The organism is Mesorhizobium sp. B2-6-2, from assembly GCF_006440615.1.
In the GTDB taxonomy this organism is placed as follows: domain Bacteria; phylum Pseudomonadota; class Alphaproteobacteria; order Rhizobiales; family Rhizobiaceae; genus Mesorhizobium.
In genome coordinates, this window is record NZ_VFUG01000014.1 from 1 (window position 1) to 106,037 (window position 106,037).

The window sequence follows — 106,037 nt, forward strand, 5'->3', positions numbered from 1 at the left end:
ATCATCACCGGCGGCCCGTTCGGCTTCACCCGCAACCCGCTCTATGTCGGCCTGATGGGGCTGCTTCTCGGGATCGGGCTGCTCTTTGACAGCTGGTGGGCCGTCATCGCGACCATCGCGAGCTTCCCCATCCTGCATTACGGCGTGGTGCTGCGCGAGGAGGCCTATCTGGAACGCAAGTTCGGCGAACCCTACCGCGCCTACAGGGCGAGCGTGCGCCGATACCTTTGAGCATCAGTCCTTCGGCACGTTGCTGTAGAGCGCCACGCCGACGCGGTCGTTGCGCCGCCACCGCACCAAAGCGCGATAGGCCGTATCGTCGGCCGGGACCTCGAGCAGGAAGCGGTCCGGGATCTCCACATCTGCGCCGACGCGCAATTCCGCGCCCTGCTCGTGCTGATTTCTGACCGAGCAACCGATCCTGACGCCGGCGGCGATGATCGTGGCTTGCTTGAGCACGAATTCGCGCGCATGAAGACGTCGCTCGGTCTCGGGAAAACTGGCCATATCCGGCGGGCTCCTCAGGCAAGGCTCTCCTCGCCATGGGGCCGCACCATAGCAGCGAAGCGTTTCCGTTCCGTTAGCGATCACTGAAACGGTGGTGTGCCGACTTGATATGCCGGCCGGGTCCACGGATGGAGCGTTCACGCCTGAGCATTCAGCCGGCGACAGTGACGCCGCTCGCACGCAGCACCCAGCGGCGGCCGTCGCCGCGGAACTCAGTGAGCGACAGCGGCTCGATATCGATCTTCCAGACCGAGGAAAGCGGCGCGCCGAGCACATGCGCCATGGCGGCGCGGATCGGCACGGCATGCGTCACTGCGACGGTGTGACCGCTCTCGCCGGCCAGCCGCTCCATCAGCGCAGCACCCCGCCGGGCGACGGCGGCGAGCGATTCACCGCCATGAGGCGCCGCGTCTGCGTCGGCGAACCAGGCCGCCATGCCTTCCGGGTCCCCGGCCTGCACCTCCTCGAAGCTTTTGCCGGCCCAGCGTGCGAAATCCTGTTCGGCAAGCAGCGGCTCGACCGTCGCGTCAAGGCCGAGCGCCTCGGCCGTCCGCCGCGCGGCAAGCGCCGGACTTGTCCAGACACGGTCGGCGCGACGCAGCGAAGCGGCCAGCGCGCCGGCGCGATCCAGGGCGCGCGGCTCCGGCGGCTCATCGTTCGGAAAGCGGCCCTTGCGCATTCCGGGCGTCGCTCCGCTTGCGATCATCGTCAGGCGGGCAAGCATGAAAAACTCCGTGGCCCAGCGAAAAACAGGCCTCACGTAGCCGTGCCGCCATTACATGTCGTTGACAGGCGAACGAAGTGCTGACAAGTGTCTTAGTGCTATACGGGATTGGAAGCCGGTGCGAGTCCGGCACGGTCGCGCCACTGTGATCGGCACCAGCCGAAAGTCAGGCCTTATTCCGCAGCATCGTTCGATCAACGGGACGCAGTATCCCAAGGGAGGTCAATATGTCCGACACCACCTTCGCCCCCAGCTACGGCCCGGTTGCGATTCCGGTCCGCGAGCTTCTGCCCTGGGCCATCCTCGGCGGGCTGCTTTTGATGCTGGCGATCTATTTCGTCGGCGCGGAAGAAGGCGCCACCTCGCTGATCCGCGGCACCTATGTGCACGAATTCGTGCATGACGGCCGCCACCTGCTCGGCTTCCCCTGCCACTAAAGCGGCAGCATCGCTGAACCCGCTTTCGATTCCGATCTAAGGCAATTCCGGACGGAAAACCGCTACGCACTTTTCCTGGAATTGCTTGGTTGGCTTAACGCAATTCCGGACGGAAAACCGCTACGCACTTTTCCTGGAATTGCTTAGAGGGATTGGTGACATGGTTGGAAAACTTTTGCTGCGCGGCATGCTTGTCGGGCTGGTCGCCGGGATTCTGGCGTTCGCCTTCGCCCGCGTCTATGGCGAGCCGCAGGTCGACAAGGCGATCGCCTTCGAGGAACAGCAGGCCCAGGCCGCCGGCGGGGCGCCGGAGCCCGAGATGGTCAGCCGCGCCACGCAAGCCGGCATCGGCCTGGCAACCGGCGTGCTGATCTATGGCGCCGCGCTTGGCGGGCTGTTCTCGCTGGTCTTCGCCTATGCCTATGGCCGGCTGGGCTCGCTCGGACCGCGCGGCACCTCGGCGCTGCTGGCGTTGCTCGGCTTCCTGGCCGTGATCGTGGTGCCCGGCCTCAAATATCCGGCCAACCCGCCCGCGGTCGGCAATGCCGAAACGATCGGCTACCGCACCGAGCTGTTCTTCATCATGATCGTCATCTCGATCACGGCGATGGTGGCGGCGGTGGGTCTGGCGCAGCGGCTGTGGAACCAGCTCGGCGCCTGGAACGCCTCGATCGTGGCCGGGCTCTCCTTCCTCGTCGTCTTCGCATTGGTGAAGGCGGCGCTGCCCGACATCAACGAAGTGCCGGAGAACTTCTCGGCGACGGTGCTGTGGCAGTTCCGCGTCGCCTCGCTCGGCATCCAGCTGGTGCTGTGGACCGTCGTCGGGCTCGGCTTCGGCGCGGTTGCCGAACGCGTGGTCGCGGCGCGCGACCAGCGCAGCCCGGCACGCCGCTACGCCTGAAATCCGATGCGTTGGCCGCCACTGTTTCGCGCCCTGGCGGCCAAAGCGGCTCAACGGTCGGTACGACCGCAGAGCCACTTTGGTCTTTTGTTTTCTCGCAATTCCGGACGGAAAACCGCCGCACACTTTTCCTGGAATTGCTCGGTTGCGGCGCTGCTCGCATTTGTGGCCGCCACATCCGCGCAAGCGCATAGCGGATCCTCGGCCCCGCCTCCTCCGGGCATCCAGATCCCCGGCCTGACCCACGGCCAGATGGCCGTCATCGCGCGCCATCGCGGCGAGATCCTCGACCTCGCCCACCGCCAGACCGCGACAGACCCGACCTTCCGCCGGCTCTACAATCACGGCAATCTGCAATTCACCTATTGCCTCTGGGGCTTGATGCCGGGCAGCCTCGGCGACGAGGAAAGCCCGTTCAACGAATGCAGCCACGCCTATCTCGCCGCCGCCAAGGCGCTGCTCACCCATATGGCGACGATGCCTTCAGCTGAACGGGGTGCGAAGGCGCTGATCTCGGACATCGATGCCGAGATGGTGCGCAGCGGCGCGTCGTGGATCCTGTGCCAGTATAGCCGCGAGGCCTTCAGCACCGGCGCGGTCGTCGAGCCCAGATGGCGCGACATCTTCTTCCACTTGCCGAGCCTTGCGGTGATCCTCGGCACTGTGGCGGCGCTCGGCGCCGCCACAATGTCGATCTTCGGCACGCCGCTCGCCCGCGTGCGCTAACCGGCTTCGGCCGGCTGATGTTCTCAAGATACCAGGCGACGTAACGCGGCTCGTTTTGCTCCCGCAGATCGCGTCTGGCAGCGCGATTACTTCGAACGCATCCCATAGGCGGCAAGGAACGCTTCGACCGAGGCATCGGCGTGCCGCTCAAGGTCGGCTTTCGAGCGCGGATTGCGTCCGGTGAACATGGCTTCGTTCATCGGAATCCAAAGCAGCATTCCAAAGAAATGGCTGGCCGCCAAACGGGGATCGTCGGTCTGCAACAGGCCTCGCCCTGTGAGCTTTTGAAAACAAGCCGCTACCGAGGAAAGCATGCGCTCAAAGCCTTTGTCGTACCAGCTGCGGCCAAGCTGCGGCATCCGATCGGCATTGGCAATAATCAGACGCCGGAGCCTCAGCAACTCGTCGTTCATCAGCGTGGTGACCAATCGCCGGGCAAGCTGCTGCAGGCCGCCCTCCAGGAATTTCGCTTCGGAAAGCAGCATCGTCACGGACTCGACAACGTCGTTGGTCTGGGACGCGGTGGACTCCACGACTTTGCTGAAAAGCGTCTCCTTGTCCGTGAAATGCTTGTAGACGGTCTGCTTGGAAGCGCACGCTCTGGTGGCGATCTCCTCCATGCTGGTCCCATCATAGCCGTTGGCGATGAACGCCGCCGTCGCCGCCTCGATGATTTCGCGATCCTTGCGAGCCGATCTGGTCTCACCGTCAATTTTCATAACGCCTCTCGACCGGTACTAGACGGTACGGTTCCGTCGTGATAGCCATCCGTTGCAGTACTAGACTGGCTAGTACCCGGCAACGAAGGTTCAAACTGATGACGCAAATGCTTTTCCTCAATCTGCCGGTACGCGACCTGCAGGCAGCGACCAAGTTCTATCTCGCGATCGGCGGCACGCTCAACCCACAGTTCTCGAACGACCAGGCCAGTTCGATCATGTTCTCCGAATCGATAGGAGTCATGTTGCTGACGCACCAACACTACAGCCAGTTCACAGCCCGGCCGATCGGCGACGCCAAGCGCGAGAGCCAGATGCTGATCGCGCTGACCGTCGACAGCAAGGACGCGGTCAATGCGACAATCGAGAAAGGGATCGCGGCGGGCGGCCGCGCTGATCCCAACCCTGCGCAGGATCTTGGTTTCATGTTCAACCGCCACATCGAAGATCCGGACGGAAATGTCTGGGAGTTCCTGTGGATGAACCCCGCAGCCATGCAATAGACCATCTGTATCGCAATCCCGATGTCGGAACGACATCCGAGAAAGCGACGGGCAGCCGTCGCTCTCATGTCCGGGCAATGCCTGCCATCGCCCTCGACCGATCTTGTTATCCCGATATCCGCTCAGACATCTGGCGCGCTATCGCCCTTCCGCCCAGCAAATCTCGGCGAGTTGGACTCCGGAACTGTGCTCTAGCCAGCCATGTTCGCTCCCGAAGCGCTTGCCTGTATCAGCCATGCGCGCGCTCGTGATGGTGGCCTTGCGGATCGGCCATGGCGAAGGGCAAATCCTCGGTGTCGGGACCGGCCGCCAGTTGCAGCCTGGCGCTGAATTCGTGCGGTTCGGCAGGTGCGACCAGGCTCTGCAAATAATGATGGTCGCCGCCGACCGGAGACAGCGGCAGGCTTTCGACCGCACCGTCCGCCCTTTCAATGGCGACGTTCGCCCGCAGGCCCTCGGCGTGACGCGACAGGCGCAGCCGCATGCGCTCGCCCTGCGGCGTGTCGACGATTTCGAGCAGCCCGCTGGCTAGCTTGCCCGAGACCAGGAACGGATCCGGCGCATGATGGTGGCCAGCTTCCGTTTCCGCCTCGGCAAAGCGCACCGTGGCGACGTCGAGTGCCGGGATGTGCGCGAAGAGCTCGGCCTTGAGCGATGCGGCGATGTTGTTCGCGGCGGCAAGCAGCAGGCCGTCATCGACGGCAATCTCGACATCGACATGCAATTTGTGGCCAAGCCAGCGGGCCTTGACGTCGGCAACCTTTTCGATCCCGGCGACATGGTCGGCGGCGTGATGAATCTGGCCGACCAGGCCGGGCTCGACGCCGTCCAGCATGCGGGTCAGCACCGAGCGCGCCGATTGCCAGACGATAGCGAAGATGGCGACGGTGATGAGCAGGCCGATGATCGGATCGGCGAGCGGAAGGCCGAGCCAGACGCCGGCCGCGCCTGCGACCACGGCAAGGCTGGTGAGGCCGTCGGTGCGGGCGTGATAGCCGTCGGCAACCAGCGCGGCGCTGTTGATCTGGCGACCGACGCGGATGCGAAAAACCGCCACCGCTTCATTGCCGAGGAAACCGATGACGCCGGCGACGGCCAACCAGCCAAGGAAATGCACCGGCTGCGGGTTGAACAGGCGATTGATCGCCTCGTATCCGGCCACCAGCGCGCTGGCCAGGATGATGAGCACGATGACGATGCCGGCGAGATCTTCGACCCGGCCGAGGCCGTAGGTGAAGGCCGTTGTCGGTTTGCGGCGCACGAGCACAAAAGCGATCCAAAGCGGGATGGCGGTGGTCGCGTCGGCGACGTTGTGGATGGTGTCGGCAAGCAGGGCCACGCTACCCGAAAGCATAACGACGACGATCTGCAGCGCGGCCGTGACCGCGAGAATCACGAACGACCACTTGATCGCCCAGATGCCGCGGTCTGTGGTGGCGATGGTCGCGTCGATCACGCCATGAGTATGGCCATGCGGCCCATGGTGGTCGTGGCCGCCATGATGCCCGTGCACGCCGAAGCCGAACCAGTCGAGCGCTTTTTCCCACATCGCCGCCTCACAGATATTTGGTGAGCTGCTTCAGCTCTTTGAGCGTGTCCCTGGTCGGTTCGCCGCCTTCGACAAGGCAATGCTCCATATGGTCGTGGATCAGCTCGCGCTTGGCGTTGCCGACCGCGTTTTCGACGGCGTGGAGCTGTTGCGCGAGGTCGAGGCAGGAGCGGCCCTGCTCGAACATGGTGAGCACGGCGGCGAGATGGCCATGCGCTCGCTTGAGCCGGGCGATGATATCGGGATGGGAGCTGTGTATCGTCATGCGATATCCTATCCTCCAGGGTAGGATATTGCCAACAGACCACTTTCCCCGGAATTGCCTGATGCGCCTCCGCGCTGGCATAGGGTCCGGGCGGCCGGCCGGCGTGGCGGCTGAAGGCGCTGAAGGTGCTGGCCGAGCCGTAGCTGACGCGCTCGGCGACCTCGGCAATGTCGCCCCCGCCGGCGCAGCAGGTTCTTGCCCGCAGGGCAGTATCTGCCGCGAAATCCCGGCTTCATGTGATCGATCGGCTGCAGCGACCGGCAGCCCCGCGGCAACCAAATGCTTGGTTTGCCGTTTATTTTAGCGGTTGCCGCCACCCACCGTGGCGCCAGCCGGCTCCAGCGGCCAGAGACCGCGCGGGGCTGAAAGGAGGCCGCAATGACACAGCCCGCAGTGGAGATAGGCGACCGGGTGGCTGTCATCGCCACCGTGATCGAGCGCATCAAGGACCGCGTGATACTGAAGCTCGACGGCGACGGCCATGATTATTCGATGGCCGAGCCCAATGCCAAGGCAGGCGACAAGCTCAGACTGGAGGGCGACGTCGTGCATGTCGACGAGGATCTCGGACGCACGACCGTGCAGGTGCTGGGACGTGTCACCGTCGACACCAACTCGGTCGAAATGGTGACGAGACGTTGCGACCTCGACCATATCGGCTCGAACGTGCCCGGCCACCCTCGCCCGCGCACCCCGCCGACGCCGCATGGGTGAAACCGGCGGCTGAGGCTCGATCCCCGTCGCCGTGAAGCGGTGGATTGCTTTAGTGGCGCTTGAAATACTGCACTTCGCGCTCGTGCTTTTCCGCCGCTTCGCGTGACTTGAAGGTGCCCAGATTGCGGCGCTTGCCGGTTCTGGGATCGATCTTGCGCGAATAGAGCCGGTACTCGCCGGATTTCAGCTTGCGGATCATGGCGGTCTCCTTGTGAACCAGGACTCTAATCCGCCTGGGGCCTTCGCGGTTCCGAGCAGGCCATGCTGCCCGATCGTGGCCCGCCGGCAAAAAGCGCTCCTGTCGGTGAACCATTTCACGGACGGAAACGACCCAATGTTGGAAGCGACACCGTAACGACACGATTGCGTCGGATTATTTGCGTTCAAATGACTTTCGCGACGCTATGCGGATGTCGCTGAAGTGCCGGATCTGAGGAGGGTGCGATGGTTACGGCGAAGCTTCACGGCGTTGAACTCGTCAGGGGCCAGAAGTGGACGGTGCGCGTCACCGCCTACGGCACGACGCTGATCTTTCCATTTGAAGCCGAGCAATATGCGCGCTCCTATGCCGATGGCCAGGCCTTCCGCCTCGGCGTCGAGGTCGTCGAGCTGAAGGACTGCGCCTAAGGGACCGTGCCGGCGATCGCCGGTTGGCCTGACGAACCGCACAGCTATAGAATAGGCGCATGTCGGCTTTCGACTCGGCAAAGCAATGGGCGCGAGGGATCAAGCGCGATGTGGTGGCGCTGTGGATTGCGGCACGCGATCCGCATGTCCCCTGGTACGCGAAAGCCACCGCGGGCGCCGTCGCTGCCTATGCGCTGAGCCCCGTCGATCTTATCCCGGACTTCATCCCCATCATCGGCTACCTGGACGACCTGGTGATCGTGCCTGTCGGCATCATGCTCGCGGTCAAGCTGGTCCCGGCCGATCTGATGCAGGAATTCCGCGAAGAGGCGGTGCGACGCGAGAAGCCGGTGAGCAAGGCCGGGCTCGCCTTCATGATCGCGCTCTGGGTGCTGGCGGCGCTGGCGCTCACTTGGCTGTTCTGGCCAAAGCCGGCCTGAATGCTTCGGGGCCCGACGGCGTCGATTGCATTGGCCTGTCGCGGCCCATCTTTAGATTAGCGACATCTTGTATTTGTTGTAAATCAGGGTCATGCTTTTGGCGCGCGCGAAACCACATGCGCAGTGTGCAGGGTCAAAAAGGGTCAGGCGTGATGCAATTCGCAGTTTGCTACGACCACAGCGGGTTCGATCTGGCGCGGTCGATCCTCCTCGATGTCACGGCGTTCTTTGCGCTGATGGCGCCATTGGCGATCGCGCGACTGATCGAGATATCGCGACAGGATGCCGCCCGGCTACAGCCCGCCTGAAGCCTGAAAGGCACGGAATTCCTAGCCGTCGCGGGCGACCTTTCGGATCGGCAGGTCGCCGAGCAATGCCGAACAGTCGATCACCTCCTGGAAATGAGCCTGCGGATCGAGCACGAGCCATGAAGCGTGGGTGCGAAGATCCTTCAGCCTGGCACTCTTTTGCGCACGCGCCAGGCGCTCCGCCTCGGAAGCCTGAACAGGCCTTTCGGCCTTGTGACGGTGAGGAGTCCTCGACATTACGGCGGAAAACGCGCCGACTCCGCTTTTCGTTCCGCGAAAGCGGATGACCCTCTGCGCATTGCAATGACCCGTGGGGCCAGGGCTGCCGGTACCGCGCAACGCTGCAACTGGTGCGACAAACGAGCGGAAAGTGCCGGATCGGCGGTTGGGGTAGCCCGGCTTGCCTTGGCGGTAAAAGAGTACGGCTCTTTGACAGGCAAGCCGGGCTGAAGCGCCGACCTTTGGGTTTCCTTGGGGGGAGCCGGCGCAGGGACAGAGTGTCCGTTTCCCGCCGCGCCCACAATTGTTGCTGAAGTCCGATGCGCCGGCGCAATGGTCCGACCGGTTGGAAGCCGCGATGCCGCGACTCCAAGGCTGAAAAACGCGCAGACTTCCCTCGAATTGCTCCAGGCGCCCGAACGCTTAAACTCGTGTAAGACGGCCGTCTTCTTGAAGCGCTCTTTTGACGAAAAGCTCGGCGTGTTGCGCCCATTCCGCTTCCGCGACGTCATTCTCGCGAACGGACTGCCTGAAAGCTTCCCGCAGTGCCTCGAGCTCAAAAATCGACAACCGCTCGTTTCTTTTTTGCTTTTTTTTGCCGACGTCCATACTGCGTTGCCAACAACAGCGTGATGAAGCCCATTGTATATGCGGCGGTTGTTCGAACCATCAACAGCTTGATCCTGACTTCTTTTGGGGGCAAATTTTTTGCCGCGACGTCCGCGGTTCATGTCGGGAAAGAGCGGCCCCGACCGCCGATATGGACGGGTTGCAAGCCGGGCCGCCCGAGAGGTCGCCGCTATATGTCTACATCCACAACGATCGATGAAGAGACCGCGCCAGGCCAAGGCATCGGCGGTGTGGCGCTATATCCCGCGGGGCATATGCCGTTGGTCTGGAGCTGGGGCTTGATCGGTGGTTATGTCCGCATTGCAAAAGAACCTGTAATTTCAGGTGACAGCCGGCCCGCGTCTCCTCCGTCAACAGGAATGGCGCGGGCTTTGCCGCCCGGGAGAGCAAGCAGCCTCCTCGCTTGCGAATCAAAGCCCGCCCGTCGGCGTGCGCCCAAACCTGCTCTGCCATTAACCTTCCCCACGGGCACGGACCAAGGTCGGTGTCGCAATTGCCTCCCCTCACCTATACTGTCGCGGACGGGTGGGTGAATGGTGCTGATGGTTGGGAGGTATTTAACACGACCTGCACGAGTCTGGAGCGGGCTCTCTCTGGCCTGGCAGTTCGTGATCGCGGGCGGCATCGGCCTTCTGGCGGTGATGCTCGTGGTCGGGCTGTGGGTGACATCGCAGATCCGTGACGGGGTCCTGCACAATTCCGCCGCCACCACCGCGCTCTATGTCGACAGCGTGATCGCACCGCTGTTGCCCGATATGCGCAAGAGCCAGGAGCTCGACGACACCGTCAAGCGGGCGCTGGACGAGACGCTGGGCCAGGGCGCACTCGGGAAAAGGCTGGTCTCGTTCAAGCTGTGGCGGCGCGACGGAACGATCCTCTACTCCAAGGATGCCAGCCTGATCGGCAAGCAGGTCAGGCCCAACGCCAACCTCATCGCCGCTTTCGCCGGCGACGTCATGGTCAAATACAACAGGCTCGAGGACGAGGAAGACGACAAGGAGCGGTCGATGGGCGTTCCGCTGCTCGAAATCTACAACCCGGTGCGCGAGCCGTGGTCCGGCGAGGTCGTGGCTGTCAGCGAATTCTACGAATTGTCCGGCGACTTCGAGGAATCGCTCCACTCGGCCCTGCTGTGGACATGGCTGGTGGTGGCGGCCGCCACCGCCGCGGCGCTCGCCCTGCTCTCCGGCATCGTTTTCCGCGGCAGCCGCACCATCGTCACGCAGCAGGCGGCGCTCGAGGCCAAGGTTTCCGAATTGCAGACGGCCCTGGCGCAGAACTCGTCGCTGCGCCAGCGCGTTCAACGCGCCTCGCGCCGCGCCACCGCGATCAACGAGCGGTATCTGAGGCGCATCGGCGCCGATCTGCATGATGGACCGGCGCAACTGGTGGCGCTTGCCGCGCTGAGGATGGACAGTCCGGCGCTGGTCGACCCGGCCACGTCGAGCACGCTGCGCGAAGCCGAGATCGCCGGCATACACAAGACGCTCGGCGAAGCGATGCGCGAGATACGCGGCATCTGCAACGGGCTGGTGCTGCCGCAGATCGAGGCGCAGGCCATCGCCGACATTTTGCGGCTGGCGGTGGCCGAGCATGAGCGGCGCACCAGCACCAAAGTGTTGCTAACCCTGCCTGAGCGCTTGCCGGAACTCGGCACCTCGGAAAAGATCAGCGTCTATCGCTTCGTGCAGGAAGGCCTGAACAACGCCTTCCGGCATGGCAAGGGCAAGGGCCAGCAGGTCAGAGCCACGACGAAAGGCGGCAAGCTTTTGGTCGAGGTGATGGATAGCGGTCCCGGCTTCGACCCGGCCCGAAGCGAGGGACTTGGGCTTGCGGGCCTCAGGGAACGCATCGAAAGCATAGGCGGGCAGTTCGAGACGCTGTCCGGCCCGGAAGGAACAAGACTGGTGATTGCCTTGTCTGTCGAGGAGCAACCGTGAGCACATCCATCCGCATCGCAATAGTGGACGACCACCCCCTGTTTCGCGAGGGCGTGGCGCGCAGCCTCGGCGAAATCGGCGGCTTCGAGCTTGTGGGCGAAGGCGCCAGCGCCGAGGACGCCGAAAGGCTGGCGCGCACCAGCACGCCCGATATTCTCCTGCTCGACATCAGCATGCCAGGCGGCGGTCTCAACGCGCTCGCCGGCATCCTTTCAGCGATGCCCGAACAGAAGATCGTCATGCTCACGGTGTCGGAGACCAATGCCGATGTCGCCCAGGCGCTGAAGGCCGGCGCGCGCGGCTATGTGCTGAAAGGCGTCGGCTCCAAGGCGCTGGCCGAGATCCTGCGCGATGTCGCCAACGGCCAAAGCTATGTATCGCCGAGCCTTTCGGCCAGGCTGCTCTCCGACCTTTTGCAGCCCACCGGCAGCAAGCCTGATCCGCTCAGTCAGCTCACCGGCCGCGAGGCCGAGATCCTGAAACTGGTCGCCGAAGGGTTGAGCAACAAGGAGGTGGCCGCCCGGCTGTCGCTGCAGGAGAAGACGGTCAAGCATCACATGACCAGGGTGCTCGCCAAGCTCAACGTGCGCAACCGCACCGAGGCGGCGCTGCTGATGCATGAGGCGAGGGAAAGGCACTAAGGAACTGGGGAACTGAGGAACTGAGGAACTGGGGAACTGGGGAACTGAAGAGCCCTCTCTTCTTCAATTCTTCAATTCTTCAATTCTTCAACTCCCCAGTTCCTCAGTTCTTCAGTTCCCCAGTTCAATCCTCAACCCTCACAAGTTCAGCAGGCGCGACAGGTCCTCCTCCGTCGCCTGCCGTTCGATGATGGTGCGGCCTTGCGCATCCGTCATCTCGAAACGGCCGTTCTGGACCTGCTCCTTCATACCGTTGCGATGAATGACGGTGACCTTATCGCCGTCGATCGAAAGCGTGTCGCCGGTTGCGGCGTTGGTGTAGCTATTCTTGCCGCCGGGATTGGTGTTGCCCTTGCCGCTGTTGTTGCCCGGCCCGGCATTGGGGTTGCTCCCGCCGGCATTGCTGTTCCCAGCATTGCTGTTTCCATCGTTGCTGCTATTGCCGGAGTTCGAGCCACCGGCCGAACCGGAATTCGAGCCGCCCGCCGATCCCGAATTGCCGCCGCCGCTGTTTCCGCCACCGCCGTTCCCCCCGTTACCGCCGTTGCCGGCGGCGGTGGCTGCGGCAATCCTCGGCGCGCCGTCAAAGGTGATGTGCCAGGGCGCAAACGTCAGCGCCAGCGCGCTAAACACACGCAGCGCGAGCCAGGCGAGCCTGCTGAAGGGGCGGTTTCGCATATCTTCTCTTCGTTCCGGTCCCACTTCCGCATGGCTGAAGCTCCGCTCACGGCACAGACGAGGCGGAACCGGTGTCTTGACCCGGGCAAGAATTCATATCCGGCGGGGCGACGAAAGCGGCCCACGACCCTTGCCCCCACCCGTCGGACCATTTCAGGCGCTATGGCTGACCAATGTCGCAACGGACAGGCTTTGCCGGCGCAAAAAATTACCCCCGCACGAAGGCGGGGGCAAGGTGAGTAGCCAAGTTCTATCGCAAGACGATCAGGACCGCAGAGACGAAGCAAAAGGTGGCAACCTGATTTTGCAGCGCTGACCTTCGGTCCCTTAAGATCTAATCCGGATAAAACCTCGCTCCCACAAACTCTGTCTCACAAATTCTTCAGGCGATTGAGATCGGCCATGGTGGCCCTGCGGTCGACGATGGTGCGTCCGTACTTGTCTTCCATCCTGAACCGGCCGTTCTCGATCGTCTCCTTCATTCCGTTGCGGTGCGTGACCTGGATGCTGCTGCTGGTGGCCTCGACCTTGTCGCCGGTAGCGGCGTTCACATGACTATCGACATCCGCGGTACTTACCGCGCCGGCGCTGCTGCTCTTGCCGTTGTTGCTGCCGCTATTGCTGTTTCCGTTGTTGCCGCCGCTATTGCCGTTTCCACTGTTGCCGCCGCTATTTCCGCCACCGTTCCCGCTGTTGCCGCCGCCGCTTCCGTTTCCACCACCGCTGCCGCCATGACCACCGCCGCCTTTGTCGGCATAGGCCTTGGTCACGACGAGACCATCGACGAAGAGACTGAAAGGCGCGACGACAAGCGCCAACGCAGCCAGCGCTGGCAAGACTAGCCTGCAGCCCCCGCGCGATGCGCGCATTCGGTTCTCCCCATGCCAGCCCTTCAGCCCGTCGGCCAAACCACCCCACCGGCAACGTCGCGGCATAAGCATCCCCAATCAGCAGCGCATAAGGAAGTGGCCCACGACCCATGTCTTGTCTACTCGGACCTATTGCAATTTTGTCATAGGACTTAGGTCTTATTTCAACCATGGGATGCGGTCGGATGTTGCCGCCACGGGGGTGTTTTTCCAAAGCCAACCAATCCCTTAACGAGCTGCGGGTGCCGAAGCGGTTCACCGTTTCACGGAAACGGCAAACCATCGCACATCCTTGTTTCGAAGCAGCTCAGGATGGAATACCGCGGCGAGGCGCCGAGCCTGCCGTTTCGCGCATTTTCCGGGATTGCCCCGGTCCGAAAGGTGGATTCAGGCCGGCAAAGCCACCGGCCGCCGCGCCGCGACCGCCGTGCCGAAGGCGGCGGCAATGACGGCGGCGACGCCCGCGCATTGCAAAAGGTTGAGCTTCTCATGCAGAAACAGGAAGCCGGTCAGCGCGCCGCCCGCCGGCTCCAGGCAAACCAACATGCCGTTGACCTTGGCCGGCATGCGCGCCAGCACCAGCATTTCCAGATAGAAGGGCAGCGCGCTGGAGAACAGGCCGACCACGGCCGCGCCTGCCATGATGTGCGGGTCGGTGAGATAGGGTTGAGCGGCGCTGAAGCCGAAAGGCAGCGCCAGCACGGCGGCGATCGCCATGCCGTAGGCGGAGGTGCGCACGCCGAGCTCGGCGCCGGCCTTCTGCGCAAAGATGATGTAGAGCCCCCAGCAGGCGCCCGCTGCGAGCGCCAGCACCACACCCAGCGGATCGAGCCCGCTTCTGGCATCGGCAAAGGGCGAGAGCAGCACGATGCCGGTTATCGCCAGCGCCACCCAGACGAGGTCGAGCAGGCGCCGGGAGCCGAGCATAGCGACGAACAGCGGCCCGGTGAATTCGAGCGCCACGCAGATGCCGAGCGGAATGCGCTGGAGCGCCGCGTAGAACAGCATGTTCATGGCACAGACCGTGATGCCATAGGCGGCGAGCCAAGGCAGGGTTTTCCGCGAGGGCAGCACCTTCCAGGGCCTCAGCACCGCAGCCAGCATCAGCGCGCCGATGGCGAGCCTCAGCATGGTCGTGCCTTCCGAGCCCAGCACCGGGAACAACCCCTTGGCAAAGGCGGCGCCGACCTGAACCGACAGGATGGCGCCGAGCAGCCCCAGGACGGGCATTGCGCCGACGCGGATCTCCGGCTTCGCGGTCTGCATCGAGGTCAATCCTGGCTCCATCCCTGGTTCGGGAATGGAGATAGGACGCGGGCACCGCGCTGTCGTGAGGCAGTGCGGGGCGGATGGTGGGACAAGAGAGTGAGGTTTATCGCCTTCGTCATCCTGGTGCGGAGCAAGGAGCGAAGCGAGGCGCGCAGGCCCAGGGTAATGCCATAGCGCTAAAGCCTTGCAACGCACTATGGAATTCTGTACCGCCGCGCTCCAAGTCGAAGGCAACGGCGTGGATCCTGGGTCAAGCCGAGGATGACGAAGCGTAGGCGCAGGCCCCCACTCCGGCCGCAGCACGGTCACCTCTCCCCCGCCTTTGGCGAGGGAGAGAAATGCGCGGCGTTATCCCGCCATGGCGAGCGGCGCGGCGCTCTTGTTGGGGATCTGGATGTCGATCTCCAGCGTCGACATGGTCGCGCCGCGGTCCATCGAGACCTGGAGGTAGTCCTGGTCGATCTGCACATGCTTGGCGATGACCGCCATGATCTCCTCGCGCAGGATGGAGACGAGATCCGGCTGGCCGCGGCTCTGGCGCTCATAGGCGAGCAGCAGCTGCAGCCGCTCGCGCGCCACCGGCGCGCTGGTGCGCCGCTTGAAGAGATCGAGGATGCTCATGCGGCCCTCCTTCCGAGAAGCCGGTCGAGGAAGCCCTTGCGTTCGAAGGGGACGACCACCGGCAGGTCCTCGCCTTCCAGGCGTCTTGCCGCTTCGAGGTAAGCCTTTGCGGCACCATTGAGCGGTTCCGAGAGCGTGACGGGCGAGCCGAGATTGGAGGCCCGCAGCACATCCTGGCTTTCCGGGATGATGCCGAGCAGCGGCGTCGAGAGGATCTCCAGCACGTCGTCGATCGACAGCATCTCGCCGCGCGCGGCGCGCGCCGCGTCATAGCGCGTGACAAGCACGTGTTTTTGCACCAGCTCGCCCTGCTCGGCCTTCATGGTGCGGGCATCGAGCAGCCCGATGATGCGGTCGGAGTCGCGCACCGACGAGACTTCCGGATTGGTGACGATGACCGCCTCGTCGGCGAAGCGCATGGCGAGCTGGGCGCCGCGCTCGATGCCGGCAGGGCTGTCGCAGAAGACATAGTCGAACACCGATCGCAGCCGGGCGATGACTTCCGCCACGCCCTCTTCGGTCAGCGCGTCCTTGTCGCGCGTCTGCGAGGCGGGCAGCAGGTAGAGGGTCTCCAGCCGCTTGTCGCGGATCAGCGCCTGCGAAAGCTTCGCCGTGCCCTGGATAACGTTGACGAGGTCGAACACCACGCGGCGCTCGGCACCCATGATGAGGTCGAGGTTTCTCAGGCCGACGTCGAAATCGACCAGCGCCACCTTCTTGCCTGTCCTGGCCACGGCGGCGCCGAGCGCGGCCGTCGAGGTTGTCTTGCCGACGCCCCCCTTGCCCGATGTGACCACGACTACCTTGCCCATATATCCAGCCTCCATTGGCGTTTTTATTCTCTGGCCGTGCCAGGCACGGCGGGATCTTTCGCTCTTGCTGCATGCCGCTCTCCCAAAACCGCTGCACTTTGGGGCGACATGCACTGATAACCTTCGCACGCGAAACCGGTCCGAAGCTTGCGGCCAAGAACTCAGCCGAGCGGCACCACGCACAACGCATCATTGTCGAGGAAGGCCTGCACGGCCTTGCCGCGCGACACCCCTTCCATCTCCTCGGCCGTAGTGTACCAGCCGTCGACGGCGAGCAGCTCGGCCTCGTTCTTGCGGCAGAAAATGCGCGCCGAAATATTGCCTTCCGAGCCGGCGATCGCCCGGCCGCGCAGCGTGCCATAGACATGGATCGAGCCGCCGGCGACGATTTCCGAGCCGGACGCGACCGAGCCCAGCACGATCACGTCGCCATGCGGATGGAAGACCGACTGCCCGGAGCGGATCGGCGCCTTGATCATCAGCGTGCCGGCGGCAGGCGCCGGCACGGCGCCCTGCCCTGGCTTTTCCGGTTCGGTCTGGGCCGGCTCGATCCTGACCGCTTCCAGCCTTGCCAGTTCGGGATCCACCGGCTCATCGCCGGCCGCCTGCAGAACATCGGCAGGCGCCGCCGCCCGGATCGTTTCCCGGGTCACCTCGGACCGCTCCTCGGCGACGGCAATTTCCAGCTCTTCCGCCCGCGCCTTGCGCGCGGCCCGGCCAAGCAGCCCCTCCGCGGTCGCCTCCTTGGCGCCGGCCAAGAGCGGCGGCAATTCAGACCCGAGCTCGGCGCCTTCGAGCTCGATGGCATAGACGCGGATGCCGCGCGAACCGAGCACGCCGACAAGCGCTGCGATCTCCTCCGGCCCCGGTTGCAAGGTGTTCAAATCCAGCACCACCGGGCGCCCGTTGAAATAGCCGGGCGAATTGGCGATCCAGTGATCCAACCCCTCCAGCCAGTCGGCGATCGGCGCTTCCGGCGTCAGCGTGAAAGCGACGAAGGAACGGGCGCGAAAGCGGATCGATTTGTTGTGCAAAGGGGCGGCGAAGGTCACGTCCGGGCGAATCCTTACTCAATGGTTAAAGGGTGCCGGGCTAATGGTTAACAAAAGGTTAATTTCGCCGGTGGCGACCGTTAAGGATATGGCGCGGCTAAGTTTTGTGGCGGGGCGGTCACAGGCTCCGCGTGGGCGGTCGCGAATGCTGGCAGCGCCATGCGCGGACGAGTCCGGCGTGTGAAGCGGCTAATATACGCAGGTATGCGCAGCGGGCATCCTCCGGACCGCGACTTTCTACTCTTTCCGAGCCAAGGGGGATGAGCATGGGCTTCAATCGGCAAGACAGCAAGCGAGCAAGCGCGACAACCGCGACAATGGCGGCGCTGATGCTGCTTGGAGGATGCATGACGCATTCGCCGAGCGGACCAGCGGTCAGCAGCGACGAATGGCTGACGACGTCCGATGCGGACAAGGTGGTCAGCGCGATGAGCGCCAAGGGAATGATGCCGGCGACCATCGACTGCCGGTTCGACAACGCCACGCCAGGCCAGGTGGCCTACCGCTCGAAATTCACCTGGAAGCGGGCGCCTGCCAACACGCGCTACCACTGGGAAGTCGGCGACCCGACCTACCTCGCAAGCAAGGATGTCGCATCCAACAGGGCTGGCCTGCGGCGGGTGTTCGCGAAGACCGTGCGGGATGCGGCGAGCGGGCAGAAGGTCGGATGCTCGATCTGGGCGAGCGGCAGGTAGAGAAGCGAATTGCCGATCGGCGATCGAACCTCTGCACAAGTCGCGGTCGGCACCTCAACGGCTCTCATTTGCTGCGGTTTCGCTGGCCAGACAGGAAACAAAGGCGCACGATACGATCTCGCTGGTGCGGCGAGGACAGTCCGGCTTGATCTCTTGCTGAATAGGTCGGGCTGTCCAGGAGCCTCTCCTTGGTCTTGCATGCGAACGGAGCTTTTGCTTGCGGCTGGTTTCCCGCCGGCTGCCTAGACATCGTGTCATTCAAGCTACTTCCCGTTCGCCCACCGATAGTCCCACTACAAACAGTGCTTGCTATGTTGCGCGCCCCGGCCTAAGCGCAGTGATGGCAAATGAAAAATTCGACCAGTCGGTGACGATCATCGTTGATCCGGCCGGCGGACGGGAGGCAATCGGCGATGCCGCCGCCTGCCTGGACTTCCTGCTTCGAAGATGGCGCGGCAAGCGAAGCGACAAGCACCGCGCAGCCATTCAGGCTTGCACGGATGTAAACAGCGGGCGCCGACCGGCTTCATTCGCGCGCAAGGCGTTCATAGCGGCCGCCCGCGAGGCGGCCATTCTTGTGACGCCTTAAGGCTGCTCGCGCGGTCTGAAATTCTTGCTTTCGAGGTCGATGATCTCGCCGCAATTTTCACACTCCATCTGGGTGTGAGTGCGTATCCAGCCCACACGCGTTTTCGCCTGGTGATGGCACCGCGGGCACTCCACATCGATTTCGAAGTGATCAGACTCTCGTTGTGTCATTGCGGTTCCAAGGCCGGCCTGCCTAACACGACATCATCGGTTGTCAGTGCTCCCCTCCCGCTCGTCTTCCGGATCCGCCACTTTCTCTTTCGCCACCTTGGCCTCGAGCTTCGCCTCTTTCTTTGCCGCCTTCGCCTGATCGCGTTTGCTGCGCTCGTATCGGTAGTTGGGTTTCATCGCCATGGTGTTTCTTCCGGTTTAGGCAATTTGCGCCTTGGGATTGGACATGCCCAGGAGCGGGAAAGACAGTTCGCGAGACATAAGGCCCAAAATAAGAGGCACTTGTCAGGTGGCCATCATGTCAAATGAGGCGATTGCGCTCTGCGACCTGACGTGCCCGCCGCAAGGTGCCGTCAGTGTCGGCGAGCTTGCGCCTTGCTGCCTCGTCCTTCCTGACCGTCAGCCGCGCGGACATGATGGTTGAGGACCTGACGATCGGCTTGATCACGGCGGGCGGCGTCTCGGGGGTTTTCATGGAACGCATTGGCATTATCCTTTCTTGTAGCAGCCAGGGCTAAGGCTATTCGCGGCTGCGCGCTTTTCCCGGCGACATTGGCTTCCCGCCTATCGGAAGCCGGAAGCCGTGAGCGTGTAGGAGTTTCGGCGCTCGCGCGCATATGCTTTGCTGGCGGCGTCCTGGATGGAGCTGCGCAAGGCGTCGAAGGCCGAAAGGTATGCCATCTCGGCCGTTTCCTTGCCCCCAGCATCGCTAAATGTCCCAAGGACCTCGACCTCGACGAAGAAGCGGACCTGGAACATACCGTCATGGCCAATGAAGCAGACGGCGCGGCGCGTTTGATCGAAACTCCGGCTGGGATTTGGAAAGGCGAGCGTCATGGGTTCCCCACCCGTGTTTGAGCGTATTCAGCTGCTGCCGGCCGGGTTCTATTCCATTCCTTTCGAGCCTCGGCATTGCGACGGTTGAGATCCAGCATGCTCGTCGTCGCATGCGCACGTGTCAGCCCGACCATCGGAGCGCCGTCGACATGCGCCGGAATCCCGGTGAAGACATGGTAGACGGTCCAGGAATGATCCGCTTCGACGCGGCGGCCGTATTGATGATCCCTGAAGGCGTGACCCGACCAGCCTCTGTTGTTTGGGGAACAGCCGGATACGGCCTTGTGGCCCGCCTCGGTCTCGCCGTTGGCCATGGACCTGTTCATACCTGTCTTTCCTCGCCTTCCTGCGCGGCGATAATCTCCGAATAAAGCGCCGCGCCGTCAGCTTCGGAGATCGTGACCGCATCCGGCCACTGCGGCATGTTCAGCGTTCTCGCCAGAAGCCGCGCAATCTCGATTGCATCCTCGAGACCCGTTGCCAGCACCGTCTCGCGGCCGATGACGGCATGCGCGTCATCGCTGACGCGCGTGCGATAGAATTCGATCACGACCTTCATCGAAACCAGCGCGATGGCATCGAGCCCTTCGCGCTGAGGCCGGCGCCTTGATTGAACGGGCTCTCAGGCCTGGTCGGAATTCTTCCCTGATTCGGCGTCCTCATCTCGCGATTGGAGCGCTGCCGTCTCTTGGCCATGTCCGAACGTCCTTTCGATCAGCATCAGACCGGGGTCCGAGGCCGGGGTTCCGGCCGATTCCAGCCTGTCCTCGGTCACCACGCGCTCATGCGGTTCGGTGTCGCTGCGGATGCGGTATTGCGGCGAGTTTTCTTTTGGCGGCAGCGTGCCGGTGACGTGGTAGACTTCCGCGGTCAACGTCCGGAAATCTCCCTTCAGACGGACCGCCTGTCCGATGTCGAACAAGCGCGGCGGGGCGCCGTGCCGTATCGGCCGTGTGTTGCGCTGCATAAGGCTTGTCATGATTGTCTCCGGTCGTCTTCGAGCGCCGCCTCGAGAGAGGCCGGTTGATGCTTTTTACCGTGCGAACCATTGTGCGGAGGATCGCCGGCAGGTGAATGAAAGAGGCCGCGTCGCGGGAAAGGCCCTTCCAGGCCTCCTTGTCGAGATCGGTAAGATACCCTGCGGTCGCGGCGCGCCTGAAGCGCGACAGCGCCAACGAGAGCCGAAGCAGACGACGACGGTGGACGCGATGCGAATGGCCACGATTGCAGCTTTCCCATGAAAACATGCTAGGATGGGCTTCCGCGTTATTTCAGTCGAACCGCTGGAACGGTTTGCGGTGCTGCCAGTACATCCGTGGTCAGCGCCCTGCGTCGTTCCAGGGTTCAAACGAGCAAGCTGCCGCGCCGGACCGGCGCAACGCTTCGCTATCGAAAATTCGGAAAGGATTGGCGCGGCTCCGACGGGGCGAAAGCCAAACTCAACCAAATCAACACTTTTTGTATGCGCCTCAATTGCGCTCAAAGCAAGACTTACGCGTCCATTATTTTTTTCCCGGGTAAATAGAAATCTCGGGTCCGAGCCTGAAACAGCGGTAAATCGATTTCTAAGCGCTTGCCTAAAATCTTCGGATTATTTCACCCAAACATTTTGAGCTTCCCTGGAATTGTTTTTTCACTCCTATCCGCCACAACCAAAGCCGTCTACACGACGACAGGCTTGGCCCAGAAAAAGGCCATCGAAAATCCGGGCACATAGCGGCTATATGGTCGTCCGGCCACCTCTTCCTCCGAGGCGTTTGCGTTAAACGGTGAACCGCTACAGGTCACTCTCCGGACGCCACCTTGGGCTCCGCGCGAGATCCGCGACCCTCCGACCGGGCCAAGCCGAGGATGGCCGGGCCGTTGAGCACCGTACCGTCCGGCGCGAACTGCGAGCCGTGGCAGGGGCAATCCCAGCATTGCTCGGTCGAATTCCAGTGCACGATGCAGCCGAGATGCGTGCAACTGGCCGAATGCCTGTGCAGCTTGCCGTCGCGGTCGCGGCACACGGCGAACTTGCTCAAGCCGTCTTGAAGGATGCAGCCTTCGCCAGGCTTGAGGTCGCCGGCCGACTTGACCTCACCGGGCAGCAAGTAGCCGGCGAGGTTCTTCACTGTTGTAAGGTTCTCATTGAGGTAGTGCGCGAGCGCGGCGGGCGGCTTTCGGTCGGGGGCATAGACGGCTTCCCAGGGGTTTGATCCGTCCACGATCAGATCGCGGATCAGCAGTCCGGCCAATGCACCATGCGTCATGCCCTGGCCGGAGTCGCCGGTGGCCATGAAGACGTTGCCGTTGCCGGGGCTTCGGCCGATGAAGCCGCAATAATCGATCGTTTCGAGAACCTGACCGGACCACCGCGCTCTTTCTCCGCCAAGATCGGGCACCAATGCCCTGATCCATGCTTCAAGCGCGGCAAAGCGTGCCTCGCCGTCATCCGCTTCGCCCGATTTGTGATCGCGGCCGCCGGCGATGAGACAGTCCGTCTTGCCGCGGCCTGGATTGAGGCGGACGTAATAATAGGGATCGTCCATGTCCCAGTAGAGGGCATCCGGGAGGGTTCCCCTGGCGATCTCGAAAGCCATGGCATAGGTGCGGTAAGGAGCCATCTTGCTATGGATCTTGACCCATGTGTTGATCGGGGAATTGGTGGCAAACACCGCATTCGAAGCCGTGACGGTGTAGCCGCCGTAGCATTTCAGGCGAATCTGCTCCCCCTCCTCGATCTCGATGACGGCGCTGTCGGCTAATGCCTTGCCGCCTCGCTTCTCGAAATCAGCCAGCAGGGCGCGCAAATATTTCAGCGGGTGGAAGGTGGCCTGTTGGGGGTAGCGCAGGATGGGCGCCGATTCATGACCCTTGAGCGGCACGCCTTTGCCATGCTCAGCCTCGGCGCCGATCTTAGCCGCAGCCGCATACTCCTTATTGCATTCTCTGGCGGCCTGCTTCTCGTCCATCCATGCGGCCGGGAAAAGGAAGCCGTCCAGCCGCCGGAAATCGCAGTCGATCTCCAGGCTGGCAACGTGCCGTTCGATGCGGTCGACGGCGGCTTGCTGGCTCTCCTGAAATCTGCGCGCCAGAGCCTCGCCGCGCATGTTGATCAGCGCGCTCAAGCCATCGTCGCAGATCGGCGCCAGATGGGCTGTCGTGCGCGATGTCATGCCTCCGAGCAACGGGCCGCGATCCACGAGCACCACCTTGCGTCCTGTCAGCGCCAGTTCATAGGCAATCGAAACCCCGGCGATGCCGGCACCAACGACGGCCACGTCGCAATGCTCGTGCTGCTCGAGGCGGGGCGCGCCGGGAAAGCTGGCGTCGAGCACCCAAAACGGTCTGGTCGCTTCGCTGCTGACGTTCATCGCGTGCCCCGTCGAGACGATATGGGATGGCCGGCGGCCAATGCTGCGCAGCGCGAGTTGTAGGTCATCGTGACCGGCTCCATCCTCACGGCTAGGTGCTCTTGAGCGTTCCGTTCATCCCGTTCGGGTAAAAGCCGCCCTTGCTCACACCCGATTGGTCGGTCAGATAGACAATGCGCAGCACCTCCTGCGGCGTCCTTGTGAAGGCAATCGCATCAGGCGTCGAAGGAACGAAGTTGGCCTTGCCGTCGACGCGAATGCCCTGGTCCTTGTCATCGGGCCCGTCGATCTTGTCGCGTGCGTCGGAAATCGCATTCGCCGCCTTCCAGGCCTTCTCGCCCATGCGATAGAGCGACGACCGCGCCATCCCCATGTGGTAGGCCTCGACCGCGAGAATTCCAGCCGCGGCTGCCAGGAATTCCTTGTTCTTCAGGACGGTTGCCGCACCGGCGTAGGCGGTGACGCCGACATCCTCGAACAGCATGCCGCCAAGCACGAAGTTCATCTGGTTGCCGAAGGGGTCGAAGTCGGCACCGAGCCCGGCCGCCTTGGCGACCGCGGCAAAGCCGGCATCAAAATCGATCGCCGGCCGGTCCACCGCATTCGATGCCAGGGTCTTGCGGTAGAACCTGACATGGGCAAGCTCATTTTCCGCGACTTCCCGCAAAAATTCAGCCAGTGCGGGTGTTTCGAAGGGAACCTTCTTGCCGCCGACGACGTCGCCGGGCTTGGAACCGGCATCTGAATCGTCGATGCCTTTTCCTGTGGTGCCCCGGAGGTAGTATTCGGCCTCCATATATTCCAGGTTCAGCGCGAACCGGAAAATGTCTTCGTCCTTTATATCATCCTGTGCGAAAGCAGGCGAAACGGGAACGACGCCGGTCGCTGAAGCGAGCGTCGCTCCGAGACCAATTTGCAATGCGCCGCGGCGAGAAACATGAAGTGAAGGCGTGGCACGGATCATAGCTTCCTCCCGAAGCCCGCCATGAACCGGTGTGGCCTCAAACGAGCGGGCCGTTCCGTCAACTCCGCCAAACGTGGAATGTTCCTGAACCGAGCCGGCATGGTTGTGGGCCCGGGGGAGTCGATGGGCGTGCCAGCGTGACTCCCGGGCTGCGGTTCCTCTATAGGACGAGCTTCACGTCCGACGCCGGATCCATTTCATGGCCCTCCTCCCCTCTCTCCGCGCCGCCCTCCCCACCGCCACCATCTGGGACGCCGCCGAGCTCGCCTCGCGCGATCCCGGGTTCGACACCCGCAATTTCGGCGCCTCGGCTCTGGTGCGTCCGCGCGATGTCGAAGAGGTCGCGGCGCTGGTGAAATTCTGTTCGGAGCGTGGCATCAGCCTTGTCGCGCAGGGCGGGCGCACCGGGCTGGCGGGCGGGGCGGCGACTTCCCAAGGGCAGGTGATCTGCGACCTTGGCGGGCTTAACAGAATAGAGGACATCGATCCGTTCACGCGCGTGGCGATCGTGCAGGCGGGCGTGACGCTGGGCGCGCTGCAGGAGGCGGCAGCCCAGCATGGGCTAGACCCGGGCATCGACCTTGCCGCGCGCGGCAGCGCCACTATCGGCGGCATGGTTTCCACCAACGCCGGCGGCATCATGGCGTTTCGCAACGGCACAATGCGCCACCGCGTGCTCGGCTTGGAGGCCGTGCTGCCGGACGGGCGGTTGTTTTGCGATCTCACCCGGGTGCTGAAAACCAGCGCAGGCTCTGATCTGAAGCATCTCTTCATCGGCGCGGAAGGCACGCTCGGCATCGTCACCCGCGTGGCGCTGCGGCTCGACCCGGTGGCCGGGGCGAGTGCCACCGCGCTTGTCGGAGTGCCGAATGCGGCCAGCGCCCAGCGCATCGTGCGGCATTTCCTGGCCTCCACCAGCGCACGCCTCAGCGCCGCGGAGATCCTGTGGCGTAATTTTGCTTCACTTATGCAACGAGCGCTGAACTATGCGCCCGGGCAATTGCCGCTCGATGCGCCTTGCTTGCTGGTGCTTGGGCTCGGCGCCGACTCGATCGAGGCGGCGAGAAGCGCGCTCGAGGACGGGCTGGCGGCGATCTGGGAAGAGGTCGGCATCGTCGACGGGCTGGTCGCGAGCTCCGAGGCCCAAGCCGCAGCGATGTGGCGGCTGCGCGAGGAGACCGTTGAGATCGAGCGCGCGCACCCTATGGCGCCCTCGTTCGACGTCTCCGTGCCGGCCGGCGCGCTGGACGCGTATGTGGCGCGCATCGAGGCGGGGCTGAAGAAACTCGACGCCTCATATGCGCCCTATGTCTACGGCCATCTCGCCGACGGCAATCTGCACATCTCCATCAATTGCGAAGGGCCGGTTCCACATGAGCGGCATGAGGCGATCGAGGACGTGCTCTATGAGGGGCTGCGCGAGGCCGGCGGTTCGTTCTCGGCTGAGCATGGGGTGGGGCTGGAGAAACGCGAGGCCTATGAGCGGCATGCTGATCCGGTGAAGCGGGATTTGGCGAAGGCAATCAAAGAGTTGATCGATCCGGGCAATGTGATGAATCCGGGGAAGGTCGTGGGCTGAGCTTGGCGGGGGAGCGCGAGAGGCTGAAGCGAACCTGCCTGTGTCGCAGCCCCCTCTCCGGCCGCTTCGCGATCACTTCTTCCCGCCGCTGTCGCGGGCCAGAAACACTACTCGCACTGGCGGCGCGGGCCGCCGTCGAAGGGCTGGTAGGTGTTGTCCTGCGGATCGTAGGAGCGGTAGCGGCTGAAGCAATCGTCCACGTGGGCGGCCGAGATCTGCCGGCCCTGTGCCCGCACGGCCCCGACCTCGGGCGAGATCTCTTCCGGCGGGCCGCCATAGGTGGTGGCGTAGCCGTCGCCCGACGGGGCGTAGCCTTCCATCTCGGCCTGGTCATCGCTCGTCTGATCATCGGCCGCGGCGGTTTGCCGATCGTTCCCGACGGCTTGGCCATCCCGGCCTTGCCGATCGTTTGAGCCGGTCGAGGCGGTGCGGTCGCCCATCGGGTCGTAATAGGGTGAGATGCAGGGGCGCAGCTCGCCGCTGTAGGAGCGGTAGCTGTTCTCTGCCGGACGATAGCTGCGATAGCGGGCCGAGCACCATTGCAGATGAGCCACGGGCAATTGCTGCTCGGCCTGCTGATCGGCCGGAGCCGGCTGGGAAGGCTGGGTCGCGTCAGGCTCGGCTGCGGGCTGGTTCGGCTGAGCGGTCGCGGGCTGCAACTGCTGCGGCTGCGCGGGTGCTGTCGGCGCCGCGAGCGTCGCCGTCTGCACTGCGCTGTCGGTCTTGGCCGGCTCGCCCCCTGGGGCGGGCGCGACGGCAGCCTGCTGGGCGGGAATGCGCTGCAGATTCTGCTTTTGCGGATCGACCGGCTGAGCGTCCTTCGTCCAGAGCTCGGAAACGCCGATCGCAGGCGTCAGCTGGCGCACCGGCTTGGCGGCGAGCAGCCAGGTGGCGAAGGCGAGCCCGCTGGCGAACACGGCAAGGGTCAGCACGAAGCCGCCGACGATACCCAATAAAGCCTTCATGCCGCACTCCTTTAGTCCCCGCTGATAGAATGCGGAGCGTGGAATCCGGTTCCCACAGTAAGAGGGCGATGTTGCGACCCGGTGGTAACAAACGACGGGCCCCGCGTGCTCCGGGGAGGAGCACGCGAGGCTTCGAGAGGATCGCTAGGTGAACCCAGCTGGGGACTAGGCAGCTAAGGACTTTACGATGATCCAAGAGGATCGATGACAGTGTCGCCCCTTTGGCAAGACGCCGCATCGTGCAAACAGAGGAATAAACGCAGGTCGTTCACTTGGCAGTCCCAAGCCTCGGACCGATGTTGTCGCAGCGGCCACTTCCGGCCTGTCAGACCCGGCAGAATGCCCCAACGAGGCGGCCGGGCCGCGCTTAAGCGACCTGCGGGCGCTCAGCAGTCCGCCACCACCTCGCTGTAGCTCCTCGCCTTCCCGTCCTGGCCGCGAATGCGCCAAGTCTGGCCGTCCCGCCCTTCGATATGGCTCGCTGCCAGCGGCACCTTGCCGCCGCCGTCGGGCAGGTCGATGACGTAGGTCGGGTTACAGATGCCGGAGAGCCGCCGGCGCAACTCCGCGACCAGCGCCTGGCCTTTGGCAATCGTCGTGCGGCGGTGCGTCATGCCGCGCGCGAGGTCGCCGTGATGCAGGTAATAGGGTTTTACGCCGAGACGGTACATCAGCTCGAGGCAGAGCTCCTCCAGCACCTCGACCGTGTCGTTGACGCCTTTGAGGAGAACGCTCTGGTTGAGCAGCACGAAACCCGCCAAGCGCATCGTGCGGCAGGCCGCCTCGGCTTCGGCGGTGAGCTCGCGCGGATGGTTGAAGTGCGTGACCACCGTCACCATCAGCCGGCCCTGCAGCGCCTCGATCATACCGGGCGTGACGCGCGACGGCAGCACCACCGGCACGCGGGTGTGGATGCGCAACAACCTGAGATGGGGGATCGCCTCCAGCCGGGCGCGGATCTCGGCCAGCGCCTTGTCCGGCAGCGACAGCGGATCGCCACCGGTCAGGATCACCTCGCGGATTTCCGGGTGCCCGGCTATGTAGGCCAGCGCCGGCTCCAGCGCTTCGCTTGTGTAGCCGCGGCCGATCGAGGTCAGCGATTCCTTACGGAAGCAGAAGCGGCAATAGACTGCGCATTGATAGGTCGGGAACAAAAGCACGCGGTCGGCATGGCGGTGCGTCAGGCGCGGCACCGGGCCGAAGGCATGATCGCCGATCGGGTCGTCGAGCTCGCCTTCGGTGGCGACGAGCTCGCCCGGCGACGGGATCACCTGGGCGCGGATCGGATCGTTGGGGTCGCTCCAGTCGATCAGGTCGAGATAGGGTTTGGGCACGCGTACCTTGTGCGCCGCCGCGGCTTCTTGCATGACGGCGCGCTCGGCGGCCGAAAGCGGCAGGGAAGCGAGGTCGCGGACATGGCGCACGCCGGCACGGACTTCGGCTTGCCAGGCGGCGTCGGGGGCGGCCGGTTGTTTGAGATCGGTGGTCATTGCGGTTCTCTGGTTCGCCGTCCCTATCGGCCGGATGGTCGATGCGGTCAACCGCATACCGCGTTGGGAATTTGGAGCACCCTCACCGCTCGAATGGCTGGAAAGGCGTTGAGCGGCGAAGCTTGCGTTCCTTCGCGCAACCGTCGTCGCCTGAGTCACTCTCGACTTTCGCGGCAATCGACCAGCGCCGTCTTTTCAGGCAATCTCCTGCCAACGGCGATCATGGGGAGATGATCTGCCGGCGAGGGAGGATTGTCATGACCAAGACGCAGGCGCTGCCGCGCTATGAGGATGCCGTTGCGCAATTCCGCATCGAGGACGAGATCGCGCGCCTTCACGGCGATCCGGCGACCGGCATCAACGCCTATGTCGAATGCTGCGGCCGCTATACCGGCGACAACCGGTTGGCGCTGCGCGCGATCTCGGCTGCCGGTGAATTGCGCGAATACTCCTTCGACGATCTGGCCGACATGGCGGGCCGCGTCGGCACCTTGCTCAAAAGTCTCGGCATCGGCCCCGGCGACGTCGTCGCCGGCATGCTGCCGCGCATCGCTGAACTGGTGGCGCTGATCCTCGGCACATGGCGGGTCGGCGCGGTCTACCAGCCGCTGTTCACCGCTTTCGGGCCGAAGGCTATCGACCATCGCCTGAGCTACAGCAAGGCGAAGCTGGTGGTGACCAACCCCGCAAACCGCGCCAAGCTCGACGAGGTGGAAAACCACCCGCGCATCGCCACAATTATTGGCCCCGGCGATGCAATTGCAGCAGGCGACGTCGATTTCCGCGCGGCGCTCGCGGCTGCCTCCTCCGATAGCGAGCCGGTCATGCGCAAGGGCACCGACCTGTTCATGATGATGTCGACCTCCGGCACGACCGGGCACCCGAAGGGGGTGCCGGTGCCGCTCAACGCGCTGCTTGCCTTCGGCGCCTATATGCGCGACGCGATCGGGCTTCGGCCCGACGACATCTTCTGGAACATCGCCGATCCCGGCTGGGCCTATGGGCTCTACTACGCCATCACCGGACCTTTGCAGCTCGGCATCGCCACCACCTTCTACGAAGGCGCTTTCAACGCCAAATCGACTTACGACATCATCGAGCGTCTGGGCGTCACCAGCCTGGCCGGCTCGCCGACAGCCTATCGCCTGCTAATGGCGGAGGGGCCCGAGGCCGCGGCCCGCGTCAAGGGCAGGCTGCGCGTGGTGAGCAGCGCCGGCGAGCCGCTCAATCCGGAGGTGATCCGCTGGTTCGACGCGCATCTTGCAGCGCCGATCCACGATCATTACGGCCAGACCGAGAACGGCATGATGGTCAACAACCATCATGGTCTGGCGCATACGGTCCGCGCCGGCTCGGCCGGCTTTGCCATGCCCGGCTACCGCATGGTAGTGCTGGACGAGGCAGGCAACGAACTCGGCCCCAACCAACCCGGCGTGCTCGCGGTCGATATCGCCAACTCGCCGCTGCGCTGGTTCGACGGCTACCACCAGGCGGAAACGCCGGCGATCGCGGGCGGCTACTACCGCACCGGCGACACGGTGGAATATGAGCCGGACGGCTCCGTCTCCTTCATCGGGCGGGCCGACGATGTCATCACCTCGTCCGGCTACCGCATCGGACCGTTCGATGTCGAAAGCGCGCTGATCGAGCATCCGGCGGTCAACGAGGCGGCCGTCGTCGGCGTGCCCGATCCGCAGCGCACGGAGATCGTCAAGGCGTTCGTAGTGCTGGCGCCCGCCTTCAAGGGCAGCGAAGCACTGGCCGAGGAACTCGCCCAGCATGTGAAGCAGCGGCTGTCGGCGCATTCCTATCCGCGCGAGGTCGAGTTCGTCAGCGAACTTCCGAAGACACCGAGCGGCAAGATCCAGCGGTTCTTGCTGAGGAAGGCCGAGGTGGAGAAGCGCAAGGCGGAATAAAGATTTGGCTCTCCATGATTTCCGCCACGCAAAAGCCGCCAAGTCGGGCGATGGGTCGCAAGGGCTTTGATCGCTAATTGGGGTTGCAGCATGCGGTTGGTCTTGACGCTTCTCATTGCGCTGGCGGGCAGCGCGGCACATGCCGCCTCGCCGGAAGACGATTATATCGCCGCGCGCGACAAGGCGATCGCCGATATCACCGCGCAGGAGAGCGCCAATACGGCGATCGAAACCATCGATGCCCAGAACGAGAAGGCGCTGGCCGACCTCCAGCAGCGCCTCGCCGCCATTCTCGGGCCGCTTTCCGTCAAGGATTTCCCGGCGACCGGCACCATCAATGTTCAAAGCCTCAACGCCTCCGATATCGGCTACGGCATGCTGGACGGGCTGCGATATGCGCAGAGCGACGACGGCCCAAGCATTGTCGCCTCGACGCGCGGGCTGACCGAGCGCTGGCTCAAGTCCAAATCGTCCGAAGCGGAAGCGGATTTCAAGCTGCCCGCCGACATCGGCGCGGCGTTGAAACTCGACAGTTTTTACACCCAGGCCATCGGCAGCGACGCGGCATTCTCGGGCACGCTCGACTTTTCGCTGAAAAAGCCCGACGGCGCCGATGCGGTGGTCGCGCGGCTCGGCGGCTGGACCCAGGATGTCGGACCGATCTACGATCAGCACGTCGTCGTGGCGGTCGTCAAAGGCGACCGCGTGCTGATTGCCGAGGCACCCGCCTCGCCTGCTGTGCCGAAGATCGCGGCCTGCGATTCAATCTGGGCAGCCGCCGACGCCGCCGCGCAGAAAGCCCAGCAGGCCGACCAGGGTTCGGACCAGGACGATCAGCAGGCCTCCGATCCCGCCAACGCCGCCTGGGAAAAAGGCGACGCCGACTACCGCGCGTGCATGGCCCAGCGCCTGCCTGGCGACCCGTCCTTCCCGGCGCTGCTCAAGCAGGCGCAGGACCTTGCCGACGACATGGCTGGGAAATAGTCCGCCAGGGCAGCGGCTCTCGAAGTGGAACGGCTTCAAAACACGGAGATAAGAGCGGGCCGGCGCTGTCGAAGCCGAGCCGCTCGAAATCCTCAGCCTCCGTTCGCCCGCATGTTGCGCCGAGAAACGCGCCGCGCGACGGGGCGCGCCGCTTCCGCGATGATCCCGTTGGTTTGAGGCGCGGCATCCTTGCGCGACCTTGCGTCGGTCACCCGATGCAGGCGCTCGTAAGGCAGCAATTCCCGGATGCGGGCGTTGAGCGCTTCGACTTCGGCGTGCAAATCCTCGCATTCCTGCTTCTGGATATCGAGCTGGATCTGCTCCGACGCCTGCTGCAGCGAAAGCCGTGAGAAATTGGTGCTGACCTCGGACAGGTTCTTCTTGTCGGCTTCGCTCTCGTCCTTGAGAACGGCGAGCCTTTTCTCGGCAATCTGGCGTTCGGTGACGGCGTCGTTCAGCTGCGCTTTTAGCCTGGTGATCTCGGCCGTGGCTTCGCCATTGTCGGTCGAGACCTTGTCCAGACGCGACTGCAGGTCCTGGATCTCGGCACGCAAACCGCGCATTTCCGCGTGGCTGCGTGCCAATTCGGCGGTGCTGTCGCTCTCGGCGATCCGCGCCGCCTCGGTTGTTTCGGCAAGCCTGGCCTGCGCTGCCTCGAGGGCTTTCTGCAGCCGGGTTTCTTCCTTTTCGTGGTTGCCGATTTGAGCCATCAGCTCGGCGATGTGGGCGGTTTCGCTGGCGTGCGTTGCCGCGAACTCGTCGAACTTGTGCCGGGCCTCCGCCTCGCGCTTTTGCGCCTGCTCCAGATCGACAGAAAGGCCGACCTGCTTTTCGCGCAGCAGCTTGTTCTCGGCGCCGCGCCTGTCGACTTCGACGGTCTTGGCGGTCAGGGCTTTGACGATCTCGCCGAACTCCGTCTCGCGCCTGGCGGTCTCATTGCCCATCTCCACCAGCTCCAGGCGCACCGCCGCAAGCGCCGAGCGCAGCTGCTCCCGGTCCTGGACGAGGCTCGCCTCGCGCTGCTGCCACGCTTCGGCCGCGCCGTCGCGTTCGCGCTGCCGGCGGGCGGCGTCGAGCAATTGTTCCGACAATGTCTTGTGTTCGGCGGTGAGAGCGAGGTTTGCCAGCTCCAGCTCGTTGGAGCGCAACACGTCGCGATGGAAGACGTTGAGGACTTCGCGCGTCATATGATGCGCAGTGGCGATCTCCGCCAGCTTTGCCTCGATCTCCTGCAGATGACCCTGCCCGTCCCGGAAAAGCCCGGTGACGGCCTCTAGGGCGGCCAGCCGCGTCTGGGTATGCGGTGTCAGCCGCGATGCCGTTGCGTCGGACGGCTCCTCGGCCGGCGGATTCTCGTCGCTTGCCACCAGTTCCCGGCCGGCGACGGCGTCGTCTTCCGACGGCGGCTGTTCGTCATCTTTGAGAACGTCCTCGAACGCCTCCGCCAGATCCGATTGGAGTTCCTGAAATTCCTTATCGACGTCCTCGGCCCGCTTGATCAGAGACTTGAAATTCATCACGGCACATCCCTTACGCTCGACGACACATCTTTTACGCTCGCCCCCGGGCGTACTTAACGAATTACTAATCTATCGCGTTACCTTCCGTTCGGGAAGCCTGTGCAAAGGAAACCAAAATTAAGGTTATCGCCGGTCCCAATCTGATGCGGATCCGCGCTAGGTGAGCCCCTCTTCCGTTCCTAACATATGTTAGTTTTCTCTCCGGGTAGGTGCTGAAAGCATGCGCAGCAGAAGGGAAAGACAGCGAGCTGCTTGTCATCATTCACATGAGCGATGCGAAGACTTCTGGACGGAAAAAAGAAGCTCCCGCCGTATAAATTTTCTCTTCCTCGGCCGCCCATGATCGATCGAGTGGAGTTGCTTGCGCGAGCATCCGGTTGCCGTGCTCTATGGGAGTCGACGCGGGAGGCGGATCGGCCGACCTCCCGCGTCGATGCATCAACTCTTGATGTCGATGCGCTTGACCTGCGACTGCGCCTTCTCGCTCTTCGGCAAGGTGACAGTCAGCACGCCGTTCTTGAAGCGGGCATCCACCTCGTCTTCCTTGACCTCGTAGCCGACCGGGATGCGGCGCTCGAAGCGGCCGTAATAGCGCTCGGAGAACTGCCTATCCTTGTCCTCCGTCTCGGACCGCTTCTCGCCTCTCAGCGTCAGCACGCCGTCGTCGAGCAGGACCTCGATGTCTTTCTGTTCGAGGCCTGGCACCTCGGCCATCACCTTGATCTCCTTCTCGCCGTTGGAGATCTCGACGCTCGGCCAACCGGCGCCGAGGGCGGAGACCCCGCCAAAAGACGGCAACCGGCTGTCGAAGCCGCGGAAAACGTCGTCAAACAGGCGGTTCACCTCGCGATGCAGCGACAGGAACGGATCGCGCTCACCGTCGCGGAATATGCTTGGAAGCTGGTTGCCGTTGCTCCGGCCCCAGGGGATCAGATCACGGACACTCATGGTTTGCTCCTTTCTGTTCATCGGCTCGAAAAGCTCCTACGCGCCGGGCAGTGCCCGGCGCATAGCGCGGATGCGCTCACAAGCAGCCCTCAGGCGGCGTGCTTCTCGGCTTCGATCTTCTTTGTCGTGCCTTTGAGCGTTGCCTTGTCGGCTGCGATCTCGATCCGCCGCGGTTTCATCTCTTCTGGAATTTCGCGTTTCAGATCGATCGTCAGCAGCCCATTGACCAAGCTGGCGCCAACGACCTTGACGTGGTCGGCAAGCTCGAAGCGGCGCTGGAATGCACGGCCGGCGATGCCACGATGCAGGTACTCGCCCTTGTCCTCGCCGGCTTTCTGGCCTGAGACCATGAGCATGTTCTGCTCCTGGGTAATGGCCAGTTCGTCCTGCGAGAACCCAGCCACCGCCATGTTGATGCGGTAGTCGTCTTCCGCGGTCTTGGCGATGTCGTAGGGTGGCCAATTATCGACGGTCTCGATCCGGCTCGCCGTCTCGAGCGCGTTCAGCATTCGATCGAAGCCGATGCTCGACCGGAACAGGGGACTGAAGTCAAACGTGGTTCTCATAGCTACATCCTCCATTGAGCAACATAGATACGAGGGGCACCAAGGAAGCGGCGCCCCTTGACCTTGCCGGTCTCTCTCAAGCACCGGCGTAATCGATCTGGGAATTCAACACGGGCACGTCAAGGTCCCGCTCCGAAGCCGCCTTCAAGATCGTGAAAGTCAGCCCCTTCGTCTGCATGCAGGCAGGCAAATCGTGAATTAAAGGCGGCCGCACAACCACGACCGCCTCGGGGAGCTGATCTTCAATGGATCGCGATGATCCCGTCGACGGCCCGCCATTCCGATGCCCTGATGAGCCGATGGTGGGCGACACGGACAGAATGCAAGGCGCCAGCCAGCTCGCGCTCCCAAAAGCCCAGAAAGCCCCTCAGCGCCGGGAAATCCGGGGCAAGATCATAGTCCTGCCAGACGTAAAGCTGGAGCAGGCTGGGATGGTCGGGCAGATGATAATGGATCTCGGCAGTGGTCAAGCCATAGCCATTCATCTGCAAGCGGAATTCCCTGCTGACCGCCATCGCCTTCGGGCCCTCACGCGCTCAGCCGGTCGACCAGCTGCCGGTGGTCATCATCGGCAGGGCCGCTGGGCGGCGGCGCCAGCGCATCAAGCCGGCGCAGCGCATCCATGATGTCGTCGAAGGAGACCGGCCGCTCGGTGCCCGGCCGCTGGCGCAGCGCCGGCATCGATTCCACGGCGCAGGCGTCCGAGGCCCAGCTCGAAAGGATCGCCCGCTTTTCCCATATGTCGAGCGAGCCGTCCTCCAGCACATCCCGCGGGTGCTGAAAATGGCTGGCCGGCGACAGCAGCCGGTCGAGCGAAAGGTCTGATAGTTCGGGAGCTAGGGAAGGAATGATCGGCGAAAGCGTCTGTCGGTCCATTTCTGTCCTCCGTCTCCAAAAACTCCTTGCTTCGGGTTCCAATTTCTCAGCGGTCCCGGCGCTGCCGGGCGCCGATAATCTTGTTCAACTCAATCGCGAATTCAAGCCTCTCCGTTATCGCAGCGGTCCAATTTACCGCATGTTTTCAGCCCGCTAGCACTCAACGGTCGAGAGTGCCAAAAAATTTGCGGTACCCCCTTGAAAGTAGAAGAAGGCAAAATTAGCTCGACATGCGCGCGATGCCCGAAAGGGTCGCGCGAGCCCCGCTCCGGTCCTGCCGGTCCGGAGCGGAGGAACCGTTCGCAATCTGTTTGTCCTGAAGGAGAACGATATGACGTTCCGTCCATTGCATGACCGCGTGCTCGTGCGCCGCATCGAGGCCGAAGAGAAGACGGCCGGCGGCATCATCATCCCCGACACGGTCAAGGAAAAGCCGCAGGAAGGCGAAGTCATCGCGGTCGGGCCAGGCGCCCGCGACGATAGCGGCAAGCTCGCGCCCCTCGACGTGAAGGTCGGCGACCGCATCCTGTTCGGCAAGTGGTCCGGCACCGAGATCAAGCTCAACGGCGAGGACCTGCTCATCATGAAGGAAAGCGACGTGATGGGTGTGATCGAGCAGGCCGAGACGCTGAAGAAGGCCGCCTGACCGGGGCTTCGATCGAACCGAACCCAGTCAATGAAAGCTGCCTAAACAAGGAGTGATCCAATGGCTGCCAAGGAAGTCAAATTCCATTCCGACGCCCGCGAGCGCATGCTGCGGGGCGTCAATATCCTCGCCGACGCGGTGAAGGTGACGCTCGGTCCGAAGGGCCGCAACGTCGTCATCGACAAGTCGTTCGGCGCGCCGCGCATCACCAAGGACGGCGTCACCGTCGCCAAGGAGATCGAGCTTGAGGACAAGTTCGAGAACATGGGCGCCCAGATGGTTCGCGAAGTCGCTTCGAAGACCAGCGACCTCGCCGGCGACGGCACCACCACGGCCACCGTGCTTGCCCAGGCGATCGTTCGCGAAGGGGCCAAGGCCGTTGCGTCAGGCATGAACCCGATGGATCTCAAGCGCGGTATCGACAAGGCGGTGGATGCCGTCGTCGCCGAACTCAAGGTCAACGCCCGCAAGATCACCAGCAACGACGAGATCGCACAGGTCGGCACCATCTCGGCCAATGGCGATGCCGAGATCGGTCGCTTCCTGGCCGAGGCCATGGAAAAAGTCGGCAACGAAGGCGTCATCACGGTCGAGGAGGCCAAGACCGCCGAGACCGAGCTGGAAGTCGTGGAAGGCATGCAGTTCGACCGCGGCTATCTCTCACCCTATTTCATCACCAACCAGGACAAGATGCGCGTCGAGCTCGAAGAGCCCTATGTGCTGATCCACGAGAAGAAGCTCGGCAATCTTCAGGCCCTGCTGCCGGTGCTGGAGGCCGTGGTGCAGTCCGGCAAGCCGCTGCTGATCATCGCCGAGGATGTCGAGGGCGAGGCTCTGGCCACGCTGGTGGTCAACAAGCTGCGCGGCGGGCTGAAGGTCGCCGCCGTCAAGGCTCCGGGCTTCGGCGACCGGCGCAAGGCCATGCTGGACGACATCGCCATCCTGACCGGCGGCACGGCCATCAGCGAGGATCTCGGCATTAAGCTGGAGAACGTCACGCTGGAGATGCTCGGCCGCGCCAAGAAGGTCGCGATCGAGAAGGAGAACACCACCATCGTCGACGGCGCCGGCAAGAAGGAGGAGATCCAGGGCCGCATCACGCAAATCAAGGCGCAGATCGAGGAGACCACCTCCGACTATGATCGCGAGAAGCTGCAGGAGCGGCTGGCCAAGCTCGCCGGCGGCGTTGCCGTGATCCGCGTCGGCGGCGCGACGGAAGTCGAGGTCAAGGAGAAGAAGGACCGCGTCGACGACGCGCTGCATGCCACGCGCGCCGCGGTCGAGGAAGGTATCCTGCCCGGCGGCGGCGTTGCCCTGCTCAGGGTGGCCAAGGCGCTCGACGCGGTCGCCGTCGACAACCCGGACCAGAGATACGGCGTCGACATCGTGCGGCGCGCGATCGAGGCTCCAGTGCGCCAGATCGCCGAGAACAGCGGGTCGGAAGGTTCGATCATCGTCGGCAAGCTGCGCGAGAAGACCGAATTCGCCTATGGCTGGAACGCCCAGACCGGCGAATATGGCGACCTCTATAAACAGGGCGTCATCGATCCCGCCAAGGTCGTGCGCACCGCGCTGCAGGATGCGGCCTCGGTTGCCGGACTGCTCGTCACCACCGAGGCCATGGTGGCCGAGAAGCCGAAGAAGGAAGCCGCTCCGGCCATGCCGCCCGGCGCCGGCATGGACTTCTGAGACGCCGACGGGAGCCCGCTTCCGGCAGCGGGAGCGGGCGTTTCGAAACGCACGATGGAGGCCTTTATGGATATGATGAGCGGCAATGGCTCGATCCCGGCGCCGACGCGCCCGGCAAGCGAATTCCTCGCTTATGAAGCCGAATGTCGAAGCGCATTGAAGCCGCTGCTGGCAGGCTTGCTCGACACCGCCGAATCCGTCGGATGGAACCGGCGGACCGTCGCCTCGACGCTGATGTTCCTTGCCGCACAGCACGTGTCGGCCACCGAAACATCCGGGGGCGGCTAGCGAAGATCGGCCCCCGCCTCCAGGGCGGGGCCCTTGTGACTGCGAACGGACGAGGATTGCCATGATTGCAGGACGATTGCGCGAATGCCTGAAAATCTTGCGATGGGAAGCTGCCGACGTCGCCGAGGAGCTCGGCTGGCCCAGAAACGACGTGACGCGCTGGCTCGAGGGGCGCGCGCCGGTGCCACTGGCGGTCGCCGCCTGGATCGAGGCCCTCGCCAAGGCACACAAGGTACTGCCCCCGCCGCGCCTTAACCGGCAGAATTCAGCGATGCACGCGCCGGCAGGCCCGGTGGTTGTGCAGGCGTTCAACGGCATAGGCCAGCCGCGGCCGCGCGGCGTCGTCCTGCAACCGCCCTACCGGCGCCGACATGTGCTGGCCGGGACGACTGGCCTTCGTCCGGGCGCCATGAGCATGCACCTGAATGAGGGTTCTGACCATGAACCACGGCCGCTTTGAAGACCCTGTTACCATTCTTGTCGGAATGGGTTTGCCGGTCCGGCTCGAAACCGTGATGAAAGCCTATGCCCTGCTGTAGGATTGGCCGGCCGCGAGCAGGAGCAGCGCGCATGCGATCGCGCTCAATTCCTGCAAAGCCGGCATTGCCGGCGAGATCGACGCGAAAACGGTGCGGGCAACCCTTGTTGCTTTCGCCCGCCGCCACGATATCCTGGCGCCGGACATGGTTTCGCTGGCGCCTGCGGCGCTGGCAGGGAGCGCATCCACAAGCGACAATGGCTGAAGATTTGAAGCCCGGCGCGTGCTGGCGCGGCGGACGACGCAACGAGCGCAGGAATTCTGAATGACGACAGACACCAAGGCCACGGAAACCAGGACATTCGAGGCGGACGTCTCGCGGCTGCTGCACATGATGGTGCACTCGGTCTATTCGGACCGGGACGTTTTCCTGCGCGAGCTGATCTCCAATGCGGCGGATGCCTGCGAGAGGCTGCGCTTCGAGGCGGTGAGCCGGCCCGAGTTGCTGGGCGACGATGCCAAGCCGCGCATCACGATTGCCGCCAATCCCGACAACAGGGAACTCTCCGTCGAGGACAACGGCATCGGCATGAGCCGCGACGAGATGGCCGAGGCGCTTGGCACGATCGCGCGCTCCGGCACGCGTGCCTTCCTGGAGCGCGTCGAGGCCGGCAAGGCGGCGGAAGACCCGCAGCTCATCGGCCAGTTCGGCGTCGGGTTTTACTCTGCCTTCATGGTCGCAGACCGGGTCGACGTCATCAGCCGCCAGGCCGGCAGCGACGAGGCTTTCCGCTGGTCGTCGGACGGCAAGGGCACCTATGAAATCGCGCCGATCCCGCTCGAGGCAGCACCCAAGCGCGGCACGCGCGTGGTGCTGCATCTGATGGAGGACGCCTCGTCCTACACCACGCCCTATCGGCTCGAGGGCTTGGCGAAGTCGCAATCCGGGCATGTGCCGGTGCCGATCACATTTGTCGAAAAGCCCGGCGCCGAACCGCGCGACATCGCCGACGGCACGGCGCTTTGGGTGCGGCAAAAGAGCGAAATCAAGCCGGAGGAATATACAGACTTCTACCGCAGCATCGCCGGCCAGTATGACGAGCCGGCTTCCACGATCCATTTCCGCGCCGAGGGACGGCAGGAGTACAGCGTGCTCGCCTTCGTGCCGGGATCGCGGCCGTTCGACTTGTTCGACCAGGACCGCAAGGGCCGCATGAAGCTCTATGTGCGGCGCGTCTTCATTACGGACGATGCCGATCTCCTGCCGCGCTACCTGCGCTTCGTGCGCGGCCTGGTGGATTCCGCCGACCTGCCGCTCAATGTCTCGCGCGAGATGATCCAGGAGAGCCCGTTGCTCGCAGCGATCCGCAAGGGCGTGACCAACCGCGTTCTCGGCGATCTCGCCAAGACGGCCGAAAACGATGCCGAAGCCTACGCCAAAATCTGGGAAAATTTCGGCGTCGTCCTCAAGGAAGGTCTTTATGAGGACTACGAGCGACGCGAGCAGCTGCTGAAGCTTGCCCGCTTCCGTTCCACAACCTCAGGCGAAGGCTGGCGCAGCCTTGCTGACTATGTCACAGCGATGAAGGAAGGTCAGAACGCGATCTTCTTCATGGCCGGTGACGATCGCGCCCGTCTCGAAGCCTCGCCACAGCTCGAAGGTTTTCGCGCACGCGGCATCGAGGTGCTGCTTCTCACCGATCCCGTCGACAGCTTCTGGGTGACGATGGCGCCGGAATTCGACGGCAAGCCGTTCAAGTCGGTGACGCAGGGCGCGGCAGAGCTCGCCGATATCGCGCTGCCGGAAGATGCGGCGAAGCCCGACGCGGAGACGTCGTCGGATATCGCCGCCTTCCTGGCTTTCGTGAAAACGACGCTTGGCGAGGAGGTGTCGGATGTGAAAGCCTCCGACCGGCTGACGGAAAGCGCCGTCTGTCTTGTAGCGCCCGAGCATGGCCCGGATCGCCAGTTCGAGCGCCTGCTCAACGCCGCCGGCCGGCTCGACAAGGCGGCCAAGCCGATCCTCGAGATCAACCCGCGCCACGAGCGCGTGGCGGCGCTGGCAAAGCTCGGCGACGACGAGAAAGCATTCAAGGAAGACGCCGCGCATCTGCTTTACGACGAGGCACGCGTGCTCGACGGCGACAAGCCGGCCGACGCCAAGGCCTTCTCGGCGCGGCTTGCGCGGCTGATCGATCGAGGGCTGGCGAGGGGGTAAGCGCCGGCGCTCGCCCGACAGGGGGAATGCGCCGCCGCCCACTGCGTATGGTCTCGCCCTACCCTCTCAGCCCCGGCGCTTCCTGGCCGGTGCGGGCGACATATTCGGTGTAGCCGCCGCCATAAGTGTGGATGCCGTCGGGCGTCAGCTCCAGCACGCGGTTCGACAGCGCCGCCAGGAAATGGCGGTCGTGCGAGACGAACAGCATCGTGCCTTCATATTGCGACAGCGCCTCGATCAGCATCTGCTTGGTGGTTATGTCGAGGTGGTTGGTCGGCTCGTCGAGCACCAGCAGGTTTGGCGGATCGAACAGCATCAGCGCCATCACCAGCCGGGCCTTCTCGCCGCCCGAGAGCACCCGGCACTTCTTCTCGATCTCGTCGCCGGAAAAACCGAAGCAACCGGCCAAAGCGCGCAGCGGCGCCTGGCCGGCCTGCGGAAACGAGTCCTCCAGCGTCTGGAAGACGGTGCGCTCGCCATCGAGCAGTTCCATGGCGTGCTGGGCGAAATAGCCCATCTTGACGCTCGGGCCGCGCGCGACGGAGCCCTCGTCCGGCTCGGAGGCGCCGGCGACCAGCTTCAGAAGCGTCGATTTGCCGGCGCCGTTGACGCCCATCACGCACCAGCGCTCGCGGCGGCGGATCTGAAAATTGAGGCCCGAATAGATATTGCGGCTGCCATAGGCCTTGTGGATGCCTTTCAGCGTCGCCACGTCCTCGCCGCAGCGCGGCGCCGGTTGGAATTCGAAATTCACCGTCTGGCGGCGCTTCGGCGGTTCGACACGGTCGATCTTGTCGAGCTTCTTCACCCGGCTCTGCACCTGGGCCGCATGGGAAGCACGCGCCTTGAAACGCTCGATGAAGGCAATCTCCTTGGCCAGCATCGCCTGCTGGCGCTCGAACTGCGCCTGCAGCTGCTTGTCGGCCAGCGCGCGCTGCTCCTGGTAGAATTCGTAATTGCCGGAATAGGAGGTGAGCGCACCGGCGTCGATCTCGATGATCTTGGTGACGATACGGTTCATGAACTCGCGGTCGTGCGAGGTCATCAGCAGCGCGCCGTCATAATCCTTGAGGAATTTCTCCAGCCAGATCAGGCTTTCGAGGTCGAGATGGTTCGACGGCTCGTCGAGCAGCATGACGTCGGGCCGCATCAGGAGGATGCGGGCGAGTGCCACGCGCATCTTCCAGCCGCCGGAGAGTTTTGAGACGTCGCCGTCCATCATCTCCTGGCTGAAGCCGAGGCCGTCCAGCACCTCGCGCGCCCGACCGTCGAGCGCATAGCCGTCAAGCTCCTCGAAGCGGTGCTGCAATTCGCCGTAGCGCTCGATGATCTCATCCATGTCGTCGGCGCGCTCTGGATCGCCCATGGCGTGCTCGAGCTCGCGCATCTCGGCGGCGACCGCGCTGACCGGCCCGGCGCCCTCCATGACCTCGGCGACGGCGCTCAAGCCGCCCATATCGCCGACATCCTGGCTGAAATAGCCGATGGTGACGCCGCGATCGACGGAGACCTGGCCCTCGTCCGGCTGCTCCTCACCCATGATCATGCGGAACAGGGTCGTCTTGCCGGCGCCGTTCGGGCCGACAAGCCCGATCTTCTCGCCCTTCTGCAAGGCGGCGGAAGCTTCGATGAAGACGATCTGTCGGCCGTTCTGCTTGCCGATATTTTCGAGACGGATCATGGGGCGGTCCGGGAAACTGCGCTGAAGTGGCGGGGATTTGCCCGGGGCATTACGCGAATGCGGGCACGAGGGGAAGAGGCAGAAGCGCCGCAGATGAGACGATGGGAAGTGGCTGAGGCGGCGCAACAGCTAATCTCCCCCTTGTGGGGGAGATGGCCGGCAGGCCAGAGGGGGGCGCGAAGGAACGCGACTTTGGATTTCGCCCGCGAAGCGGGTCGTCTGAAACTCGACCATCTGCCAAGCAGAACGCCGACGGTTGACAGGCTGGCGGGACAGCGCCCCCTCTGTCCTGCCGGACATCTCCCCCACAAGGGGGGAGATCAGCAGCTTCCGCGCCCCGCCCTACCTCGCGTCGTGGAAGATAATGCCGGCCGTATGCCGCTGCCCCGAACGCAAGCGGCTCACGCCGTGTCGCAAATTCACCCGGTAATATCCCTTGGTGCCCTGCACCGGCCGGTTGCGCACGGCGAAGATCACCGCATCGCCGCGCTTGAGCGGCACCACCTCTGCGCGGCTTTGCATGCGCGGGCGCTGTTCGGTGAGCACGAACTCGCCGCCGGTGAAATCCTCGCCGGGCTCGGACAAAAGGATCGCCACCTGCAGCGGAAAGGCGAGCTCGCCATAGAGGTCCTGGTGCAGGCAGTTGAAGTCGCCGGGGCCGTATTGCAGCAGAAGCGGCGTCGGCTTCACCTGGCCCTCGTCGTGGCAGCGTTTCAGGAAGGCGGCGTGCTCGGCCGGATAGCGCTGGGCAACACCCATCTTCTCGTTCCAGTCATTGGCGACCGTGGCGAGTCGCGGATAGAGCGTGGTGCGCAGGCCCTCGATCAGGTCCGGCAGCGGATATTTGAAATACCGATATTCGCCCTTGCCGAAGCCGTGGCGCGCCATCACGACATGGCTCCGGAAATGCTCTTCATGCGGGTAGAGCGCGGCGATGTCGGAGCATTCTTCCGCCGACAGCAGGCCTGGCATGACCGCGCAGCCATGGGCGTTCAGGTCAGAGACCAGCGCGCGCCAATCTTGTGCTGCGACCCGGGATTCGGCGGAGCGGCCGGCGCGCCTGGTGTTGAGGGAATGGATGGTCATGAGTGTGCCTCCTTGCTTGCCGTCAAAGTGGGGCGAAGGATGTGCATCGGCCACCCGATTCCTGCGGTGGTGGGCGCCGGCTTTCCCTTCTCCCCTTGTGGGAGAAGGTGGCCTCGCGAAGCGAGGTCGGATGAGGGGGTGCTGGAAGAAACGAGGCGGCGGCGATTTCAACCTTATCCGCCAAGCTGGAATACCCCTCATCCGTCTCGGCGCTAACGCGCCGATCCACCTTCTCCCACAAGGGGAGAAGGAGAAGGTCTGCGGTACATCTCCAGCTCCGGATCGAAATCCACCTTCACCGCATTGGTGAACACGCAGGTCGCCACCATGATGCCGGCGAAGGCGGTGAGGTTGACGAGCAGCGTCTCGTCGTAGCGCGCCTTGAGCGCGGCCCAGGTATCTTCAGGGACGGCATTGGCATCGGCGGCGATTGCCATGCCGAAGGAAATCAGCATCGTCTCGTCGGCGGTCGGTTCGATCGCTTCGGGGTCGAGCCCGTTCTCGATTAATGCGCGGCGAAAGAAGGTCACGGGAATCTCGGCGCGCATCGTCTCGGCTATTGCTTTCGACAACAGCCATATGGCGCGGTCGTCGAGCGTGGGCTTGAGAAGGTCGCGCAGCGTGAACCATTCGGCGTAGATGCGGTGGGCGGCCGGCGAGTGGAGCAGGATGCGCTTCATGTTGGTCATGCGGCCGCGCACTGCGAGCTCTCGGTCGTGCTCGGCGCGGATGTCGTCCGAGGCGGTCGCGTAGTCGATCGGCGAAAGATGCGCCATTGCGCTCACCCCAGCGTGGAACGAAGCGCCGGCGCGCCGCGCAGCGTGTTGGAGACGGTGCAGATGTCCTCGGCGTCCGCCATGATCCGCGCTTTCATCGCGTCATCAAGGTCGCCGGCGATCTCCAGTTTGACGATGAATGTCTCGACCCGCGAGGGCTCGTCCTTCGCCTTCTCGCCGCTCACATCCGCCCTCACCTCGCCCAGCCGGTCGGCGACGCCGAGGCGGGTGGCGGCGATGCGGGCGCTGAGCACCATGCAGGCGGCTAAAGAAGCATGGAGCAGGTCAAGCGGGCTGAAGCCGGGAGCGCTGACCTGCGTGATGACATCGATCGTACCGCCGGTCGGCGTCGTGACCGTCGGCAGGCTACCCGGTGGCAGGACGGCGAGCGCGCCGACGTTGCGGGTTCTGACTTTCAAGTCTGCCATCGTGTCGTCTCCAGTTTGGAGGCATTGATAGCGGACGGGAATTCACTGAGGCAATCGCCGAGGCAGGCTGTGGGCGATTGGCGTTTCCTCGCCCCCATGAAATGGGGGAGAGGTGGCTCGGCGAAGCCGAGACGGAGAGGGGAGCGCCCTGCGAAGCCCCCTCTCCGTCCGCTGCGCGGCCACCTCTCCCCGCCTTTGGGCGGGGCGAGGAACCCAAGTTCTGAGAGGCTACTTCGTCAGATCCAGCGCCGCCGTCAGATCGCCCATCGGCGGCTGGTCGTGGTTGCGCAGCGCCTTGTCGCGGGCGACGATGCCAGGCAGCACAGGCAGGTCGTAGCGGGCGGTGATGAAACGCAGGATCGAGGTCGTGTCGTACTGCGTGTGATCGATCATCCCCATCTTCGCATAGGGCGAGATGATGAAGGCCGGGATGCGGTTGCCCGGGCCCCAGCGATCGGCTTTCGGCGGCGCGACGTGATCCCAGAAGCCGCCATTCTCGTCATAGGTGACGACGACCAGCATATGGGCCCATTGCGGGCTCTTCTCCAGATGCGCGACGAGGTCGGCCAGGTGCTGGTCGCCGGAGGTCACGTCGGCATAGCCGGGATGTTCGTTGAGGTTGCCCTGCGGCTTGTAGAAAGAGACCGCCGGCAGCTTGCCGTCGTCGATCGCCTTGATGAACTCGGTGCCGCCGAGGCCGCCGTCCTTGAGGTGCTCGGCCCGCGCGGCCGTGCCTGGCGCATAGGCCGCGAAATAGTTGAAGGGCTGGTGGTGGAACTGGAAGTTCGGCACGGGCGTCGCGTTCTTGCCGTCGAGCGCCGCTTGCCAGGCGCCCGAATACCACGCCCAGGAAATGCCCTTGAGCGACAGCAGATCGCCGATGGTGATCTCGTGCTGCGGCGGCAGGGTGGTCGGCTGCGCCGGATCGGCCAGCGCCTTGTCGCCGCCTTCGGCCGGCTTGTTGGCGCTTGGCTGGTAAGGCGGCTGCATGGTGTTGACGGCGTAGAAGTCGGGCGTGATGGCGCCGTCATTGGCGAATTTCGGCACGCCGCCCAGCGCCGAGGGCGGCGAGTTGTCGGCCGGCTTCAGCGTCACGCCATCCGGCTCGACGACGGCGATCTGGGCCTTCACCGGGCTGGTGTCGGCATTCGGATAGTAAGGCACGCAGGCGCAGGCCAGCATGAAGTGATTGAGGAAGGAGCCGCCGAAGGCGCCCTGGAAGAAATTGTCGGCGAGCACATATTTTTTGGCGATCGCCCACATCGGCAGGATCGAGCCGTCATAGTGGCCCATCACCAGCGCGCCGGAATCGGCCCAGGCGACGAACTTGTCGTTCCGGCCGCCGTCGATCTGCATTTGCTCCTGGTAGAAACGGTGCCACAGATCATGGGTGATGACGCCGGTATTCTCGTTGAAGCCTTTGGGATCGTCGATGGCGAATGTCGCATTGGGCAGATGCGCGCTCTGCGCCTCCGTCACCGCCGGCGTGACGCCCTTGCCGGTCAGTCCGCCCCAGGCCGGCGGCAGTTCGGAAAGCGGCTTGCCGTCGCGGTCGAGCTGGCGCGCCTGGTCGGGCGAAACGTTGGCCAGGCCGTTGGCGCCGGGGAAGCCGCCATAAAGGTTATCGAAGCTGCGGTTCTCGGCGTAGATGACGACGACGGTGTCGATCTTGTCGTAACCGGGAGGCGCTGCTTGGGCAGCGGCAGAGAGCGATGCCAGCGCCGTGGAGGCGAGGCAAAGGGAGAGAAAGGACCGGATCATCAGGAAATGCCTCGTGGCTTGGGGATGGCTGGAGGACGGCAATGCAGGAACGCAACTGCATCAATGCCCAGCTACTTCGACGCCTTGTCACCTTTGTGACAGTTCCGGCCCGGCCGAACACGGTTTCGTGAGCGGGAAGACCGGTCATCAATCCGTTGCACTCGATCCTTACGCCGCCAAAGAAACCGGGCGAAGAAATCAGGGATGTCGCCGAAGACGATGGGACGTCGGAAAAATCACGCAATCGCCATTGCAGCGGCCACGATCGTCGCCTCCACCGCGCCCGCCAACACCGAGGAGCGATCCGGTGTCCATCCCGGCCCGATGACGCGCCAGGAAGCCTTCGCCCGCGCCGAGGCGCTGACGGCGCTCGGCAGGCAGATGTTCTTCGACCCTTCGCTCTCGGCCTCGGGCAAGCAGGCCTGCTCATCCTGCCACGATCCCAACCACGCTTTCGGGCCGGCCTCGGCGGCGCCGGTCGAAATGGGCGGAGCCAATCTTGATCAGCCCGGCGTTCGCGCCGTGCCGTCGCTGCGCTACCTGCAGGCGGCGCCCGCCTTCACCGAGCATTTCTACGACTCCGAGGACGAAGGCGACGAAAGCGTCGACAACGGCCCGACCGGCGGCCTGACCTGGGACGGCCGCGCCGACCACGGCAAGGACCAGGCAAGCATCCCGCTGCTGTCGCCCTTCGAGATGGGCAACAAGGACGCGGCCCAGGTGGTCGCCAGCCTGCGCAACGCGCCTTATGCCGGCGCCTTCAAGGCGGCCTTTGGCGCCGATGTCTTCGACCATCCGCAAGACGCCTTCGACGCCGCTGTGGAAGCGCTCGGCACCTTCGAGCAGAGCAGCGCCGATTTTTATCCCTATTCCAGCCGCTATGACGCCTTCCTCGCCGGCAAGGCGCAGCTTTCCGCGCAGGAATTGCGGGGCCGGATCCTGTTCGAGGACGCAGCGAAGGGCAATTGCGCGAGCTGCCATTTGAGCGAACCCGCCAATGACGGTGAGCCGCCGCAATTCACCGATTACGGCCTGATCGCGATCGCCGTGCCGCGCAACCCGGCGATTGCGGCCAACGCCGATCCCAATTATGTCGACCTCGGCCTGTGCGGTCCGCTGCGCACCGATCTCAAGGACCGCGCCGAATATTGCGGCCTGTTCAAGACGCCGACGCTGCGCAACGTTGCCTTGCGGAAAAGCTTCTTCCACAACGGCTATTTTCACACGCTGCGCGACGCGGTCGCCTTCTACGCCAGCCGCGATACGGATCCCGGGCGCTGGTATCCGAAGAAGACGAACGGCACGGTCGACAAATTCGACGATCTGCCAAAGGCTTACTGGGGAAACCTCAACACAGACCCGCCCTTCGACAGCAAAAAGCCCGGCGACAAGCCGGCGCTGACCGACGCCGAGATCGACGACATCGTCGCCTTCCTCGACACGCTGACCGACGCCGACCAGGCCGGGCAGCAGGACAAGCCGCCAAGGCAAATCGTCAGAAGCAAGTGACCCGCTTCCAGTTGGAGCGGACTGCTATCCACCGTAAATGTGTGCCAATGTGAGCCACGTCATAGGAACGCCAAGTCGCGCCTGCTATATTGCCCGTCTCTTCACAGATGGAGTCTCCTATGAGGTTCGTCGCGGTGCAGGAGCCGCCGGGGAGCAGCTGGGCGGTGTTCGATGCGGGCAACGGCGCGCCGGCCGAATATGCCGGCCGGGTGCTCATCGGCCTGACATCGCGTGAGGCCCGCTGGTTCGCCGCCGTGGGCAACGACCATGCCGCCTGGCCGCGGTCCAGCCGACCGGCGCTACACCTGCGGCTGGTCAGCGGAGACGGTTGCTTGCCGATCCGGGAAAGGCAAAACCAGGCAGACAGTTAAGAAGGCGCGCTGCCGGATTGATTCAAGGCGGCGCGCCCTTGATTGCTGGCTCTCATTGCACCGGCGCGTAGCGACTCACGAGCATGCCGCAGGCATAGGGCTTCGAGCCGAGGAGCTTCAGCCTGCTAAAACCGCCCTTGTCGACTATGCGGCGGCCACTGCCCAGAACGGCCGGATTGATGAAGAGCTGGAACTCGTCGACAAGGCCGGCGGCGATCAGCGCCGAGGCGAAGCCGGCGCCGCCGAACACGGCGATGTCGCCGTCCTCGCCTTGCTTCAGCGCGTTGACCTCACGCGGCAGATCGCCGCTCACGATGCGCGTTCGTTCCCAGCGCGAGGCCCCGAGCTTATCGCTCGCCACCACCTTTTCGGCCTCGACGATGCGCTGGGCGAAGGCAAAGAAACGATCCCTCGGATATTTGCTCGCCGCGTTGCCCCAGTGGGTCAGATAGCCCTCCTCAGCCATCTTGCGGCTCAACAGGATGGTGTCGATGGTCTCGAAAATGGCGTTGAAGTCCCGCTTGAGCTCCTCGTCCCAGGCGCTGTCGTCGCCCCATTCCCAAAGCTGCCAGCGATGACCTTCATCGGCGCCGACAAAACCGTCTACCGACATCTGCATCTGCAGGATGAGCTTTTTCATGTCCGGTCTCCTTCGTCAGGAATTGCTGCCTGTGAAGGCTCGGGCCGCGGCGGGCGAACGGGCGAAAGCCTGCGCCCAGGCTTCGAAGCTGGTCGGGGTGGCATTTTCGCCTGAGGGTGCTTCCAGCGCCCAGCGCTCGCCTCTGTTGAAGCTTGCCGCCGTCTCGCCCAGCGCATCGGCAAAACTCGCCGACATGCCATTGGCGACCATACCGGCCCGCGCATCGGCGAACGGCGCTTCATGGTAGGCGACATCCTTGCCGATCGCCCTGCCCAGGATCGTGGTGGCCTGTTCGAGCGTGTAGGAGCCACCGCCGTGCAATTCGACAACGCGCTGGATCGGAAAGTGTTCGGCACTCAATAGAGCGGCGGCGCGTTCGCCAACGTCCTTGGCGGCAATCAGCGGCATCGGCAGGTCGCCGCGGAAGGGCGAAGCGAAGACGCCGGACGCCGCCTGCTCGACAAAGCCCATGCCCTTGACGAAATTCTCCATGAAGAAGGAGGCGCGCAGATAGACGAGTTCCTCCAGGCCCAGCGCGGCAAGCCGCTTTTCCATCAGCGCGGCGCCAAGCGAGGTACCCATTCTGAGATGGGCATTGAGGCCGCTGAGCAGCACGATCCGGCGCAGGCCCGCCTTGGCGATGGAGGATGCCAGCCGTGCGCCGACCTCGTCCTCAAAACGATGCAGATCGGGCGCGGTGACATCGAAGGGGATCATCACGTAAGCGCTGTCGGCACCCGAGAAGGCGGCGTCGAGCGCCGCCTGATCGTCGAGTGCGACGCCGAGGCTACGGGCGATGCCGCGCACCTCATGCCCTGCCCCGGTCAGTCTGGCCGAGACCTCGGCGCCCACTTCGCTGGTTGCGCCGACGACCACTATCGTACGCTTGACTTGCCGGTTCATATCGACCTCCTCTCGTCAAATGATTTACTTCTGGAACCATTTGACGCAAAGCAAGAATGATGTCAATAGTAAACTGATTTAAAAATGGAACCATACTGATGTCGACCAAGGAACGATCCGGCTGCCCGATCAGCCTCTCGCTCGAACTGCTCGGCGACCGCTGGACGCTGCTCATCATTCGCGACCTGGCCTTCGCCGGGAAAAGGCATTTTCGCGAATTCCTGCAATCCGACGAAGGCATCTCGTCGCGCACGCTGGCCGAGCGGCTGCAGACGCTGGTCGACGAAGGCATCCTCACCCGCAGCGACGACCCGAGCCACGGGCTGAAGGCGATCTACCGGCTGACCGAGGCCGGCATCGACCTTTTGCCGGTGCTGGCAACGCTCGGCGCCTGGGGCAGCAAATACCGCAAGGCCGACGATAAGCTGGCCCGGGTCGCCAACGATCTGGCGGCCGGCGGTCAGCCGGCGCTTGATCGGATGAAAGAGAGGCTCAGAGCCGAGCACCGGGGATAGGTCTGTTCTGACCTCGGCGATTGGCGTGGTCCGGCTATCCCCTCGCCCGTCAGCGAGCCCGCCCGTGTGGGAGCGGTCCGACCGGCTCTTCGGCCGGCGGCTCGCCCGGCAGCCCCAGTCGCAGCCGCTCCTCCTCGGCGAAGGTCTCGGCCTGCGCGTGAATGTCGAATACTTGCTGCGTCAGCCTGCCGCCGTCGACGACGCGCACGATCCATTGGCCATTGACGGTTTTTACGCGGACACTGTCTGGCTCGCTCGTTACCATATACAGCTCCTGCTCTTCATTCGAAGAACTGCCTATCTCCGACCCACAATACATCTAACGCGTCTGGAATTGCCGAAAAGCGTGGCTTATTGGTCTTTAGTGCAAGAGCACCGCCGTTATTCGATATATTTGCGACGTTTCACGAATAAAAACGAGCATGGCGGCGAAGATATGCCATTGCGCCCAGGTGCAGCCAAATTCGACTTCGATATGGCGTTCGGTCTGCGAGACGATGCAGCAACGGAATTCGAAAGCGTCCGAGCGGTACTGCAGATTTGGGCGGCGCGGCAGTTGGCCGTGGGCGAGCGCGGAAGAATTCGCCGCATGGCGGCGGCCCGGCAGCCTTTGGGGGGTGATACTGGGTTCGGCGGCCGGGCCTGACCGGAGTTTGCGAGGCCGCCGGCTGCCACCAGCATGCGCTTGGGCCCGGCCAAGGACAAGAACGACCTAGGCCCTAGGACCAAAGCTGCAAGGAGGATGGTCGAGACGACAATTGCACTTGGACCGACTGGAAACAGCGTGCCGGACGCCGGCCGCGTCAAAAGCCGAAGAAATGTCGGCCGACGAGATAGCCAAGCGCCGCGACGACCAGCGGAAACAATGCCGGCGCGGCCTTGCCGAACAGCGAGGGGTTCATCTCCTTGGCAGGAGCGCTGGGTTTGGCATTGCCGAGGTTCTTGGTCATGGGCTCATTACCGGTTGGGGCCAGGTGCGTCGATTTTCAGGTGATGCCGGCCTGCAAACGGCAGTTCCCCGCGCTTCCGGTGCTTCAATTCCGGACGTGACACACTTTTCCTGGAATTGCTCCAGCTGCCGGCTGAGCCATTAAATTAGAGATCGCTTATTAAGTTTCCGGCAAGCCCAGCACTACAATTCGCGGCAATTTATTCCGATTGCTGGGTACGCTCGGCAAGCGCGAAGGCCTGAAGGTTGCGCGATTTGCCGGGATCCTGGTCGGCGTTAGCGATAATGGCGTGGAAGGCCGCGCGGGCAATATCCCTCTTCTTGGCGTCCGGGTGCCGTTTTCGCACCGCCTTGAGCAGGTCTTTCGGTTTCATATCGGGGGTGACGACGCGCACTAGCGTATCGCCTATGGCCTGCAATTCGCTGGCATCCATAATGATGAACCCTGCTTTAGCGCATCCAGCTTGGCATATAGCGGTGAGAGCACGTCATTTTTATGATGCGCCCTCGCGGACTCGGAGCCGCGTCTCCAAGAAGTTCGTGGCGAAGCGTCAGCCTTGACGCCGGTGAGGCGCGGGAACCCCGGCGTTGTCGCCGAGTTTAGATCCCGAGGCGAATTGCCATGGAAGACAAACCGCCAGCCGAGAAGCCGGGAAGGACCCTCGTCACGGTGCTGGCAATCTGCGTTCTCATCATCGCCCTGTTTTTTATCGGCTTCAAATTTTCGGGACCTGACCAGGGCGCTCTGATTGTGCCCGGGGCAGTACAGCAAGGCAGCAAGTGAATGGCTGGCAAGCACCAGGGCCCGACCAAGCTGGGCAAGCGCCTGGCAATCCCCGACGATTTCGCGCGGCTGCGAGGCCAGTGAGGACGGGCTGACTGCTCTGTGCCGCACCGAGCTCGCCCCCGCCCGCCTAGCGGGGTGACTTTTTTGGGGCAATCGTCGCGAATATGGCGGCAAGCCGAGTACCGCCGCCGGCATTTTTGCCGGATCGGCGACGCCCGGGCGCTTGCCGAGCAGATCTTCCGCTCCTCGATCTCGATTGGGAGGCCCGCCGCAGGCTTCGCGGCGACGCTAAGGGCTCCAGTTGCTGGAAGGTCAAGCTCGATCGAAGGCTGGAGCCGCAAATTCCGCAAGATGGATCGTAGTGGCCCCGGCCGCGTTCATCCGCGGGGGATGCAACCAGCCGTTTCATCGAGCAGAGGCCGCGTCATGCTCATCCAACCCATCGATTATTTCCTCGTTGCCTGGTTCGTGCTCGCGGCCGCTTCGACGCTCTATGTCGGCTTCGACCAATACCGCAACAATCCCGAGCCGGTGGTGATGAAATGGGGCTTCATCCTGGTGACGCTCTATATGGGCCCGCTCGGCCTGCTGCTTTATGTGCTGGCCGACAAGGAACCGCGCGCCGGCGAGCATGAGGCCTTCACAAAGCCCCTTTGGAAGCAGGGCGTCGGCTCGGCCATCCATTGTGTCGCCGGCGACGCCACCGGGATCATCCTTGCCGCGGTCGTCACCGCCACCCTCGGCCTGCCGATGTGGCTCGACCTCATCGTCGAATATCTCGCCGGCTTTGCCTTCGGCCTGTTCATCTTCCAATCGCTGTTCATGAAATCGATGATGGGCGGCAGCTATTGGGAGAATGTGAAGAAGAGCTTCCTACCCGAGTTCATCTCCATGAACTTCATGATGGCCGGCATGGCGCCGGTCATGAGCTTCCTGATGATGGGCCGCGACATGCGGGCTATGGAGCCCACCGAACTTCTGTTCTGGGGCGTGATGTCGCTGGGCGTCATCGCCGGCTTCACGCTGGCCTATCCCGCCAATGTCTGGCTGGTCGCGCGCGGCCTCAAGCACGGGCTGATGACCGAGCGCCCGCAACCGGCCGAAGCGAGCGGGCACGGCCATGCCCGGCAGGGCTACGAACCGGCGGGCGAACAGCGCGCCGCTGGCCATCACATGCGCTCGGATGCGACCACACCGCAAATCGCGGCACTCGGTACGGTGTCTGCGCTCGCCCTGACGATCGGCATGGCGGCGCCTGCGAACTGGCTGAACCTCAGGCTCTCGGCCCGCGACGTCGGCGGAGTGATCATGCCCCAGGGCATGATCATGGACCGTGACACGCCGGCCGATGCCATGCGCGACATGGCGGCGGCCGATCCTCGACTCGTGCGCGCGTCTTACGGTCTGGCTGCGAAGGGCGACCAAGACCTGCCGTTCCGCATGGAAAACGGCGTGAAGGTGTTCGAGCTGAGGCCGTCGGTGATCCGCTGGCACATCCTGCCGGACGTGACGGTCGACGCTTATGCCTATAACGGCCAGATTCCGGGCCCGCGCATCCATATCCGTCAGGGCGACCGGGTGCGCATCAATCTCACCAACGCCTTGCCGGAGGAAACAACGGTGCACTGGCATGGCCTGATCCTGCCCAACCAGATGGACGGGCCGGCCGAGATCACCCAGCCGCCGATCGAGCCCGGACAGACCTATTCCTACGAGTTTACCACCACCCAGCACGGAACCTACTTCTATCATCCGCACGCCAAGCCCGACCGCACCCAGGCACTCGGCCTCTATGGCGCGTTGATCATCGATCCCGCCAATCCCGCCGACGAGGTCGCCGCCGACCACGACTATGTCATCGAGCTGCAGGAATGGCTGGTCCGCGAAGGCCTGACCTATCCTTCGATGCCGATGGATGGCGGCATGCCGAACTTCTTCACCATCAACGGCAAGGCCTATCCGTCGACAGATACGATCCATATGAAGGTCGGCGAGACGCTAAAGGTCCGCTTCATCGGCACCAACAACGGCTTCATACACCCGATGCACATCCATGGCGGCCCGTTCGAAGTGGTCGCCCGCGACGGCGAGACGATTCCCGCCGCCGCACGTTTTCTCGCCGATACGGTCAATGTCGGCCCGGGCCAGCGATATGATGTCGTCTGGACAGCGAGGCGTCCGGGCAAGTGGCTGATTCACTGCCACATCCCGCATCACACCACGAATAACAATGCCGAGGAGAAGGGCGGCGGCGGTCTGATGGTCGTCATCGACGTACGCTGATAAAGACCGGACCGTCGGTCCGCCACATTTGGGGACCGAACCGAGCACCGAAAAGCTTCTGCCGACAAACAGCCGAGCTTCGCGGTTCATCGGCGCAAAAGCGTCGGCGCGGCACTGCGAGCGGCCGGCGCGCAATGGAACATTCCGCCGCTGCCGGAGTTTCATGTTCTCTGTCGCGGGCTGGCCAGCTCCGTTGGTCAGGGTCGGCGCCAGGTAGTTGAAGGTGTCGCCATGACCCACTATCCGCACAGCACCGCAAGCATCGGCGGCCATCCGATCCATCCGATGCTGATCCCTTTTCCTATCGCGTTTTTCGTCGGAACCTTGTTCTGCGACCTGATCTTCTGGCGAACCGGCAACCTGGGTTGGGTAAGTGGCTCGCTCTGGCTTCTCGGGGCCGGCCTGATCATGGCGGCCCTGGCCGCTGTTGCCGGCCTGACGGATGTGTTGGGCGATGACCAGATCCGCAATCTTCAGGATGCATGGCTTCACGCCGGCGGCAATGTGCTGGTCGTTCTCATACAGCTCTACAATTGGTATTCGCGCTATGCCCATGGCGATGCAGCCGTAATTCCGGTCGGCCTCGCGCTGTCCCTGCTCGTGGTTCTCATCCTTCTGTTTACCGGATGGAAGGGCTGGGAGATGGTCTATCGCCACCACGTCGGTGTCGCCGACAGCCCTGACGAACGGCGCTGACGTTTCCGGCTTTGTCGCTGCTCGGTCGGCACCAACTCCAGGCACGGTAACGGCAAGGCTGTGACAGTCGGTTGGCGTTCAGATCGCCCGCAGTCAGCGGATGGCTTTTTAGGGCGATCCCCGCAATAGGGAGACCGCGCCGGCCGCCGACACTCCCCACAACCTGGTCCAAAGGTTTTGCGACCAGCTTGTTCCGCGATTCTTCAGACCGTCGCATTTTGACCCCAATCGGCCTCTAGCCGGCTGGAGATGCTGCGGTTCCAGGCTTCACGTTTTCTTGACAGAGGCCGGAAAAACGGGCAGCAAAGCGGGTGAGGAAGAGCATTTTTACCGTGGCATAGACCGTGGAGGGCTCTTTTTTCGTATGGACCATCGCCAAATCGGCGATTGGTGGAGGGATTGGTTAACCAACTTTGTCCATCTTTTGAATCAATCGGCAACAGACGCGTGAAGGTGCAGGGGGCACCAGCGAACTGTGATCGTGACGGGTGCCAGGTCCGCAAACCGGCATGCCGATTGAGAGTGGTCGTATGGCGTTTTTGCGTTTGAAGAACCGGGGTGACGCTCCTCAAGGGGGGGTAACTTCGAAAAAGTCTGGTCATCGTTGGGTCGTGGTGCCTGCTGTCGGCGCCGCCCTCGTGCTGTGGTCCGCCGCCACCTTGGCGGGGCTCCATTCGGTGAGCGCCTCGCTGACCGCCGCTTCCAACGGATTGCCGCAAGGTCTGCTTTCGCCGCGCAACATCGCGCTTGGCGACCAGCGCCGGCAGATCGCCAACGCCTGGGCGCCGCACCTTGGCGTCCATGACGGCCACAAGGCAGGCTCGCTCACCGGCGGCTGCGACTCCGGCTGCTTCAGCCTCGCGACAAACTTCAGACATGGCGGCCAAGCTCTTGAAAAATTGAAGAAAGAAGGCCACGCCGGCAAGATGGCGCGCCTCAAGCTGCCGGCGCCCGATAGCGTCGCGCATGAAAACGTCGTGGTGGCTTCGGCCGCCGGGGCCGTCGACCCGTTCGACGGCGTGGTGAAGCGCGCCGCGCTTTCGCCGCAAAAGCTTGCCGATGCCTTTGCCCGCGCCGAGAAGGCGCCGTTCCTGCTGGCCAGCCTGCCTTCGGCGAGCCGCTTTGGCGGCGCGCTGCCAGGCGCCCCGGCGGAAGCCCGCTTCGGCTCGCGGCCGGCCGAAATCGCCGGCGCTTCCGACTTGGCGCTGGCGCTCGCCAACATAGCGCCGGAGGACACGGCCGACCCTCCGACCGCCGTCGCGCTCGAAAACGCCGACGCGCCCGATGTCGCCGCCAAACCGGACAACGGCAAGGACGGCACGTACCAAGTCGCCTCGCTGCCGCCGCAGGACGATCTGCCCGACACCATTGCCGTGCCTGGCCTTCGCCCGCGCGCCACGCTCGAACGGGCTACCGAAGCGCCCGAAGAAAACGCCGCCAGGACACAGAAGCCCGAAACCGCGAAGCCGCCGGTCGCCAGGGCCAAGCCGCAGCCGGCCGCCGCAGATACCGCGCAAAGCGCGCCGACGGCGGTCTCGCCGAGGAACGGCGACCAGGCCCTGCCGGGCGTGACAGGTTCGAAACCGCTCGTGACTGACTCCAAGCCAGGCAAGCGCAAGGCGCAGGCGTCCGAGATGCTCGCCTATGCCAAGCCGGACACGCCGGAGCGCGGCGGACTCGGCAGCGCGTTCCGCAACCTTTTCAACGGACCCTCGACGGGCAATGGCGTTGCCGTCTACGATATTTCGGCGAGGACCGTTTACATGCCCGACGGCTCGAAACTGGAAGCGCATTCAGGACTGGGCTCGATGGTCGACCAGCCGCGCTTCGTGAACCGCAAGAATGTCGGCCCGACGCCGCCCGACACCTACAATCTGTCGATGCGCGAGTCGCGCTTTCACGGCGTCGAGGCAATCAGGCTCACGCCGACCAGCGGCAACAACAAATACGGCCGCAACGGCCTGCTTGCGCACACCTATATGCTGCGCGGCGGCCGTGCGGAATCCAATGGCTGCGTCGTCTTCAAGGACTATCACCGCTTCCTTGCCGCCTACAAAAACGGCAAGATCAAGCGTCTCGTCGTCGTCCCGCGCCTCTCAAGCTCCCCCACCCGGGTCGCCCAGGAAGGCCGCCAGGGTTAAGCCCTATCCGGCCGGCGAGCTTGTCGCCGGCACTTGCCGATCCCCACTTGTCGATCCGAAGGGCTTCGCGCCGACGCGCGCGGATGCTTGGCATGTCGTCGCCGCTTCGAATAGCGACGGGACCGCGACCTCAACCGAGGACGAACAACGACCCTTCCCAGAAGTAGATATGGCGCAGCCCGGGCTTGCGGCAAGCCCCCGGCCATGGCGTATCAACGCTGCTCCGAAAAACGACAACGGAGCATGGAATGCGTATCTTGTTATCGACTTATGGCTCTCGCGGCGACGTCGAGCCTTTGGCGGCGCTGGGTGCGGCGTTGCAGGCGCATGGCGTCGAGGCGAGGGTTAGCGCGCCGGGCGACGAGGAGTTTGGCGCCCTTTTGGCCCGCGCCGGCGTGCCGTTGGCCCCGGCCTTCGCGCCGGTGCGCGAATGGGCGAAGGAAATGATCAACCGGTCGCGATCGGCGTCGCCCGAGGACCGGGCCAGACTCATTTCCGGCCAGGCGGCCGAGATCGTCGCCAGGCAATATGCGGCGCTGAGCGCGGCCGCCGAAGGCTGCGACGCCGTGGTTGCGTTCGGCCTCTTTCCGTCCTGCGCCGCCGCGCGGCTGGTCGCGGAGCAGCGCGGCATGCGCTACATGTTGGGCACGTTCTGCCCTATCTGGCTGCCGTCGCCGCACAACCGGCCGCATGAATATCCGGGCCATCCGCTGCCGGCCGGCGTGACCGACAACCGGCTCTTGTGGGAGATGGACATCCGCACCAAGAACGCCCTCTTCGGCGAGGCGATCAACGGCCATCGCGCATCACTGGGGTTGTCTCCGGTGCAAGATGTCCGGGACTATGTTTACGGCGATAGGGTGCTGCTCGCCTGCGACCCGACGCTGGGACCATGGCCGGGCTCGGACCTGATCGACGCCGTGCAGACCGGCGCCTTCATCCTGCCGGACGAGCGGCCCCTCCCCGACGGGCTCAAAGCCTTCCTCGATGCCGGCCCGCGGCCGGTCTATGTCGGCTTCGGTTCGATCGCGGTCGCCAGGGATGCCGGGGCCGCCGCCATCGATGCGATCCGCGCCAAGGGCCTCCGTACGGTGCTCGCGCATGGCTGGGCAGAATTGGGCCTCATCGACGATCGCGACGACTGTTTTGCCGTCGGCGAGATCAACCAGCAGGCGCTGTTCGGCCGCGTCGCCGCCGTCATCCATCACGGCGGCGCCGGCACGACCGCCGCCGCCGCACAGGCGGGAGCGCCGCAGGTGATCGTGCCGCAGATCGGAGACCAGCCCTATTGGGCACGACGGGCGGCCGAGCTCGGCATCGGGGCCGCGCATGACGGTCCGGTGCCGACGGCGCGGTCATTGTCGGAGGCGTTGGAGACTGCGCTGGCACCCGAGGCCGGCGCCCGGGCGAGCAGTATCGCCGGCAGGATCCGCACCGACGGCGCCGGGGCGGCGGCAAGGTTGCTGATCGAATTGCTGGACCGGACCAGCCGGTGAACTCATTGCGTCGTCAGTTCAGCCAGCGCCCTTTGCAGGGGCGCCGGCGAGACCTGGATCGGGCCTGAGAACGGGCTGTCCATGTCGACGATCAGATAGACCGCCGCGGCGACCAGCGCCCCGGAAACGAGGCAGGTGAAGACGACGGTGCCGTTGCGCGGCGCCCGGAAGCCGAAGCTGGCGAAGATCAGCGTCAGCCAGGCGACGAGCAGAACGATCAGCGGCACGGGTATGGCGCCCTCGGACTGTTCGGCCAGTATCCAGCGCTGCTCGATCAGCTTCTGCAGTTGCTGTGTCGCGGCCTGTTGTGCGGCGGTCTGCCTGGCATCCGCCGGCGTCAATCCCGCCAGGATGTCGCCGACCTGGTTGAGCAGCAGTTCCGCCAGCCTGTTCGGGACGACGGTCGTGTCGCTGTCGGCGGCAGAGGTGTCGACGACGCGCTGGACGTATGCGGTCAGCGATTGCCGGGCGCTGTCGGCTTCCGGTCCGTAATGCCGCAGCGTTCGATCAAGCAGGATGAGATCGGTGGCGAAGGTGTGGACGTTGCCGTTGATGGCCTCGAATGTGTTCTTGGCTGAATTGATCATCAGGCCGAGCATAAGCGACGACATCACCACGAACAGGTTCGCGGCAAGCCGCACCACCGCGCTTGTGTCGTCCTGAAGGTGGTGAGCGGGGAAACGCTCGTGCAGCATCAGGCTGACCAGCGAGGCTCCGGCCAGACAAGCAAAGATCGCTGCTCCTACAAGCACTTCGCCCATGGCTAATATTGCGCACGGGAAAGGAAGCTTGCCAATCGGCTTCGCGAACTCACCATCTAGGGCGAAGCAAGGAGCGTGGCGGCGCAGACCACGGGAGATGACTCCATAGGCATCCACCGCATTGCGAAAACCGCTTCCAATACCGGGCGAAGGCGCTATCTATGGCGCGGGGCGGCTCCCAATCACTCACGAGGCTATCCATGACAATTCGCGCTGTCGTCTGGGGCGAGAACATCCATGAGCGGACCAATGAGGTGGTGGCCTCCATCTATCCGGAAGGCATGCACGCGACCATCGCCAACGCGCTCTCCGCCGACAAGGCAATCTCCGCCTCGACCGCGACGCTGGAGCAGCCGGAGCACGGCCTGCCGCAATCCCGCCTAGCCGAAACCGACGTGCTGGTCTGGTGGGGCCACAAGGACCACGGCGCGGTGGCCGACGAAGTGGTCGAGCGCGTTGCGAAGCGCGTCTTCGAAGGCATGGGGCTGATCGTGCTGCATTCCGGCCATTTCTCGAAGATCTTCAAGCGGCTGATGGGCACGCCCTGCACGCTGAAATGGCGCGAGGCCGGCGAGCGCGAGCGGCTCTGGGTGACGAGCCCCAGCCATCCCATCGCCGAAGGCATCGGCGAGTTCTTCGAGATCGAGAACGAGGAGATGTATGGCGAGCAGTTCGCCGTGCCGGAGCCGCTGGAAACCGTTTTCATCTCCTGGTTCCAAGGCGGCGAGGTGTTCCGCTCGGGCCTGACCTACCGGCGCGGCGCCGGCAATGTCTTCTACTTCCGCCCCGGACACGAAACCTATCCGACCTATCACGACGCTACCGTGCAGAAGGTGCTGCGCAATGCGGTGAAGTGGGCGCACAACCCGCAGGGATCGAAGCCCGCCATCCTCGATGCGCCGAACGTGCCGGTCGAGAAGGCGCTGGAGCCGATCGAGGAGCGCGGGCCCAAGCTGCATGCGCATGGCGAGGCCGGCTTCCGCTAAAAAAACGCCTCTCCGCTTCATTTAAGATTGCACGAAAACAGCGCCCGGGTCACATTCGCCCCGTTATTGAATCGAACCAAATCGCTCAAAGGGACAGAAAATGCGGCTTTTGATACTTGGTACCGGCTGGATGGCGCAGGAACATGCCCGCCGCTTTGGCGCGATCGAGGGCGTCGAGATCGTCGGCGCCGTCGATGTCGATGCGGCCCGCGTCGGCGAATATGCCGACGCCTACAAGATCCCGAAGCGCTTCACCTCGCTGGAGGCGGCGCTCGACTGGGGCGATTTCGACGCGGTCGCCAATGTCACGCCGGACCGCATCCATCATCCGACCACCATGGCGCTGGTCGCAGCCGGCAAGCCGGTTCTGTGCGAGAAGCCGCTGGCGGAAAATTTCGGCAAGGCCAACGAAATGGCCGATGCCGCGGAAGCCGCCGGCATCGTTAACATGGTCAACCTCACCTATCGCAACGTCGCCGCGCTGCAGAAGGCGCGCCAGATGGTGCAGGCCGGCGAGATCGGCATGGTGCGCCATGTCGAGGCGTCCTACCTGCAGAGCTGGCTGGTGTCGAAATTCTGGGGCGACTGGCGCACCGACCCGAAATGGCTGTGGCGGCTGTCGCGCGGCCACGGCTCGAACGGCGTGCTCGGCGATGTCGGCATCCACATCCTCGATTTCGCCAGTTATGGCGCGGCGCTCGATATCGACCATGTCTTCTGCAGGCTGCGCACCTTCGACAAGGCGCCGGGCAACCGCATCGGCGAGTACGAGCTCGACGCCAACGACAGTTTCGCCATGACGCTCGACTTCGCCAACGGCGCCTTCGGCGTGGTGCATGCCAGCCGCTGGGCCACCGGCCACATCAACGAGTTGCGCCTGCGCATCCATGGCGACAAGGGCGCCGTCGAGGTGGTGCACAATCTCGACGGCTCGATGCTGAAGGCCTGCGTCGGCGAAAATGTCGAGAACGCCAAATGGGAACAGCTCGATGCCGGCACGGTGCCGACCAACTACCAGCGCTTCGTCGAGGCGGTGAAGAGCGGCGCGCAGACCGAGCCGACCTTCCGCCACGCGGCGGGCCTGCAGAAGGTGCTGGATCTTGCCGTGGTGTCGGACGAGAAGCGCGCCGAGTTGAGGGCGCACGCGGACACGCAGTGAGGGTTTCGCGATGCAGGAAGCGCTGCGCTCTACGGCGCCCCCCTCTGTCCTGCCGGACATCTCCCCCTCTTGGGGGGGAGATTGGCAGCTTCGCGGGCGGCGCCCTGCCTTAGACTAGGCGCTGACAACTGACGCAAACCGGCCCGACATCGATCTCCCCCCTTGAGGGGGAGATGTCCGGCAGGACAGAGGGGGGCGCTGTCCCGCCAGCCTATCCATTTTCACAAGGAGCGATAAATCGCCACCGCCGCAGCCACCAACGCGGCGTTGCCATCCGCCACGCTTCCGTCCGGCAAACTCTTGCCGTCCTCCAGCCCGACCCGCGTCGACAACTTCCGCGCAGCCGCCCTTTCCACGAACGGCCAAACCGTGGCGTTCTCGCCGTGCAGCAGAATCGAGCGGCGGATGCCGGCGCGATCCAGCACCGTCTCGATGCCGTCCGCCACGGCAAAGGCTTCATCCAGCGCCTGCTCGGAAATCTCGACCAGCACGCGCATCACCCGGCCGCCATGGTCGAGGCCGACCAGACGCTCGGCGTCCTCGACGGACGCCAGGCCGGCTTCGATGCCGATGCCGCGCTGGCGCAGGCTTTCCATGACGACGGGCGCCGCCGTCTCGCTGAGATTGACAGAGGCATAATCGGGCAGCTCGCGCCAGCCGGAAATGGCGACCAGCGTGCGCAGATCGTCCGTCTCGATCCAGGCGCCGGTGGAGACGCCGATCAGCGTGCCCGGACAGGCGCGTCGCAGAGCTGCGACCGTCTTGTCCATCGCCTCCGGCGCAAGGCTCTCCCGACCGTCGGCGCCGCGCGCGTGCACGTGCAGCTCGGCCGCGCCCGCTGCGATCGAGGCTGCGGCGTCGCGCGCCATCGCTTCGGGATCGAGCGGCAATGCGGGGTGGAAGTCGGCGGCTCGGGCGCCGTTGATGCAGGCCTGGACGATCATCTTGCGGCAATCCTGTTTCGGCTGGCCAGAGCCTAGCCCAGGATCGAATTGGTCGGAACCGGAGCGTCGAAATCTCCTGACAGGCCGCGCGCGGTCATATCCCTCTGGCCTATCGGCCAAAGGGATAGACATTCTTCGTGGCGATTGCCGAACTTCGAGAGTCCGTTATGCCGGCACGCGCTTCAGCGCCTGCGCCATGCAGTGGATGCCGCCGCCGGTCTTGGAGATCTCGCTCATGTCGACGGCCGCGACCTCGAAGCCCTGTGCCTTCAGCTTTTCGATCAGCGTCTTGCTCGACGTCGGTGCGATAACCCTATCCTTGCCGAGCGACATGAAGTTGCAACCCAGCGCCATCGTGTCCTGGAAGGGCACGTCGATGATCTCGTGGCCCTTGCCCTTCAGCCAGTCGACGATGCCGGGCTCGGTGCAGGCGAGGCAGACGGCAGTGAGCTTTTCGGCGATCGGCACCACCATCAGGTCGATATGGACGTAATATTCGTCGATGAAGGCGAGCCGCGTCTCCCAGCCTTCCTTGTCGAACCAGGCCTGCACCTGACGCGCGCCCTCTTCCTGCGTGCGGGCACCGCCGCAGCCGATCAGCACCACGCCTTCCTCGATGACGTTGAAATCGCCGCCCTCGAAGGTGCCGGCGGTCACCATGTCGTAGATCGGAATGCCGAGCTTTTCATAGGTGCGGATGGCGGCGTAGTTCTCGCCGCGCCGCCACCAATTGGCCATGGCGGTGATGAAGGCGCCGTAGGGAGTCATCACGCTGGAATCGCGCGAATAGACCTGCATCGGCAGTTCCGGCGTCGGCTCGTGCCAGTGGATGTTGACGCCGAAATGCTCGTAGGCCGCGACAAGGTCCTTGTGCTGCGCCTGCGCGATCTGGATGTTGCAGGGCGCCTCGCGCAGATGTTTTCGCGACAGCGAGCTGGTCGACAGGTGGCGCAGGAAGTTCGGCGAGCCGAGCAGCACGTCGGTCAGCATGTCGGTCTCGTTGGCGAAGCCCCAGGCGGTCAGCGGCTTGGTGCCGCCATTGGGGTTGCGGCGCTGCAGCGAGAACGGCTCGGCGACGATGCGGTCATGGACGGTCATGGTGTTCTCCTCGGGATGGATTGTCGTTGTCGTTCATGCGGTGGAGGCGGCCGGGATCCACCAGTCGCGCCCACGCGGCGTGGTGACATATTCCGGCCAGCGGAAGTTGATCGGCGGTTCGTAGTCGCAGAGCGGCGCGATCCAGTTCGAGCCGCCGACGCCGCCGCCGGTCCGCCTGACGAACTCGTCCATGGCGGCCTCGCGCGCGGCCTTGTCCTCGAGCAGGCGCAGCGCCGTCAACGCGACCGTCTTGGCGGCGCAGGTGACCATCGGGTCAATGGTCGCCGGAATGCCGCCCAGCGCGTTCATCACCCAGGAGGGATAAGTATGGCCCGTGACCGCGCGCAGCGCCGGGCGTGCAACGTAGAAGCGCGACGTCGGCGCGTGCCAGCTCATATCGGTGTAATCGTCGGACGTGGAATTCACCTGCGATGGCGGTAGGTCGCGGCGCAGGATCGCCTCGGCATCCTGCGGAGCGACCAGCCGCTCCAGCTCGTCGATGAACGGGTTCTCGGTCGCCTCGCCGCCGGCATTGACCTGGACCTCGCGGGCGATCGCCCTCGCCTCCTCGCTCCAGCGCGGCGCGCCGACGGTCGACAGCGCCTGGTAGGTGATGTCGGCCATGGCGTGATTGGCCAACCCCGGGCGTGACTTCGACACCCAGTGGCGCTCATGGCGGCAGCCGCTCATCGTCGCCGCGGCTTCGGCATTGCGGTCGAGAACGGCGGTCACCTGCTCGGCCATGGCAATGGTCGGCACGCGGATCATGTATTGGATCTCGGCAAGGCCGGCCGGGAGGTTGTCGGCGGTCGCCTGCCCTGCCGTCAGGATCGCCTCGCTGATCGACCAGCCGCCTTGATGGGTGAGCATGGAATCGCGCAGCGCCTTGGAGGCCATGTACATCATCATCAGCGCGTCGTTGGCGCCGGGCGCCCTGACCGCCGAATGCGCCTGCGGGATGGGTGCTGCGTCGCTGGCGCGAACCCAGTTCTCCGGTTCGTCGCAGATGAAGCGGTAGATCATCGCATAGGCGGCGCCGCAATGCGTGTCCCAGCGCGCGGTGTTGCAGAGCGGCAGCATGTAGAAGGGATGGAAGGAGATCATGCCGGCAAGGCCGTCATAATAGCCCTTGGCAGCATGGATAGGCTTGGAGCCCCGCACCTTCTCGGCCGGCTCGCCGGTGAAGCGCAGCGTGCCCTTGATGCCGTACTCCAGCATCGCCGCCTTGGCGGCCAAAAGCCCGCCGAGGCTGCCGATGCCAAGGCCCGAATGCGGATCGGTGTGGCCGCCCGCCTCGGCGCCGAGGCCTTCACGCGGCCGTTTCACCGAAGCGGCGTCCTGGCAATTGCCGGGCACGGCGTCGTATTCGCCATACATGCCGATCACGGGGCCGTCGCCGTTGGTCCAATGGGCGCAGAAGGCCGTGGGCATGCCGCCCGAGCCTTCCTCGACCGAGAAGCCTTCGCGCTTGAGCCGATCCACATACCAGGCCGCCGACTGGTACTCGCGCCAGGCGGTCTCGCCGAACTCGAAGATGGTGCGCGTCCAGGCCGACAGCAGCGGCTGGATGCCGTCGATGCAGGCAAGCGCCGTCTCCTGCGCTGAAGTCGTCACCGATTCCTCCATGCCTTAAAGAAAGCAGTGAAGCGGCGCATCAAAAAGTGATATGTTTTCCCGGCTCGTGCAAATTCGGTTCACCTGAGGCCTCTTGCGAATACCTTCCACGCAGGCGCTGCGCGCCCTCGACAGCTTCGCCCGTCACGGCAGCGTCTGGCGCGCCGCCGACGAACTCCACCTCACCCGCAGCGCCGTCTCGCATCAGCTGCGGCTGCTCGAGCGTGACCTCGGCTTCGATCTCCTGCAGCGCATCGGCAAGGGTGTGGCGCTGACGCCGCGCGGCCAGCGCTACGCTGCCGACGTCAGGAAGGCGCTGACCGTGCTCGGCGATGCGGTGACGCAGGGCGGCGGCGCCGGCGTCGGCGGCTCCTTCGCCATCTCCTGTCCGCCGGGCTTCGCCTCGATGTTCCTGTGCACCCATATCGGCGAGTTCCAGCAGATGTATCCGGACGTCGCGCTCTCCGTGCTGACGCCACGGCGGCTCGACGATGTCAGCAATGCGGAGGCCGATGCCTTCATCGCCTTCGGCGTCGGCAACTGGCCGAACCGGGCGGTGGAACTGCTGTGCGAGGTCTCCTTCACGCCGCTCTGCAGCCCGACGCTGCTCAACAAGGTCGGCGGATTTTCCAAACCAGCCGACGTGCTGCGCGCCAACCTGCTCCATCTCAGCGACACCGAGGACTGGGCGCGCTGGCTGGCGCTGTCCAAGGTGGAACATCCAGATACCGAGGGCGGCATCTTCTTTTCCGACATGAACCTCGTCTTTTCGGCGGCGATTGCCGGCCAGGGAATTGCGCTCGGCGACGAACTGACCGGACGCCGGGCGCTGAGCGAGGGCCGGCTGGTCAAGCCATTCGAAGCAACCGTGCCCTCGCCGCGCGCCTATTTCCTGGTCTTCGAGCATGCCAAGGCAAACCACCCGGTGCTCAATGCCTTCAGCGACTGGCTGAGGGCGAAGCTGTCGGAGAACAGGCTGGCGACGTATTGAGATTAGCCGATCTCCTCCCTTGCGGGGGAGATGGCCGGCAGGCCAGAGGGGGCGCTGCCCCGCCAGCCTTTCAGCGATTTTTTGGCTCACACATCAACGGTTTGTCGGATAAGGGATCACCGCAAAGGTAGCGTTCCTTCGCGCCCCCCTCTGCCCTGCCGGGCATCTCCCCCACAAGGGGGGAGATTGGCGCTCCAACGCCGCCGCGCAATCGCCACCCGTGAATCAAATTTGCCGATCGGGCGAAAACTATTCGGTTGCGGTGAGCCGCAGCCGTGCCTACGATTTGGTCGACCGTGAGGAAAGAGGCAGGATGCAGCAACCCGGCCGGGCCGCAGAGATCAAGGCGAACGGGATCGGCAAGAGCTTCGGCTCGTTCCGGGCGCTGGATAATCTGACGCTCGATATCGGCCGCGGCGAGTTCCTGACGCTGCTTGGGCCTTCCGGCTCCGGCAAGACCACCTTTCTGATGATCCTCGCTGGCTTCGTGCAGCCGAGCGAAGGCAAGCTTTTCAGCGACGGCGTAGACATCACCAACCGGCCGGCCGAGCAGCGCGCCGCCGGCATGGTGTTCCAGGGCTACGCTTTGTTTCCGCATATGAGCGTGGAGCAGAACATCGCCTTCCCGCTCAAGGTGCGCAAGAAATCCACTTCCGAGATCAAAAACCGTGTCGGCGAGATGATCGAACGCGTCGGTCTCAATGGCCACGAGAAGAAGCTGCCGGCGCAGCTTTCCGGCGGCCAGCAGCAGCGTGTGGCGCTGGCCCGCGCGCTGGTGTTCGAGCCGGGCGTGCTGTTGCTCGACGAGCCGTTCTCGGCGCTGGACAAGAGCCTGCGCGGCCAGATGCAGGCCGAGATGAAGCGGCTGCACCAGGAGACCGGCACCACCTTCGTCTTCGTCACGCACGACCAGAGCGAGGCGCTGGCGCTGTCGTCGCGCGTCGCCATCTTCAACCACGGCAAGCTGTTGCAGGTCGGCAGGCCCGACGAGGTCTATAACCGGCCGACCAACCGCTTCGTCGCCGAGTTCCTGGGCGAGATCAACATGCTGCCGGTGAAAGGCGTGCGTCCCGCCGACAGTGGCGCGACCGGGCTCTGCGAGGACCGCGCGGTCAACATGCGATGCAAGGCCGAGGCGATCAAAGGCGATGCCATCCTCGCCATCCGCCCCGAGGACATGTCGATCGCGCCGGAAGCGTTCGCCAACCAAAACGGCATCGCAGCGACCGCTGTCGCCTCGACTTATCTCGGTGCCGCGACCAAGCTCGACCTCACCACGCGCCAGGGCGCCAAGGTCACCGTCTCGGTGCCGAACGAGGTCGCGGCCGCTGCGTTGAGCAAGGGCAATTCCGTCTGGCTGACCTGGCCGGCGGAGAAGGGTTTCCTCCTTCCGGACGGAGGACAATAGAGAGCGCCGCCGCGGCCTTAATTCGCCGCCCCGGCTTCCGGTTCAAAATCAACGACAACAAGGGGAACTGACATGAACGACGATATGAACAACAAGACTCGGAAACAAGCCATCGAATCCCTCGCCGAGCGGACCAGGCGCGGCGAGATCTCGCGCCGCCAGTTCGCACAGCTTGCGGGCCTCGTGCTCGCCGGCACGCCGATGCTTTTGCGCTCGACCGGCGCATTTGCCGAGACAAAAGGGTTGGTGCTGGTAAACTGGGGCGGCGACGCCATCACGGCTTACGACGCCGCTTATGGCCAGCCCTTCACCAAGGACACCGGCATCCCTGTCAAGATGGACGGTTCCGGCCCGACCGAAGGTGCTATCGCCGCGCAGTACAAGAGCGGCGCGCCGACCTGGGACCTGGTCGACGTCGATCCGTTCTCGGCCATCACACTCGGCGGCCAAGGCATGCTCGAGCCGATCGACTACAAGGTCGTCGACAAGAGCAAGATGCGGCCAGGCTTCGGCTGGGAATATGCGGCTTCCACCTATTTCTTCTCCTATGTGATCGCCTACGACTCGCAGAAATTCGGCTCCAACGCGCCGACCGGAATGGCCGATTTCTTCGACGTGAAGAAATTCCCCGGCAAGCGCTCGCTCTACAAATGGGGCGTGTCGAGCTGGGAAGCCGCGCTTCTCGCCGATGGCGTCGCGCCGGCCTCGCTCTATCCGCTCGACCTGAAGCGCGCGCATGACAAGATCGCCGCCTTCAAGGAAAACGTCGTCTCCTATTGGGGCGGCGGCGCCGAAAGCCAGAGCGTGCTGCTCAACGGCGAGGCTTCGATGGCGATCGTATGGTCGACCCGCGCTTCGCTGATCGAGCAGGACTCCGGCGGCCAGATCAAGTTCATCTGGGACCAGGGCCTGATCTCGCCCGGCGCACTGGCGGTGCTGAAGAACAATCCCGGCGGCAAGGACGCGGCGATGAAGTTCATCGCCAGCACCCAGGATCCGCAGAAGGAGCTGGTGATGTTCGACAAGCTCGGACAGGGCCCAGCCAATCCGGCGGCCGATGCGCTGATCCCGGCCGACAAGAAGCGCATCAATCCGGTCGATCCGGACAATATGAAGAAGCAGATCCCGCTCGACATGGAATGGTACGCCAAGAATTACGGCGCCGCGCTCGACGAATACACCAAGATCATCTCGGCCTGATCAGGCCGAGATTTTCTGACCGATGAGAGGCCCCCTCTCCGACAGGATGGGCGCGGCGCTGTTGATGGCGCCGCTGCTCCTGTTTCTGATCCTTGCCTATGCCTGGCCCTTCCTCGGCGTGGTGAAGTGGAGTTTTACGCTTCCAACGCCCGGCCTCGGCCAGTACCACGCCTTGCTCACCGACGACCTTGTGCAGTCGGTGTTCATCCGCACGCTGCGCATCGCGGCGATCGTCACCGTGGTCTCGGTGACCGCAGCCTATGCCATCACCGTGGTCTGGGTGCGCGGCAGTCCGGTGCAGCGCGTGCTTGCCGAGTTCTGCATCCTGGTGCCGTTCTGGATCTCGGTGCTGACGCGCGCCTTCGGCTGGGTGGCGTTGCTCTCCAATCGCGGCTTGATCAACACCTGGCTGCAATCGATCGGCTTCATCTCGGAGCCGCTGACCTTGGTGCGCAACGAGTTCGGCGTCATCGTCGGCATGTCGCATTTTCTCATCCCCTTCGCGGTGTTCCCGCTGGCATCCGCCATGCGCAGCCTGGACGAGCGCGTGCTGCTTGCGGCGCGCGGCCTCGGCTCCAGCCGCATGCGCACCTTCTGGACGGTGTTCGTGCCGATGACGCGCTCCGGCATCATCGGCTCGGCGCTGATCACCTTCGTCTTCTCGCTCGGCTTCTTCGTCACGCCGGCAATCCTCGGCGGCGGCCGCAGCGTGATGATCGCGGAGCTGATTTATCTGCGCATCTTCCAGAGCCCTGACTGGGGGCTGGGCGCGGCGATCAGCGTCGTGCTGGTGGTGTTCGTCGGCGCGCTGATGGCGCTACTGTTCCGCTACGTCAAACCCAAGCAATTGGTGTAGCCAAGATGCCGACCTACCGCCCCGGCCCCGTCTCGCTGCTCCTCGCCGTGCTGGTGGCGCTGTTCCTGCTGATGCCATTGCTTGCCGTCATCCCGGTGTCGCTGACGCCGAGCCGGATGCTGACCATGCCGACGGGTGAATTATCGCTGCGCCACTACCGTTCGCTGATCGAGGATCCGCGCTGGTTGGACTCGATCCTGCTGTCGCTCAGGATCGGCATCGTCAGCAGCATCCTTTCCACCGCGCTTGCCCTCACCTTCAGCCTCGGTGTGTGGATGTTTCAGCCGCGCTTCACCGCCGCTCTTGTCGGCTTCGTGCTGTTGCCGATGGTGGTGCCGCCGGTGGTCTCGGCGGTGACGCTCTATTTCCTGCTCACCTCGGTTTCCGGCATCACCTCCTTCTTCGGGTATGATACCTGGCTGGGCGTCGCCATGGCGCATTCGGTGATGACTGTGCCTTTCGCCACGGTGCTCATCCTGGTGTCGCTCAGCCAGCTCGACCGGCGCATCGACCTTGCCGCGCGCGGGCTCGGCGCCAGCGTGTGGGAGCGCGCGACGCGCGTCATCATGCCCAACATCAAGTTCGGCATCGTCACCGCGGCGCTGCTGTCCTTCGTGCTCTCCTGGGAGGAGATCGGCGTGACGCTGTTCATCACCTCGGTCAACGCCATCACCCTGCCGCGCCTAATGTGGATGGGCCTGCGTGATAACATTGACCCGGCGATCGCCGCGCTCTCGGTGATCCTGATCATCATCACCGTGCTGGTGCTCGCCGTGCGCAGCGTCGTCACAAGGCAGCGCGGCGCACGCTAGTGCGTTTCACCGTTTCACGGAAACGACGAAACGCCCTATCTCTTGGTTTTTACGCAATTCCGGACGGAAAACCGCTCACACGTTTCCTGGAATTGCTCTTAGAGCGATGCGTCGGCGGGCGGCAAGGCACGTCGTCAACCCGAAGTGCAAGAGGCCCGCCGGAGCGGCGGGCCTCCTACAGAGCCGAAGTGGAAGCTCGGCGCCATCATGATCCGGGGGTGTGGATCGACTCGAAATCTAGCCAACAGCGCCCCACCAGGCGACTTAAGCGCCCCACCAGGCGACTTACAAATCTGTAATCTTCGGCTGATCCCGGTCCTCGCGCATACACAAAATCATTTAGGATCAGCGGCTTGCAGCGAAAATCTGGCTTCCAAGCGTCGCCTCTCAAACAAACGTGATGAACCGCCCGGCGAGCGGTATGGCAGGAGCGGTTCAAGGAAACGTGGGCGGGTCACGATGCGGCCGCTTGCACGCAGTCTGCGCCATGGAAGTGCCGCGCCGGACGAAGGCCCCCCGGCCTCGTCCGTGCGTGCCAGTCTGTTCAGGCGGCTTGCGGCCGCCGCATCCTCTCGACAAACGCCTGCCTTGCCGGTCCGGCAAGCGGCTTGTCCATGGTCAGCAGGCCATCGAGCAGCGCCAGGAGCTCGCGCGCTGCCGAAGACTTGCAGGAATAATAGACCATCTGACGATCGCGGCGGGTTTCGACAAGGCCAAACCTGCGCAGTTTGGCCAGGTGTTGCGACAGCGCCGACTGACTGAGTTCGACCTTGTCGGCGAGCACGCCGACCGAGAGTTCGCCCTCAGCGAGGTAGTTCATGATGAGCAGGCGCTTCTCGTTGCCCATCACCGCAAGAAAGGCTGCCGCGCTTTCTGCGTTGGCGGTAAGTTTCTTGGTGACCATCGATTTCCCCATGGTTCATGCTCTTCCGAAGGCCATGGGGGCAATGGCTTCGGAGTTCCAGAGCGTTGACGGGCCTGCCCCGATTTGGACGGGACCTGCCCTGCTTCTTTTCGACCAGAACCTCTTCGTAACCCGGTTGCCACCACGTCGGGGTTGCTGGTCTCGGACAGAACGCACGGCGCTTTTCTCGACGCAAGTCAATGCAGACTCGGAAAAATTCCGTGCTGCTAATGCGTATCAGCGCAGCGCTCATTCGGCAAGAATATAACGAGGCCGGCAAAAACGCGCTCAGCCGCAGCCGAGAAAGCAGGCCGGCCGAGGCGCCTGACCAAAGAGGCCTGCGGCGATGTACCGGCGACTCACTCCCGATCTTGAAGCATGCTAATATGTTAGCCGGGGCAGAGAGGGGCCGGGCTATAGGAGGAAGCCATGACCGCTGTGCGCAACACATTCACCCCCGATGAGACAGCCATGCTTGGCCGGGTCTACGCGAACGGCAATATCGAGGGCGAGACCGCCGAACAGAAGGAAGCGCGCGCTTCGCGCATCATCGCCAATTACATGGCGGGCATCACCGACGAGGCGGAATTGATGGAGCTTTCGCGGCGGCCGCTTGGCAGATGAGCAGCGTGCGCCACCTTCGTGATACGGCTTCACGTTAAGTTGACGTTCCGGATCGGAACCACGCGGCAAAATTTCGTGTTCCGACATATTTCGGGAGAGCTTTCGCGATGATCCAGGGATGGTTTTCCAGGCCGGTCGAAGTCGCCGTCGGCGTTTCCGGCTCTATCCGGCATATATCCAACGCGGAGCAAGCCGTCGAACTGCTGACCGGCCAATGGCGCGATGCCGGCAGCGCGCTGCATGGCGCGGCGCTGCGCGCCTGCCGCCGGGCGATCCGCGGCGACATCGCGGCGGACAACGCCAGGGAGGCTTTTATCGTCGCCGCGCGCGAGGCGCATGTGCTGGTGGAATAGAGCGTTCCAAGGCCCTTTGGTCGCGCGATTTAGCGGCCCGAATCGCGCGCCAGCCGGTGCCCATGAGCCGGTCCGAACGCGGCCTGTCGCTACCTTAAGATTCTTCGGAACCTAATGCGCGGTGGTTGGTTAACGCGCGGGTTCCGCATCGCCTCGCGAACCTGCATCGGGCGCTCATCCGGCGCCGATTGCTTACTCTAAAGACAATCACAAGAACGGAGGAAGTGATGAACGATGTCTGGTTTTCCGAACCAGTCGTGATCGATTTCCAGCCAAACGGCCAGCGCAAGATATTAAGCTGTTTCGAGGCGATGGAATGCCTCGACCAGCGCTGGCCGGGGCCGGCGCGCGGCGGCGCCTGGCGCTCGGCAAGCCGTGTCTGCCGCGATGCGCTCGATGGCCTGCGCAGCCCGGTGGAAGCCCGCAAGACACTGCGCAAGGCGGCCAAGGTCGCCGGCCTGCTGGCGTAGCCCTCGATTTTCCATTGGCGCCCCTACCAGGGGCATCGCCAAGCCCGTCGCGGTTTCCCATTGCCGCGGCGGGCTTTTGTTTTCAAAGCGGGCGAAGCGACGATTGACGCATACTGCAGGACACCTTCAAGCACGCATCCCGTGAGGACACATGAGAAACGCCGGCGGCCGGCTTCGGGGCTGCCTGACAGGTTCAGGCCGCAACGCGAGCGCCGGTAAACGGTCGGTTCCATAGCGGCGGGCGCAAACCAGGCTTGCGCGCCTGATCAGGCGAAATCGCCAAGCACTTCGGGAAACTGGACCGCCATCGCTCCTTCATCCGCCTGCCGGGCGTAGAGCCGATGCATCTTCGTGCCGTCATATCTGGCCCGGCGGCGCTGCACGTCCTTGCCGAAAAGACCGGCAACAGCGTCGAAGCGCCGGATGAAGCGCTTCATCACGCCGCGTTCGAAGGGTATGCGCTGCTCGAACGGCTTGCGCCAGGGCGTGTCCTTTGCCAGATCGCGCCAGACCCCGAGGGCTTCGAGTTCGACGCCGACCTGATTGCCCCACGGCTTGCCGCCCGCGAAATGCCTTGCCCAGGCCTGCGAGAAGCGAAATTCTCTCGCTCCAAGCGATTGCAGATTCCAGTTGGGGTGCATTGTCTGCCATTTGCCCTCGAAGACGACGTTGAGGGCATTCTGATCGTTCATCTGGCCATGAATGGCGGTCTTTCGCGTCTGCTCCAGCAGGGCGTCCTCCCGGACAGCGTTCATGTCGAAGACGACGACACCGGAATTGAAATACGGCGCGCCGGGCGCCAGCTTGAGCTTTTGCCGGTATGAAGGCCTGAAATACATGTAGTCGTCATGCGCGGCGAGCAGCGGCGCGTGCAGCCGCTGCCCGGCCAAGTCATTGATATCTCTGTTGAAGAGAACATCGCAATCCATGTATGCGATGCGATCGTACGGCTCGAAAACCGGAAACTGGTCGGCGAAAAGCCGAACGTAAGCGGCAATGCTGTGTGTTCCAAAGCGAAAGCCGAAATTGGTCATGAAATCCGTGACATCGACCAGTTCGACCTTGCCCTTGAGCAGATGACGGGCGACCTCAAGGTCCGTTGCGCTTGCACCGGTGTAGAGCAGAAAGCCGTCGATGGGCGTGGAGACATCAATTATCCGGCGCGCTGTCAGGCAGGCATATGGAAAGTAGTTGCCATCGGTCGCCAGGAAGAAAGACGATTTCATTTTCCGCTAACCGCTAGCCGTCATCTCGTTGCGGTGCCTGCCACAAAATGCTTCTCGACGAAAGTCTCAATCGGGCCGGTGAGCGAGGCCGCCTCGCGCCTGACCTTATCGTCGTCCCAGCGCCACCACTGGATTGCCAGCAGCTTCGCTATGGTCTCCTCGGGGAACCGATATCTGATCAGTCGGGCTGGAGACCCGCCGACGACGGCATAAGGCGGCACATGTTTGGTCACGACGGCACCGGCGCCGACGACCGCGCCATCGCCGACCTCCACGCCCGGCAGGATCATTGCACCATTGCCGATCCAGACGTCATTGCCAACGGTGATGCCGGCCGGCTTGCCGCCTTTTGCGGTTGGCTCCGGCTGATTCAGCAACCGGCTGTAGATTGGAAATGAGGTTGCGCTCTCGGTCGGATGCTGGCCAGAGCAGATGAAAACCACACGACCGGCAACCGAGCAGAAGGCGCCGACTTGCAACGGAGCATCCTTCAAGGGGGCCAAGACTTTTCGCCATGTCACGCCATAGGTATGGCGGCCAACGGTCACATGCTCCGGCAATCCGGAGCGCATGTCCCTTAGCCATTTGGAAAGCGCCGACATCCAGAGATACCTCCCCAATACTTCTGCGACATAGCCTCGGAGCGGCCGAACCATCAACCGGGAACTTCGGTCGGCGCAAGGGAGCGATCCACCGAAAACCTGTTATCCGCGCAACGACATTGGGGAAATTTCGAGTGGATTGAGGTTGCCTCTGTTGGTAGAGGGGAGCGTCTCAGATACATCTCCCATAGATCGAATGAACGACGTTTTTGGCTATATCGCCTATGGCGATAACGAGGTTTATCACTTCGGCGCGCTGCTCAGCGCGCTTAAGCTTCTGCACAATTGTCCAGGCGCCAGGATAATCGTCGCAACCGACAGGCCCGAACTCTTTCGCCCATACCCCGTAGAGACGATCGCTATAACCGCCCACCAGAAAGAGTTGATGTCTTTCGGCTGGCGCTATCATTTCGGCATCAAGGCTGCTTTCCTGATCGAGATCCTGAAGCGAGCGGACCGCCTGATCTTCATGGACTCGGACCATTACGCTTATGTCGATCCATCCAGAGGGTTCCGACAGATTTCTCCGACACGTTCCTTCATGCGTAAGTGTGAGGGCGAGCATCGGCTTTACCCGGTTCTCACAGGTAAGGGCGTCAAAATCGGAGACTACACCCTGACAGGCCGCGAACCGATGTGGCAAAGCGGAATCCTTGGCATTCATCGAGCCAATGCCGGTGCATTGACCGAGGCCTATTCCGCGATTTTGGCCGTACGCGAATTGACCAACACAGACGCACCCGAGCAGTTTTGCATCGGCGTCGCGCTTTCTCGAAATGGCTTGACTCTAAGCCGACACCGCCTCCCGGTCAGCGACTACAACACACGCGGCAAAAAGGCTTTCGCCAGCCCGCGCGTGCTGCAGTTCTTCAACATGTATGGCGACGCTCCGATAGCCGAGCAGGTAAGAAGAGCCGGTTGGTATCGCCTATGGCGAACTCCTATAGACCTATGGCGCCAGCGAGACAGGTGGTCACTCTAAATTGGCTATGAGAACTGACGGCAGGAGGGGAATGTTTCGCAGGATCGAGCAGTTCTGCCATTGATTTCAGCGCTCCGACTCGGCGCCTTCGATTTCCTTCCATACCAGGGGCCAAGGGATCGAAGGCGAACTTCCCTTTCTCCTCACGTCACGTTATGCAGGCCAAATGGGCCTGAAGATTGTCGATATCATAACCAGAGCGCCGGCAATCATCGCGGCGAAGGAAGCCAGAAATGGCTTAGTGTATAAGGCTTTCGAGCATCGGGGCCGAGCCGCTGGACGCATTTTTGCAGACCGCCTGAAAGCCACTGGTGCATCGCATGTCTGTTTCACAGTGGCGTTCAATACGCCCTGGGTCATCGATGCGCTGGCCAAGGCATGGGAAATGCACCCGCCGAGAATGACCCTGGCCGTTGTCGACAATTCGACCGATCCGGCATCGAGACAGGCAATAGAAAGCATCTGTGGGGTAAGAGGCGTACCTTACTTGGCGCTGCCGATGCGGGTGGAGAAACATCTGTCAAGATCGCATGGAACCGCGATAAACTGGGCTTATCATAACATCATACGGCACCTGGAGCCTGAGTTATTCGGCTTCATTGATCACGACTGTTTCCCGGTGGTGCCTTTTGACATCCCGGCCAAGATGAAAGGCAAGCTTGTCTACGGCAAGCTGTTCCTTCCAGGTCGAAATCATATCCACGAGCCGAAGCCGACCGATCGACACTGGAATTTATGGGCAGGCTTCTGCTTCTATCGCTTCTCCGCCACGACCGGACGAAAGCTGAACTTCGAACCCCGCTTGAACAAGGGGCTTGATACTGGCGGCGCAAACTGGAACGTCCTTTACTCGCATTTGGACAGGACAAGTGACGTTGCGGTAGCCATCGCGCGGGAAAACCCGATGACGATGGCGGGGGCGGTCGGGCACCATGAGATCATCGAGGAAGCGTTCTTCCATGTTGCCGGCGTATCCTACCCTGACCGACCGAGCTATCACCGCAGAACAGCTGACCATCGAAAACTCATCCGCGACTACGTCTGGAATACATATCTTGGCGGCGCGAGCGGCAGGGTAGCCGAAGACTTTTAAGCGCCGACCAGATCTTCGGGCCAAAAGTGTTACCCATGTCTCCGGTATAAACCGTAACCTATGTGTCCGGAACGGACCCCAAAAAAAGGCGATCCCGGCAGGATTCGAACCTGCGACCGTCGGTTTAGACGGCCGGTGCTCAATCCAGCTGAGCGGCGGATCGCCGGCAGACCGTTGTTAAGCTGCGTGCAGCGTTGGGATAGCGCTGACATCCACGTCCCGTTCGGCATGCCAAGCATCATGAGCCGCCTGCATGCGAAGCCAGATCGCCGCGCCGTCGCCGAACATCTTTCCGAGCCGAGCCGCGACGGCCGGCGAAACCGGCTTCCTTTCGCGAGTGATATCGTAGAGCTGCTGTCGCGAAATCCCGAGCAGCCTGGCGATCTCCACCTTAGTCTTTCCAGTGGCCGGGATGATGTCCTCAAGCAGCGCTCCCGGGTGGGACGGGCAACGCTCGACGGGACGCTTCGGCTTGTGCTCGTTCATAAATCCAACTTCCCCAGTCTGTCCGCCTCAATGATACTGTTCGAAGTCGACGCGGGCGGCGTCTTCGCCATCGAATTCAAATGTGATGCACCACGGGCCGTTCACATGGACCGTATAACGGGTCGGATCGAAGCCCTTTAAGGCATGAAAATCAAACCCTGGCAGGTCCATATCTTTTGGCCGCTCAGAGGCCTCAAGGCGGTCAAGCCGGACAAGGATGCGCTTGTGCATCGTGGCATCGATCTTTCCGGTTTTCCCGGTGGAGAACAGATCTGCCAGCGCTTTGCTTTTGAATGACTTGATCATGCGTCATGTAAGCAGATAGCGTACACAAATCAAGTTGGCGTAAGCAAAAAACTACATTTGCGGTCGACAAGATTGCCAAAAATGGCGATCCCGGCAGGATTCGAACCTGCGACCATCGGCTTAGAAGGCCGGTGCTCTATCCAGCTGAGCTACGGGACCGTCGGCCGGCCGGGCCGGCTGAGGCGGGTTACGCCAGGCGACGCAAGACCGGGAGTCAATGCGTCCAGGGCGTCCTGCGGTCATAGCGGAAATTGTCCGAATAGGAAATCTGCCGGCGCTTGGTTTCCTTCGGCTCTTCCACGCGATAGGCGATCTTTTCCTTCTCGGCATAAGCCACAGCCTCTTCCTTCGTCTCGAAGGTGAGCTTTACCTGGCTCAGCATGTCGCCCGAGGTGGTGTAGCCCATCAGCGGGTCGATCTTCTTGCGCTGGGCTGGGTCGAATTCCAGCACCCAATGTCCTGTCTTGGCCTTGCCGGACTGCATCGCGGTTTTGGCTGGACTGAAAATTCGCGCGGACATGACCACCTCTTTGCCGCCCGAAGACCGGGCACTTTGTTCGGCGCGACATCAGAGCCTCCCGCAGGATGCCTGAAATCTCGCGCCAATCCGTCATTACTGCGCAATGGCCGCGGCGGCAAGGCCGCAAGCGGCCAGGTCCCCGCCACGGCGTAGGGAACCTCGCTGCGCTGGCGACATTATCGAAAGGTCGGCCGACCGGCCCGGGCCGACCCAACCCTGTGAGCCCATCAGAACCGGACGTTTCGCCATGACCAATGCAACCGAACACGCCGTCCTGCAGCTCGCTGTGCTTGTCGGCAGCCTGCGCGCCCAGTCCTTCAGCCGCAAGATCGCCAAGGCGCTCGCCGCCCGCGCGCCGGATTCGGTGCGCTGCCGCTTCATCGAGATCGGCGACCTGCCGCTCTACAACGAGGATCTGGATGGCGACAGCCCGCCTGCGGCGTGGTCGGCTTTCCGCGCGGCGATACGCGAATGCGACGCGGTGCTGTTCGTCACCCCGGAATACAACCGCTCAATCCCGGGCTGCCTGAAAAACGCGCTCGATGTTGGCTCGCGTCCGCCGGGCAAGAGCGTGTTCAAGGATCTGCCGGCCGGGGTCGTCAGCGTCAGCCCGAGCAAGATCGGCGCCTTCGGCTCCAATCAGGCGCTTCGGCAGACCTTCGTCTTCCTCGACATGCCCGTGATGCAGCAGCCGGAGGCCTATATCGGCAATGTCGCGGAACTGCTCGACGATAAGGGCGCCGTCACCAATGCCGACACCGCCGCCTTCCTTGAGAAGTTCATGATCAGCCTGGAGACATGGATCAGGAGGGTGCATCCCGGCGGCTCGTCCTTCGATACCTTCATGAAGCAGCGCGAGAAGATCGCCGAGGACTATGTCAATGGCGATGCCACCTCGTTGAAGGCGATCGTCACCCACGCCGGACCGGCGACGTTCTTCTCGCCGCGCGGCGACCATCTCGAAGGCGCCGAAGCGGTCGCCGGCCGCTACGAACGCGATGCTGCAAGCTTCCACAAGGGCGGCAACACCGACCTTGAGGTGCTGCAGGCTTCGGCAAGCGGCGATCTGGCCTTTTGGAGCGGCTTGCAGCATGCCAAGGCGCGCATCGGCAAGAACGGCGAGGCGACCGAGATGACCTTGCGGGTGACGGAAGTGTTCCGGCTGGAGGATGGCGCGTTCAAGCTGGTGCATCGCCACGCCGATCCGGCTCATTAGCCGGCGCTTGTAAAAATCCGCGACACAATGCCGGAGGTTTCGCAACATCCGCCTATTCCTTTTGGCACGTGAGCGGCATATGTCAAATACATGGTCGTGCCAGTTGAAGGCATGATGGCGACGATAAAGACACCAATGGACGCGGAAGCGAAAGTCTTGCCGTCGGGGGTCGGCGAGCCTGCGATACTGGAAGGCGCGATTGTCATCGGTGCGGGCGCCGCCGGGCTTGCCGCCGCTTATGCGCTGGCCAAGGCCGGTGTGGCGACGCAGGTCCTGGAACGCGAGCAACGGCTGGCCGAGCCTTGGCATCGCCGCCACGACAACCTGCACCTCAACACGCATCGCGACCTTTCCTCGTTGCCGGGCGTATCCTTTCCGGCAGGAACGCCGGCCTTCCCGCACCGCAGTGCCGTCATCGACCATCTCAACGATTTCGCCGAGAGGCACCGGCTGCCGATCGTCTTCGGCGTTAAGGTCGACGAGGTCGAATTTCGTGACGACCACTGGCTGTTGCGGACAAGCGCGGGCTTGAGGGCGGCGCGCTATGTGGTGATCGCCACCGGGCGCGACCGGCAACCCTTCATCCCGGCCTGGAAAGGCATGCAGGATTTTTCAGGATCGATCATCCACTCGGCCGATTTCGGCAGGGCGAGCGACTATGCCGGCAAGAAAGTGCTGGTGGTCGGCGCCGGCAATTCCGGCTTCGACGCGCTCAACCATCTCTCCCGCGTCGAGACGGGCCAGATGTGGCTTGCGGCGCGCAACGGACCTTCGCTGCTGCCCAAGCGTATCGGCAAGATCGCCGTGCACCGCATATCGCCGCTCATGGCCAGCCTGCCGACAAGGCTCGCGGACGCGGTGATGGCGGCAACGCAGCGCCTGGTGTTCGGCGACCTTACCAAATACGGCCTGCCCCCTGCCCCGGCGGGCGGCGCCAGCCGGCTCGGCTCCGACTATACGGCGATCGCCGCCGATGACGGCGCGGTCGACGCCATCAAGGCCGGTCGCATCATCGTGGTGCCGCAACTGCGCGAATTCAGGCGCGACGGCGTCGTGCTGGACAATGGCCAGACGATCGCGCCCGACATCGTCATTGCCGCCACCGGCTACCGCACGGGGCTGGAGACGATGCTGGGGCGACTCGGCGTGCTCGACGCCAAGGGCGTGCCGTTGTTCAACGGCGCCGCGAACGACCCGAAGCTGCCCGGACTATGGTTCACTGGCATGCGGCCGAGCATTCGCGGCTGCTTTGCCAATGCAAGGATCCAGGGCGCTGCGATCGCCAGGAAGATCGCCGGCCAGCAACGCTGAGCGGCATCGCCAGTTCCGACCTCGGTTTTTATGTTGCCTTCCGGGCGTGCGCCCCCTATACGCCGCGGGACGTCGGAGTGTAGCGCAGCCTGGTAGCGCACCTGATTTGGGATCAGGGGGTCGCGTGTTCGAATCACGCCACTCCGACCATTGCCTCTTCCCCAGGACAACCCAAGGCGGCCATTTCCGGATCGCTCAAATCGCGCCTTCGATGTCGGTCTTGGAGAAACCGTCGCCGACATAGAGCAGCCGGCAGGCCCGGTCCTTCGCCACTTCATAAGCAAAGCAGTCGCCGAAGTTGAGCGCCGCGGCGTGGATGCCTTTGCCCCATCGCGCGTAAGCCTCGGCAACACGCCGAGCCGCGCTTTCGGTGACCGGCGTAATCTCGAAGCCGAGCCCGTCGAGCAGGGATTGCCACGCCGCGTCGTGCGGCAACAATCAAGAGCTCGGCTACGGTTCCTGCCGATATCAGAAGTTCGTCTTCCCGTTCGAGCGCAGCGATACAGGCGTCCGCCGCCGGCTCGTCGAGGACGATGGCGATCAAGGCCGAGGTAGCGACCGCAATCATTCCGGCAGGCCGTCATCGCCATAGAGGAAATCCTGGCTGCGCGCCGCAGGCGGGCCGGCACCGGCTTTCGCGGCGCCGGAGGCCCGGACGGCCTGCAGCAGGCTCCGGCGGTGCGTCCGGTCCGGCACGGACCGTAGCGGGACGAGACGCACGGCCGCGTGACCGTGGCGGGTCAGGATAATCTCATCTCCAGCCTCGGCGCGCCTCACCAGTTCGGTCAGTTGCCCCTTGGCGTCTGTCACGGATATCCGCATGACAACCTACAATGGACCATGATTTGGCCCACTAAATTGACCATTTGATGGTCCGTTACAATGCTGCAGCTCGGAGAGCGGTAAACCCGCCGGGCGAGAACCCCAACACCTCGAGCCCGGCGAGCCTACAACCCGATCTGGTACGCGATCGGGACCGGGATCAACCGGCGAAGGCTGCGCTGCAAGATGGATGCCTGAAAGATTGTTCCGAAACGGGACGGCTACTCAGCCGGCTCCCACGGGTTGATCACGGACACACCGGCCGCATAAAACGGCGCGGCATCACGCGACGCAACCTGAAAGCCTTTCGCGGCGGCGATAGCTGCCATGTACCCGTCAGGCACGGGAAATCCCTTTCCGGCGGCTCTCGCCCTTACAGCAAGACCGGCGTAGCGGCCTGCCGCCTCGGCGTCGAAGGCCAGGATGCGCTGATCGAAGATTGCACAAATCCCGGCAAAGGTTTCGGCCAGCGCATTTTTCCGCCGGCCGGCCGGCATGGCTTCGATGCCGAACAGCACTTCCGCCAGCGTGATGCTGGACAGATAGAGTGTCTCAGCGACCTGCTCGTCCATCCAGGCCAGGACCGCGGCGTTAGGTTGCGGTCTCATCACCTCCGAAACGACGTTGGTGTCCAGAAGGATCATTCGAATTTCAGCGGCTCAGCCGGGCTTTTTTCACGGGCTTGTTCAAGCGCTTCAACGTCCTCGTCCGTCACGCCCGCCCGGCGAGCAATGGCGGACAACAGCGTGCCCACCCTGACGCGGCCCTCCGGCCGAACCGCGTCTTCCAGAATGGCACGGATTTCCGCCTCCGTGCTGCGGCCATTGATGGCCGCGCGCACGCGCAAGGCGCGATGTGTCTCTTCCGGAAGATTTCTGATCGTAACCGCTGACATTGATATCAATCCGATCTCATTGCTATCACATAGCATAGTGGACCCTGATTGTCATCCGCAGGCAGTTCAGCCTCAAATATCGAACTCGCCCTGCCCTTCGTCCATGGCGCTCACGGTCTCGGCGGCCAAGGCGCGGGTGATCGGCGTCTTGCGTTCGAGGGCTGCGCGGTCGAGGCGTTCGACGATGCGCATGGCGGTGGCGAGGGAGCGCTCGATGCGGCGCACCAGATATTGCACCACATGCGGCTCGACCTCGACCTGGCGGTCGGCGAAGAGCTTGGTGATGACGCCGGCGAGCAAAAGGTCGTCGGGCTCGTGGATCTCGACCGTCGCCGCCGCCTTCAGCCGCGAGATGAGATCGGGCAGCGCGACGCGCCAGGCGGAGGGGAAACGCCGCGCCGTCAATAGCAGCGTCGAGCCCGCGCCACGCACGGCGTTGATCAGGTGGAACAGGCCCGGCTCGTCGATCGCCGCCTTGTCGATGTCGTCGATGAGCGCCGGCCTGCTGCCGAGCCCGGCAATGTGCTCGCCGATCCGGCCGGGATCGATGGCGACGGCGTGCGCCCTGTCGTGCCAGATGCGGGCGAGGTGCGTCTTGCCCGAGCCGGGCGGCCCGGCCAGCACCACGACCGGCGACGGCCAGTCCGGCCAGCGGTCGATCAGCGATGCCGCTTGCGCGTTGGTGCCCGAGACGACGAGCTCGTCGCGCGAATAGCCGGTGCCGTGGCCGAGATCGAGCGGCAGCTGGCGCGGCGGTTCGGCTGGCTGAGCAGCCATTTCAGCCCCGTGTCGAGCGATGGCCGCCGCCGCGATCGGCCGGCAAGGGCAGCGCGGGCTGGGTGCCGTTGCCTTTGTAAAGCGGCGATTCGAGATAGCGGGCGATGGCGAAGCGCACCAGCACGGCAATCGCCGCCGAGGCCGGCACGGCAATCAAAAGGCCGACGAAGCCGAACAGCGCGCCGAAGGCAAACAGCGCGAACATCAGCCATACCGGATGCAGGCCGACGCTCTTTCCGACCAGCCGCGGCTGCAGGATGTTGCCCTCGATGAACTGGCCGACGAAGAACACGCAGGCCACGGCGACCACCATGGTCCAGTCCGGCCAGAACTGGACGAAGGCGACGCCGACGGCGAGCACCAGCCCGGTCAAGGAGCCGACATAGGGGATGAAGGAGATCAGCCCGGCGAAGAAGCCGATGAGGATGGCGAAGTTCAAGCCGGTCAGCGTCAGGCCCGTGGCATACATGGCGCCGAGCACCAGGCAGAGCGTGCCCTGCCCGCGCACGAAGCCTGCGGTGGCGGTGTTGATGTCGCGGGCAAGCGCGCGCACCGTCTCGACATGGTCGCGCGGCACCCAGCCGTCGACCTCGGCCACCATGCGGTCCCAGTCGAGCAGCATGTAGAAGGCGACGACCGGGGTGACGACGAACAGGCTCACGACCGAGACCAGCGCTACGCCGGAGCTCCAGATCGAGGTGAACACGGTGGTGAGCAGGCTGAAGCCGGTGGTGAGCAGCGAATTCAGCCCGTCGCGCAGGCCGGCGGCGTTGACGCCGAAACGCTGCTCCAGCCATTTCGGGTCGAAACTGGTGATCAGCGATTGCAGGCGGGTGAGATATTCCGGCAGCTTGCGGGCGAAATCGGCCATTTGGGTGGCCAGCACCGGCACCAGGATGACCAAGGCCAGCACCACCACGACGATGAAGGCAATCAGGATCACCACGGTCGCCATCAGGCGCGAGAGGCCGAGCCGCTGCAGCCAGTCGGCGACCGGGTCGAGGAAATAGGCGAGCACCATGCCGGCGACGAAAGGCAGGAGGATGCCCGAGAAAATGTAGAGGAACAGCGCCAACAGGACCGCCGTTGCCAGCCAGAAGAAGATCTGGCGGCGAAGCCCGCCCGAGCTGTCGTCGGCCGCGATCGCCGCGGCTTCACCGTCAGGCGCCCGTGTTGGAGCCGCCCGACTTGCCGGTGCCCGACTTGATGTCGCCGGTTTGGGAGTTGCTCGTCCGGGAGCCTTCGCCATAGCCGCTCATATGCCTTAGCCAGGCCACGAGATAGGCTGCGGCCGAAGCCACGGTCAAGACCCCGGTCAGCAATATGAGCGCGGTCCGCAACGGGTCCAGGTGCACGGAAAAGGCAAGTTCGCCCAGCACAAGCGCCGCCAGCACGATCTGCGCGGCGGTGTTGGCCTTCGACACGAAGAGCGGCTTCACCTCGACCGGATGGCTCATCACGCTGGACAAGAGCACGGCGCAGACGATGAGCCCGTCGCGCGAGACCATGGTCACCACCAGCCAAAGCGGCAGTTCGCCGGCAAAACCCATGACGACGAAGACCGAGACAAGCAGAAGCTTGTCGGCGATCGGATCGAGATAGGCGCCGAGGCTGGACGACTGGTTCCAGCGACGCGCGATGAAGCCATCGACGCCGTCGGAGATGCCGGCAACGAGGAATCCGGCGAAGGCCCAGTCCCAACGCGCCTGCAGCATGGCGAGCACCACCGCGGGCACGAGCAGCAGCCGCATGATCGTGATCATGTTGGGAAGGGTCACGTGATGTCCCGTCGTGTTCTTGTAGAGAAAAAGATGAGTGAGATAGCGGATGGGCGCAAGGGAGGAACTGCTGATCTGCCCCCGTGGGAAGTTGGCCGGCAGGCCAGAGGGGGGCGCGAAGGAATGCCGACATTCGGGTTTTGGCGAGGACAGCAGTCAGCAGGCAATCTGAAAGTTGAGTAGAGATTTCCCTGATATGCCAGCAGGACAGCGCCCCCCTCTGTCCTGTCGGACATCTCCCCCTCAAGGGGGGAGATTGGCGCTCGCGCCTTGCTCCCCGAAACCATTCATGCGAAGAGCCGGCAATGGAAACAAGGACGAGCCGACGATGAGCAAGGGCGACAAGGCCAAGCGCAAAAATGGGCTCACCTACGCCGAGGCTGGCGTCGACATCGATGCCGGCAATTTGATGGTCGAGAAGATCAAGCCGCTGGTGCGCGCCACGCGCCGGCCGGGCGCCGACGGCGAGATCGGCGGCTTCGGCGGACTGTTCGACCTGAAGGCCGCCGGCTTCACCGATCCGGTGCTGGTCGCGGCCAATGACGGCGTCGGCACCAAGCTCAAGATCGCCATCGATGCCGGCAAGCACGACACGATCGGCATCGATCTCGTCGCCATGTGCGTCAACGATATCGTCGTGCAGGGCGCGGAGCCGCTGTTCTTCCTCGACTATTTCGCCACCGGCAAGCTCGACCCGGACCAGGGCGCTTCAATTGTCGGCGGCATCGCGCAAGGTTGCCGGCAGGCCGGCTGCGCGCTGATCGGCGGCGAGACCGCCGAGATGCCGGGCATGTATAACGACAACGATTACGACCTTGCGGGCTTCGCCGTGGGCGCTGCCGAGCGCGGCCAGCTGCTGCCGACCGACGACATTGTCGAAGGCGACGTGCTGCTCGGCCTTGCCTCGTCCGGCCTGCACTCCAACGGCTTTTCGCTGGTGCGCCGGATCGTTGCCGCGAGCGGGCTCGGCTGGAGCGATGCGGCGCCGTTCAACGAGGAGCTCAGCCTCGCCGAGGCACTGCTGGAACCAACGCGCATCTATGTGAAGTCGCTCCTGAAAGCGATCCGCAACACGCATGGCATCAAGGCGCTGGCCCACATCACCGGCGGCGGTTTTCCCGAAAACATTCCGCGCGTTTTGCCCAAGGATTTTTCCGCCGAGCTCGACCTCGAGGCGATTGACGTGCCGCCGGTATTCTCGTGGCTGGCCAAGACCGGCGGCGTCGCGCCGGAAGAGATGATGCGCACCTTCAATTGCGGCATCGGCATGATCCTCGCGGTCGCCTCCGGCCAGGCGGCGCAGGTCGCGGCGGTGCTGCAGGAAGCCGGCGAGACGGTGACGCCGATTGGCCGCATCGTCCCGCGCCGCGACGCCGGCGTCATCTATCGGGGCTCGATCGGCCTATGAGCAGGAAACGCACGGTCGTCCTGATCTCGGGACGCGGCTCCAACATGACGGCGCTGATCGCGGCGGCCAGCGATCCAACCTATCCGGCGGAAATCGTCGGCGTCATTTCCGACCGCGCGAACGCGGCCGGCCTCGGCATCGCCCAGTCGCGCGGCATCGCTACCAAGGTCATCCAGCGCGCCGACCATCCGAGCAAGGATGCCTATGACGCCGCGCTCGACGCCGCGCTTGTCGGCTTCGGCGCCGACATTGTAGCCCTGGCCGGCTATATGCGGATCCTCGGCCGCGGCCTGGTCGAGAAATGGCAGGGGCGCATGGTCAACATCCACCCTGCCCTGCTGCCGGCCTTCAAGGGGCTGGACACGCATGCGCGGGCCATTCGCGCCGGCGTTCGCATCCATGGCTGCTCGGTGCATTTCGTCACCCCCGAGATGGACGACGGCCCGATCATCGCCCAAGCCGCCGTGCCGGTGATGGTGGGCGACAATGAGGATACGCTTGCGGCTCGTGTGCTCAAGGTGGAGCACCGGCTCTACCCGCTGGCGCTGGGTCTGGTTGCCGAAGGCAAGGCGCGCATGGAAAAGGGTCACACCATGCTTGCCCATTTCGCCGACGACGCCGAAAACGCCACCTCGGTGGTGATGGCGCCGGATCCGCTGCGCGAGGAGACCGACCTGGAACAGCTGGCGCGGATTACGCCGTAACCTTGCGGATGGTAGCAATAATTGCTACCATCCTATGAGGAGATAGTTTTCATGGCAGCGGTCGAAAAAGTCAGCGTGGCGCTTTCACCAGAATTGCTTGAGATGGTCAAAGATGCCGTCGAGAGCGGGCGGTACGGCTCGGCGAGCGAGGTGATCCGCGAGGCGCTGCGTGAGTGGCGCTTGCGGCAACCTCTCCGGGAAGCCGAGGTGGAGCGACTGCGCAAAGCCTGGACCGAGGGGCTGGAAAGCGGTCCATTCGTTCCTTTCGATATAGACGATATCAAGCGGAAGGCTCGGGATCGTCTTATCGATGCCGCCAAGAAGTAATCCATGGCAGGTCTGCCGATCGTCCGCAGCCCGGCGGTTGAAAATGACTTGACCGATATCTGGCTTTCCATTGCCAAGGATAGCCCGCGCGCCGCCGATCATTTTCTCGATGCAATCGCAGAACGCATTCTACAGCTCGCGGCCTTCCCCGAATCCGGACCGCGAAGACCCGATATCGGGGCCGACACGCGTGCGCTGACCATCGGCAACTATCTCATTCTCTACAGGCTCGCAGCGGAACGGATCGATGTCGTACGTGTCGTGCATGGCGCGCGGGATATCTCAACGCTGCTCTAGGAACTGGGCTTTGGACGTTTTCGACAGCGCGGTCCGCACCAAAGGCGATCTTGCAGGCGTCTTCGAGTATGAAGTAGAGGACGGACCGCAAAGCGACACGGCCTATTTCTACCTGTATGAACCTGATGGCTCAATTATCAGCGCGATCCACGTTCGATCCGGAGTCTGGTCGATCACCGAGGCCGACATTGCCGTCAAATGGGACAAGGATGAGCGGACGGGAGCGAGATACGGTGGTAGGCATAGGCAGGATTTCAACGTCGAGATTCCCTGGTCCTGATCGATGCCCCTGAGACAACTTCTTATCCTCCGCCATGCCAAGTCGAGCCGGGACGATCCCAAGCTTGAGGATTTCGACCGGCCGCTGGCCCCGCGCGGCTTGAAGACGGCGCCGCTGATGGGGCGGGAGCTTGCCCGGCGCGGCTGGCTGCCGGATCTGGCGCTGGTCTCGCCGGCGCTGCGCACGCGCGACACCTGGCGGCTGGTCGCGGCCGAGCTGCCGAAGAGCGTGCCGGCGCAATTCGCCGACGAGCTCTACGAGGCTGCGGCCGGTGCGATCCTGGCGCGCGTGCGGCAGGCCCAAGCGGCGAGCCTGATAGTGATCGGCCACAATCCCGGCCTGCAGCATTTTGTGTTGCGGCTGGCCGGCCCAGGAACGGATGAGAGCGTTTTCAAGAAGATCGAAGCGAAGTTTCCGACGGCAGCTCTTGCCCGGTTCACGCTGGACGAGGATTGGGCAGATCTCGACTTCCGTGGCGCCCGACTGACGCATTTTGTTCGGCCGAAGGATTTGACGTAACCCGGGGCCTGGCGGCCCATAAGCAAGGCGGCGGGCAAGCCCGCCGCCTTCGATATTTTCAAAGACGAGCTCAATTGCCCCAGTTGTCCGATGGCGGACCCGGCCAATCCGCAGCGCCGGTTGCGCCAGTCTTCATCTCGGTATCGACCCTCGGAGCCGGCTTGACTGTGTTGTGCTTCGGGATCGAAGCCGTGACGCTGGTGTCGGAGCCAACGGTGGCTGCCTGGTTGACGCCATCGGCGCCGTAGTGGTCGCTGCCGGCGAAGGCGGAGCCCATCGCGAGAAGCGTTGCGACAGTGGTGAGAGCGATCCTGGTCATTTCGGCTTTCCTTGTCCGTTTGGTTTCGTCGGGCGATGGCCTTGGGAGGATGGCCCCGCTGCCGAAAAGACCCGCGGCGGCCTGTGTTTATTCCCGGCGCGTTCGCTTTTCAGCGGCCATGGCAGTGTCGGATCGGACTTCGCTCAGAAAAAGACAAAGGATTACAAATACTTGTGATGACAAATACTTGTGATGCGATTCAAACCGGCGTTAGCCGGCTGCAGAAAAACAGAGCGGCGGGACAAGCCCGCCGCCTGCTTTTTTTCGCGCCGGATCAGTGGTTGCCGAACAGGTTGTGATCGGTGCCCCGCACCACCGGCCTTTGGACATCCGCGTCCGACTTCGCGATCGAGGTCGTCACAGTCCGGTCGATGGTGACAGCCGGCTGGTTGGCATTGGCCGCTCCGTAATTGTCCGAGCTGGCGAAAGCGGCGCCCGTGGCGACAAGCAGGGCGACGGCGGTAAGGGCGATCTTGGTCATTTCAAATACTCCTGGTTTCGGGTTGCGCTGTTTGGTCGGGCGCGATTGACGATCCGATGACCTGGTGGATCGGCACAGGACAGCCTCGGACATCGCCCGGGTGCCGCCCGCTCGCTCCACTCACTTGAATTTCCTGACATCGGCCCAGCGTCTATCGGCCCTTGCTCACACTTCGACGACGCCAGGGGCATCGTTACAAGCATCACCGCTTCGTGATGGATGCTTGATCAGCTCCGGAAAAGCCGGCCAAGCGTAGAGCCGGCTGCAGAAAAACAGAGCGGCGGGACAAGCCCGCCGCTTTGAAGTCTTGGAAGACCAGGCCGTTCAGCGATTGCCGAACAGATCCTGGGCCGGAGCCTGAGCCTCGGGCTTCTGGACGTTCGCGTCCGACTTCTTGATCGAAGCGGTGAGCGAGGTGTCGACCGCGGCGGACGGCCGGTTGGCTTCATTGGGGTTGTAGTGGTCGGACCCGGCGAAAGCGGCGCCAGTGGCGACAAGCAGGGCGGCGGCGGTAAGAGCGATCTTGGTCATTTGGGTTGCTCCAGATTCAAGGTTGTTGGTTCGAAGGTTCGCCAGGCGAACCGATTAGCGGCTGCCGAACAAATTGTGGTTAGCGCCCGTGACGACCGGCTTCTGTGCGTCCGCGTCCGAGTTGTTTGTGGAAGCGGTGATCGAGGTGTCGACCGAAGCGGCCGACTGGTTGGCTTCGTTGGGGTTGTAGTGGTCGGACCCAGCGAAAGCAGCGCCAGTGGCGACAAGCAGGGCGGCGGCGGTAAGAGTGATCTTGGTCATTTGAGTTACTCCAGATTTGAAGTTTGTTGGTTGAAGCGGGTTAGGAGGAGCGCCGGTTAGCGGCCCCAGATGCCTTGGCCCGACTGCGGCTGGTTCTGATCAGGTGTGATGTGGAACTCGCGCTGCTCGAACTTGTCGAGCTTGCGAATCGAACCGGTGACCGTGTTGTCGACGTTGCCCGCGGGGGCCGTTACGGCCGGCTGGTTGACGTTGTCGGAACCGTAATGGTCGCTGCCGGCGAAAGCGCTGCCCGTGGCAATGAGGAAAGCAGCGGCGGCAAAAGCAATCTTGTTCATTTCAGATACTCCAGATTTCAAAAGTCGTGTCCGTCTAGTGGCGTGCCGTAATGGAAATTCGCGTCGCTCGGACCATCCCGAAATGGGTCGGCCCTGTTGCCATTTCCAATCACGAAAAGTTGTGAACCGAACCGTTCGGTTCGATCTTGAAATTGACTGAAATACGCAGCGGCCACATTCTTGTCATTTGATATCAACTGGTTATGGGGATCGTCGCGCGATGCGGCACCTGGATAACAGGTGCCGGTGTTCATCCTAGCTATACGAACCGTCAACATTAATTGAACCGAACGGTTCGGTTTTATCACTTGCGCGACCGAACAGGTGGCTGGGCAGACACCACGACCGGGGTGGCGGCCGTCGAGAAACCACGTTTGCCTTGCGCGCGGATCGATACTATCGGTTGCCTCGGGAACCAATTTGGACGCCGCCCGCCGCCCCTTGGCGAAGGTCGACGCCGTTGGGAGGAACAGCGACAACGATGCGGCTGCTGCTTGTCGAGGACAATCGCGAACTGGCCGATTGGCTGAGCAAGACGCTGCGCCAGGCGAGCTATGTCGTCGACGTCGTGCATGACGGCGAGGATGTCGAGCATGCTTTAGCCGCCGGGGATCACGCTTTGATCATCCTCGACCTAGCCCTGCCCCGCATGGGCGGCATGGAGGTGCTGAAAAGGCTGCGGGCGCGCGGCAACCCAGTGCCGGTTATCGTGCTTACCGCCAATGCCAGCCTCGACGGCCGGGTCAAGGGCCTCAACGAAGGCGCCGACGACTATCTGGCGAAACCATTTCAGATCGAGGAGCTGGAAGCGCGTATCCGCGTGCAGCTGCGCCGCGCCAACGACCGCACCGCGCCGGTCGTTTCCTGCGGCGATCTCACCTTTGACACCAACACCAGGCTGTTCTCGCTTGCCGGCGCGACGCTGTCGCTGACGCCGCGTGAGCACGCGGTCTTGGAACAGCTCGTCGTCAAGGCCGGTCGCACGGTGAGCAAGGCGGCGCTCTCGACCGCGATCTACGACTTCGACACCGACGCCGACCCCAGCGCCATCGAGATCTATGTGCACAGGCTGCGTAAGAAGCTCGAGGGATCGCGCGTCCAGATCGCCACCTTGCGCGGCCTGGGCTACCTGTTGCGCCACGACGATCCGGCGCCATGAAAATCGACAGACTCCGGTTCGGCAGCCTTCGCCTGCAGTTGCTGGCCTGGGTGGTGCTGCCGCTGGCTGGGCTCGCCGCCATCAATCTGTGGACCAGCCAGCGCAACGCGCTGGCGACGGCGGACCTCGTCACCGATCGCATGCTGGTCGGCTCGGCACGCGCCATCGCCGAGCAGGTGGCGATGGCCGACGGCGCGCTCGACGCCACCGTGCCGCCGGCGGCGATCGAGATGTTCGACACCGGCGACCGCGACAGCGTCTATTATCGCGTCGAGACCGCCGGCGGGCGGCTGCTGAGCGGCTATCCGGACCTGCCCGAGGCGCCGGAGCGCGGCAGCGTCGAGGCCGCCTACCGCGATCACCGGCTGCGCCTGGCAACGCTCAGCCATGCCGTGATCGGCGCCGGCACCGATTCGCCGATCAAGGTCACGGTCGGCGTCACGCTCGCCGGACATGACGCCATGGTCAAGCGCCTGTGGCTCAGCGCCTTCGCCCAGCAGCTTGCCTTGGTGGCCATTGCCGGCGTGTTCGTGCTGCTTGGCCTGCGCCGCGGCCTGGCGCCGCTGATCCGGCTGCGCGACGCCGTGCGCTCGCGACGCCGCAGCGATCTCGATCCGGTCGAGGTCCCGGGCGCGCAGAGCGAGATCCGGCCGCTGATCGAGGCGCTCAATGCCTATATGGAGCGCGTGCGGGCGCAAATGGCGGCGCAGCGACGCTTCATCGCCAATGCCGCACACCAGTTGCGCACGCCGCTGGCGCTGTTGTCGACGCAGGCAAGTTATGCCTTGCGCGAAACCGCGTCCGACCGGCGCCGGGAGGCGCTGGTCGCGTTGCAAGCGAGTTCCGGCAGGCTGGCACGGCTCGCTGAACAATTGCTCACGCTCTCGCGCGCCGAGCCCGGCAGCCGGCGGCCGCGCGCCGACCGCATCGATCTCACCGAGGCCGCCCGCCATGTGCTGGAAGCGCAGGCGCCGGCGGCGATCAAGCGCGACATCGACCTCGGCCTCGAGGAAAACGGACCGGTGGCGGTAATCGGCGACGGCACGATGCTGCGCGAGATGATCGTCAACCTGGTCGACAACGCGCTGCGCTACACGCCGGCTGGCGGCGCGGTGACTGTCAGGCTGGCGATGGTCGATAGCGAGGGCGTGCTGACGGTAGCCGATACCGGCCCCGGCATTTCGGCCGAGGAGCGGGAGCACGTCTTCGAACGCTTCTACCGCCTCGCCGGCTCGGCAGAGGAAGGCAGCGGGCTCGGCCTGGCGATCGTGCGCGAGGTGGTCGAGAATGCCGGCGGCAGCGTCACGCTGGGCGACGCCGCCGCGGGCGGGCTCAAGGTCGAGGTCCGTCTGCCGCTGGCCTAAGGCTTACGTCAATGTTCGGACTCTTCGTCCGGCAATTCGAGCGTACGACCTGCGTAGAGAATCCGGGGGATGACCACTTTGTCATCCACGATTTCGAACGCGATCGTCGCGCGTCGGCGCCATCCTACCGTGCGTAAACCAGGTGCGATTTCGTGATGACGCGTGCCCCGCTCCGGAAAAGTCTCAAAGTCGAGGCAATAGTCGACAATGCGCCCGACAAAACGCAAAGCGGTTGCCACGCCAGCCTTTGGCGCGAGCTCGTTCAGCAACTCGGCAATGTCTCGCTCGGCGGCAGCATGGAACCTGACCTGATATTTCATGCACCGGAGCGCGTTTTGGCGGCGATCGCGTTGATGTGCTCGGAGAGATTGCGGCGGAGCTGCTCGGCCGTCAAAAGCTTCTCAGGATGGGCGCGTGCATCCTGCATCGTCGGCACGACTTCCTCTCGCAACCAGCGTTCAACCGCCGCGTCACGGGCAGCCAACGTACGCAGGCCATCACGGATGACTTCGCTCTCGGTGGCGTATTCGCCCGAGGCAACCTTATTTTTCACCATCTGCGCCATCTCGAGCGGCAGCGTGATCGTCAGGGGCTGGGAGTTTCGCATGACTCGTCTCCTCGATACCCTCAGTATAGCACAAGGCGCATGACTTTGTCACACATCGGATGAAGCCGCACACCAGACATGATGGTGTGCGGCGATTGCTCAGGTCCCCTGCTCGTTGAACGGCGCCGGGCGCCACTTCACCACATAGTTTTCGAAGCGGGTGATGATGAACTCCACCACCAGCGCCATCACCGCCAGGATGATCATGGCGGCGAAGACGCCATTGGCGTTGAAGGCGCCCTGCGCGGTGGAGATCAAAAGGCCCATGCCCTGCTTGGCGCCAAGAAACTCGCCGACGACCGCGCCGACCAGCGCGAAACCGAACGAGACATGCAGGCTGGCGAGGATCCAGCTCATCGCCGAAGGGATGATGACCGAGCGGGTGATCTGGAACGGCGAGGCGCCGAGGATCTGGGCGTTGGCGATCATCGCCCTGTCGGCCTCGCGCACGCCCTGGAAGGCGTTGGCGAAGACGACGAAGAACACCATGACGACGGCCAGCGCCACTTTGGAAGCCATGCCCAACCCGAGCGCGATGATGAACACCGAGCCGAGCACCACGCGCGGCACGGAGTTCGCGATCTTGATGTAGATCGAGAACACATCGGCCAGCAGCTTGTTGCGGCCAAGGATGATGCCCGCCACGATGCCGCCGACCGCGCCGATGGCGAAGCCGAGGAAGGTTTCCTCCAGCGTCACATAGATCTGCAGCCAGAGCGGTCCCTGCGAGGTGCCCTCGGTGATCCAGGACCAGATCTGTTCCCAGATGCCCGACGGGCTGGAGAAGAAGAACGGGTCGATGATGTTGTAGTCGGCGCAGAGTTCCCAAAGGCCGAGGAAGACGACGAGGATCGCGAGGCGCAGGCCGATGACCAGAGCATGGCGCTTGCGCAGCCGTGCTCTCGCCTGCGCTTCCGCGGCGACGATCGATGTGGCGCGGGCGGCGGCCTGATCGGTTGGAGAGATGGCGGTCATGGCAAGTCTCCTTTCAATGGCTCGCTTGCAAGCCACGGCTTTGGCCGAGCTGCACTTCCTCACGCAGATCGTTCCAGATCACCTTGGCAATCTCGATGAATTTCGGGTCGTAGCGAATGTCGGACATGACGCGCGGGCGCGGCAGGTCGATGCGGTAGACGCTCTTCACCGTGCCGGGACCGGCGGTGAGCACATAGACCTTGTCGGCCAGCGCCACCGCTTCCTCAAGGTCATGAGTGACGAAGACGACGGATGATTTCAGCCCCGACCAGAGACCCAGCAATTCGTCCTGCATTGCCGTGCGGGTCTGCATGTCGAGCGCGCTGAAGGGCTCGTCCATCAGCAGGATCTTGGGCTGGTTGATGAAGGTCTGGGCAAGCGCCGCGCGCTTGCGCATGCCGCCCGAAAGCTGGTGCGGATAGTGCTTCTCGAACCGCGAAAGGCCGACCCGGCCGATCCAGTCGCGCGCCTTCTCATAGGCTTCTTTCTTTGGCGTGCCGCGGAAGAGCGGACCGGCGGCGACATTGTCGAGGACGCTGCGCCACGGAAACAGCGCGTCGGCCTGGAAGACGAAGCCGATATCGCGGCTGATGTCGGTGACCGGATTGCCCATGACACGGACATTGCCGGTGGTCGGACGCAACAGGCCGGTGACGAGGTTGAGCGTCGTCGATTTGCCACAGCCGGTCGGGCCGACGACGCAGGTGAACTCGCCGCGCGCCACCGTCATGGTGAAATCGCGGATTGCTGTCATCATGTGGCCGTCCGGCGTGACGAAGCGCAGCGTCACATCGTCGATGGCTATCGCGGCGTCAGCCGGCGGCGCGGCGGGAGACAGTTTCTCCGCCGCCATGGTCTGCGATTGCATGGCACACTCCTGTTGTGGTGGTGCGGGGATGGCGCGATCCGGGCCCGCGGGCCTGCTCGCCGGCATCCGGAAACACGGCCGCCGAATTGGTTCAGGCAGCCGACGCAAGCTCTTGCTTTTCAAGGGCGGACGGGGTCCGTCCGCCCTCGCCTGCCCGGCGCTTACTTCGCCGCGTCGACGAACTCGGTCGTATAGGTCTTCGACAGGTCGATCTGCTTGCCCTGCAGGCTCTTCGAGAAGGTCGACAGAACCTTCAGCACGGTCTGCGGTCCATCGGCCGGCATGCGGCCATCCGGCGTGAACATCGCCTTGCCGCCTGCCAAGCCCTGAATATAGAGGTCCTTGCTGCCGGCGTAATAGTCCTTCGGCATCTTGTCGGCGATCTCCTCGGCCGAATGGCCGGCGATGAACTTCATTGTCTTGACGAAGGCGTTGGCGAGCTTCTGCGCCTCGTCCTTGTGGCCGTCGAGCCAGCTAGACTGGACGTAGAAGGAGGCAGCCGGGTAGTCGCCGCCCAGCGCTTCCTTGGTCTTTTCGGGCGTGCGCATGTCGACCAGGACCTTCGCCTCGCCGGTCTGGAGCAGCTTAGCGATGGTCGGCTCGGTGGTCATGCCGGCCTGAATCTGGTCCTGCTTGACGGCGGCGATGAAAGTGTTGCCGGCGCCGACGGGAAGCAGCGTGTAGTCGCCCGGCTTCAGGCCGCTGCGAACCGCGAGATACTGGGTCAGGAAATCGGTCGAGGAGCCGAGGCCGGTGACGCCGAGCGTCGCGCCCTTGAAATCGGCCGGCGACTTGATTTCCGGGTGCTTGGCCGAGACCAGCTCGACCTCGCCCGGCGCCTGGCTGAACTGCACGATCGACTGGATGTATTTGCCCTTCGACTGTAGGTCGACGGTGTGATCGTAGAAGCCGACGACGCCTTGCACGGCGCCGGCCAGCAATTCGTTCTCGGCCTCGACGCCCGCGCGGGAGTTCACCAACTCCACGTCCAGCCCCTCGTCCTTGAAGTAGCCGAGCTGCTGGGTGAGCACGGCCGGCAGATAGATCTGCTTTTCCATGCCGCCGACGATGATGGTGATCTTATCGGCTGCCGATGCCGTCGATGCGCCAGCGCCAACGATGGCAAGCGTCAGCGCCACTGAACGCAGGGCGCGTTTAGAGATGAAACGGGTCACTAATCTTCCTCCACTGGGCGGCGCGCCGCGCCGCATTCCTCCTGTCGGCCGCTCCCAGGCCGTTCATGTGGCGACCGCCACAAAACTGTCATGGCATGGCCAAGCTTTCAGCTGGCTTTCAGCCGTATTAGCAGCCATGGAATGGAAGTCCGGCGGGGTTTCCGGTCACGAGGCAGTGAAGCCCAGCACATTGCGCATGTCGTATTCGCCGGGCGGCCGTCCAGCGACCCAGAGCGCAGCCGCGATGGCGCCTCGCGCGAACATCGAGCGGTCGCCGGCGGCATGCGAAAGCGTCAGCGTCTCGCCATCAGTGAGGAACCTCACGCTGTGCTCGCCGACGATACTGCCGCCGCGCAGCACGGCAAAGCCGATCTCGCCTATTGGGCGCGAAGCAACCAGGCCATCGCGGGCGCGTCTCGCCACATCGTCCAACACGACGCCACGTCCTCGCGCGGCCGCCCCGCCGAGCATCAGCGCCGTCCCGGACGGCGCATCGACCTTCATGCGATGATGCGCTTCAAAAATTTCGATGTCGCAGTCGTCGGCGGCAAGCGCCCGCGCCGCCTGCTCGGCGAGGCCGGTCAGCATGTTGAGCCCGAGCGAATAGCTGCCTGAGCGGACGATGGCGACCTTCTTCGCGGCGTCGGCAATCGCCGCCAGTTCCGAGGCGCTGAAACCGGTCGAGCCAATGACCAGCGCCGGACCGCCTCGCGCCGCGCAGGCCTTGGCCAGTTCGGCGGAAGCTGTGGGCGTGGTGAAGTCGACGACCACATCGGCAAGCGCCAGCGCCTCGTCGCGTTCGACCAGCCCCTCGCCCATGCTGCCCGGCCGATGGAAGCGGGCGACGAGCTGCAGCCGCGGATCGGCAGCGACTGCCTCGGCCATCTGCCGGCCCATGCGGCCGAGCGCGCCGGCGATGGCTACTTTGAGCGGTTGCGGCATGTCTATCCCTGTCGAAAGCAGAGTCGGAACAATCCTCTAGCACGCCGCCTTGGCAAATTGATTCAAACCGCAGCGTTGGTCTTCAGCATCATGCCGGCGATCTCCTTGACCAGCTTGGCGGCGACCAGTGCCGTCACATTGGAAACATCCTGGCGCGGATTGTATTCGACGACGTCGGCGGCGACTATTCTTTGGTCTATTGCCTGGATCAGGCCGATCACCTGACGGGTGGTGAAGCCGCCCGGCTCACGGTGGGAAATGCCGGGAGCGAAGGCCGGATCGAGAGCGTCGATGTCCATCGAGATGTAGACAGGTGTCTTGAGGTCGAGCTGCAAACCTTCCTTGAACTGCCGCATCTCCACCACCTCGACGCCGAAGCGCTTGAACTGGTCGCGATGGTGATCGTTGACGGTGCGCAGGCCGATCTGGATCAGCCGGTCGGCCAGCTTCTCCTCCATGATGCGGGCAAAGGGCGAGGTGTGCGAACGCGGATTGTCGTCATAGGCATGATAGATGTCCGGATGCGCGTCGATATGAACGATCGTCAGGCTCTGATGGCGGCGGCGAACGCCACGCAGTATGGGCCAGGAGATCGCATGATCGCCGCCGAGCGAGATCAACGGGTGACCGGCGTCGAGCGCGCGGTCGACCTCGTTCTCGATCCGCTCCCACGCATCGCCACCTTGCCTGAAATCGATATCGCCATGATCGACGAAGCGGTCCGTCAGATCGAAGCCTGTTTCCGACCATGACGTGTAGGCATCGCTGTGAAGCTCGCGCCGGATCAGCGACGGCGCCTCGGCCGGCCCGCGCAGATAGGACGAATTCTCGTCGTGCGGAACGCCCAGAAGCGAGACCTTGGCCATGACATCCTCCCTCGTTGCCGAGACAAAGGGCCTCTATAGACGCCGGAGCTGGCAGGCGCGACGAGAGGCGCTTGGGCCAGATGGGAAGCTAGAGCATGACCCGAAAAGTGGGAACCGGTTTTCGGAGAAGATCATGCTCCACAAGGAGTTAGATCAGGATGGCAATTCAACGAAACGCCATCCTGATCTATCGCCGAACTCTTCAGCTTTCCGCAGCCACACCTTGTTGTCGTGGACGGCGGCGCCGCCATAGGGCGCCGGAGCATCGGCGCCGGTCAGCACGTTGATGCCCTCGCCGCGCTCATGCGCGCTGTTCGGCCAGATGCCTTCGGCGATCACCACGCCGCGCTTCACGCCGTCGAAGAATTTTGCGTGCAGCACCACGTCGCCGCGCCGGTTGCCGACCTCGACGCGGCCGCCATTCTCGATGCCGAGCGCCGCGGCATCTTCGGGATGGAGCAATAATTCGGGCCGGCCTTCCCTGGCCTTCGACACCGGCGTCTCGGCAAAGGTCGAGTTCAAAAAATTGCGCGCCGGCGAAGTCGCCAGCCGGAACGGATGCTCCTCGTCCGCGACCTCGATCAGCTCGACATGATCGGGGAATTCCGGCAGCCGTCCGACCGGGCCGAACAGGCCCATGCTTTTCGGCGGCCGGTTGGGCGCCGACTGCCCCGTCCAGTTGGGCCGGAAATGGAATTTCTTGTCGGCATGGCCGAAGCCGTTGATGAAATGCGCGTCGTCGAAGCCGGGCTGCAGGTCGACCCATTTCTCAGCCTTCAGGCTGTCGAAGCTGCCGAGCCCGCGCTTGCCGAGGATGATGTCGATATGCTCGCGCTCGGTCAGGCCGAAGCCCGGACGGTCGCCGACGCCGAGGCGCTTGGCGAGCTCCTCATTGACATAGTGGTTGGTTCGCGGCCCTTCCGGCGGCTCGATCAGCTTGGGGCCGAGGGTGATGTGCTGGTTGCCGCCACCTTTGTAGATGTCGTCATGCTCCAGGAACATCGTCGCCGGCAGCACGACGTCGGCGAGCTTGGCCGTGTCGGTCATGAACTGCTCATGCACGCAGGTGAACAGATCCTTGCGCAGAAAACCCTTTCTCACCAGCCGCTGCTCCGGCGCGACATTGGCCGGATTGGTGTTCTGGACCAGCATCGCCGTCACCGGCGGGCCGCCATAGAGCGCATCGGCAGCGCCCGTCAGCACCGGGCCGATGCGCGAATGGTCGAGATAGCGCACCTTCGGGTCGCGCATCGCGGTGCCTTCCAGAACGTCCTGGTTCAGCTGGAAGATGCCGGAGTTGGAGTGGAAGGCGCCGCCGCCCTCATACTGCCAGGCGCCGGTGACGGCGGCGACGCAGGAGGCGGCATGCATGTTGACGGCGCCGTTGCGCTGGCGTGCGAAGCCGTAGCCAAGGCGGAAATAGGTCTTCTTGGTCGTGCCGACGAGATGGGCGAACGCCTCGATCTCGGCGACGGATAGCCCGGTAATGGCGGCCGCCCATTCGGGCGTGCGGGCGCGCAGATGCTCTTCCAGCCCGCGCGGGTCGTCGGTGTATTTTTCGAGATAGGCGCGGTCGGCCAGCCCGTCGCGGAACAGCACATGCATGACCGCGCAGGCGAGCGCGCCGTCTGTGCCGGGCTTCAGCACCAGGCCGAGATCGGCCTGCTTCATAGTGGCATTGTCGTAGATGTCGATGACGACGATCTTGGCCCCACGCTCCTTGCGCGCCCTGGTCGCATGGGTCATCACGTTGACTTGGGTGACCACGGCATTGGTGCCCCAGATCACGACGCAGTCGGATTTCGCCATCTCGCGCGGATCGGGACCGCGCAGCGCACCCGCGCCCATCATCCAGCCGGTCCAGGCGAGATTGGTGCAGATCGAGCCGAAAAAGCCGGAGTATTTCTTGGCGTGGCGCAGCCGCTGGATGCCGTCGCGCTGCACCAGCCCCATCGTGCCGGCATAGAAATAGGGCCAGACGGTTTCCGAGCCGTATTTCGCTTCGGCTGCGATGAATTTTTCCGCCACGAGGTCGAGGGCTGCTTCCCAGCTGGCTTCCTTCCAGGCGCCCTCGCCCTTGGCGCCGGCGCGCACCAGCGGTTTCAGCAGCCGATCGGGATGGTGGACGCGGTCGGCATAGCGCGCGACCTTGGCGCAGACGACACCCGCCGTATAGCTGTTCGCCTTGGCGCCGTGGACGCGGCCGATGCGGTTGTCATCGAGCAGCTCGACTTCGAGGGCGCAGGTGGAGGGGCAATCATGCGGACAGGCCGAATGGCCGATCCGGAGCTTGGCGTGCTGGTTCATGCGAGGTGTGTAGCGGGTTTTAGGGACGAGGTGTAGGGCCAGATGGGCTCCCCCTTCTCCCCTTGTGGGAGAAGGTGGATCGGCGCGTAGCGCCGAGACGGATGAGGGGTGTTGGAAGAAATGAGGCGGTTGTCTTGCAAGGCAACTGCCAAGCTGGAACCCTAATGTCGGCTACTCAGTGGTGTTTTTATACAGCGCTCTATAGGCGCCACATTTCGGGCAGCGCATGTGCCGCTCGATCTGATCTTCGCCTGCCTTGGTGTCGAAAACTTTGAGGTCCGCTTCGCCACATTCCGGGCATTTGACACTTGCGTTCGAGTCGACCGCCAGAAGGCTGCCTCCATTGATCCATCGACGTTTCCCGCACCGCTTTACCCAATTCCCAGCGTCTCACTCCGCTGGAACACCCCTCATCCGGCCGCTTCGCGGCCACCTTCTCCCACAAGGGGAGAAGGGAAATCGCGCTACTCCGCGATCCCTTCCTCATACTCCGCCGACATCGTCAGCCACTTGTCCTCGTTTTGCGCCAGCGTCTGCGCCAGTTGCGAGCGCTCCTTGGCCAGCTGCGTCGCGGTCGAGGGGTCCTTTTCGTAGACCGCCGGATTGGCAAGCTCGTCCTCGATCAAGTCGATGCGCTTGCGGATGCGGTCCATGAGCGCCTCGGTGGCGCGGATTTCCTTGGCTAAAGGCTCCAGTGCCGCACGGCGCTGGGCCGCCTCGCGGCGGCGATCGGCCTTGGACGCCTTGTCCGCCTCCTTCTGCTCGCGGCGGTTGGCGGAAACGCCGGTGACCAGCGTCTTGTAATCCTCCAGGTCGCCGTCATAGGGATTGACCGCGCCGTCCTTGACCAGCCACAGCCGGTCGGCCGTCGCCTCGAGCAGATGCCGATCGTGCGAGATCAGGATCACGGCGCCCGGAAAGTCGTTCAGCGCATGGATCAGCGATTCACGGCTGTCGATGTCGAGGTGATTGGTGGGCTCGTCGAGGATGAACAGGTTCGGCCCCTCAAAGGCCGACAATCCCATCAACAGCCGCGCCTTCTCGCCGCCGGACAGATCCTTGGCGGCGGTGTTCATCTTCTCGGTGGTAAGCCCAAACTGGGCGACACGGCCGCGCACCTTCGATTCCGGCGCCTCCGGCATCAGCCTGCGAACATGCTCGTAGGCGTTTTCCTCAGGCCTGAGATCGTCGAGCTGGTGCTGGGCAAAGATCGCCACCTTCAGCCCAGGCGCCACCGTCATCGTGCCGGCCTCCTGCTTCAGCCGGCCGGACAGAAGCTTGGCGAAGGTCGACTTGCCGTTGCCGTTGGCGCCGAGCAGCGCGATGCGGTCATCGGCATCGATGCGTAAGGTCATCTTCTTCAGGATCGGCTCACCGGGCGTATAACCGACACTGACGTTGTTGAGCGCAACGATCGGCGATGCCACCGTCTTGACCGGCTCCGGAAACGAGAATGGCCGCACCGTGTCGTTCACGATCGCAGCGATCGGCTTCATCTTTTCCAGCGCCTTGATGCGCGACTGCGCCTGCCTGGCCTTGGAGGCCTTGGCGCGAAAACGCTCGACGAAGGATTCCATATGCTTGCGGGCGGCTTCCTGCTTGATGCGGCCCTTTTCCTGCTGTTCCTTTTGCTCGGTGTACTGGCGCTCGAACTGGTCGTAGCCGCCGCGCCAGAAGGTCAGCTTCTTCTGATCGAGGTGGACGATGGAGTTGACGGCGCGATTGAGCAGGTCACGGTCGTGGGAGATCAGCAGAACCGTGTGCGGATATTTCGAGACGTAATTCTCCAGCCAGAGCGTGCCTTCAAGGTCGAGATAATTGGTCGGCTCGTCGAGCAGCAGAAGGTCAGGCTCGGAAAACAGCACTGCGGCCAAAGCCACGCGCATGCGCCAGCCGCCCGAGAAGGAGGAAGCCGGGCGGCGCTGCGCCGCGTCGTCGAAGCCGAGGCCGGCAAGGATGGTGGCCGCGCGGGACTCGGCCGAGTGGGCGTCGATGTCGGCCAGCCGCATGTGGATGTCGGCAATGCGGTGCGCGTCGGTCGCCGTCTTTTCCTCTTCGAGCAGCGCGGTGCGCTCCATGTCGGCCTTGAGCACGATGTCGATCAGCGGCTCCTCGGTGCCGGGCGCTTCCTGCGCCACCTGGCCGATGCGGGTGCTTTTCGGCAGGCTGATCGAACCGGTCTCCGAAGGGAAATCGCCGGTGATCGCCTTGAACAGCGTCGTCTTGCCGGTGCCGTTGCGGCCGACAAGGCCGGCCTTGGTGCCGGCCGGCAAGGTCAATGAAGCATGATCGAGAAGCAGCCGCCCCGCCATGCGCAGCGTAAGGTCGTTGATGATAAGCATGGCCGGCTTTTGCACGGGAGATCGGCGCTTCGCAAGAGCCAGGGCCCGGATGAGATCCGCCGCTCGCTGTCTTTGGCCGTTCAGCAAAAAACTCGAAGGACTGGAACCAGTTGCCGGCCGAAGCGTTTGGACGCCCGTGATCCGCTATCTCGCCCTGGCCTTCATCTTCTTCCAGGTCGCCACGACGACCGCGCTGGCGACGCAGGTGGTTCTGTTCGAAGACGAGACCGCTCACATTGCTCTCGCCGCTGAGCCCGCGAGCGGGCCGCAGGGCCAACCAACCTCTCCCCAAGCGGCCAAGATTGCGAACCGGCTGGAGGCGCGGGAGCCGGAACACCTGTTGATACAAATCGATTCCGGAAAAGCATCCTAGGCTTCGCCTATGATTGACGAAGAGGCTGGCGGACACGCCCCTCTATCCTGGCGGGCTGTCTCCCCCTCAAGGAAAGATTGTTCGTTCCTCCGCTTTCGCCAATCACCGGTCACACTTTGCTTGCCACGTCACAGGTTTGGCGTTGATCGCCGCTGTTGTCTCAACCTATGCTGGCGCGAGCGGCGGGGTTCGGTTCAAGCAGAGGACAGATCAGATGTCAGCCAAGACCTCGCTCCTTTCGGCCTCGCTGGCGCTCGCGATTTTCGCAATCGTCGCCGGGCTGACCATGCTTCCCACCACCCCCGCGGCCGGTGCGGCAACCATCGACTGCGCGGCAGCGAAGACGCAGGCCGACCTTGCGACCTGCACGGCCGCGAATGCCGCTTCGGCGGACGCGGGGCTCAATGCAGTCTATAAGGGGCTGGCGGGACGTCTGGCTCCCGCCGACCTGAAGCGCCTGCGCGAGGCGCAGCGCGCCTGGATCGCATTCCGCGACAAGGAATGCGCCTTCCGCACCCAGCCCTATGCCGGTGGCTCGGTTTATGCGACCCTCGTCGAGACCTGCAAGCAGGACTTGACCAAGGCGCGGCTGGCGCAGTTGCAGCACCAGTTGCAATGTCCCGAAGGCGACCTCTCCTGCGTGCCGCAAAGCGGCGCCGCGCCTGCGACGGCTGGCACCGCGCCTGCGACGGCTGGCACGGCGGCTGCGAAACCCGCCCCTGCACAGGCAAGCCGGAATGACACGCGGCCATGCGTGCAATCCGCCGGAAAGGCGAAGTCGGACGAGTATGTCTCGCAATGCGTCCAGGTGTCGCCGGCGACCAATCCGCCCTGCAACGGACAGAACGCGTGCGGCATGATGATCGACGAGATCAAGCGCGGCTGCGCCATGATCGGCAACGACAACCCGCCCGCCTTCTGTTCCGCCTACAAGAACTAAGCCGCACCCGACGTCGCTCCTGCCTGCCATGGCGATCAACATTCCCGGAGAAAGATCAACCCGTGGCAAGAAGACAACCGCAAGTTTGCCTCATGCTCAGTATTGATGCAGCAAGAGACGATACCACCAAAAAAGGCAGCGAAATCTTCTGGCCCAAGCATGATGCTTATCAAAAATTGATTTCAGTTTTTATCGCAAACCTGCGATCTTGGCGATGCGCCGTGAGTCGTGAGTTGGCGCCAACGATAACTTGGTCCAAGAAAACTTGGCTCTGGCATTTAGGAGCTCACGATGGGCGCGGCGATCAACGATCCACGCACGTTGCGATATGTTGCGGAAATCACGCGCAAGCTGGCGAAAATGCTCTCGCGCACGCGCTACAACATGCTCGTCTATCTTCTTGAGATGACGGCGGTCGAGGCGGAAAGCCTGGCCAACGAGCAGGAGCCCAAGCGGGTCCGGCCGGCGGATCCGCCTCAGGTCCGCGGCTGAGCGCCTGCCGTAAGGCGGTCCAGAGCGTTTCACCGTTTCAAGGAAACGGCAAATCGCTCTATCTCCTTGTTTTGACGCAATTCCGGGCGGAAAGGCTACGGCGAAGTCGCCGAGCCTAACCGCTCACACTTTTCCTGGAATTGCTCAAGGACGGCGAGACATTCCAGCCTGTGCGCCTCGATTGCCGGCCGAGCGTCGCATTCGACGATGGCGCGCTCGAACCGGTCGAGCGCGTCCAGCGCCGCAAGCAGGTCGCCGGACGGACCGCCCAGCGAAAACAGGATGCGCCGCGCCTTGACGCCATCAGCCGCATCCACTGAGCACTGCGCGGCGATCCCGCGGCGCAACGCGGCAAGGTCGGCCAGATGGTCGCGCCATGGCCATGGCGCGACATCATCCGTTGCGGGCAACATGCCTCAGGCCTTGGCCTTACGCTTGCCCTTGCTCCTGGCCGCGTCGCCGCCGGCCGGCTTGCGGCCGAGGCCGGAGGATTTGGCCAACGCCGAGCGGGTGGCCGAATAGCTCGGCGCCACCATCGGATAGTCGGCGGGCAGGCCCCATTTCGCACGATATTCGTCCGGCGTCAGGTTATGATCGGTTGCGAGGTGACGCTTCAACGACTTGAACTTCTTTCCGTCCTCCAGGCACACGATGTGGTCGGGGAAAACCGAGCGCTTCGGGTTGACCGCGGGCGTCTGCGCCACCGCCTCCTTGACAACGCTGCCGGTGGCGAGCCTGCGCACCGACGCGCTGACGCTGGCGATCAGATCGGGCAGGCCGGAGGCAGGGAGCGGATTGTTGCCGACATAGGCCGAGACAATGTCGGCGGTCAGTTCGATTGCAGTCTTGTCGTCGATGTTGGACAATTTTTTCACCTTCTGCTGGCCCTCAAATCGCCAGCTCTTTTTTTAAGACTTTCGTCGGTGTATCGAATTGGACCTGTCCCCCAACGGACCGTCCAGAGTCAGTAAAGCTACGAGACTCAATACCGGGCGATGTTTCTACACGGACTGGAAACGCGCAAGTTAGGAATTCTAATAGCTATAGCGAACGCTTTATAGCGCCGGCTGCCCGCCTGGATACGTAAAAAGGGCTATAGCACTTCAACCTACGGTAGGAGTTGCTGAAAAATCGAAGTTCAGGCCAAGTTCCGGCACGGCAACGGCAATCCACCCGCCGGATGCTCGACGATGCGCGATTCGGCCGCCCCATGGCAAATCGCTCATCCGGCGGCGACACCGCGCCTGAGCTCGGCAGGCGGCCTCTCCGCGAGGATCTCCAGCACACGCTTCCAGCGCGCGCAGCGGCTAAAGTCCTTCTGCTCGATGGCCTTTTCGGCCTTCATGGCCGCATAGAGCGGCGCCTCCGCGCCAAACTCCCTGACCAGCCAGTGCGCCTCCTGCCTGGCGCGGCGTTCGTCCTCGTCAACGGCCATTTTGGACATCGTGCCTGCTCTCCGTACCTTCGATGCCGACAGCAAGGCAGCTGCCAATGACGAGGACTGCGCCGGCAATCGCCGTCATCGACAGGCTTTCGCCCGAGAGCGTCATCAGAAACGTGGAAGCGATCGGCGTCAGATAGGCGACGACCGCTATCCTGCCGCCATGGTCGAGCTTTGCCGCGCGCGACCAGAAATAATAGCCGAGCCCCATCGGGCCGGCGCCGAGATAGAGGCCGAGCAGAAGATGTGCGCCGTTCGGAAGCACGACGCCATCATGCAGGCACCAGGCAAAGGTGAGCGCGATACCGATCAGCGCCGAAGGCAAGAGCAGCCGCTCGGGCGACACGGCGAGGCGGCCGACAGAGAGCGAGTAGAAGGCCATGCAGAGCGCGGAGCCGAAAGCGGCGAGATAGCCGACGAGGCTGCCGCCTTCGAACCATGCCCTGTTGGACCAAAAATGCGCGCGGCCTCCGGAGATCACCAGCGCCACGCCGACGAAACCAAGCGCCGCCGCCAGCCCGAGCAGCAGCGGACGCCGCGGCCTCCCAAGCAGGATGACCGCCGCGGCAGTCATCAGCGGCCAAGTATAGGCGACAAGGTTCGCCTCGATGACGGGCGCCGA

Annotated in this window: 126 protein-coding genes, 2 tRNA genes, 5 pseudogenes and 1 riboswitch (1 of these 134 running past the window's edge); of the genes and pseudogenes, 57 read left to right on the top strand and 76 right to left on the bottom strand. The window is 63.7% G+C overall.

Going from position 1 to position 106,037, the window contains the following annotated elements; translation table 11 throughout:
- The coding region (locus tag FJ419_RS22705; protein WP_281405831.1) for a methyltransferase at window positions 1-231 on the top strand (231 nt) is incomplete at its 5' end.
- A gap of 3 nt (window positions 232-234) precedes the next feature.
- Here FJ419_RS22705 and FJ419_RS22710 read toward each other — a convergent pair.
- Together FJ419_RS22710 and FJ419_RS22715 are read right to left on the bottom strand one after the other, a co-directional pair.
- Window positions 235-507: a PilZ domain-containing protein gene (locus FJ419_RS22710; RefSeq protein ID WP_140631981.1), complete on the bottom strand. Its 273-nt coding sequence runs from the start codon at window positions 505-507 to the stop codon at window positions 235-237.
- Between the two features lie 151 nt (window positions 508-658).
- Window positions 659-1,231, bottom strand: coding sequence for a histidine phosphatase family protein (locus tag FJ419_RS22715; protein ID WP_140698317.1), 573 nt, complete (start codon window positions 1,229-1,231; stop codon window positions 659-661).
- Between the two features lie 83 nt (window positions 1,232-1,314).
- A riboswitch (adenosylcobalamin (AdoCbl) riboswitch) is annotated at window positions 1,315-1,458 on the top strand.
- Between FJ419_RS22715 and FJ419_RS22720 the strand changes: the two genes are divergently transcribed.
- The 3 genes from FJ419_RS22720 (at window position 1,459) to FJ419_RS22730 (ending at window position 3,295) form a co-directional block, all read left to right on the top strand.
- Entirely contained in the window at window positions 1,459-1,668 is a 210-nt protein-coding gene (locus tag FJ419_RS22720; RefSeq protein ID WP_095770085.1) for a CbtB domain-containing protein, read from the top strand.
- 160 nt (window positions 1,669-1,828) lie between these two features.
- The gene (locus FJ419_RS22725; protein WP_140698321.1) at window positions 1,829-2,569 is read left to right on the top strand and encodes a CbtA family protein; all 741 of its coding nucleotides are present in this window, start codon (window positions 1,829-1,831) and stop codon (window positions 2,567-2,569) included.
- Between the two features lie 165 nt (window positions 2,570-2,734).
- The gene (locus FJ419_RS22730; protein ID WP_140698327.1) at window positions 2,735-3,295 is read left to right on the top strand and encodes a hypothetical protein; all 561 of its coding nucleotides are present in this window, start codon (window positions 2,735-2,737) and stop codon (window positions 3,293-3,295) included.
- A gap of 86 nt (window positions 3,296-3,381) precedes the next feature.
- Here the strand turns inward: FJ419_RS22730 and FJ419_RS22735 are convergent, their stop codons facing one another.
- Window positions 3,382-4,014, bottom strand: coding sequence for a TetR/AcrR family transcriptional regulator (locus tag FJ419_RS22735; RefSeq protein WP_140698330.1), 633 nt, complete (start codon window positions 4,012-4,014; stop codon window positions 3,382-3,384).
- 98 nt (window positions 4,015-4,112) lie between these two features.
- Here FJ419_RS22735 and FJ419_RS22740 point away from each other — a divergent pair, with 98 nt between their 5' ends.
- Entirely contained in the window at window positions 4,113-4,517 is a 405-nt protein-coding gene (locus tag FJ419_RS22740; protein WP_140698333.1) for a VOC family protein, read from the top strand.
- Window positions 4,518-4,746: 229 nt separating this feature from the next.
- Here the strand turns inward: FJ419_RS22740 and FJ419_RS22745 are convergent, their stop codons facing one another.
- The 3 genes and pseudogenes from FJ419_RS22745 to FJ419_RS31265 all read right to left on the bottom strand — a co-directional run.
- Window positions 4,747-6,066 (bottom strand): cation diffusion facilitator family transporter, encoded by a 1,320-nt coding sequence (locus tag FJ419_RS22745; RefSeq protein WP_140698336.1) that lies wholly within the window; start codon window positions 6,064-6,066, stop codon window positions 4,747-4,749.
- Between the two features lie 7 nt (window positions 6,067-6,073).
- A complete protein-coding gene (locus FJ419_RS22750; protein WP_140698343.1) occupies window positions 6,074-6,331 on the bottom strand; it encodes a metal-sensing transcriptional repressor in 258 nt (85 codons plus the stop codon).
- Between the two features lie 73 nt (window positions 6,332-6,404).
- Window positions 6,405-6,500: pseudogene (locus FJ419_RS31265) on the bottom strand (AraC family transcriptional regulator); the annotation flags it as partial.
- 209 nt (window positions 6,501-6,709) lie between these two features.
- Here FJ419_RS31265 and FJ419_RS22760 point away from each other — a divergent pair.
- On the top strand, window positions 6,710-7,045 hold the full coding sequence (locus FJ419_RS22760) for a hypothetical protein (RefSeq protein WP_140698346.1): 336 nt from the start codon (window positions 6,710-6,712) through the stop codon (window positions 7,043-7,045).
- A 49-nt stretch (window positions 7,046-7,094) separates the two neighbouring features.
- Here the strand turns inward: FJ419_RS22760 and FJ419_RS22765 are convergent, their stop codons facing one another.
- Entirely contained in the window at window positions 7,095-7,244 is a 150-nt protein-coding gene (locus tag FJ419_RS22765) for a hypothetical protein (RefSeq protein ID WP_112100506.1), read from the bottom strand.
- A gap of 245 nt (window positions 7,245-7,489) precedes the next feature.
- Here FJ419_RS22765 and FJ419_RS22770 point away from each other — a divergent pair, with 245 nt between their 5' ends.
- The 3 genes from FJ419_RS22770 to FJ419_RS30880 all read left to right on the top strand — a co-directional run bounded on the left by FJ419_RS22770 (window position 7,490) and on the right by FJ419_RS30880 (window position 8,420).
- A complete protein-coding gene (locus FJ419_RS22770; RefSeq protein WP_036258067.1) occupies window positions 7,490-7,672 on the top strand; it encodes a hypothetical protein in 183 nt (60 codons plus the stop codon).
- A gap of 59 nt (window positions 7,673-7,731) precedes the next feature.
- Entirely contained in the window at window positions 7,732-8,112 is a 381-nt protein-coding gene (locus FJ419_RS22775; protein ID WP_140698349.1) for a YkvA family protein, read from the top strand.
- Between the two features lie 152 nt (window positions 8,113-8,264).
- A complete protein-coding gene (locus FJ419_RS30880) occupies window positions 8,265-8,420 on the top strand; it encodes a hypothetical protein (RefSeq protein ID WP_181170782.1) in 156 nt (51 codons plus the stop codon).
- 21 nt (window positions 8,421-8,441) lie between these two features.
- Here FJ419_RS30880 and FJ419_RS22780 read toward each other — a convergent pair whose 3' ends face one another.
- Both FJ419_RS22780 and FJ419_RS22785 read right to left on the bottom strand, forming a co-directional pair.
- Window positions 8,442-8,657 (bottom strand): hypothetical protein, encoded by a 216-nt coding sequence (locus FJ419_RS22780; RefSeq protein ID WP_140698352.1) that lies wholly within the window; start codon window positions 8,655-8,657, stop codon window positions 8,442-8,444.
- Window positions 8,658-9,062: 405 nt separating this feature from the next.
- On the bottom strand, window positions 9,063-9,248 hold the full coding sequence (locus tag FJ419_RS22785; RefSeq protein WP_140545003.1) for a hypothetical protein: 186 nt from the start codon (window positions 9,246-9,248) through the stop codon (window positions 9,063-9,065).
- 563 nt (window positions 9,249-9,811) lie between these two features.
- On the opposite strand from FJ419_RS22785, the gene FJ419_RS22790 reads away from it, so the two are divergent.
- Window positions 9,812-11,209, top strand: a complete 1,398-nt coding sequence (locus FJ419_RS22790) for a sensor histidine kinase (protein WP_140545031.1) — start codon at window positions 9,812-9,814, stop codon at window positions 11,207-11,209.
- On the top strand, window positions 11,206-11,850 hold the full coding sequence (locus FJ419_RS22795) for a response regulator transcription factor (protein WP_140698355.1): 645 nt from the start codon (window positions 11,206-11,208) through the stop codon (window positions 11,848-11,850). The genes FJ419_RS22790 and FJ419_RS22795 overlap by 4 nt, the downstream gene beginning before the upstream one ends.
- Before the next feature lie 138 nt (window positions 11,851-11,988).
- Here the strand turns inward: FJ419_RS22795 and FJ419_RS22800 are convergent, their stop codons facing one another.
- The 6 genes from FJ419_RS22800 to minC all read right to left on the bottom strand — a co-directional run bounded on the left by FJ419_RS22800 (window position 11,989) and on the right by minC (window position 17,151).
- Complete coding sequence (locus FJ419_RS22800) at window positions 11,989-12,528, bottom strand: hypothetical protein (protein ID WP_140698358.1); 540 nt, start codon at window positions 12,526-12,528, stop codon at window positions 11,989-11,991.
- 371 nt (window positions 12,529-12,899) lie between these two features.
- Window positions 12,900-13,397: a hypothetical protein gene (locus FJ419_RS22805; protein ID WP_140698361.1), complete on the bottom strand. Its 498-nt coding sequence runs from the start codon at window positions 13,395-13,397 to the stop codon at window positions 12,900-12,902.
- A gap of 387 nt (window positions 13,398-13,784) precedes the next feature.
- A complete protein-coding gene (locus FJ419_RS22810; protein WP_140698364.1) occupies window positions 13,785-14,663 on the bottom strand; it encodes a DMT family transporter in 879 nt (292 codons plus the stop codon).
- A gap of 351 nt (window positions 14,664-15,014) precedes the next feature.
- Window positions 15,015-15,287, bottom strand: coding sequence for a cell division topological specificity factor MinE (gene minE / locus FJ419_RS22815; RefSeq protein WP_042638296.1), 273 nt, complete (start codon window positions 15,285-15,287; stop codon window positions 15,015-15,017).
- Window positions 15,284-16,099 (bottom strand): septum site-determining protein MinD, encoded by an 816-nt coding sequence (gene minD, locus FJ419_RS22820; RefSeq protein WP_095770099.1) that lies wholly within the window; start codon window positions 16,097-16,099, stop codon window positions 15,284-15,286. Before minD ends, minE begins: the two co-directional genes overlap by 4 nt.
- A 161-nt stretch (window positions 16,100-16,260) precedes the next feature.
- Entirely contained in the window at window positions 16,261-17,151 is an 891-nt protein-coding gene (gene minC / locus FJ419_RS22825; protein WP_140698367.1) for a septum site-determining protein MinC, read from the bottom strand.
- Window positions 17,152-17,498: 347 nt separating this feature from the next.
- Between minC and FJ419_RS22830 the strand changes: the two genes are divergently transcribed.
- Window positions 17,499-17,846: a hypothetical protein gene (locus tag FJ419_RS22830; protein ID WP_140698370.1), complete on the top strand. Its 348-nt coding sequence runs from the start codon at window positions 17,499-17,501 to the stop codon at window positions 17,844-17,846.
- Window positions 17,847-18,186: 340 nt separating this feature from the next.
- On the top strand, window positions 18,187-18,435 hold the full coding sequence (locus FJ419_RS22835; protein WP_095770102.1) for a DUF982 domain-containing protein: 249 nt from the start codon (window positions 18,187-18,189) through the stop codon (window positions 18,433-18,435).
- Between the two features lie 203 nt (window positions 18,436-18,638).
- Here the strand turns inward: FJ419_RS22835 and FJ419_RS30885 are convergent, their stop codons facing one another.
- The 8 genes from FJ419_RS30885 to FJ419_RS22870 form a co-directional block, all read right to left on the bottom strand.
- Window positions 18,639-18,788, bottom strand: coding sequence for a hypothetical protein (locus FJ419_RS30885; RefSeq protein ID WP_181170783.1), 150 nt, complete (start codon window positions 18,786-18,788; stop codon window positions 18,639-18,641).
- A gap of 118 nt (window positions 18,789-18,906) precedes the next feature.
- Window positions 18,907-19,089 carry a hypothetical protein gene (locus tag FJ419_RS22840; RefSeq protein ID WP_140698373.1) on the bottom strand — a complete coding sequence of 61 codons (183 nt, stop codon included), beginning with the start codon at window positions 19,087-19,089 and terminating at the stop codon, window positions 18,907-18,909.
- 80 nt (window positions 19,090-19,169) lie between these two features.
- Window positions 19,170-19,442 carry a DUF1488 domain-containing protein gene (locus tag FJ419_RS22845; protein WP_140698376.1) on the bottom strand — a complete coding sequence of 91 codons (273 nt, stop codon included), beginning with the start codon at window positions 19,440-19,442 and terminating at the stop codon, window positions 19,170-19,172.
- Entirely contained in the window at window positions 19,439-19,768 is a 330-nt protein-coding gene (locus FJ419_RS22850) for a hypothetical protein (RefSeq protein ID WP_181170784.1), read from the bottom strand. Before FJ419_RS22850 ends, FJ419_RS22845 begins: the two co-directional genes overlap by 4 nt.
- Complete coding sequence (locus tag FJ419_RS22855) at window positions 19,765-20,001, bottom strand: hypothetical protein (protein ID WP_140545023.1); 237 nt, start codon at window positions 19,999-20,001, stop codon at window positions 19,765-19,767. Before FJ419_RS22855 ends, FJ419_RS22850 begins: the two co-directional genes overlap by 4 nt.
- A 63-nt stretch (window positions 20,002-20,064) precedes the next feature.
- A complete protein-coding gene (locus tag FJ419_RS22860) occupies window positions 20,065-20,421 on the bottom strand; it encodes a hypothetical protein (RefSeq protein WP_140698382.1) in 357 nt (118 codons plus the stop codon).
- A gap of 805 nt (window positions 20,422-21,226) precedes the next feature.
- On the bottom strand, window positions 21,227-22,798 hold the full coding sequence (locus tag FJ419_RS22865) for an FAD-dependent oxidoreductase (RefSeq protein ID WP_140698385.1): 1,572 nt from the start codon (window positions 22,796-22,798) through the stop codon (window positions 21,227-21,229).
- A 91-nt stretch (window positions 22,799-22,889) separates the two neighbouring features.
- Window positions 22,890-23,762 carry a ferritin-like domain-containing protein gene (locus FJ419_RS22870; protein WP_140698388.1) on the bottom strand — a complete coding sequence of 291 codons (873 nt, stop codon included), beginning with the start codon at window positions 23,760-23,762 and terminating at the stop codon, window positions 22,890-22,892.
- A 199-nt stretch (window positions 23,763-23,961) separates the two neighbouring features.
- Here FJ419_RS22870 and FJ419_RS22875 point away from each other — a divergent pair, with 199 nt between their 5' ends.
- Window positions 23,962-25,341, top strand: coding sequence for an FAD-binding oxidoreductase (locus FJ419_RS22875; protein WP_140698391.1), 1,380 nt, complete (start codon window positions 23,962-23,964; stop codon window positions 25,339-25,341).
- Window positions 25,342-25,448: 107 nt separating this feature from the next.
- Here the strand turns inward: FJ419_RS22875 and FJ419_RS22880 are convergent, their stop codons facing one another.
- Together FJ419_RS22880 and FJ419_RS22885 are read right to left on the bottom strand one after the other, a co-directional pair.
- Window positions 25,449-26,306 (bottom strand): BA14K family protein, encoded by an 858-nt coding sequence (locus tag FJ419_RS22880; RefSeq protein ID WP_246679314.1) that lies wholly within the window; start codon window positions 26,304-26,306, stop codon window positions 25,449-25,451.
- A gap of 386 nt (window positions 26,307-26,692) precedes the next feature.
- On the bottom strand, window positions 26,693-27,796 hold the full coding sequence (locus FJ419_RS22885; protein WP_140698395.1) for a KamA family radical SAM protein: 1,104 nt from the start codon (window positions 27,794-27,796) through the stop codon (window positions 26,693-26,695).
- Window positions 27,797-28,053: 257 nt separating this feature from the next.
- Between FJ419_RS22885 and FJ419_RS22890 the strand changes: the two genes are divergently transcribed.
- Both FJ419_RS22890 and FJ419_RS22895 read left to right on the top strand, forming a co-directional pair.
- Window positions 28,054-29,712, top strand: a complete 1,659-nt coding sequence (locus tag FJ419_RS22890; RefSeq protein ID WP_140698399.1) for an acyl-CoA synthetase — start codon at window positions 28,054-28,056, stop codon at window positions 29,710-29,712.
- A gap of 90 nt (window positions 29,713-29,802) precedes the next feature.
- Complete coding sequence (locus FJ419_RS22895) at window positions 29,803-30,696, top strand: hypothetical protein (RefSeq protein WP_140698402.1); 894 nt, start codon at window positions 29,803-29,805, stop codon at window positions 30,694-30,696.
- Between the two features lie 92 nt (window positions 30,697-30,788).
- Here the strand turns inward: FJ419_RS22895 and FJ419_RS22900 are convergent, their stop codons facing one another.
- From FJ419_RS22900 to FJ419_RS22920, 5 genes are all read right to left on the bottom strand, one after another.
- Window positions 30,789-32,213 (bottom strand): hypothetical protein, encoded by a 1,425-nt coding sequence (locus FJ419_RS22900; protein WP_140698405.1) that lies wholly within the window; start codon window positions 32,211-32,213, stop codon window positions 30,789-30,791.
- Window positions 32,214-32,654: 441 nt separating this feature from the next.
- Window positions 32,655-33,164 (bottom strand): Hsp20/alpha crystallin family protein, encoded by a 510-nt coding sequence (locus FJ419_RS22905; protein ID WP_140698408.1) that lies wholly within the window; start codon window positions 33,162-33,164, stop codon window positions 32,655-32,657.
- An 89-nt stretch (window positions 33,165-33,253) separates the two neighbouring features.
- Window positions 33,254-33,730 (bottom strand): Hsp20 family protein, encoded by a 477-nt coding sequence (locus FJ419_RS22910; RefSeq protein WP_140698411.1) that lies wholly within the window; start codon window positions 33,728-33,730, stop codon window positions 33,254-33,256.
- A gap of 242 nt (window positions 33,731-33,972) precedes the next feature.
- A complete protein-coding gene (locus FJ419_RS22915; RefSeq protein ID WP_140546471.1) occupies window positions 33,973-34,245 on the bottom strand; it encodes a protein usg in 273 nt (90 codons plus the stop codon).
- Between the two features lie 13 nt (window positions 34,246-34,258).
- Window positions 34,259-34,606, bottom strand: a complete 348-nt coding sequence (locus FJ419_RS22920) for a hypothetical protein (protein ID WP_246679316.1) — start codon at window positions 34,604-34,606, stop codon at window positions 34,259-34,261.
- Between the two features lie 331 nt (window positions 34,607-34,937).
- Here FJ419_RS22920 and groES point away from each other — a divergent pair, with 331 nt between their 5' ends.
- From groES to htpG, 6 genes and pseudogenes are all read left to right on the top strand, one after another.
- Window positions 34,938-35,252 carry a co-chaperone GroES gene (gene groES, locus FJ419_RS22925; protein WP_140698414.1) on the top strand — a complete coding sequence of 105 codons (315 nt, stop codon included), beginning with the start codon at window positions 34,938-34,940 and terminating at the stop codon, window positions 35,250-35,252.
- Between the two features lie 60 nt (window positions 35,253-35,312).
- Window positions 35,313-36,941 (top strand): chaperonin GroEL, encoded by a 1,629-nt coding sequence (groL, locus tag FJ419_RS22930; RefSeq protein WP_140698417.1) that lies wholly within the window; start codon window positions 35,313-35,315, stop codon window positions 36,939-36,941.
- 66 nt (window positions 36,942-37,007) lie between these two features.
- Window positions 37,008-37,229 (top strand): hypothetical protein, encoded by a 222-nt coding sequence (locus FJ419_RS22935; protein ID WP_140546474.1) that lies wholly within the window; start codon window positions 37,008-37,010, stop codon window positions 37,227-37,229.
- A 61-nt stretch (window positions 37,230-37,290) separates the two neighbouring features.
- Window positions 37,291-37,689, top strand: a complete 399-nt coding sequence (locus FJ419_RS22940; RefSeq protein ID WP_140698420.1) for a helix-turn-helix domain-containing protein — start codon at window positions 37,291-37,293, stop codon at window positions 37,687-37,689.
- 91 nt (window positions 37,690-37,780) lie between these two features.
- A pseudogene (locus tag FJ419_RS31590) lies at window positions 37,781-37,972 on the top strand (DUF982 domain-containing protein); the annotation flags it as partial.
- A 60-nt stretch (window positions 37,973-38,032) separates the two neighbouring features.
- Complete coding sequence (gene htpG, locus FJ419_RS22950; RefSeq protein WP_140698429.1) at window positions 38,033-39,925, top strand: molecular chaperone HtpG; 1,893 nt, start codon at window positions 38,033-38,035, stop codon at window positions 39,923-39,925.
- Between the two features lie 58 nt (window positions 39,926-39,983).
- Here htpG and abc-f read toward each other — a convergent pair whose 3' ends face one another.
- The 5 genes from abc-f to FJ419_RS22975 all read right to left on the bottom strand — a co-directional run bounded on the left by abc-f (window position 39,984) and on the right by FJ419_RS22975 (window position 45,657).
- Window positions 39,984-41,606: a ribosomal protection-like ABC-F family protein gene (gene abc-f / locus FJ419_RS22955; RefSeq protein ID WP_140698432.1), complete on the bottom strand. Its 1,623-nt coding sequence runs from the start codon at window positions 41,604-41,606 to the stop codon at window positions 39,984-39,986.
- A 342-nt stretch (window positions 41,607-41,948) separates the two neighbouring features.
- The gene (locus tag FJ419_RS22960; protein ID WP_140698435.1) at window positions 41,949-42,692 is read right to left on the bottom strand and encodes a 2OG-Fe(II) oxygenase; all 744 of its coding nucleotides are present in this window, start codon (window positions 42,690-42,692) and stop codon (window positions 41,949-41,951) included.
- A gap of 212 nt (window positions 42,693-42,904) precedes the next feature.
- Window positions 42,905-43,468, bottom strand: coding sequence for a hypothetical protein (locus FJ419_RS22965; protein WP_140698438.1), 564 nt, complete (start codon window positions 43,466-43,468; stop codon window positions 42,905-42,907).
- 5 nt (window positions 43,469-43,473) lie between these two features.
- A complete protein-coding gene (locus FJ419_RS22970) occupies window positions 43,474-43,896 on the bottom strand; it encodes an OsmC family protein (RefSeq protein WP_140698445.1) in 423 nt (140 codons plus the stop codon).
- A gap of 228 nt (window positions 43,897-44,124) precedes the next feature.
- Window positions 44,125-45,657, bottom strand: coding sequence for an acid phosphatase (locus FJ419_RS22975; protein ID WP_140698451.1), 1,533 nt, complete (start codon window positions 45,655-45,657; stop codon window positions 44,125-44,127).
- A gap of 204 nt (window positions 45,658-45,861) precedes the next feature.
- Here FJ419_RS22975 and FJ419_RS22980 point away from each other — a divergent pair, with 204 nt between their 5' ends.
- Window positions 45,862-47,166 (top strand): cytochrome c peroxidase, encoded by a 1,305-nt coding sequence (locus tag FJ419_RS22980; RefSeq protein WP_140698455.1) that lies wholly within the window; start codon window positions 45,862-45,864, stop codon window positions 47,164-47,166.
- 119 nt (window positions 47,167-47,285) lie between these two features.
- Window positions 47,286-47,537, top strand: a complete 252-nt coding sequence (locus FJ419_RS22985; RefSeq protein ID WP_140698459.1) for a hypothetical protein — start codon at window positions 47,286-47,288, stop codon at window positions 47,535-47,537.
- Window positions 47,538-47,589: 52 nt separating this feature from the next.
- Here the strand turns inward: FJ419_RS22985 and FJ419_RS22990 are convergent, their stop codons facing one another.
- Together FJ419_RS22990 and FJ419_RS22995 are read right to left on the bottom strand one after the other, a co-directional pair.
- Complete coding sequence (locus tag FJ419_RS22990; protein ID WP_140698467.1) at window positions 47,590-48,177, bottom strand: dihydrofolate reductase family protein; 588 nt, start codon at window positions 48,175-48,177, stop codon at window positions 47,590-47,592.
- A 15-nt stretch (window positions 48,178-48,192) separates the two neighbouring features.
- Window positions 48,193-49,080: an NmrA family NAD(P)-binding protein gene (locus FJ419_RS22995; protein WP_140698472.1), complete on the bottom strand. Its 888-nt coding sequence runs from the start codon at window positions 49,078-49,080 to the stop codon at window positions 48,193-48,195.
- A gap of 98 nt (window positions 49,081-49,178) precedes the next feature.
- On the opposite strand from FJ419_RS22995, the gene FJ419_RS23000 reads away from it, so the two are divergent.
- Both FJ419_RS23000 and FJ419_RS23005 read left to right on the top strand, forming a co-directional pair.
- Window positions 49,179-49,595, top strand: coding sequence for a helix-turn-helix domain-containing protein (locus FJ419_RS23000; RefSeq protein ID WP_140698475.1), 417 nt, complete (start codon window positions 49,179-49,181; stop codon window positions 49,593-49,595).
- Between the two features lie 64 nt (window positions 49,596-49,659).
- Window positions 49,660-50,241, top strand: a complete 582-nt coding sequence (locus tag FJ419_RS23005; protein WP_140698478.1) for a hypothetical protein — start codon at window positions 49,660-49,662, stop codon at window positions 50,239-50,241.
- Window positions 50,242-50,398: 157 nt separating this feature from the next.
- Here the strand turns inward: FJ419_RS23005 and FJ419_RS23010 are convergent, their stop codons facing one another.
- Window positions 50,399-50,545, bottom strand: a complete 147-nt coding sequence (locus FJ419_RS23010; protein WP_140698481.1) for a hypothetical protein — start codon at window positions 50,543-50,545, stop codon at window positions 50,399-50,401.
- 199 nt (window positions 50,546-50,744) lie between these two features.
- On the bottom strand, window positions 50,745-50,978 hold the full coding sequence (locus FJ419_RS23015; RefSeq protein WP_140698484.1) for a hypothetical protein: 234 nt from the start codon (window positions 50,976-50,978) through the stop codon (window positions 50,745-50,747).
- Window positions 50,979-51,166: 188 nt separating this feature from the next.
- Between FJ419_RS23015 and FJ419_RS30890 the strand changes: the two genes are divergently transcribed.
- From FJ419_RS30890 to FJ419_RS23035, 5 genes are all read left to right on the top strand, one after another.
- Window positions 51,167-51,328, top strand: coding sequence for a hypothetical protein (locus tag FJ419_RS30890; protein WP_181170785.1), 162 nt, complete (start codon window positions 51,167-51,169; stop codon window positions 51,326-51,328).
- Window positions 51,329-51,757: 429 nt separating this feature from the next.
- A complete protein-coding gene (locus FJ419_RS23020) occupies window positions 51,758-53,614 on the top strand; it encodes a DUF4396 domain-containing protein (RefSeq protein WP_140698487.1) in 1,857 nt (618 codons plus the stop codon).
- Between the two features lie 231 nt (window positions 53,615-53,845).
- Complete coding sequence (locus FJ419_RS23025; RefSeq protein WP_140698490.1) at window positions 53,846-54,310, top strand: DUF2231 domain-containing protein; 465 nt, start codon at window positions 53,846-53,848, stop codon at window positions 54,308-54,310.
- A 611-nt stretch (window positions 54,311-54,921) separates the two neighbouring features.
- Complete coding sequence (locus FJ419_RS23030) at window positions 54,922-56,451, top strand: tlde1 domain-containing protein (RefSeq protein WP_246679318.1); 1,530 nt, start codon at window positions 54,922-54,924, stop codon at window positions 56,449-56,451.
- Window positions 56,452-56,699: 248 nt separating this feature from the next.
- Window positions 56,700-57,947 carry a glycosyltransferase gene (locus FJ419_RS23035; RefSeq protein WP_140698495.1) on the top strand — a complete coding sequence of 416 codons (1,248 nt, stop codon included), beginning with the start codon at window positions 56,700-56,702 and terminating at the stop codon, window positions 57,945-57,947.
- Window positions 57,948-57,949: 2 nt separating this feature from the next.
- Here FJ419_RS23035 and FJ419_RS23040 read toward each other — a convergent pair whose 3' ends face one another.
- Window positions 57,950-58,708: a DUF4239 domain-containing protein gene (locus FJ419_RS23040; protein ID WP_140698498.1), complete on the bottom strand. Its 759-nt coding sequence runs from the start codon at window positions 58,706-58,708 to the stop codon at window positions 57,950-57,952.
- Between the two features lie 200 nt (window positions 58,709-58,908).
- Here FJ419_RS23040 and FJ419_RS23045 point away from each other — a divergent pair, with 200 nt between their 5' ends.
- Both FJ419_RS23045 and FJ419_RS23050 read left to right on the top strand, forming a co-directional pair.
- Entirely contained in the window at window positions 58,909-59,694 is a 786-nt protein-coding gene (locus FJ419_RS23045) for a ThuA domain-containing protein (protein ID WP_140698501.1), read from the top strand.
- A gap of 100 nt (window positions 59,695-59,794) precedes the next feature.
- A complete protein-coding gene (locus FJ419_RS23050; protein WP_140698504.1) occupies window positions 59,795-60,853 on the top strand; it encodes a Gfo/Idh/MocA family oxidoreductase in 1,059 nt (352 codons plus the stop codon).
- A gap of 221 nt (window positions 60,854-61,074) precedes the next feature.
- Here the strand turns inward: FJ419_RS23050 and FJ419_RS23055 are convergent, their stop codons facing one another.
- The 3 genes from FJ419_RS23055 to FJ419_RS23065 all read right to left on the bottom strand — a co-directional run bounded on the left by FJ419_RS23055 (window position 61,075) and on the right by FJ419_RS23065 (window position 64,521).
- Window positions 61,075-61,797, bottom strand: coding sequence for a 3-keto-5-aminohexanoate cleavage protein (locus FJ419_RS23055; protein WP_140698507.1), 723 nt, complete (start codon window positions 61,795-61,797; stop codon window positions 61,075-61,077).
- 165 nt (window positions 61,798-61,962) lie between these two features.
- Window positions 61,963-62,895 (bottom strand): dimethylarginine dimethylaminohydrolase family protein, encoded by a 933-nt coding sequence (locus FJ419_RS23060; protein WP_140698510.1) that lies wholly within the window; start codon window positions 62,893-62,895, stop codon window positions 61,963-61,965.
- Window positions 62,896-62,928: 33 nt separating this feature from the next.
- A complete protein-coding gene (locus tag FJ419_RS23065) occupies window positions 62,929-64,521 on the bottom strand; it encodes an amidohydrolase (protein WP_181170786.1) in 1,593 nt (530 codons plus the stop codon).
- 82 nt (window positions 64,522-64,603) lie between these two features.
- Here FJ419_RS23065 and FJ419_RS23070 point away from each other — a divergent pair, with 82 nt between their 5' ends.
- The 5 genes from FJ419_RS23070 (at window position 64,604) to FJ419_RS23090 (ending at window position 69,776) form a co-directional block, all read left to right on the top strand.
- Window positions 64,604-65,500 carry a LysR substrate-binding domain-containing protein gene (locus FJ419_RS23070; protein WP_140698516.1) on the top strand — a complete coding sequence of 299 codons (897 nt, stop codon included), beginning with the start codon at window positions 64,604-64,606 and terminating at the stop codon, window positions 65,498-65,500.
- A gap of 313 nt (window positions 65,501-65,813) precedes the next feature.
- Window positions 65,814-66,908 carry an ABC transporter ATP-binding protein gene (locus tag FJ419_RS23075; protein ID WP_140698519.1) on the top strand — a complete coding sequence of 365 codons (1,095 nt, stop codon included), beginning with the start codon at window positions 65,814-65,816 and terminating at the stop codon, window positions 66,906-66,908.
- A gap of 84 nt (window positions 66,909-66,992) precedes the next feature.
- Window positions 66,993-68,108: an ABC transporter substrate-binding protein gene (locus FJ419_RS23080; protein ID WP_140698649.1), complete on the top strand. Its 1,116-nt coding sequence runs from the start codon at window positions 66,993-66,995 to the stop codon at window positions 68,106-68,108.
- A 22-nt stretch (window positions 68,109-68,130) separates the two neighbouring features.
- Window positions 68,131-68,964, top strand: a complete 834-nt coding sequence (locus FJ419_RS23085; RefSeq protein WP_140698522.1) for an ABC transporter permease — start codon at window positions 68,131-68,133, stop codon at window positions 68,962-68,964.
- A gap of 5 nt (window positions 68,965-68,969) precedes the next feature.
- Complete coding sequence (locus tag FJ419_RS23090; protein WP_140698525.1) at window positions 68,970-69,776, top strand: ABC transporter permease; 807 nt, start codon at window positions 68,970-68,972, stop codon at window positions 69,774-69,776.
- Window positions 69,777-70,320: 544 nt separating this feature from the next.
- On the opposite strand, the gene FJ419_RS23095 is transcribed toward FJ419_RS23090, so the two are convergent.
- Entirely contained in the window at window positions 70,321-70,680 is a 360-nt protein-coding gene (locus tag FJ419_RS23095) for a metalloregulator ArsR/SmtB family transcription factor (protein WP_140541088.1), read from the bottom strand.
- 429 nt (window positions 70,681-71,109) lie between these two features.
- Here FJ419_RS23095 and FJ419_RS23100 point away from each other — a divergent pair, with 429 nt between their 5' ends.
- The 3 genes from FJ419_RS23100 to FJ419_RS23110 all read left to right on the top strand — a co-directional run bounded on the left by FJ419_RS23100 (window position 71,110) and on the right by FJ419_RS23110 (window position 72,127).
- Complete coding sequence (locus FJ419_RS23100; protein WP_140541087.1) at window positions 71,110-71,304, top strand: hypothetical protein; 195 nt, start codon at window positions 71,110-71,112, stop codon at window positions 71,302-71,304.
- A gap of 107 nt (window positions 71,305-71,411) precedes the next feature.
- The gene (locus FJ419_RS23105) at window positions 71,412-71,657 is read left to right on the top strand and encodes a DUF982 domain-containing protein (RefSeq protein WP_095767103.1); all 246 of its coding nucleotides are present in this window, start codon (window positions 71,412-71,414) and stop codon (window positions 71,655-71,657) included.
- A 227-nt stretch (window positions 71,658-71,884) separates the two neighbouring features.
- Window positions 71,885-72,127 carry a DUF982 domain-containing protein gene (locus FJ419_RS23110; protein ID WP_140698528.1) on the top strand — a complete coding sequence of 81 codons (243 nt, stop codon included), beginning with the start codon at window positions 71,885-71,887 and terminating at the stop codon, window positions 72,125-72,127.
- 266 nt (window positions 72,128-72,393) lie between these two features.
- Here the strand turns inward: FJ419_RS23110 and FJ419_RS23115 are convergent, their stop codons facing one another.
- Both FJ419_RS23115 and FJ419_RS31595 read right to left on the bottom strand, forming a co-directional pair.
- The gene (locus FJ419_RS23115; RefSeq protein ID WP_140698531.1) at window positions 72,394-73,353 is read right to left on the bottom strand and encodes a glycosyltransferase; all 960 of its coding nucleotides are present in this window, start codon (window positions 73,351-73,353) and stop codon (window positions 72,394-72,396) included.
- Between the two features lie 110 nt (window positions 73,354-73,463).
- A pseudogene (locus FJ419_RS31595) lies at window positions 73,464-73,691 on the bottom strand (DapH/DapD/GlmU-related protein); the annotation flags it as partial.
- Window positions 73,692-74,151: 460 nt separating this feature from the next.
- On the opposite strand from FJ419_RS31595, the gene FJ419_RS23125 reads away from it, so the two are divergent.
- A complete protein-coding gene (locus tag FJ419_RS23125; protein ID WP_140698534.1) occupies window positions 74,152-74,937 on the top strand; it encodes a hypothetical protein in 786 nt (261 codons plus the stop codon).
- Between the two features lie 166 nt (window positions 74,938-75,103).
- The gene (locus tag FJ419_RS23130; RefSeq protein WP_140698537.1) at window positions 75,104-76,030 is read left to right on the top strand and encodes a hypothetical protein; all 927 of its coding nucleotides are present in this window, start codon (window positions 75,104-75,106) and stop codon (window positions 76,028-76,030) included.
- A gap of 177 nt (window positions 76,031-76,207) precedes the next feature.
- On the opposite strand, the gene FJ419_RS23140 is transcribed toward FJ419_RS23130, so the two are convergent.
- From FJ419_RS23140 to FJ419_RS23155, 4 genes are all read right to left on the bottom strand, one after another.
- Entirely contained in the window at window positions 76,208-76,516 is a 309-nt protein-coding gene (locus FJ419_RS23140; RefSeq protein ID WP_140698540.1) for a HigA family addiction module antitoxin, read from the bottom strand.
- 27 nt (window positions 76,517-76,543) lie between these two features.
- On the bottom strand, window positions 76,544-76,822 hold the full coding sequence (locus FJ419_RS23145; RefSeq protein WP_140698543.1) for a type II toxin-antitoxin system RelE/ParE family toxin: 279 nt from the start codon (window positions 76,820-76,822) through the stop codon (window positions 76,544-76,546).
- Window positions 76,823-76,904: 82 nt separating this feature from the next.
- A tRNA-Arg gene (locus tag FJ419_RS23150) sits at window positions 76,905-76,981 on the bottom strand.
- Between the two features lie 55 nt (window positions 76,982-77,036).
- Entirely contained in the window at window positions 77,037-77,342 is a 306-nt protein-coding gene (locus FJ419_RS23155; RefSeq protein ID WP_140635739.1) for an ETC complex I subunit, read from the bottom strand.
- 247 nt (window positions 77,343-77,589) lie between these two features.
- On the opposite strand from FJ419_RS23155, the gene FJ419_RS31470 reads away from it, so the two are divergent.
- The 3 genes from FJ419_RS31470 (at window position 77,590) to FJ419_RS23170 (ending at window position 80,019) form a co-directional block, all read left to right on the top strand.
- Window positions 77,590-78,558, top strand: coding sequence for an NAD(P)H-dependent oxidoreductase (locus tag FJ419_RS31470; protein WP_181170787.1), 969 nt, complete (start codon window positions 77,590-77,592; stop codon window positions 78,556-78,558).
- Between the two features lie 135 nt (window positions 78,559-78,693).
- Window positions 78,694-79,869 carry an NAD(P)/FAD-dependent oxidoreductase gene (locus FJ419_RS23165; RefSeq protein ID WP_140698653.1) on the top strand — a complete coding sequence of 392 codons (1,176 nt, stop codon included), beginning with the start codon at window positions 78,694-78,696 and terminating at the stop codon, window positions 79,867-79,869.
- A 73-nt stretch (window positions 79,870-79,942) separates the two neighbouring features.
- A tRNA-Pro gene (locus FJ419_RS23170) sits at window positions 79,943-80,019 on the top strand.
- 45 nt (window positions 80,020-80,064) lie between these two features.
- Here FJ419_RS23170 and FJ419_RS23175 read toward each other — a convergent pair.
- The 7 genes and pseudogenes from FJ419_RS23175 to FJ419_RS23205 form a co-directional block, all read right to left on the bottom strand.
- Window positions 80,065-80,437: pseudogene (locus FJ419_RS23175) on the bottom strand (type II toxin-antitoxin system VapC family toxin).
- Complete coding sequence (locus FJ419_RS23180; protein ID WP_140698546.1) at window positions 80,434-80,691, bottom strand: type II toxin-antitoxin system prevent-host-death family antitoxin; 258 nt, start codon at window positions 80,689-80,691, stop codon at window positions 80,434-80,436. Before FJ419_RS23180 ends, FJ419_RS23175 begins: the two are co-directional and overlap by 4 nt.
- 221 nt (window positions 80,692-80,912) lie before the next feature.
- On the bottom strand, window positions 80,913-81,335 hold the full coding sequence (locus tag FJ419_RS23185; RefSeq protein WP_140698549.1) for a type II toxin-antitoxin system VapC family toxin: 423 nt from the start codon (window positions 81,333-81,335) through the stop codon (window positions 80,913-80,915).
- A complete protein-coding gene (locus FJ419_RS23190; protein ID WP_140698657.1) occupies window positions 81,332-81,586 on the bottom strand; it encodes an Arc family DNA-binding protein in 255 nt (84 codons plus the stop codon). The genes FJ419_RS23185 and FJ419_RS23190 overlap by 4 nt, the downstream gene beginning before the upstream one ends.
- A 72-nt stretch (window positions 81,587-81,658) precedes the next feature.
- Entirely contained in the window at window positions 81,659-82,363 is a 705-nt protein-coding gene (hdaA, locus tag FJ419_RS23195; RefSeq protein ID WP_140698552.1) for a DnaA regulatory inactivator HdaA, read from the bottom strand.
- A 1-nt stretch (window position 82,364) separates the two neighbouring features.
- Complete coding sequence (locus tag FJ419_RS23200) at window positions 82,365-83,507, bottom strand: AI-2E family transporter (protein ID WP_140698660.1); 1,143 nt, start codon at window positions 83,505-83,507, stop codon at window positions 82,365-82,367.
- 16 nt (window positions 83,508-83,523) lie between these two features.
- Complete coding sequence (locus tag FJ419_RS23205) at window positions 83,524-84,141, bottom strand: CDP-alcohol phosphatidyltransferase family protein (RefSeq protein WP_140698555.1); 618 nt, start codon at window positions 84,139-84,141, stop codon at window positions 83,524-83,526.
- Window positions 84,142-84,469: 328 nt separating this feature from the next.
- Here FJ419_RS23205 and purM point away from each other — a divergent pair, with 328 nt between their 5' ends.
- The 6 genes from purM to FJ419_RS23235 are packed head-to-tail and all read left to right on the top strand — an operon-like array spanning window position 84,470 to window position 87,676.
- The gene (gene purM / locus FJ419_RS23210; RefSeq protein ID WP_140698559.1) at window positions 84,470-85,549 is read left to right on the top strand and encodes a phosphoribosylformylglycinamidine cyclo-ligase; all 1,080 of its coding nucleotides are present in this window, start codon (window positions 84,470-84,472) and stop codon (window positions 85,547-85,549) included.
- The gene (purN, locus tag FJ419_RS23215; RefSeq protein WP_140698562.1) at window positions 85,546-86,253 is read left to right on the top strand and encodes a phosphoribosylglycinamide formyltransferase; all 708 of its coding nucleotides are present in this window, start codon (window positions 85,546-85,548) and stop codon (window positions 86,251-86,253) included. The genes purM and purN overlap by 4 nt, the downstream gene beginning before the upstream one ends.
- Window positions 86,254-86,304: 51 nt before the next feature.
- Window positions 86,305-86,580, top strand: coding sequence for a type II toxin-antitoxin system ParD family antitoxin (locus FJ419_RS23220; RefSeq protein WP_140540986.1), 276 nt, complete (start codon window positions 86,305-86,307; stop codon window positions 86,578-86,580).
- Window positions 86,581-86,583: 3 nt separating this feature from the next.
- Entirely contained in the window at window positions 86,584-86,877 is a 294-nt protein-coding gene (locus FJ419_RS23225) for a type II toxin-antitoxin system RelE/ParE family toxin (RefSeq protein WP_140698565.1), read from the top strand.
- A gap of 10 nt (window positions 86,878-86,887) precedes the next feature.
- A complete protein-coding gene (locus tag FJ419_RS23230) occupies window positions 86,888-87,157 on the top strand; it encodes a hypothetical protein (RefSeq protein WP_140698568.1) in 270 nt (89 codons plus the stop codon).
- Between the two features lie 3 nt (window positions 87,158-87,160).
- A complete protein-coding gene (locus FJ419_RS23235; RefSeq protein ID WP_140698571.1) occupies window positions 87,161-87,676 on the top strand; it encodes a histidine phosphatase family protein in 516 nt (171 codons plus the stop codon).
- Between the two features lie 70 nt (window positions 87,677-87,746).
- Here FJ419_RS23235 and FJ419_RS23240 read toward each other — a convergent pair whose 3' ends face one another.
- The 6 genes from FJ419_RS23240 to FJ419_RS23265 form a co-directional block, all read right to left on the bottom strand.
- Window positions 87,747-87,995, bottom strand: coding sequence for a DUF680 domain-containing protein (locus FJ419_RS23240; RefSeq protein ID WP_140698574.1), 249 nt, complete (start codon window positions 87,993-87,995; stop codon window positions 87,747-87,749).
- A 274-nt stretch (window positions 87,996-88,269) separates the two neighbouring features.
- Window positions 88,270-88,476: a DUF680 domain-containing protein gene (locus FJ419_RS23245; RefSeq protein ID WP_140698577.1), complete on the bottom strand. Its 207-nt coding sequence runs from the start codon at window positions 88,474-88,476 to the stop codon at window positions 88,270-88,272.
- Window positions 88,477-88,800: 324 nt separating this feature from the next.
- A complete protein-coding gene (locus FJ419_RS23250; protein WP_140698580.1) occupies window positions 88,801-89,007 on the bottom strand; it encodes a DUF680 domain-containing protein in 207 nt (68 codons plus the stop codon).
- Window positions 89,008-89,061: 54 nt separating this feature from the next.
- Window positions 89,062-89,268: a DUF680 domain-containing protein gene (locus FJ419_RS23255; protein ID WP_140698582.1), complete on the bottom strand. Its 207-nt coding sequence runs from the start codon at window positions 89,266-89,268 to the stop codon at window positions 89,062-89,064.
- Window positions 89,269-89,324: 56 nt separating this feature from the next.
- Window positions 89,325-89,564 carry a DUF680 domain-containing protein gene (locus FJ419_RS23260; RefSeq protein ID WP_095767085.1) on the bottom strand — a complete coding sequence of 80 codons (240 nt, stop codon included), beginning with the start codon at window positions 89,562-89,564 and terminating at the stop codon, window positions 89,325-89,327.
- Window positions 89,565-89,581: 17 nt separating this feature from the next.
- Window positions 89,582-90,043, bottom strand: coding sequence for a hypothetical protein (locus FJ419_RS23265; protein ID WP_140698585.1), 462 nt, complete (start codon window positions 90,041-90,043; stop codon window positions 89,582-89,584).
- 2 nt (window positions 90,044-90,045) lie between these two features.
- Between FJ419_RS23265 and FJ419_RS23270 the strand changes: the two genes are divergently transcribed.
- The gene (locus FJ419_RS23270; RefSeq protein WP_140635760.1) at window positions 90,046-90,723 is read left to right on the top strand and encodes a response regulator; all 678 of its coding nucleotides are present in this window, start codon (window positions 90,046-90,048) and stop codon (window positions 90,721-90,723) included.
- Entirely contained in the window at window positions 90,720-92,087 is a 1,368-nt protein-coding gene (locus tag FJ419_RS23275) for a sensor histidine kinase (RefSeq protein WP_140698587.1), read from the top strand. The genes FJ419_RS23270 and FJ419_RS23275 overlap by 4 nt, the downstream gene beginning before the upstream one ends.
- A gap of 8 nt (window positions 92,088-92,095) precedes the next feature.
- Here FJ419_RS23275 and FJ419_RS23280 read toward each other — a convergent pair whose 3' ends face one another.
- From FJ419_RS23280 to FJ419_RS23320, 9 genes and pseudogenes are all read right to left on the bottom strand, one after another.
- Complete coding sequence (locus FJ419_RS23280) at window positions 92,096-92,407, bottom strand: type II toxin-antitoxin system RelE/ParE family toxin (RefSeq protein ID WP_140698590.1); 312 nt, start codon at window positions 92,405-92,407, stop codon at window positions 92,096-92,098.
- A complete protein-coding gene (locus tag FJ419_RS23285; RefSeq protein WP_140698593.1) occupies window positions 92,404-92,694 on the bottom strand; it encodes a type II toxin-antitoxin system ParD family antitoxin in 291 nt (96 codons plus the stop codon). The genes FJ419_RS23280 and FJ419_RS23285 overlap by 4 nt, the downstream gene beginning before the upstream one ends.
- Window positions 92,695-92,793: 99 nt before the next feature.
- On the bottom strand, window positions 92,794-93,669 hold the full coding sequence (locus FJ419_RS23290; protein WP_095767080.1) for an ABC transporter permease: 876 nt from the start codon (window positions 93,667-93,669) through the stop codon (window positions 92,794-92,796).
- A gap of 13 nt (window positions 93,670-93,682) precedes the next feature.
- Entirely contained in the window at window positions 93,683-94,537 is an 855-nt protein-coding gene (locus tag FJ419_RS23295; protein WP_140698596.1) for an ABC transporter ATP-binding protein, read from the bottom strand.
- A 161-nt stretch (window positions 94,538-94,698) separates the two neighbouring features.
- Window positions 94,699-95,685, bottom strand: a complete 987-nt coding sequence (locus FJ419_RS23300) for an ABC transporter substrate-binding protein (protein WP_246679321.1) — start codon at window positions 95,683-95,685, stop codon at window positions 94,699-94,701.
- A gap of 192 nt (window positions 95,686-95,877) precedes the next feature.
- Window positions 95,878-96,654 carry a 4-hydroxy-tetrahydrodipicolinate reductase gene (gene dapB / locus FJ419_RS23305; RefSeq protein WP_140698602.1) on the bottom strand — a complete coding sequence of 259 codons (777 nt, stop codon included), beginning with the start codon at window positions 96,652-96,654 and terminating at the stop codon, window positions 95,878-95,880.
- A gap of 62 nt (window positions 96,655-96,716) precedes the next feature.
- A pseudogene (speB, locus tag FJ419_RS23310) lies at window positions 96,717-97,535 on the bottom strand (agmatinase); the annotation flags it as partial.
- Between the two features lie 138 nt (window positions 97,536-97,673).
- Window positions 97,674-99,827 carry a molybdopterin oxidoreductase family protein gene (locus FJ419_RS23315; RefSeq protein ID WP_140698608.1) on the bottom strand — a complete coding sequence of 718 codons (2,154 nt, stop codon included), beginning with the start codon at window positions 99,825-99,827 and terminating at the stop codon, window positions 97,674-97,676.
- A gap of 464 nt (window positions 99,828-100,291) precedes the next feature.
- Window positions 100,292-102,169 carry an ABC-F family ATP-binding cassette domain-containing protein gene (locus FJ419_RS23320; RefSeq protein WP_140698611.1) on the bottom strand — a complete coding sequence of 626 codons (1,878 nt, stop codon included), beginning with the start codon at window positions 102,167-102,169 and terminating at the stop codon, window positions 100,292-100,294.
- 136 nt (window positions 102,170-102,305) lie between these two features.
- Here FJ419_RS23320 and FJ419_RS23325 point away from each other — a divergent pair, with 136 nt between their 5' ends.
- From FJ419_RS23325 to FJ419_RS23335, 3 genes are all read left to right on the top strand, one after another.
- Window positions 102,306-102,542 (top strand): hypothetical protein, encoded by a 237-nt coding sequence (locus FJ419_RS23325; RefSeq protein WP_140635776.1) that lies wholly within the window; start codon window positions 102,306-102,308, stop codon window positions 102,540-102,542.
- A 214-nt stretch (window positions 102,543-102,756) separates the two neighbouring features.
- Window positions 102,757-103,482, top strand: a complete 726-nt coding sequence (locus FJ419_RS23330) for a lysozyme inhibitor LprI family protein (RefSeq protein ID WP_140698614.1) — start codon at window positions 102,757-102,759, stop codon at window positions 103,480-103,482.
- Between the two features lie 291 nt (window positions 103,483-103,773).
- Window positions 103,774-103,974, top strand: a complete 201-nt coding sequence (locus FJ419_RS23335; RefSeq protein WP_140698617.1) for a hypothetical protein — start codon at window positions 103,774-103,776, stop codon at window positions 103,972-103,974.
- Window positions 103,975-104,069: 95 nt separating this feature from the next.
- On the opposite strand, the gene FJ419_RS23340 is transcribed toward FJ419_RS23335, so the two are convergent.
- The 4 genes from FJ419_RS23340 to FJ419_RS23355 form a co-directional block, all read right to left on the bottom strand.
- The gene (locus FJ419_RS23340; RefSeq protein ID WP_140698620.1) at window positions 104,070-104,387 is read right to left on the bottom strand and encodes a hypothetical protein; all 318 of its coding nucleotides are present in this window, start codon (window positions 104,385-104,387) and stop codon (window positions 104,070-104,072) included.
- 3 nt (window positions 104,388-104,390) lie between these two features.
- The gene (locus FJ419_RS23345) at window positions 104,391-104,840 is read right to left on the bottom strand and encodes a MucR family transcriptional regulator (protein ID WP_095767194.1); all 450 of its coding nucleotides are present in this window, start codon (window positions 104,838-104,840) and stop codon (window positions 104,391-104,393) included.
- A 356-nt stretch (window positions 104,841-105,196) separates the two neighbouring features.
- On the bottom strand, window positions 105,197-105,409 hold the full coding sequence (locus FJ419_RS23350) for a hypothetical protein (RefSeq protein ID WP_095767068.1): 213 nt from the start codon (window positions 105,407-105,409) through the stop codon (window positions 105,197-105,199).
- Window positions 105,399-106,037, bottom strand: the 3' portion of a protein-coding gene (locus FJ419_RS23355) for a DMT family transporter (protein ID WP_140698623.1). 483 nt of this gene lie beyond the right edge of the window; 639 of the gene's 1,122 nt are visible here — the last part of the coding sequence; the start codon falls outside the window, past its right edge — the gene reads right to left on this strand; its stop codon occupies window positions 105,399-105,401. The genes FJ419_RS23350 and FJ419_RS23355 overlap by 11 nt, the downstream gene beginning before the upstream one ends.

What these genes read in the sequence shown, in the direction of transcription:
- FJ419_RS23340 (WP_140698620.1), bottom strand. Translation starts at nt 104,387, where the DNA reads ATGTTGCCCGCAACGGATGATGTCGCGCCATGGCCATGGCGCGACCAT.
- FJ419_RS23235 (WP_140698571.1), top strand. Translation starts at nt 87,161, where the DNA reads ATGCCCCTGAGACAACTTCTTATCCTCCGCCATGCCAAGTCGAGCCGG.
- FJ419_RS22990 (WP_140698467.1), bottom strand. Translation starts at nt 48,177, where the DNA reads ATGAAAAAGCTCATCCTGCAGATGCAGATGTCGGTAGACGGTTTTGTC.
- dapB (WP_140698602.1), bottom strand. Translation starts at nt 96,654, where the DNA reads ATGCCGCAACCGCTCAAAGTAGCCATCGCCGGCGCGCTCGGCCGCATG.
- FJ419_RS22735 (WP_140698330.1), bottom strand. Translation starts at nt 4,014, where the DNA reads ATGAAAATTGACGGTGAGACCAGATCGGCTCGCAAGGATCGCGAAATC.
- purM (WP_140698559.1), top strand. Translation starts at nt 84,470, where the DNA reads ATGAGCAAGGGCGACAAGGCCAAGCGCAAAAATGGGCTCACCTACGCC.
- FJ419_RS22710 (WP_140631981.1), bottom strand. Translation starts at nt 507, where the DNA reads ATGGCCAGTTTTCCCGAGACCGAGCGACGTCTTCATGCGCGCGAATTC.
- FJ419_RS23065 (WP_181170786.1), bottom strand. Translation starts at nt 64,521, where the DNA reads ATGGAGGAATCGGTGACGACTTCAGCGCAGGAGACGGCGCTTGCCTGC.
- FJ419_RS22790 (WP_140545031.1), top strand. Translation starts at nt 9,812, where the DNA reads ATGGTTGGGAGGTATTTAACACGACCTGCACGAGTCTGGAGCGGGCTC.
- FJ419_RS22880 (WP_246679314.1), bottom strand. Translation starts at nt 26,306, where the DNA reads ATGAAGGCTTTATTGGGTATCGTCGGCGGCTTCGTGCTGACCCTTGCC.
- FJ419_RS22780 (WP_140698352.1), bottom strand. Translation starts at nt 8,657, where the DNA reads ATGTCGAGGACTCCTCACCGTCACAAGGCCGAAAGGCCTGTTCAGGCT.
- FJ419_RS31470 (WP_181170787.1), top strand. Translation starts at nt 77,590, where the DNA reads ATGACCAATGCAACCGAACACGCCGTCCTGCAGCTCGCTGTGCTTGTC.
- FJ419_RS23250 (WP_140698580.1), bottom strand. Translation starts at nt 89,007, where the DNA reads ATGACCAAGATCGCTCTTACCGCCGCCGCCCTGCTTGTCGCCACTGGC.
- hdaA (WP_140698552.1), bottom strand. Translation starts at nt 82,363, where the DNA reads ATGGCTGCTCAGCCAGCCGAACCGCCGCGCCAGCTGCCGCTCGATCTC.
- FJ419_RS23045 (WP_140698501.1), top strand. Translation starts at nt 58,909, where the DNA reads ATGACAATTCGCGCTGTCGTCTGGGGCGAGAACATCCATGAGCGGACC.
- FJ419_RS22960 (WP_140698435.1), bottom strand. Translation starts at nt 42,692, where the DNA reads ATGACCATCCATTCCCTCAACACCAGGCGCGCCGGCCGCTCCGCCGAA.
- FJ419_RS22765 (WP_112100506.1), bottom strand. Translation starts at nt 7,244, where the DNA reads ATGATCCGCAAGCTGAAATCCGGCGAGTACCGGCTCTATTCGCGCAAG.
- FJ419_RS22770 (WP_036258067.1), top strand. Translation starts at nt 7,490, where the DNA reads ATGGTTACGGCGAAGCTTCACGGCGTTGAACTCGTCAGGGGCCAGAAG.
- FJ419_RS23335 (WP_140698617.1), top strand. Translation starts at nt 103,774, where the DNA reads ATGGGCGCGGCGATCAACGATCCACGCACGTTGCGATATGTTGCGGAA.
- htpG (WP_140698429.1), top strand. Translation starts at nt 38,033, where the DNA reads ATGACGACAGACACCAAGGCCACGGAAACCAGGACATTCGAGGCGGAC.
- FJ419_RS22775 (WP_140698349.1), top strand. Translation starts at nt 7,732, where the DNA reads ATGTCGGCTTTCGACTCGGCAAAGCAATGGGCGCGAGGGATCAAGCGC.
- FJ419_RS22970 (WP_140698445.1), bottom strand. Translation starts at nt 43,896, where the DNA reads ATGGCAGACTTGAAAGTCAGAACCCGCAACGTCGGCGCGCTCGCCGTC.
- FJ419_RS23040 (WP_140698498.1), bottom strand. Translation starts at nt 58,708, where the DNA reads ATGGGCGAAGTGCTTGTAGGAGCAGCGATCTTTGCTTGTCTGGCCGGA.
- FJ419_RS23315 (WP_140698608.1), bottom strand. Translation starts at nt 99,827, where the DNA reads ATGAACCAGCACGCCAAGCTCCGGATCGGCCATTCGGCCTGTCCGCAT.
- FJ419_RS23075 (WP_140698519.1), top strand. Translation starts at nt 65,814, where the DNA reads ATGCAGCAACCCGGCCGGGCCGCAGAGATCAAGGCGAACGGGATCGGC.
- FJ419_RS23180 (WP_140698546.1), bottom strand. Translation starts at nt 80,691, where the DNA reads ATGCGGATATCCGTGACAGACGCCAAGGGGCAACTGACCGAACTGGTG.
- FJ419_RS22720 (WP_095770085.1), top strand. Translation starts at nt 1,459, where the DNA reads ATGTCCGACACCACCTTCGCCCCCAGCTACGGCCCGGTTGCGATTCCG.
- minE (WP_042638296.1), bottom strand. Translation starts at nt 15,287, where the DNA reads ATGAGCATCCTCGATCTCTTCAAGCGGCGCACCAGCGCGCCGGTGGCG.
- FJ419_RS23095 (WP_140541088.1), bottom strand. Translation starts at nt 70,680, where the DNA reads ATGGTCACCAAGAAACTTACCGCCAACGCAGAAAGCGCGGCAGCCTTT.
- FJ419_RS22750 (WP_140698343.1), bottom strand. Translation starts at nt 6,331, where the DNA reads ATGACGATACACAGCTCCCATCCCGATATCATCGCCCGGCTCAAGCGA.
- FJ419_RS30885 (WP_181170783.1), bottom strand. Translation starts at nt 18,788, where the DNA reads ATGGCGATGAAACCCAACTACCGATACGAGCGCAGCAAACGCGATCAG.
- FJ419_RS22875 (WP_140698391.1), top strand. Translation starts at nt 23,962, where the DNA reads ATGGCCCTCCTCCCCTCTCTCCGCGCCGCCCTCCCCACCGCCACCATC.
- FJ419_RS22850 (WP_181170784.1), bottom strand. Translation starts at nt 19,768, where the DNA reads ATGAACAGGTCCATGGCCAACGGCGAGACCGAGGCGGGCCACAAGGCC.
- FJ419_RS22920 (WP_246679316.1), bottom strand. Translation starts at nt 34,606, where the DNA reads ATGGACCGACAGACGCTTTCGCCGATCATTCCTTCCCTAGCTCCCGAA.
- FJ419_RS22805 (WP_140698361.1), bottom strand. Translation starts at nt 13,397, where the DNA reads ATGCGCGCATCGCGCGGGGGCTGCAGGCTAGTCTTGCCAGCGCTGGCT.
- FJ419_RS22810 (WP_140698364.1), bottom strand. Translation starts at nt 14,663, where the DNA reads ATGCAGACCGCGAAGCCGGAGATCCGCGTCGGCGCAATGCCCGTCCTG.
- FJ419_RS22895 (WP_140698402.1), top strand. Translation starts at nt 29,803, where the DNA reads ATGCGGTTGGTCTTGACGCTTCTCATTGCGCTGGCGGGCAGCGCGGCA.
- purN (WP_140698562.1), top strand. Translation starts at nt 85,546, where the DNA reads ATGAGCAGGAAACGCACGGTCGTCCTGATCTCGGGACGCGGCTCCAAC.
- FJ419_RS23225 (WP_140698565.1), top strand. Translation starts at nt 86,584, where the DNA reads ATGGCAGGTCTGCCGATCGTCCGCAGCCCGGCGGTTGAAAATGACTTG.
- FJ419_RS23320 (WP_140698611.1), bottom strand. Translation starts at nt 102,169, where the DNA reads ATGCTTATCATCAACGACCTTACGCTGCGCATGGCGGGGCGGCTGCTT.
- FJ419_RS22915 (WP_140546471.1), bottom strand. Translation starts at nt 34,245, where the DNA reads ATGGCGGTCAGCAGGGAATTCCGCTTGCAGATGAATGGCTATGGCTTG.
- FJ419_RS23090 (WP_140698525.1), top strand. Translation starts at nt 68,970, where the DNA reads ATGCCGACCTACCGCCCCGGCCCCGTCTCGCTGCTCCTCGCCGTGCTG.
- FJ419_RS23245 (WP_140698577.1), bottom strand. Translation starts at nt 88,476, where the DNA reads ATGACCAAGATCGCCCTTACCGCCGTCGCCCTGCTTGTCGCCACGGGC.
- FJ419_RS22860 (WP_140698382.1), bottom strand. Translation starts at nt 20,421, where the DNA reads ATGACAAGCCTTATGCAGCGCAACACACGGCCGATACGGCACGGCGCC.
- FJ419_RS23130 (WP_140698537.1), top strand. Translation starts at nt 75,104, where the DNA reads ATGGGCCTGAAGATTGTCGATATCATAACCAGAGCGCCGGCAATCATC.
- FJ419_RS30880 (WP_181170782.1), top strand. Translation starts at nt 8,265, where the DNA reads ATGCAATTCGCAGTTTGCTACGACCACAGCGGGTTCGATCTGGCGCGG.
- FJ419_RS23025 (WP_140698490.1), top strand. Translation starts at nt 53,846, where the DNA reads ATGACCCACTATCCGCACAGCACCGCAAGCATCGGCGGCCATCCGATC.
- FJ419_RS30890 (WP_181170785.1), top strand. Translation starts at nt 51,167, where the DNA reads ATGGAAGACAAACCGCCAGCCGAGAAGCCGGGAAGGACCCTCGTCACG.
- FJ419_RS23290 (WP_095767080.1), bottom strand. Translation starts at nt 93,669, where the DNA reads ATGACCGCCATCTCTCCAACCGATCAGGCCGCCGCCCGCGCCACATCG.
- FJ419_RS23035 (WP_140698495.1), top strand. Translation starts at nt 56,700, where the DNA reads ATGCGTATCTTGTTATCGACTTATGGCTCTCGCGGCGACGTCGAGCCT.
- FJ419_RS23115 (WP_140698531.1), bottom strand. Translation starts at nt 73,353, where the DNA reads ATGAAATCGTCTTTCTTCCTGGCGACCGATGGCAACTACTTTCCATAT.
- FJ419_RS23015 (WP_140698484.1), bottom strand. Translation starts at nt 50,978, where the DNA reads ATGGATGCCAGCGAATTGCAGGCCATAGGCGATACGCTAGTGCGCGTC.
- FJ419_RS23330 (WP_140698614.1), top strand. Translation starts at nt 102,757, where the DNA reads ATGTCAGCCAAGACCTCGCTCCTTTCGGCCTCGCTGGCGCTCGCGATT.
- FJ419_RS23350 (WP_095767068.1), bottom strand. Translation starts at nt 105,409, where the DNA reads ATGGCCGTTGACGAGGACGAACGCCGCGCCAGGCAGGAGGCGCACTGG.
- FJ419_RS23295 (WP_140698596.1), bottom strand. Translation starts at nt 94,537, where the DNA reads ATGCAATCGCAGACCATGGCGGCGGAGAAACTGTCTCCCGCCGCGCCG.
- FJ419_RS22845 (WP_140698376.1), bottom strand. Translation starts at nt 19,442, where the DNA reads ATGACGCTCGCCTTTCCAAATCCCAGCCGGAGTTTCGATCAAACGCGC.
- groL (WP_140698417.1), top strand. Translation starts at nt 35,313, where the DNA reads ATGGCTGCCAAGGAAGTCAAATTCCATTCCGACGCCCGCGAGCGCATG.
- FJ419_RS22940 (WP_140698420.1), top strand. Translation starts at nt 37,291, where the DNA reads ATGATTGCAGGACGATTGCGCGAATGCCTGAAAATCTTGCGATGGGAA.
- FJ419_RS23080 (WP_140698649.1), top strand. Translation starts at nt 66,993, where the DNA reads ATGAACAACAAGACTCGGAAACAAGCCATCGAATCCCTCGCCGAGCGG.
- FJ419_RS22910 (WP_140698411.1), bottom strand. Translation starts at nt 33,730, where the DNA reads ATGAGAACCACGTTTGACTTCAGTCCCCTGTTCCGGTCGAGCATCGGC.
- FJ419_RS23055 (WP_140698507.1), bottom strand. Translation starts at nt 61,797, where the DNA reads ATGATCGTCCAGGCCTGCATCAACGGCGCCCGAGCCGCCGACTTCCAC.
- FJ419_RS23260 (WP_095767085.1), bottom strand. Translation starts at nt 89,564, where the DNA reads ATGAACAAGATTGCTTTTGCCGCCGCTGCTTTCCTCATTGCCACGGGC.
- FJ419_RS23125 (WP_140698534.1), top strand. Translation starts at nt 74,152, where the DNA reads ATGAACGACGTTTTTGGCTATATCGCCTATGGCGATAACGAGGTTTAT.
- FJ419_RS23275 (WP_140698587.1), top strand. Translation starts at nt 90,720, where the DNA reads ATGAAAATCGACAGACTCCGGTTCGGCAGCCTTCGCCTGCAGTTGCTG.
- FJ419_RS23280 (WP_140698590.1), bottom strand. Translation starts at nt 92,407, where the DNA reads ATGAAATATCAGGTCAGGTTCCATGCTGCCGCCGAGCGAGACATTGCC.
- FJ419_RS22975 (WP_140698451.1), bottom strand. Translation starts at nt 45,657, where the DNA reads ATGATCCGGTCCTTTCTCTCCCTTTGCCTCGCCTCCACGGCGCTGGCA.
- FJ419_RS23000 (WP_140698475.1), top strand. Translation starts at nt 49,179, where the DNA reads ATGTCGACCAAGGAACGATCCGGCTGCCCGATCAGCCTCTCGCTCGAA.
- FJ419_RS22905 (WP_140698408.1), bottom strand. Translation starts at nt 33,164, where the DNA reads ATGAGTGTCCGTGATCTGATCCCCTGGGGCCGGAGCAACGGCAACCAG.
- FJ419_RS23085 (WP_140698522.1), top strand. Translation starts at nt 68,131, where the DNA reads ATGAGAGGCCCCCTCTCCGACAGGATGGGCGCGGCGCTGTTGATGGCG.
- minD (WP_095770099.1), bottom strand. Translation starts at nt 16,099, where the DNA reads ATGGGCAAGGTAGTCGTGGTCACATCGGGCAAGGGGGGCGTCGGCAAG.
- FJ419_RS22890 (WP_140698399.1), top strand. Translation starts at nt 28,054, where the DNA reads ATGACCAAGACGCAGGCGCTGCCGCGCTATGAGGATGCCGTTGCGCAA.
- FJ419_RS22785 (WP_140545003.1), bottom strand. Translation starts at nt 9,248, where the DNA reads ATGGACGTCGGCAAAAAAAAGCAAAAAAGAAACGAGCGGTTGTCGATT.
- FJ419_RS23270 (WP_140635760.1), top strand. Translation starts at nt 90,046, where the DNA reads ATGCGGCTGCTGCTTGTCGAGGACAATCGCGAACTGGCCGATTGGCTG.
- FJ419_RS23190 (WP_140698657.1), bottom strand. Translation starts at nt 81,586, where the DNA reads ATGTCAGCGGTTACGATCAGAAATCTTCCGGAAGAGACACATCGCGCC.
- FJ419_RS23220 (WP_140540986.1), top strand. Translation starts at nt 86,305, where the DNA reads ATGGCAGCGGTCGAAAAAGTCAGCGTGGCGCTTTCACCAGAATTGCTT.
- FJ419_RS23285 (WP_140698593.1), bottom strand. Translation starts at nt 92,694, where the DNA reads ATGCGAAACTCCCAGCCCCTGACGATCACGCTGCCGCTCGAGATGGCG.
- FJ419_RS22725 (WP_140698321.1), top strand. Translation starts at nt 1,829, where the DNA reads ATGGTTGGAAAACTTTTGCTGCGCGGCATGCTTGTCGGGCTGGTCGCC.
- FJ419_RS23060 (WP_140698510.1), bottom strand. Translation starts at nt 62,895, where the DNA reads ATGACCGTCCATGACCGCATCGTCGCCGAGCCGTTCTCGCTGCAGCGC.
- FJ419_RS22745 (WP_140698336.1), bottom strand. Translation starts at nt 6,066, where the DNA reads ATGTGGGAAAAAGCGCTCGACTGGTTCGGCTTCGGCGTGCACGGGCAT.
- FJ419_RS22935 (WP_140546474.1), top strand. Translation starts at nt 37,008, where the DNA reads ATGGATATGATGAGCGGCAATGGCTCGATCCCGGCGCCGACGCGCCCG.
- FJ419_RS23185 (WP_140698549.1), bottom strand. Translation starts at nt 81,335, where the DNA reads ATGATCCTTCTGGACACCAACGTCGTTTCGGAGGTGATGAGACCGCAA.
- FJ419_RS22900 (WP_140698405.1), bottom strand. Translation starts at nt 32,213, where the DNA reads ATGAATTTCAAGTCTCTGATCAAGCGGGCCGAGGACGTCGATAAGGAA.
- FJ419_RS22840 (WP_140698373.1), bottom strand. Translation starts at nt 19,089, where the DNA reads ATGCGTTCCATGAAAACCCCCGAGACGCCGCCCGCCGTGATCAAGCCG.
- FJ419_RS22800 (WP_140698358.1), bottom strand. Translation starts at nt 12,528, where the DNA reads ATGCGAAACCGCCCCTTCAGCAGGCTCGCCTGGCTCGCGCTGCGTGTG.
- FJ419_RS23240 (WP_140698574.1), bottom strand. Translation starts at nt 87,995, where the DNA reads ATGACCAGGATCGCTCTCACCACTGTCGCAACGCTTCTCGCGATGGGC.
- FJ419_RS23145 (WP_140698543.1), bottom strand. Translation starts at nt 76,822, where the DNA reads ATGATCAAGTCATTCAAAAGCAAAGCGCTGGCAGATCTGTTCTCCACC.
- FJ419_RS22865 (WP_140698385.1), bottom strand. Translation starts at nt 22,798, where the DNA reads ATGAACGTCAGCAGCGAAGCGACCAGACCGTTTTGGGTGCTCGACGCC.
- FJ419_RS23050 (WP_140698504.1), top strand. Translation starts at nt 59,795, where the DNA reads ATGCGGCTTTTGATACTTGGTACCGGCTGGATGGCGCAGGAACATGCC.
- FJ419_RS23140 (WP_140698540.1), bottom strand. Translation starts at nt 76,516, where the DNA reads ATGAACGAGCACAAGCCGAAGCGTCCCGTCGAGCGTTGCCCGTCCCAC.
- FJ419_RS23255 (WP_140698582.1), bottom strand. Translation starts at nt 89,268, where the DNA reads ATGACCAAGATCACTCTTACCGCCGCCGCCCTGCTTGTCGCCACTGGC.
- FJ419_RS22995 (WP_140698472.1), bottom strand. Translation starts at nt 49,080, where the DNA reads ATGAACCGGCAAGTCAAGCGTACGATAGTGGTCGTCGGCGCAACCAGC.
- abc-f (WP_140698432.1), bottom strand. Translation starts at nt 41,606, where the DNA reads ATGATCCGTCTCGAAAATATCGGCAAGCAGAACGGCCGACAGATCGTC.
- FJ419_RS23020 (WP_140698487.1), top strand. Translation starts at nt 51,758, where the DNA reads ATGCTCATCCAACCCATCGATTATTTCCTCGTTGCCTGGTTCGTGCTC.
- FJ419_RS22980 (WP_140698455.1), top strand. Translation starts at nt 45,862, where the DNA reads ATGTCGCCGAAGACGATGGGACGTCGGAAAAATCACGCAATCGCCATT.
- FJ419_RS22715 (WP_140698317.1), bottom strand. Translation starts at nt 1,231, where the DNA reads ATGCTTGCCCGCCTGACGATGATCGCAAGCGGAGCGACGCCCGGAATG.
- FJ419_RS23105 (WP_095767103.1), top strand. Translation starts at nt 71,412, where the DNA reads ATGATCCAGGGATGGTTTTCCAGGCCGGTCGAAGTCGCCGTCGGCGTT.
- FJ419_RS22870 (WP_140698388.1), bottom strand. Translation starts at nt 23,762, where the DNA reads ATGATCCGTGCCACGCCTTCACTTCATGTTTCTCGCCGCGGCGCATTG.
- FJ419_RS22985 (WP_140698459.1), top strand. Translation starts at nt 47,286, where the DNA reads ATGAGGTTCGTCGCGGTGCAGGAGCCGCCGGGGAGCAGCTGGGCGGTG.
- FJ419_RS22855 (WP_140545023.1), bottom strand. Translation starts at nt 20,001, where the DNA reads ATGAAGGTCGTGATCGAATTCTATCGCACGCGCGTCAGCGATGACGCG.
- FJ419_RS22885 (WP_140698395.1), bottom strand. Translation starts at nt 27,796, where the DNA reads ATGACCACCGATCTCAAACAACCGGCCGCCCCCGACGCCGCCTGGCAA.
- FJ419_RS22830 (WP_140698370.1), top strand. Translation starts at nt 17,499, where the DNA reads ATGACGCATTCGCCGAGCGGACCAGCGGTCAGCAGCGACGAATGGCTG.
- FJ419_RS23010 (WP_140698481.1), bottom strand. Translation starts at nt 50,545, where the DNA reads ATGACCAAGAACCTCGGCAATGCCAAACCCAGCGCTCCTGCCAAGGAG.
- FJ419_RS22740 (WP_140698333.1), top strand. Translation starts at nt 4,113, where the DNA reads ATGACGCAAATGCTTTTCCTCAATCTGCCGGTACGCGACCTGCAGGCA.
- FJ419_RS23155 (WP_140635739.1), bottom strand. Translation starts at nt 77,342, where the DNA reads ATGTCCGCGCGAATTTTCAGTCCAGCCAAAACCGCGATGCAGTCCGGC.
- FJ419_RS22760 (WP_140698346.1), top strand. Translation starts at nt 6,710, where the DNA reads ATGACACAGCCCGCAGTGGAGATAGGCGACCGGGTGGCTGTCATCGCC.
- FJ419_RS22835 (WP_095770102.1), top strand. Translation starts at nt 18,187, where the DNA reads ATGGCAAATGAAAAATTCGACCAGTCGGTGACGATCATCGTTGATCCG.
- FJ419_RS23100 (WP_140541087.1), top strand. Translation starts at nt 71,110, where the DNA reads ATGACCGCTGTGCGCAACACATTCACCCCCGATGAGACAGCCATGCTT.
- FJ419_RS22965 (WP_140698438.1), bottom strand. Translation starts at nt 43,468, where the DNA reads ATGGCGCATCTTTCGCCGATCGACTACGCGACCGCCTCGGACGACATC.
- FJ419_RS23165 (WP_140698653.1), top strand. Translation starts at nt 78,694, where the DNA reads ATGGACGCGGAAGCGAAAGTCTTGCCGTCGGGGGTCGGCGAGCCTGCG.
- FJ419_RS23110 (WP_140698528.1), top strand. Translation starts at nt 71,885, where the DNA reads ATGAACGATGTCTGGTTTTCCGAACCAGTCGTGATCGATTTCCAGCCA.
- groES (WP_140698414.1), top strand. Translation starts at nt 34,938, where the DNA reads ATGACGTTCCGTCCATTGCATGACCGCGTGCTCGTGCGCCGCATCGAG.